The sequence below is a fragment of the Anabaena sp. PCC 7108 genome (assembly GCF_000332135.1).
Taxonomy (GTDB): Bacteria; Cyanobacteriota; Cyanobacteriia; order Cyanobacteriales; family Nostocaceae; genus Anabaena.
On record NZ_KB235896.1, the window covers coordinates 1 to 115,343 of the forward strand.

Below are 115,343 nucleotides of genomic sequence, written 5' to 3' on the forward strand. Positions count from 1 at the left end.
CTACGTGAGCTATTTCCATGATGATTGTGAATACTAATCATGGATTAGCTGCTTAAGAAGGAATGTGCAAGGCTGAAATTTTACAGTCAGGTTTTAAATGCGATTTAGGGATGGGCAGCGTCATATGGTTTGACAAACGCGACAGATGGATTGGCTAACTAAATCATGTGACTTTGAGTAACCAAACCATGCGCCGCGCTACATTCGGAGTTGCTTTATATAGCAATTACTATTGAAGTGAGGTACAAGCTGTAATAATTAAACGCAGATGGACGCAGATGGACGCAGATAAACGCAGATGATTTTGTACTTCACTAGACTAGGAAACGCTATATTTTAGAGCATCGTGAATTAGCGAGGATATAATATTATTTCAGAGGGAACAGGAAGCAACTCTTAACAGGAAAAACTCATGTTTAAAAACATGAGATTGAAATAATGACACTGTTTTTTTCGTGTCACTCTCCTTGTAAAAACATCCTTTTTTTGACTGAGCTTTAAACTCAGAACTAAAGTTTCTTATCTGTTCCCTGTTCCCTGTTCCCTTTTTTTGTAATTATGTATGGCTATTTTCACACAATTTATATTGTCTGGAATTAATCAGCATTTTTGGCAAATATTTTTACAAAGTATAAGTGAAGTTTTTTACCAACATCCCAGGAACTAATGTCCCTCCTAATTGCCGACTTTCATAGGTTCCGACTTCAGGAATAAATTCTTGAAAGTTGGTTAAATCTACTAAATTTTCTGCACCCCAAAAGCGATAGAGACTTTCATCAAAACGCAGGTTGGCAATGGGGGCGACAATTTCACCATTTTCTACCCAAAAACAGGCATAGCGAGTCATACCTGTAATTCTACCACTAGGGCGATCGCTCCAATTTAAATAATGTAAATTAGCAACATATAACCCTGTATCTAAACTTTGTAAAATCTGCTCAAATGCCAAATTACCTGGGGTTATTTCTGGAGAACGTAAGGTTTCTGAAGCATTAGCACCATTAGCAATTTTATTATATTCTTTGGCTGTACGAGAATTAACTAGAGTATTTCTCAAAACTCCTTTTTCTATTAGAGATAATTCCGGTGCGGCCATTTCTCCTAATTCATTAAATCTGGGAACTAAACCTAATTGAAAGTTTTCTTGCAAATTAAATTTTGGTGAAAGTTGTTTTTCTTGACGTGATAAAACAGCTAAAGCACTATTACCTTGTTGAATATCTGCTTCACTAATAGCACCCCAAGAAAGCATACCCAATAAATCAGCCACCGCAGCTGGAGCAAAATAGGTTTTATATTGTCCTTTTGGTAATTCTTTAACTGGACGAGACAGCATTGCTAATTGGTTTTTGCCATCATTTATTTTAGCTAGATAAGCAGATTCATCCCAATTGCTGCCGGCAAAAGTCCCTTTAACAGCTTGTCCTGATTCTATAAACAAAGAATAGTCTAAGGTGAAAGAATCAGTAGCAAACCAGTGTTTTTGTCCGCTAGAATCGCCATAAGCTCTGATGACAATTCCCCCAGCATACATTCCAGTAAAATCTAAATCAGCAACTGATTCTAAAATGTTATTAATAACATTTTCTGGTACTAATAATTTGCCTATATTTACTTCTCTACTTGCATTATTTCCGGTAGGTAAAACTAAATAAGGATCAATAGGTAATATAGTCAAATCTTCCCGTAATTCCTCTAAAGCCGTGTATGCTAATTGCCAATCTATGTCCCAATTCCCAGTCAAGGGAAACTGACGAAAACTACTGCGTTCATTTGCTATTAATGTCAGTTGAATCGAACCATCATTAACATAACCTGTTTGTCTAACTTTCGCACAATTAAAGCGGGTAAATTGACTACTTTCGCTGCTGAGTCTCACCGTAAAATGTTCATTTTCTGCTTTTTTAATTAGCAGAGTTTCCACAATTTGATTAAAAGTTTTTTCTAAGGTTGATAATTCTGTAATTTTCATTGTTTAAATTGTATCTGTGTCAATATTTAATTCTCGCAATTTTGCCGCTAAACGTTCTGCTTTTCTTGCTGCAAATTCTGCTCTTTCTGTTTCTTGTTCAGCTCTTCGTGTTTGTATTGCTGTTTTTCTAGTTTCCTCTGCTGCGCTTTCTTCTGGTGTGGGTACTAACTCTCCTCCTGGGGTAAAATACCTTAACAAACCCTCATAAACTCCTAAATATAAACCTAGCTGTTGACTCCATAAATGACCTTTTTCATTGGGTTCTAAAGGTTGATATTTTCCATTTGTTAAATAAAAACCTGCAAATTCTAAGGTATAAGGGTCAAACCAAAAATAATCCGGTGTGCGGAAAGTATTTTGATAAAGTTCTTTTTTATATTCTCTATCAGTATTAGCTGTACTCGGTGAAAGAATTTCTAAAATAAAATTAGGATATTTACCATCTTCTTCCCACACTACCCAACTTTTAGGGGTTTTGCGTTCTGTTCCCAAAACAACAAAAAAATCAGGACCGCGGAAAAATTCTGATTTCTTTTGGTGAGGACTATAATAAATAGTCAGATTTCCCGCAGCATAGAAATCAGTTCTATCTTTCCACAACCATTCTAGACATTTGAAAAGTAAAATTATTTGTCGTAGATGCAGTTCTGTTTCGACGGTCGGTTCATCACTATATAAATCACTAGGAGGAAATATTACATCTGGGGAGATGTCTGGTTGTGATTCTAATTCTTGAGCAATGATCATATTGATATGGCATCAAGTAGTTATTTGTTGATTGTAGCATTAATAGGAGAAGTCAGGAGTTAGGAAGAAGGCAGGAAAAATTTTATTAACCACCACCAAAGACTTCAATATTAGCAAATCCACAAACTGGTGAACCATGACCTACAAAAATAGCTTGATTTGGTTCTCCTTTACCGCAATATGGTGTACCATACATTTGCCAACTGGAATTATTACCAACTTGAATTAAACTGTGCCAAAATTCTGGTGTGGTAGCGCGATAGTTAGGGTTACGAAGGGTTTTGGTCAGTTTACCGTTTTCAATTAATTTGGCATATTCACAACCAAATTGAAATTTATAACGTTGATCATCTATTGACCAAGAACGGTTAGATTCCATGTAAATACCATGTTCTATTCCTGATATAATTTCCTCAAAAGTGGCATTTCCTGGTTCTAAATTTAAGTTAGCCATTCTGTCTATCGGGGGACGATTCCAGGAACAAGCCCGCGCACAAGCAACACCGGTTAAATCTGCTCTAGCTTGACTTTCTAAGCTACCTAAACCTCGTTGTAAAATGCCTTTTTTAATAATATATTCTTTGGTGGCTACTGCACCAGTGTCATCAAAACCATAACTAGAAAATTCACCTGCTACTGTAGGATCAAAGGTGATATTCATGAGGGGTGAACCATATTCTAGTTTACCAAAATCATTTTTGCTAACAAAGCTACCTCCAGCATAGTTGCGTTCATCTCCTAAAATGCGGTCAATTTCTAAAGGATGTCCGATACTTTCATGAATTTGTAGCATCATTTGGTCTGGTGCTAAAACTAAAGTAGTGCGGGTATTTGGACATTCTTCTGCTGTTAATAATTCTAATACCTGTTCACCAACCTTTTGAACTTGATGCCATAAATTATCTTCTTGGAAAAGTTCCCAACTACCTTGATAATAGTTCGCTTCTTCACCGTTATTAGTGCGTCTTTGAACGATTTCTCCATCTTTAGCTATTGCACTAAAATGATTACCAAGGGAAAGAATATTTTGATATACTTCAGAACCATTACTACTCACAAACCAGGTTTCTTTTTGCTGTGTGCGAACTCTAGCTGTGGTTTGAATGATTTTATCGTTGATTTTCAGCTTTTGACAAATCCGAATTAGTAAATTGTTTATTTCTCCTGGATTAGTAGCATCTAATGGTTCTAAAAATGGTGATTTATATTCTCCTACAACTTTGGGACGTGTACTTTCACTAACCGGATATATCCACCATTTACTGGCTGCAATTGCTTGTTTATAGGCAATTTTTGCAGCGTTTTCTAAGCTGGAAATATCTAATGAGTTGGTGGCTGCATATCCTAAACAACCATCAACTATAACTTCTATCATTGCTCCTATATCTAATGTTTTACCATTACTTTGGGGTAAACCATCACGCACGGAATGATGGGTTGAAGTGGTTTTTACGGCTCTAATTCCTACCCAGTCTGCTGGAATGTTTAAATCGGAAATGGCTGTTGTTAGTTGTTTCCACATAGCTTCAATTAAAAATTAAAACTTAAAAATTAAAAATCACTTTTGATGATTTTTTTGTGTTTTGACAATGATAGCACCAATTATCTTTATGACTTCATTAAGTTCACCATAAATCGGTAGTAATTTTGCTTCGGGTATTATATCAGTAGCCATGAGCAATTTTAACCAATATCTAGTTTCTCGTCCTTCTTTTAAAGCAATTTTTAATTTGTGAACAAAATCTGCTGTACTCTCTGCTGCTTGTGATTCATCAACGTTTGCACCAATGGATGTACCAGAACGAAGTAATTGTTTAGATATTGTTTTTGCAACTCCAGGGTGTTTATCTAATTCCTGACAAAGTTTGACTACACGAATAGCAAGCTCAAGTGTTCTATCAGTGATTGGTTGATAATTGCTCATGGTAAATTAATAATCACCTCCTGTTTTTTTTCTTTTTAATTTTTAATTTTTAATTTTTAATTTTTTCTTTGCCAGCGTGTTCCTTCTTTGCTGTCTATTAAGGTGATGCTTTTTATTAATAGTTCATCACGAATACGATCTGATTCGGCGAAGTTTTTGGCTTTTCTCGCTTCTTGTCTGCGTTGAATTAATTCTTCAATTTCTACATCGCTTATACTATCTGGTTTAGGAGTTTCTATTTCTGGTTTGGTTGTTAAACCTAAAACATCTGCTAATGTAGTTAGAGTTTGCCATTTTTGAAGTAATTCATTGGCTGGGGTTTCTGTTTTTCCTTGATGTACAATAATATTTCTTTCCCGATTTAGTTCTTTGGCTAATTCAAAAATTATTACTAACCCACCAGGAAAATTAAAGTCATCATTAACGGCTTCTTTAAATCTCTCAATCTGGGAATTTTGGATTTTAGATTTTGGATTTTGGATTAAATTAGATTCGTCCCAGCCTAATTTTTTACGATGTTGATAACCAAAAAGTAATCCTTCTTTAATTGTATGCCAGCCGTTTGTTGCTGCTAAAATTGCTTCATCGGTAAAGTCTATGGGTTTACGATATTGTGCCATCATCACAAATAACCTTACGGCCATTGGGTCTACACCTCGATCTAGCAATTCCCGAATAGTGATAAAATTACCCAAGGATTTGGACATTTTTTCACCATCTACTTTGACCATACCGTTGTGTAACCAATAATTAGCTAAAGGCTTACCAGTGACTGCTTCAGATTGGGCAATTTCATTTTCATGATGTGGGAAAATTAAGTCAGCACCACCAGCATGAATGTCAATGGTATCACCCAAGCGATCGCGCACCATTGCTGAACATTCTATATGCCATCCGGGACGACCTTTTCCCCAAGGTGAGTCCCACGCAGGTTCGGATGGTTTTGCAGCTTTCCACAAAGCAAAATCAAAGGGATCTTTCTTTTTTTGATATTCTGGATCTTCTACATTTACTCTTTCGCTTGCACCAGCTTGCATATCATCTAATTTTCGTCCTGAAAGTTTGCCATATCCATCAAACTTTCGCACCGCATAATAAACATCACCATCAGATGGATAAGCAAAACCTTTTTGTTCTAAATCATGAATTAATCTTTTAATACCGTTCATGGTATGGGTTGCACGGGGATATTCATCAGCTTCTTTAATTCCCAAACGTGCCATATCTTCAAAATATGCCTTAATAAAGCGTTCTGATACCGCTTCCATCGTCGAATTTTCTAACCGTGCGCGGTTAAGAATCTTATCATCAACATCCGTAAAATTTTGGATATAGCGCACATCATAACCGATAAACTCAAGATAGCGACGCACTACATCCCAAACAATACAAGCTCTAGCATGACCCAAATGGCAATAGTCGTAAACCGTCACACCGCAATAATACATCTTTACCTTCCCAGGATCGACGGTGGTAAATGGTTCTTGACGACGGGTGAGAGTATTGTAAATAGATAGGGTCATAATAGAGGAATAAGGCATCTAACGATCAGCAATGATAACGTAAGTTGCGAGTAATCGGATAGGTAAGTGAAACTGAATTAAGAGCGATCGCTCTCATCATCTATGATATCTGATGTAGTTCTCCCAATAATTCCCAGTAATATCATGTAATGCAATCAGCAGAGGTTGGTAAATTATGATTCAAGCTTTACCCAAAACTAAACCAGTAACTTTTACAGAGTTTGTGGAATGGAAACCAGAAAATAAAAGATATGAATTACATAATGGAGTAATTATTGAAATGAATCAACCTTTAGGTTTTCATGAATGGATTATCATTTTTCTGAATGACATCATCTTCTCAGAATATAAACGGTTAGGGTTGCCTTACGGTATATCTAAAACTGTTTTAGTTAAACCGACAAATAATGAATCTGCTTATTCACCAGATGTTTTAGTTTTAAATCGTGATAATTTAATCAATGAATTTTTATGGGAAAAACAAGCTACCGTTTCTCAAGCTGCATCAATACCTTTAATTATTGAAGTTGTGAGTACAAATTGGCGTGTTGATTATTTAACTAAAGTTAAAGATTATGAAGAAATTGGTATTGCTGAATATTGGATAGTTGATTATTTAGGTTTAGGTGGAACTCCCTATATAGGAAATCCCAAACAACCAACTATTTCTATCTATCATTTAATCAATGGAGAATATCGAGTTAGTCAATTTAGAGAAAATGAAACTGTAGCATCACCAACTTTTCCACAACTTACCCTTACTGCTAACCAGATTTTTCAAGCTGGTATGTAAATATGTTACTGTAATGCCGAGTAGCTAAAATCAAGATAAAATATAAAATACATCAATAGCCTACTTCATCACCATGCAAACAACAGTTAGTTCTGAATCTCAAACAATGGAAGCTCCCAAACAAGGATTGCCAGTAACAATTATTACAGGCTTCCTGGGAAGTGGTAAAACAACTTTACTCAATCATATTTTAACTAATCAGCAAGGAGTGAAAACCGCTGTTTTAGTCAACGAATTTGGCGAAATTGGTATTGATAACGAATTAGTTGTTGCTACCGATGAAAATATGGTGGAATTAAGTAATGGTTGTATTTGCTGCACCATTAATAATGACTTAGTAGATGCGGTTTACAAAGTTTTAGAAAGAGAAGAAAAGCTAGATTATCTAGTTGTAGAAACCACAGGTTTAGCAGATCCTTTACCTGTAGCCATGACATTTTTGGGTTCAGAATTACGAGATTTAACCCGGTTAGATTCCATTATCACCGTAGTTGATGCCGCAAATTATAGCTTGGATTTATTTAATTCCCAAGCAGCTTTAAGTCAAATTACTTATGGTGATGTAATTATTCTTAATAAGACAGATTTGGTTGATGAAACTACTTTAACAGAATTAGAAAGAAAGATTAATGATGTTAAGGAAGGATCAAGAATTATTAGAACTACAAAATCACAAGTTCCACTTCCTTTAATTCTCAGTGTTGGTTTGTTTGAATCTGATAAATATTTTGATTCAGAAGAAGACGAAGAAGAACACGAACATCATGATCATCATGATCATTCTACCTGTGGTCACGACCATCATGAAGATCACGATGATCACGATCATTCTAACTGTGAACATGACCATCATGATCATGATCATGAACATCATCACCATCATTCCGACCACTTAGAAAATGATGGTTTTGTATCCATATCTTTCCAAAGTGAAAAACCTTTTTCTATTAGAAAGTTTCAATATTTTCTAGATAACCAACTACCGACAAATGTCTTCCGCGCTAAGGGTATTATGTGGTTTGATGAAAGTCCCCAACGTCACATTTTCCACCTCTGCGGTAAACGCTTTACCATTGATGATGATGAGTGGAAAGGTGAAAAGAAAAATCAGTTAGTGCTAATTGGTCAAAATCTAGATAGTGAAACTTTACTCAAGCAGATAGAAAACTGTATTTGTCTTCCTTCTACTAGTAGAGGTAAAGGTTTTGGGAAATAGTAAATAGACAGTAGGTTGGGGAGCCATCGCCTTGGACGGGTTCCCCGGCTTGTGGCGAATGGCGTTTGACACAAGGAAACCCAACATCTAAAAATTTAAAATTTTATTTATGCGGTTGGTGTAACCTCATATAGAATTGGTATTACTCATTTAATTGCTGCACGTTGAGTTTGATAAATATGGATTTGGTCTACTAAACCCTGAATACCAGGAACATCAAAACCATAACTCTGAAAACCCTTCCCAATAGAATTAGTTAAAACGTCTGCACCTTTACCTTGATAGTAAACAGGAACTGGTCGGTTTGCATGATTTCCCCAACCATATTTAAATTGAGAATTAGAACCCCAAAAATGACCTGCTTTCTCAGGGTCAGATTCAGCCGTTAAAGCTTCTGCACCTTTTAATTTTAAAAGTTGCTCGAAATTGGGATTTAAAGTTAGGTAATGATCATGATCTGCGGTGACAATCAGCAGGTTATTTTCCCAACCACCGTTATTTTTAATCCAGTCAATTGTAGTTTGGACAGCTTTATCAAAATCTAAAACTGTTCCAATCAAATTATCTAGGTTATCATCATGAGCAGACCAATCAATATCACCACCTTCTACCATTAACCAAAATCCATCTTTGTCTTTAGATAAAACTTCTAAAGCGGCTTTTGTTAAATCCTGGAGAGTGGGATTTTCATTAATTTCTCTAGCAATAAATGATTTATCTGTTTCTCCAGGAAGCAGCGGACGAACTGTATCGGGTTTTTGTCCTTGAGAACTAAACAGAGAAAAGATACTCAATCCTGTATTGCTGTAGTCTCCATTAGCGGTACTCACAGGGAGATTTCCCTCTTGTCCCCTGGCTCCATATAATCCTAACAAGCGCTGTTTCTGATTTGGATCTAACTGACTCGCAGTCATGGCTAATTTAGCCGCAGCATCTTGACCCCTTTCTAAAAATGTATAATCGTAGCGGTTGCGATTGGGGTTTTTGCTCAATTCTGCGTAGGTTGATTTCGTAATATATTCAAACTTTGTCGGTGGTTCTACTCCCGTTGGTAAAGATTCACTACCAGCACCTGTAAGGGGATGACCACCACCTAAAATCACAGTAGGTTGATAAATGCGGAGTTCCTGCTGTAAGATATTGTCCAAACTGGGAAAATCAGCATCATATTTATTGCGACGATTAACGTTAGCTGCTGCTGCACCAGGAGTAGCATGATCAATCGGTACAGAAGTGACAATCCCTGTAGATTTACCAGCATCAGCCGCAGTTTTGAGAATTGTTTCTAGTGGTTTTTCAAATATATCTACGGAAATAGCGTTGTTATAGCTTTTAACTCCGGTATAAAGAGTAGTAGCTGTGTTGGCTGAATCAGGATAACTGTGCTTGATGTATTCAGGGTCATTTCCAGGTGTCCAAGGATTTATCCCCCCACGCACAGGATCATAACCGACTAAGTTACCAACAGCATCAGCACTGAGATTTTCTGTACCACCAGATGGTTTATTTCCTGGGTTAAATTTGGGTTGGAATTTGAAACCTGGTAAAATCGGACTACCACCTGTAATAGAGATAGAGTTAGTTAATGCAGAGTTGCTGGTACTGAAAACGCCATTACCAGGAGCAATAGTTGTACCATAGGTTGTAGCTAGGGCGTAATTCTCCAGGCTTTGGAAGCTGAGTCCTTCTCCTTTCCCAGATTTGTAATTATATCCTTTAGCAACAGCCGCAGCGCGAGCCATTTCCCAACCCATACCATCCCCAATCATGAGAATTACGTTCTTGGTATTGGTTAAATTTATCGCTGGGGCGGAATTAGAAGCAATAGCTCCGGCTACAATCATGATCAGGGTGAAGATTCCAGCCAATAAACTGACCGTTAATCGAAATTGTGGACTAGATTTAACTACCATAGGTAAAATGCCTCCTCTATGATGAGAGAATATTACATAATGATCACAAAACTTAAAATTCATTCATCATGGCAAAAATTCAGTTTTCTAAAGGCGTTGACGAAGAAGTAATTCCAGAGGTACGCTTGACGCGATCGCGCAGTGGTGATCAAGGTACAGCAACATTTATTTTTACCAATCCTCAGATTTTAGGTCAAGGTAATACTGAAGAAATCACGGGGATGTACATGATTGACGAAGAAGGTGAAATAATCACCCGCGAAGTTAAGGGTAAATTTGTCAACGGTAGACCAGAAGCGTTAGAAGCCGTTTACCTGATGAAAACCCCCGCAGAATGGGAGCGATTTATGCGCTTTATGGATCGTTATGCCCAAGAAAACGGTCTAGGATTGAGTAAATCCTAAGTAGTCATTAGCCATTAGTCATTGGTCATTGGTCATTAGTCCTTGGTCATTGGCTAAAATTCAATTTAATTTAAATTAATTTAATTTAAATATCTATGAATCTTCAACCACACCCCGATTCAGCGAAAATAACGGTAACTTGTGCTGTTATTACTGTCAGCGATACCCGTACCACGGAAACGGATCAGAGTGGTCAACTAATTAAACAATTACTTTTGACTGCTAATCATGCTGTCGGAGTCTACGCAATTATCAAAGATGAACCAGCACAGATTCAAGCACAGATAGAATTGCTGGGTAAAACTAGCAATGTAGATGCTTTGATTTTCAATGGTGGGACAGGAATTGCACCTAGAGATACCACCTACGACGCTATAGAAAAGCTGTTAGCAAAGACTTTACCGGGATTTGGTGAGTTATTCCGCTTTTTAAGTTATCAACAAATTGGTTCCCGTGCGATCGCATCTCGTGCTGTAGCTGGTATTTATCAAAATAAACTGATCTTCTCTCTTCCTGGTTCCAGTACTGCAGTACTACTCGGAATGGAAAAACTGATCTTACCTGAACTTGTTCATTTAGTCACTCAATTAGATGATACCAGGAGGCAGAGAGTTGTTTAAATATTTTGATACAGGACTTACGCAACTGGCACATTGGTAGGGTGCTTCAGATATCAACAATCTGTTTATTTGCAGGATTTATGCAGTAGTAAAGCACCCTACAACTGATTTTTAGTGTGACACTTGCGTAAGTCCTATAGAAGTCATATTTGATTTTTGAAAAAAATTAGGTATTGTAGGGTGCGTCAGATATTACAAATCTGTTTATTAATAGAATTTATGGAGTCTGACGCACCCTACGTATCTTTTCATAAATCAAATATTATTCCTATATGATATATAGCGTTTCCCAGTCTAATGAAGTACACACCAATTTATTCACTGTTCTCTGTTAAGAGTTCCCTAAAACGAAAAAACGAGGAAATCCGGGTTAACTATTTACCCTTAATTCTTGGGCGATTAAGTAAAGTTTCCTGATAGGATTCAGTATTATTTATGACTAAAAAAATGTATAATCAGCAATCATATTTACAGATGGAATTTTTTTCATGTTAACACTTTATTACTCACCAATTCATGTAAACCCACGGCGAGTTTGGATTACACTAATAGAAAAAGGATTAGAATTTGAACTCGTAGAAGTTAAACTGATTAATGAAGAACAGTTTAAACCAGAATTTTTAGCGATTAACCCTTTCCATCATATTCCAGTTTTAGTAGATGAGGGTTTTAAGATGGTGGAATCCTTGGCAATTTTGGATTATTTAGAAGCTAAATATCCAACCCCGCCAATGTTACCAAAAGATGCTAAAGATTTAGCGATTGTGCGAATGGTGCAAAATATTAGTGTCAATGAAATATTACCAGCCAGCCAGCCGATGTTGTCAGTAATGTTCGATTTACCAGGAGGAAAAAATGCAGAAGCAATTGAACAAGCGAAGATAAAAATTAGTACAGGATTGAAATTTTTTGAGAATCTGCTTGATGATCGTCCATACTTTGGCAGTGATAACTTAACTTTAGCCGATGTTGTAGCGGGAACTATCATACCTTGGCTGCTGAAAGCGGGTATATCCTTTGATGAATATCCCAAATTGAGTGCTTGGTGCGATCGCATAGTTGCACGTCCATCATGGCAAAGTACCCAAGCGACACCAGAGATGTTGCAAACTTATCACAACTTGTTAATCAAAAGAATGGGTTAACGATAGTAAGTTTAGTAAAGCGAATAGCAGGTTGGGATTCCCGAATTATCAAAAAATTCGGGTATCTTGTTGTTGGGAAATAGTTATAATTTAACTTGCGCCAAATGACTGCGGGGATTGTAGGTACGGATAGCGCGGATTTTTTCATAATACTCCCTCTCCTGTGGGCTAAGGTCTTTTGGAGGAGCGATCGCTACTTTGACAAACTGATCACCACGTCCACCTTTAGCTAGAGGCCAACCCTTACCACGTAAGCGCAGAGATTGACCAGAACGCACACCTGCCGGCAACTTAACATTAACATTACCATCGGGTGTAGGTACATCAATAGCCGCACCTAATGTAGCTTCATCTGGTGTAATTAGCACTTCACAAACTAGATTATCACCCTCAATTTGGAAAAAAGAATGAGGTTGTAATTCCACCTTTAAATATAAATCTCCCCGTTGTTGAGTCATAGGGTTTAATTGACCTTTCCCCCGCACTCGGAGACGAGTACCAGATTTAGCACCAGCGGGAATACGGACATCAATAGTTTCGTTACCCAAGTTAAAACGTTTTTGAACTCCAGCAAATGCTTCTGCAAAGGTTAACTTAATCACCGCTTCCGTATCTTGGGCAGCACCTACACCAGCATCGGGAAACCCAAAATCATTAAAACCGCCCACACCACCACTAGGTCTACCGGTGGAAGTGCGATAAGAATAACTTTGTCGTCCACTGCGAGGGCCAGCAGCACCAAATAATTCATTTAAAAAGTCATTAAAACTGCCATATTGACTGAAGTCAAAACCATTCATATCAACCCCAGCACCGCCACTGGGGAAACCTTCACCAGCCTGTTTCCAGTATTGCCCGAATTGGTCGTATTTTTTCCGCTTATCTGGGTCTGATAGAACTTCGTAAGCTTCGTTAACCTCTTTGAAGCTTGCCTCTGCTTGTTTATTTCCTGGGTTGACATCAGGGTGAAACTTGCGGGCAAGTTTACGGAAAGCTTGTTTAATTTCTTCTGGAGTGGCAGTCTTACTGATTCCTAAAATTGCGTAATAGTCCTTAAAGTCAGTTGCAGCCATCTACCAGCCTCCTATATAAATTTAGGTTATGTTTTTTTTCTAAGATAAGACATTTACTGTTGACCAGATAATCTCTGGGAACAGGATTATGATATTAAATTAGCAAAGAATATCAAAAATCAAGTGAGGTTGTCGCTCATACTGCCAGGGCAATTCCCGTACTCCTTAGCTTTAAGTCCAAAAAATTAACTTGTCTACTCCTTCTTCTATGCTGGGGGGAGAATCCCGGAGTTGGCGATGCATTCGCAAAATAATTTCGTCGGGAACCTGGCGAATCCGCCTTTGATTGCGTGCTAAACATAGCCAAACTGGGGTTTTCACCCAAATTCCAGTAATGTGAGTAAAACCCAAATTACGGGCTTGGATAATGAGTTTACGGCGATCGCATCGTTTGGCGTTGGTAGCATCAAAAATTACCCCTCTATCTGCCCCTATAGCTTGTTGAAATTGCCGCTGTATTTCTCTCCAAATCAACAGCCATGCCCCTTGAGTCGCTTCTGAACCAAAGAGTTGCCCCCTGATAGCATCTGTAGAAATTAGCTGCATCTGGGGGCTTTCTGTGAGTAATTGTTTTGCTAACGTTGACTTACCGCTACCAGGAAGACCAATCAGTAAGATGAGTTCTGAGTGCAAATTTGGGAGTGTTGAGTGAGTAGTTAGGAGTGAAGAATAATTAGAAGTTTGATCCATAACTCAATTACTCATAACTGATTACTCATAACTCATGACTCATAACTCAGCACTCAGTACTTTTAGATGATAGTTCCATCCTGAATTACGGCGTTTTTCAGTACAACGACAATCCCACTGCGAATGTAGAAGCCTTGACTTTCTCGTTCGGCTTCTTGCACATTGTCTTTATTGATAATTTTCACATCATGACCGATGCTGGCATTTTTATCAATAATGGCACGACGAATGATCGTGTCTGTACCAATGCCTACGGGGATATCACCTACTTCTAGGCTACATTGGCGTTCTACAGAGGGTTGGTAATAATCTGCACCCATGAGTAGGGATTCTTCAATCACACAGCCAGACTCAATGCGCGATCGCACTCCCAAAACTGAATGCTGAATCCGGCAATTTTTCAAAATGCAACCGTCACCAATCATTGATTCTGTGATTTGGCAATTTAGCAGTTTCGATGGAGGTAAATACCGAGCGCGAGTATAAATTGGCGCTTTTTCGTCGTAGAAACTAAAGGGCGGTAGTGGTTGTCGAGTCAGGGCTAAATTGGCTTCATAAAAAGCTTCGATAGTCCCAATGTCTTCCCAATAGTCATCAAATAAGTAGGCTTGAACGTTGTGATCTTTAGCTGCATCAGGAATAATTTCTTTACCAAAATCAGTCCGTTCTAAAGACTCTTTCAGCAACTTGATCAAAACATCTTTTTTAAAGACATAAATCCCCATCGAGGCGATGTAGGGTTGTAATTCAGCCTGTTCTTTAGTTAACCCTAGAACAGTAGTATCAACCCGCATATTAGCTAAAGCGTCACCTTTGGGTTTTTCGCTAAAGTCAATCACCCTACCAGAGTCATCGATTTTCATCAAGCCAAAATCCGACGCACGGCGATTGTCTATGGGAATGACAGAAAGGGTAATATCAGCATTTGTATCTCTGTGGCGCTGGATAAACAGACGGTAATCCATGCGGTACAGATGATCACCGGAAAGAATCAGAAATTCATCTACATCCCAATCTTGCAACATCCAGATATACTGACGTACAGCATCAGCCGTACCTTGGAACCAGTTGGGGTTTTCTGGGGTTTGTTGTGCGGCTAACACTTCCACAAAACCATCACTAAACCCACTAAAGTTGTAAGCACGGGCAATGTGACGATTCAGAGAAGCAGAGTTAAATTGAGTGAGAACGTAGATTTTAAAGATTTCTGAATTGATACAGTTGCTAACAGGGATATCTATTAAGCGGTACTTCCCAGCAACTGGTACTGCTGGTTTAGCACGGAGTTTGGTTAGCGGATAAAGTCGAGTACCCGCACCCCCACCAAGAATGATTGCTAAGACTTTTTTCACAAAATTTCTCCGAACTGCCTTTCAACTCTCACCTACAGTTTAGGACTGTATGTGGCAGCTGATAAGGGGGGATCAAAGAATCTTGGGGAGGAATTTTTGAGAAGGGGGTTAAGTACGCAAAATAGAACTGATGTATTAATGATGGGGGGAATGGAGAGAATTAAGTGCGATCGCACTTTAACCCAATCTTAAAGACTAGTTAACAGAAAAAAACCTCGAATCATAAAAACTCTGCGTACCTCCGCGCTAACCTCTGCGTTAAAAAACTCTACACTTACTAAAATGGCACTAATACATCATACTCAGAACGCAACTTATGCAAATTCACACCCCAGACTGGGTAAAACACGCAGTTTTCTACCAAATCTTCCCCGACAGATTCGCTAAAAGCCAACAACCACATAAACGATTATTAAATAATGCAAAATGGGAAAATTGGGATGCAAAACCCACACTCCAAGGTTATAAAGGTGGAGATTTATGGGGAATTTTAGAACAATTAGACTATATTCAAAGTTTAGGAATTAACGCCATTTACTTTACACCCATCTTTCAATCAGCTTGTAATCACCGCTATCACACCCATGATTACTATCAAGTTGATCCAATATTGGGAGGAAATGAAGCCTTTAAAGAATTGCTAGATGCAGCCCATCAACGCAATATTAAAATAGTTCTCGATGGCGTTTTTAATCATGCGAGTCGGGGTATATTCTTTTTTCACGACATCTTAGAAAATGGACCACATTCACCTTGGGTAGATTGGTTTAAAATCGAAGGTTGGCCGCTTGCACCATATACAGGTGATGCACCTGCTAACTACGAAAGTTGGGCAGGAATTCGCTCTTTACCAGTATTTAACCATGATAACCCAGATGTGCGCGAATACATTATGGAAATTGCCGAATATTGGCTTAAATTCGGTATTGATGGTTGGCGATTAGATGTACCTTTTGAAATCAAAACTCCTGGGTTTTGGCAAGAATTTAGAGAAAGAGTAAAAGCCATAAATCCCGATGCTTATATTGTCGGAGAAGTATGGACAGATTCCCGTCAATGGTTAGATGGAAACCAATTTGATGGGGTAATGAATTATTTATTTACTGGTCCGACTATTGCCTTTACCGCAGGTGATCGTGTAGACTTAGAACAAGTAAAAGGACGGGATTATAAAACCCATCCACCATTATTTGCTGCTGACTACGCCGAAAAAATAGAAGATTTATTAAAACTTTATCCTTGGGAAATTCAGCTAACACAACTTAATTTATTAGCAAGTCATGATACAGCCAGATTAATTACCATTGCAGGTGGTGATATTGCAAGTATGGAATTAGCAACTTTACTGTTATTGACTTTTCCTGGTGCGCCAAGTATATATTATGGTGATGAAGTTGGTTTACCTGGTGGATTAGATCCCGATTCTCGTCGTGGTTTTCCGTTAACAGAAAATTGGAATTTAGAAATTCTTGATCTTCACAAACAATTAATTTCTCTGCGTCATCAATATCCAGCTTTGCGAATTGGTAAATATCAAATTCTTTATGCACAAGGAGAATTATATATCTTTGCCAGAACTTTAGAAACTGAGGAATTAATTATTGCTGTGAATGCGGGTACAGAAACTGCAACAGCTAACGTAGATTGTAGCAGTTTACAAACTCAACCGCATCAAGTTTTATTTGGTAATGGAGAAATTGAGTGGAATAGTAAAAATCTTGGTTTAACTATTCCTGCGCGTACTGGTTGCATTTTGGGTTAAATGTCGAAATGTCGGTGGAAACGATTGTCTATTTTATCTGTTTTTTGCTGATTACAAGTTAAGCAGAGAGTTTGTAAATTACTAATATCGTTTTTACCACCACGAGATAAAGGGATAATATGATCAATGCTGAGATGAGTTTCTCCAGAGATTTTACCGCAGCTTTGACATTGATATTTATCCCTTTGGAAAACGTAGGTTCTGACTTCTGGGGGTATGGGGATTCGTGGAGTTTTATTCATGTTTTTGTTTCGCGCAAAGTCGCAAAGGGGCAAAGTCGCAAAGGTAAGAGTTATGATGTAGCATCATTTATCATACGTCGTAAATCATCAAGTGGTGATTCTGGTTCTTCAATTTCTGTTATTTGTTCAAGTTCTCGTTCGTCAGGACAAAATTCTAGAGATACCTCAAGATTAATTCTGACTTTTCCTTTTTGCCATCCTCCAGAACGCAATTTGAGTATTTCACATGGTATTCCTTCATCAAACCATTTTTCATAAAGGATTCTATCCAGACTGCCAGTTATCACTCCTTTCTTGCCTATATGTTGTCTATTTATTGCAGGGATATTTAAATTTAAATTTTCACTTTTGAACAAGTTTGTTAAGTCCTCTCCTAATTTTTTTTTATTGAATAAGTTCTTGATTTTTTCCTTTAATTTCTGGATCTTAAACATTGCAGCACCACAAGAGATTGCATCATCCTCACTACAACTAATAAACTTAAACTTATCTTCCATATCTTTCTTCCTTTGCGTCTTTGCTTCTTTGCGACTTTGCGCGAAACCATAAAATTAGGTGAACACTGAAAACCCTGAATTCACCTAAAATATTATACTTCTTCTTCACCAATTAATTTAGCTACATCACCCTCATAGAACCACGAGTTACACCCAATTGATTTTGCAATTTCAACTCTCTCCAAATTTGAGAACCTGTGATTTCTCCTTGCAAAAGTTGTTGATAATAATCTATTGTTTTGATCACTTGTTCTGGTGTTTCGTTGAGAAATTCAATTCTCAAATGTTGTAAACCCAAACTTATTAATCTTTGTACATATTCTGCACCAGTTTGTGCAGTGCCGTTATATACTGTATTTCGACATCCTGAATCTGCTTTAAGGATGTGTTCACTACCTACTCTATCTTTAATTTTGACTTCTTGTTTTTCACAAGGTCTACCACAATTGGTGTAATCTGTTCCTGTAGAGAGGAAAGCGCAAAACACGCAATGTTCCATATGAAACATTGGTATATGTTGATGTATTGTCACTTCAAAATTTTGTGCTGGGAAATTTGTAATTAAATCTTCAAGTTGGTTAATATTTAGGTCGTAAGATGCTGTTAATCGTTCTAAATTAAAGCGTTGTTCAAAGTAATCTGCTGTTAAAGGATTAGCAATATTTAAGGAAAAGTCAGCCACACATCTTTCATCAGCAAAATATTCTAATTGGTCATAATTTCTGATTAAATAACCATCAGCATTCGCAGCGCGAACTTGTTTTAAAATCCAGGTTTCTCCAGATTTAGTTATCCGAGGTGGTGCTACAAAGATGCTGACATCTTCTTTACATTCCCGCACTATTTTTACTGCTTCTTGATAATTGCGAGGATTTTCAAATTCACAATAAACTGTTTTGATATCTGCTGTTAATGCTGCTTTTAGTTGTTTGATATTTCTAACTAAAACAATCAGAGAAGGTAAAGCTGGAATAGGTGTAGATTTAGAAGTAATTAAATCTTGCCATTTTGCATGATGATTTAATTGCCAAAATTTGGGTTTCTTCCTTAATTCTTCTAATTGAGAGACTATTTCCCGACGCATTCGGTTTAATTCACTCACGGGTAACATGATATTACCGTTGAGATGATTAATGAAATTGTCTAAATAGAAAGGAGTATTTCCTAAACGTCCAAATTGTTCTTTTATCCTTTCTGTAGTCAGAGGTTTGGTGTGTGCTTCTACAACCAATATTTCTGATTCTACTTGAACTATATTACCAAATTCATCACGAGCGATAGCAATTAATTTATCGCCAATTTCCCCATATACCTCTATATTAATAGGTTTAGGAAAATGTGGATTTTCTCCAGCATAACTTTGACGGATTTGTTTATCTAGTTCTGGATCATTTGTCTTCCAAACTTTATCACCTATATTTATCCGTCGAAAGTTCAAATTATTTTTGCCAAAACTTAATATTGCGTCTTTACCTTTTTGGATAACTGCATATATTCTTCCCCCTTCTTCCTTGGTTTCTGGATGTCCACAATCAAAAACAATCCCGTCCCCTGGTTTAACTGGTGCTTCCAGTTTCACGGTAATTTGTTCATTGTAAATGCGGGTAACTTCTCCTAAATAAACACCGCGTTTTTTTCCAAATCTCGCGTGAACCAGTTCTTGATTATTAATTCCCTCAAACCAACCTGTGTAGAGTCCGCGAGAAAATGCCATTTCTAAATTATATTGGTCTTTTCTCCCATCAAATACCTTTTGTAGAGATTTTGAATGCAAAGTCTCGATATTAATTGTTGCTATTCTATCTAATGCTTTTCGATAAACTTGGGTAACGTTAGCAACATATTCTGGTGCTTTCAAACGTCCTTCTATTTTTAAACAAGTAACTCCAGATTTTACTAATTCAGGTAATACTTCCAACCCGGCTAAATCTTGAGGACTAAGTAAATATTTGCGATTATCTAAATTGACAATTTCTCCATCTGCAATTAAATCATAAGGCATTCGGCAAGCTTGAGCGCATTCTCCCCGATTTGCAGAACGTCCTCCTAATGCTTCACTCGTTAAACATTGTCCAGAATACGCGACGCACAAAGCACCGTGGACGAAAACTTCTAAAGGTAAAGAAGTATTCTTTTGGGTAATTTGTTGTTGAATTTTATTAATTTCTGTAATCGAACATTCCCGCGCTAAAACTACCAATTGACAACCGAGAGATTTTGCAAATTCTACCCCCGCAGCACTGGTAATAGTCATCTGTGTTGAAGCGTGAATAGGAAAGTCTGGGGAAAGATGACGAATCAGCCGACAAATTCCTACATCTTGAACGATGACAGCATCAACACCCGCAGAAATGATGGTTTTGAGGTATTGCTGTGCTTCCGTCAGTTCCTGGGGGAAAATCAGGGTATTCAGGGTGACGTAACCTTTGACTCCGCGTAGGTGCAGAAATTCCATTAATTCAGGTAAATCTGCTTCTGTGAAATTCTCAGCCCGCATTCTGGCGTTAAACTTATCTAAACCAAAGTAAATTGCATCTGCACCATTTTCTACTGCGGCTTTCGCGCATTCCCAATTACCCGCAGGTGCTAAGAGTTCGGGGAGTTTGAGGATAGGTGTGGAGATGCTTGTCATTTGCTTTAGTCTGAGTGATGTGAGTTTATAGATTGTATCTAAGTTTTTTTGAAGATGGGGGGGTTTGCTTATTGAAAATATTACAAAATTATAAGTCGTATAAATTCTTAAACCAATTTATAAATCCTTGCACTTTGGGAGTTTGTGGATTTAAAATATTGTACTTGATAGCTTGATGTATTTGTCTCCCTGGTTCATCTTGCCATGCTAACCAAGTGTAAATTTCCGCTTTATCAATATAAGATTCTTTAAATGTTGCTCCTTTATTTTTTGCCTCTTTTGCTACCTCCTGTGCATATACCCAAAGTTCTTCTCCTTGTTCTGGAATCATATAACCTAAAAAAGTTTCTAACATCCCTTCTATGATGTTATCTGGCATAAGCCAAACACCAAATTTCTTATCATCTGGTGTGTTAATAATTAATCCTGTTTCTGGTATTTCTTCAGGAAGATTAGGAATATTTGACACACAAGCATTTCTGATACTTTGCCAACGTAAAGACGCATCATCATCTGCATCTACCATTAAACCTAAATGTGTGCATCTTCCAGTTTGTAATTCTGTATATATAAGATCAGCAGTAATGTTTTCATAACCTCCACATTCTTGAATTGATATAATTGATTCTTCTTTCTTTTCACCCCAAGTAATTCCATTTTTTTCAATTAATTCTGGTATAACTCGTAAATCATCTTGACCTTCAACTAACAACTTCTTGGGGTTATAATGTTTTGCCATTGCTAACGTACCTCAAGTTCTCTTTCAGCAGCAATGGCAATTTGCTTTTCAGTAAAAACTATACTTTTTTCTTTACCTTTTTCAATTCTATGAATTCTAATACCATCATCAGTTGCATCTTCTTGTTCTGCGATATCAGCTAAACTTTTCCAACAATCACTATTATGTGTAGTTGCAAAAACTTGTACATTTAATTTTTTCGCTGTATCCCAAATCATTTTCCACATATCGGACATAGCAGTAAAATGAAGTCCTGTATCTATTTCATCTACAAATAAATAACCATCTTTAGCGCATACGGTAGACAATGTAAGTCCTAAAATCCTCCAAATTCCATCTCCCATACTACCAATTGGTACACGCTTACCATCAGAAAGAAGCACAAGAAAACCACCCCGCGAATCTAAGGAATATCTTAATTTTTGAGAACTAACTGGAGCAATACGTTGAATTTTAGAGTCTATTCTCTGAAGTGCCTCCTCTACAATTTTTTCTTTAGGGGTTAATACTAACTGATCAAATAGCTCAATCATTTCCTCAGTTTTTAAAGAAGATGATTTAATAAATTGCGTTTTTGGTGTTCTACTTGCACTTAAACTTTTCCTATGACGGAACATCATAATAGAGTCTATAGGAAGTCCACCGTCAGGTGATATATATAATGGTAATTTCTCTGATGGTTGCTCATCTCGTATCCATGTAACAATAAAGCCAAGTTTCTTTAAATCATCAAAAAATTCATCATTTGAACTAACTTGTTTTTCGGAAATATTAGTTTCATCATAACCATAGCTGGTATTATTTGCACGAAGCATGGCTATCAATATATCAAATTTTTCCTGAGTATTGTCGTTAATAACTGATATAGAAAGTTTGCTCCCAGGTTCTATCTCATGACCATAAAAAAGGTGACGAATATCAAGTTGACGCTCTCCTTTACCATCATCACTCCACAAATACTCACCTCGGTTAATCATTATCTCACCAAGTGGTTCAAGATTAGTACCTGAACATAAAAGTTGAATAGCTTCCAGTATTGATGTTTTTCCGCTATTATTGTCACCAACAAGCAGATTAATTCTACCAAGCTGCTGAAGTTCAAAAGATTTGAAACCTCGAAAATTCTCTATTTTTACGCTCTTCAACATAACTTTCCTAACTAGAGACAACAGAGCAAGAACTGTTATTCATATCAGCACTGCTGACACCTCCTACTCTAGCAAAAATAGAAAATTATCAATAGTTGTATAAAAAATTAGATAGTAAAATGTAAAAAAGTATAATAGATACCCTAAATAATCTACAATCAGGAACTAAACTGTTTTCTTGCCCTAACTCGGTAAAATAGTATATTTATGCAAATTAATGTCAAAATATTTACTGTTAACAAGCGGTTTCCCTTAACAATTAGTCGAGGAACAACGGCACAGACGACAAATGTATGGGTGCAAATTTCCGAAGATGGAATTGCAGGTTGGGGAGAAGCATCACCCTTTGGTGTTGGTAATCATCGGCAATCTACTGATACTATCCAAGAAAGTTTGCTGCAAATTACACCAATATTGCAAAAATTCCACCCTTGGCAAAGGCAGGAAATTGAAGAATTATTAACTCAAAAGCGAGTTCCATCGGCTGTGAGGGCGGCTTTAGATATGGCGCTGTATGATTGGATGGGTAAGAGTGTAAACTTACCTCTGTGGCAAATTTGGGGGTTAAATCGAGATGCTATAGTCCCCACTTCGGTGACAATTGGCATTAATTCCCCAGCAGGTGCAGCGGCTAGAGCGCGAGACTGGTTACAATTTATGGATGTTGGTTTGTTCAAAGTCAAGTTAGGATCGACCGAAGGAATAAATGCCGATAGACAAATGCTATTAGCTGTGCGTGAAGAAATTACCGGAAAAGAGTTATTTGTAGATGCTAACGGTGGTTGGAGTTTAGCAGATGCGATCGCCATGTCTCTTTGGTTAGCTGATTTGGGTATAAAATATATAGAACAGCCATTACCACGTGGACAGGAAACACACTTAGCCACGCTCAAGGAGCATTCACCTTTACCCATCTTTGTCGATGAAAGTTGCTTTACTAGCGCAGATATTCCCGAATTAGCCAATTATGTAGATGGAATTAATATCAAATTGATGAAATCTGGTGGATTAAGTGAAGCCATGGGAATGGTACATACAGCAAAGGCGCATGATTTAAAAGTGATGTTTGGCTGTTATTCTGATAGTACTTTGGCAAATACAGCAGCATCACAGCTTGCACCCCTAGCTGATTATTTAGATTTAGATAGTCACCTGAACTTAATTGATGACCCATTTACGGGTGCATTAGTCAAAGAAGGACGAATTTTGCCGAACGATTTACCTGGTTTGGGGGTACAATATAGTGCGTTTGCCGCTTAATCAAAGAACAGCAATTTTACTGCATGAAGGACTGAGTGGAACTAATGGTAAAACGGGGTTATCAATTTTACGCTACAGTGAAGCCCCAGTTGTGGCAGTCATAGATCGGGAATCTGTTGGTAAATCTTTACCAGAATTAACAGGTATCAAGCGTGATGTGCCGATTGTAGCATCTTTAACCGCAGCGTTGCAGTACAATCCAGAAGTGCTGGTAATTGGTATCGCTCCCAAAGGTGGTTTAGTCCCAGATAATTACTGGCCTGACATTAAAGATGCTCTAAAAGCAGGAATGTCTTTGGTGAATGGTTTACACACACCTCTAGCTAATATCCCGGATTTAAATGCTCTACTAAAACCAGGACAGATCATTTGGGATGTGCGAAAAGAACCAGCTAATTTAGATGTAGCTTCAGGGTTAGCACGGAGTCTTCCCTGTCGTCGGGTATTGACGGTGGGTACGGATATGGCTATTGGCAAAATGTCCACTAGCTTAGAATTACATTGGGCTGCAAAATTGCGAGGTTGGCGTTCTAAGTTTTTGGCAACTGGTCAAACTGGGTTAATGTTAGAAGGTGATGGTGTCGCTTTGGATGCTGTCCGCGTGGACTTTGCTGCGGGTGCTGTAGAACAACTAGTGATGCGGTTTGGTAAACACTACGATATTCTGCAAATTGAAGGACAAGGTTCTCTATTACACCCTGGTTCAACAGCCACTTTACCGTTAATTCGAGGTTCTCAACCAACCCATTTAATACTAGTTCATCAAGCCGGACAAACTCATAATCGCAATAATCCTCATGTGCCAATTCCACCTTTACCAGAAGTAATTCGGATGTATGAAATAGTGGCTAGTGCGGGGGGTGCTTTTGCTAAAGTTCCTGTGGTGGGAATAGCTTTGAATACTAGATATTTAGATGAATCTGGGTCTAAGGATGCGATCGCTCAAACTATAGCTGAAACTGGTCTACCTTGCACAGACCCTGTGCGTTTTAATGCTGGAGTTTTATTAGATGCAGTGATGCGGAATTAAACCCCTCATACAGACGTTGTAGACAACATCTCTAAAAAAAGAAAAAAAATTAACTTCTGATGCGAACCAAATATAAAATTCTCCGTCACTGGAGGTATGAAGAGATTTTAGAGGTTAAGTTATGTTATTTTCACCACGCCAAGTTTTATGTTTGAGTAGTCTGAGTTTATCCTTATTTCTTGGCAATTCTGTAGCCTTTGCCCAAACTGACAGTGTTGTTGTACCAACAGTACCTTCAGGCTCATCAACACCAGTAGATACATCTACAGATACGCCGATTAATACTACCTCTGATAATGGGGCAAGATTTAGCTGCCAATTTTATAATGGTAAATATACCGTTATGTATCAACCACAAAGTCAACCAGGGCAATTCTTTGCTTGGGCTGCACCAGCTTCTTTAGGTGGTGGTTGGACTCCCCAAAAGCGTTGTCAAGCGATCGCCTCTCGTTTAGAATTATATCGCCCCGATGGCTTACAAGAACTAGATATAGCCAGAGAAAATAACGAAAACATTATCTGTGTCACCACTGAAGCTAACTCCGCTTGTCGAATTCTCCTCACAGTCCCCCGTGATAAAGACCCCTACGCTATTCGCAGTAGTGTTTTTAACAACTTATCCAGTGCTGACAGCGGACAGCAAACCATAGCTGTGAATACTTATACCAATCGGAGTGGGGGAAGCACAAATGAATTATACAATTTAGGTCGCACACTCCTAGGTGGTAACAACCGGGTAAATTCATCCAGAGGTGGAATTAATTTGAAACCTTTCCTAGATCCCCAGGATGGTGGTACAGCCAAAAACCTCCGAAATGGTGTATCAATTGGTCGTCAGTCTCAACCACAGAACCGTACCATTCTCAATCCTCGTTTATTCCGCTAAGTTGTTTTCGGTTAACTCATCATTAATAAGTACAATTTTAGCTTCTTTGTTTGTATGTATAAAGAAGCTTTCGCATTTTGTTAGTCTTAAACCCTAAATATTATAAATTTTCAGTAAAAAAATTATCCTCTTTCTCGACGATTACAGGTTTTCATCTTACAGTAAGTGATGAGAAGTTAACAAACATCAGGATTTGTCTAGAGCTAAGGGTAAGACCATTAGTTTCTAAGTGACTGTCATCTAGACTAAATAGATCAACGTCAATAATTAAAAGTTTGTAGTCAGGGCTTCAGCCCTAAACCAACTTACTTAGCAGAATTTGACTGTTTCTTTGTGGCAATTTTGAGTTTAGATAAACACAGTGTAAACATTGTAACCAGGAACAAATTATGACAATATCATTTAGCGCACCCAACGACTTAACCACAGGAGATCGCCCCTATTCATTAGCTGTGGGAGATTTTGACAAAGACGGTAATCTCGATGTAGCAGTAGCAAATGCTGATGATAAAACTGTCTCAATCTTATTGGGTGATGGTGCAGGTAGTTTCAGCTTATTCGGTAGCTATGATGTAGGGTCTACATTGAATCCGATTTCCATAGCTGTATTAGACTTGAACGGTGATGGCAACCTAGACATAGCATCAGCAAACGTAGACTTATTAAATATTGCTGTTGCTAACAGTGATGTCTCCATCTTATTGGGTGATGGTACAGGGGCTTTCAGCACAGATCCCATCAACTACCCCAATTATGATGTTTCAGGACCAAGTGGACTGAATGCGATCGCATTAGGCGACTACAACAATGATGGTATTCTCGATTTAGCAGCGGGTACAATTTTCAGCCCTAACGTCTCAATTTTCTTGGGCGATGGTGTATCCAACTTTTCAACTTCTTTCACATACAATGTTGGACAGGATACTCGTGCGATCTCTCTCGCTGATTTCAACGATGATGGTATTTTAGACCTAGCACAGGTTAAGTCTAATCAAAGCAAAGTCTTTGTGGCATTAGGAAGTAACCCAGGTAGCTTTGGTGAACCAACTTCCTTTGGCACTGCTGAGGAATTCATGGTAGGCGCACAACCTCGGTCAGTAACCATAGCCGACATCAACGGTGACGGATTACTCGACTTATTAGTAGGAAATAGTGATGATGATAATGTTTCATTACTATTAGGCGACGGTACAGGGGATTTCGGCACTGCCACTAACTATACTGCGGGCGATGGTTCTCGCGCTGTAGCCGTAGCAGACTTTAACGATGATGGCAAACTTGATCTCGTAACAGCTAACGAACTCGCAGACAATATTTCGGTACTGTTGAATACAACTATCGGAGACACTTTTGTTGGGAATACTGGTGATAACTTCTATGTTGTTGATGATATAGGTGACATCATTGAGGAAAGTCCTAATGGTGGCACAGATACAGTCAGATCCTCGGTTACATACACTTTAGGTGACAACGTAGAACGTCTGACTTTAGCTGGAACCAACAATATTAACGGTACAGGTAACGACCTAAATAACAACATCACAGGTAATATTGGTAATAATATCCTTGATGGTCGTGGTGGTAACGATTCTCTTTATGGTGACGCAGGTGATGATACCTTAATTGGTGGTGATGGCAATGATAACCTCTTTGGTGGTGAAGGTGCTGATGCTCTAATTGGTGGTAACGGCAATGACACTTACTTTATCGATGATATGGGTGACACCATTACCGAAGATGTCAATGGTGGTATAGACACAGTTAACTCCTCAGTCACCTTCACTTTAAGCGACAACGTAGAACGTCTGACTTTAACTGGAACCGACAATATCAACGGTACGGGTAACGCCCTGAACAACAATCTCACAGGCAATTCTGGCAATAATATCCTGACGGGGAATGCTGGTAACGACTATCTTTACGGTAACGCAGGTGATGATATCCTCATTGGTGGTTTGGGTAATGACACACTCTTTAGTGGTGTCGGTAATGATATTTTCCGCTTCAATAGCGCAAATGAAGGACTTGATAGAATTCAAGACTTTGTAGTTGGTACTGACGTTATTCAGATATCTACTAGTGGTTTTGGTGTTGCTTTGACTGTAAATGCCTCTCTTGATGCTTCTGCTTTCCGTTCTGGTGCAGGAATAACCACAGCTAATAACAACGTACAAAGATTTATTTACAACACTAGCAATGGTGCTTTATTCTTTGATGCTGACGGTAATGGTGCTGGCAATAAGATTCAGATTGCTACACTTTCTGGACTACCTACTCTGAGTAACACTGACATTTTTGTGATTGCTTAATCTAACAAGTCTAATTTAATACCAGTTTAATACCAGCCCTGACTCTAAAAGATGGGGTTGCTTATAACCAAGTCTGCTCAGGCTGTGAGGCTTTGAGCAGTCAGAAGATCCCTCTACTCCACTCTAAAGCTTCACCTCGGTTTGTGTACCCACAGACGTTTCTGGGGTGAAGCTTTTCATAACTTAATGAAGGTATTGTCAGGAGATAATTGATTTCGTGAAGTTACTGGCTAGATTTGAAAGTTTTGTTGACTTACTGCCAGTTTAAGCTTGCAATTTTAGAAAATTATGATAGTTTGGTACGGTATATCCAAAGACGGATGCCTTTGTTACTAAGGTTGACAAGAGCATATTCGGTTTCTGCCGTGATATCCAAGAAATGTCTAAGCTCATAGTGACAAGTCTAGGGAAATAAGTTACAGATAAACATCTAACCTTAACCCATAGATAAACTGGCTGCAATCTGTTTCTATTATCTTTTTGACAACAATTAATAACGGTGGGAAATCTGCTTACAAGTGATATGAATTCAGTTCTGCAATTTGGCGATAGCATACTCACAGCCTCGGAAGTTCTGCAATCATTGGCGAAATACCAGTTGATGCCGCTATTGATCAGAGAGGTGGTCATTGATAGCGCGATCGCACAGATTGAGTGTACGCCACAAGAAGAGCAACTTGCTTGTGAACAATTAGCCCAACAATATCAAGGGCGACAAGAACAGGAAATAAGTTCCGAACAGTTAAATACTCTCGCTATTCGCCAATTAAAAGTAGAGAAGTTCAAAGAAGCGACTTGGGGACTAGATTTAGACTCTTATTTTTACCAACGCAAAGCTCAGTTGGATCGAGTTATCTATTCCTTAATTACCACTTCTGATATCGGTATTGCCCAAGAAATCTACTTCCGCATTCAAGAAGGAGAACAGTCCTTTGCTCAACTAGCGCGGGAATACGCAGAAGGACCAGAAGCCCAGACAGATGGTTTAGTTGGTCCTGTAGAATTACAGTCTCTTCATCAATCTTTGGTCAAAATTTTATCTGTAAGCCAACCGCAGCAAGTTTTTCCGCCCACTCAAATAGGAGATCGGATAGTGATTGTGCGATTAGAAAGATTACTACCCGCTCAACTGGATAGGCAGACGCGCCAAAGATTACTAAACGAACGTTTTCAAGGTTGGCTACAAACACAACTAGCGGCACAAAACTGGCAAATTCAACAATCAGAAGTGTAAATTAGCTGGAATATTAACCATAGTAAATTAATTCATTTTCATAAACATGACTTATATTAAGAACTCTTTTGAAGAATTTCTCACCACTGTTGAAGGCTTTGAGCAATTATCAGCAGCGGCAAAAAACAATCTACTATCACAACAACAAGCTTTACGCTACCGGATAGGTCAAAAAATAATTAGTAAAGAAAAGCTACCTGACCGCATAGCAATTTTGTATGAAGGACGAGTGCGGCTGTTGGCATATGACCCTCAGACCCAATTGCCAATTACCTTAAAAATACTAGAACCGGGAGCAATACTGGGCGAAATTAGTTTATTGCGGCAGATTGCTTGTGAAACAGCGATCGCATCCACCGAAGTCATCTGCTTAACTTTTAGTACAGCCGATTATTTACGTCTTTTTTCCCAGAATCCAGCATTTGCCCAAGCGCGTCAAAACTCTAGTCACATCCTAGAAATATTCGACATTCTCAGCCCGGAGTTAGCCCAACAAGCTAATGCTGGTTTAAATCTCAAAAAAATCACTCAACAATCTTTATTAAGGGCGAAAATACATCATTTACCCCCAGGAAAAACCCCTTTTAGCCAACTAGACACTGACAGTATCTGGTTTGTTAGCGGTGGTGGTACAGTAGCTAATTTTCCGCCCAGTTCTCGGTTAGAATCCAGTAGCGCCAAAGATGTTTTGGAAGTAACTGGGAATATTCCAGCCCGGTTAGTTGGTATAAATCCCATAGATTTATTATTTCAGGATGATCATCAAGCAGAGCAGGAAATTCCATTATATGAAAGAGCAATTACAGATGAGTTAGAAATTCCCTACGCCACAACAGAGGAAGTTTTACCATCACCCGCCGACACACCACAAGTTAAGCAAAAACATCAAAACTATCCATTTTTTCGCGGACAAGGCGAATTAAATTCTGCCTTGGCTTGCTTCCAAATGGTCGCCAAGCACTTAGAAATCCCCCTGCGGAAAGAGGTAGTGCGTCGCATCTTAAACGAACAAATTAAACGCCAAGCTGGTATATCCTTTCAACTTTGCGCTTATTTAGCCGAATTAATTGGACTTAAGTCCCAATTAGTAGATGTTCCCGCTGCTTCCATCACACGCATCCCTACACCAGCACTAATTCAATATAGTGATAGTTATGCTGTTATCTATGCAGTAGATGCCAACACAGTGGTTTTGGGTGTGCCATCTAAAGGTATTATCCGCTGCAAACCGGGCAAATTACTAGCAGAATTAGAAACTGATGAAAGTAATTTGCAGCCGCAACTCAGGGTATTATTACTCAGTGCTACCCAAGAAACACCCCAAGAACGCTTTGGGTTACGCTGGTTTCTACCCTACTTATCAAAATACCGACGAGTACTCATAGAAGTCTTTATCGCTTCATTTTTCGTACAACTGGCAGCTTTAGCAAATCCCCTAGTTATTCAGTTAATTATTGATAAAGTCATCGTCCAAAATAGTATTAGTACCCTGAATATTTTAGGGGTTTTACTACTGGCAGTCGGTGTATTTGAAGCCATACTTACTACACTGAGGACTTACCTATTTGTAGATACCACCAACCGGATTGATATGAGTTTGGGGTCACAAATTATTGACCACTTACTCCGGTTGCCACTACGCTATTTTGAACGCCGACCAGTTGGTGAACTATCTACTCGCATCAATGAATTAGAAAATATCCGCCAGTTTCTCACAGGTACGGCGCTAACAGTAGGGTTAGATGCATTGTTCTCGATAGTTTATATCGTCGTCATGCTGTTTTACAGTTGGAAACTGACAGTGGTTGGCTTAGGAACAATTCCCCTGTTTGTAGTAATTACATTAATTGCTGCCCCCACAGTGAGCCGACAGTTACGTGCCAAAGCGGAACGGAATGCGGAGACTCAATCTTATTTAGTTGAGGTGATGTCGGGTATTCAAACGGTGAAAGCCCAAAATATCGAATTGCGATCGCGCTTTTCCTGGCAAGAACGTTATGCTCGGTTTGTAGCCGCAGGCTTTAAAACTGTGATCACTTCCACACTGGCGAATTCCACTAGTCAATTTCTCAACAAACTCAGCGGACTACTAGTGTTGTGGGTGGGAGCTTATTTAGTATTGCAGGGAGAGCTAACTTTAGGGGAATTAATCGCCTTTAGAATTATCTCCAGTTACGTTACTAGTCCAATATTACGTTTGGCGCAAATCTGGCAAAACTTCCAAGAAACTGGTTTATCTTTAGAACGTCTCAGCGATATTGTTGATACACCACAAGAAGCAGAAATAGATCGGAACAATATTCCTTTACCTGCAATCTCTGGTGCAGTCAAATATGAAAATGTTTCCTTCCGATTTGCCCCTAGTGGACCACTCCAACTGAACAATGTTAGCCTCGATTTCTCGGCTGGTAAATTTGTCGGTATTGTCGGACAAAGTGGTTCAGGTAAAAGCACAATGATGAAATTACTGCTCAGACTTTACAACGTCGAGTCTGGCAGAATTTTAATCGATGGTTACGACATTGGCAAAGTAGAACTTTATTCCCTCCGCCGACAAATTGGTGTTGTTCCTCAAGATCCATTGTTATTTGATGGTACAGTTCAGGAAAACATTGCCCTCACAAATCCTGAAGCGACAACAGAAGACATTATCGAAGCAGCCAGGATTGCCGTTGCCCATGAATTTATCATGAACCTGCCCAACGGTTATAACACGCGAGTAGGTGAGAGAGGTTCAGCCCTTTCTGGTGGACAAAGACAGAGAATTGCCATCGCCCGTTCGATTTTACAAAAACCTAAATTATTAGTTTTGGATGAAGCCACTAGCGCTTTAGATTATCCTACCGAAAGACAAATAGGACTAAATTTAGCTAGAGCATTTCAAGGAACTACCGTCTTCTTTATCACTCACCGTCTGAATACTGTTAGTAATGCAGATACGATTATTGTCATGGATAGCGGTAGAGTGATAGAGCAAGGTAGCCATCAAGAATTAATGACTGCTAAAGGGCATTATTTCTACCTTTATCAACAGCAAGAAGTCAATTTGTAATTTTTAGGGGTGGGATTTCTCCACCCTTGAAGCCAGTTATTTAAACTATTGACTTAAATTTTCCTATTGCTGAATGAATGTATGAATTTTTTTTTTCTCGCAGAGGCTCGGAGAGTAAGAGTTTGAGAGATGGAATTTTTGACTTTCATACCTCGATATGGCTAACGCCAAGTTTTCAATCCCAAATCTAAAATCTAAAATCTAAAATTGTTATGACTCAACTTAATGGTAATCACATTAACGGCAACGGCAACGGCAACGGCAACGGCAACGGCAACGGCAACGGTAACGGTAAAAAGCAAGCTGTACAACTACTGAAACCTCCCAAAAAAACCACCAAAGATTCTTTAATTAATGCCTATCAGGATAACTTTGAGTCTTCTGTAGTTTTGCGTCAATCTCCCATGTGGTCACGTACCATCATGATCACCTTAATGGGGTTAGCTTGTTTTGGGATTGCCTGGGCTAATTTTGCCAAAATCGAGCAAACAGTTCCCGCAACAGGTCAATTAAAACCAGAAGGAACAGTCAAAGAAGTACAGGCTCCTATTAGCGGTGTTGTTAAAGCCGTTTATGTTAAAGATGGAGAACAAGTAAAGCAAGGAGATTTACTCTTAACTTTCGATTCTATTGCCACCTTAGCTGAATTAAGTTCGTTAAATAAGATTCGCAGCGCCTTAATTCAAGAAAATAATATTTATCGGCGCTTAATGGGAGCAAGTACAGGTATAGAATCAGAAATAGACTTTTTACGTAGTAAATTGCCAGCCGAATCTGCTTTTCTTCTGAAAAGTCGCGCTTCACTAGTAGCAGCGAATGAACTACTACGCGCTCAGTTAAAAAATTTAGCACCAGATGCCGGAAATGGAGTCGATGAAGAACAACTTCTAATCACCGCTAAAACAGAATTAGATTCTCGGTCTGCCGCAGCTGAGTTAGAAGTTGAAAAAACTAGAAAGCAACTATCTCAAACAATACTAAAAAGAAAAGACACTCAAGATAGTTTGACAATTCAACAAGGTATTTTAGAGAAACTCAAAATCTTAGCAATCGAAGGGGGAATTTCTCAGCTTCAATACCTGAATCAGCAACAACAAGTGCAAACTCTCAAGGCAGAAATTTCACAATTATTTGAAGAAGAAAAACGCCTCCAGTTTGATATTCAGAAAAGACAAGAGGAAGTAACGAATACCGTGGCATCTTCTGATAAAAACATTCTGGATAGGATAGGTGATAACAAAAAACGCATTGCGGAAATTGATAGCCAGTTTATGAAGGTTATTCTCGATAACGAACAGCGTTTGGCAGATATCACCAGCAAGATTTCTCAAACACAATTAAACGTCAAATATCAAGAAGTTCGCGCTCCTGTGGCAGGGACTGTATTCGATACACAGGCTAAAAATCCTGGCTTTGTAGCTAACGCCACACAAAAGCTACTACAAATCGTGCCAAATGATAAATATGTGGCTGAGGTATTTATCACCAATAAAGATATTGGGTTTGTCCGCAAAGGCATGAACGTAGATGTGAGAATTGACTCCTTTCCTTTCAGCCAGTTTGGAGATATTAAAGGTAAGGTAATTGATATTGGTTCCGATGCTTTACCCCCAGATCAAAATCATCAATTTTATAGATTCCCAGCTACAGTCAGTTTAGATAGACAATTCCTGGCAACGCAAGGTAAAAATATCTCTTTACAGTCTGGTATGTCGATTACTGCCAATATTAAAGTGCGTGAAGAACGAACAGTTATGAGCTTGTTCACTGAAATGTTTACTAAGCAAATAGAGAGTTTAAATGAGGTGCGTTAGTATTTTGATCAAGCACCCCACTGTAAATTCTAATTAATTGAACTGTTCTAACAATGTCTCCGCAGAAGCATTGTGATCTAAGAAGGAAAATAAATGTCTATAGATTAATTTTCCTTCTTGGTCTAATACAAACTGCGCTGGCAAAGGCGCTCCTAGGGCTTGTCCTACTTGATATGTACGAAATACATAACAACTGGGGTCGCTTAATAAGGGCATTTTTAAGTCTAAATCTTTGACAACTATTTGACTTTGCTTTTTGTCAGTACTAGTAACTAACAAAACTTCTATGCCACGTTTTTTAAATTGTTCATATTTTGCATTCAGATCCTTGATGTGTGGATAGCAAAATGGACAATATTGTTTTTCTGTGAAAATCCGTGTAAAGGCAATGACAACAGGTTGTTTACCTTTAAAATCTGATAACTTTAATGTGCGATTATTTGTAATATCTGTCAATTTAAAATCTGGCGTTCCTACTCCCAGTCTGATTTCATCTAATGCTGGTTTGGGTAAAAAATTACGAAAGAACCGCTCATTAAATAAACCGGTAAAATCTGTTGAGGTAAGCATAAAGAATAAAATACTAAAAATATCGGGTAATTAATCAAAAGAGGCAGGATAAAATTAAATCAAAATTTTCAACCTCCTGCCTCCAGGATAGCTGCTCGCTATTTATTAAACAGCAGAGAAGTAGATTTTGGACTTGACTGGATCAGGATTCATGGTTTTGTCACCTGGTTGCCAACCTGCGGGGCAAACTTCATCGGGGTGAGACTGAACATACTGAAGTGCTTGTAGTGTCCGCAGAGTTTCATCAACACTGCGACCAAAGGCTAGGTTGTTGATGGTAGCGTGTTGGAGGACACCGTCTTTATCAATGATAAACAGACCACGTAAAGCAATACCAGCTGCGGGGTCAAGAACGTTGTAATCGCTACTAATTTCTTTCTTGATGTCAGAAACTAGGGGATAATTTAAGTCACCGACACCACCGGATTTGCGATCTGTTTGAATCCAAGCTAGGTGAGAAAACTCGCTATCAACAGAAACACCGAGTACTTCCGTGTTAAGCTTTTTAAATTCTTCGTAGCGATCGCTAAATGCTGTGATCTCAGTGGGACAAACAAAGGTAAAGTCTAAGGGGTAAAAAAACAGGACGACATACTTACCGCGATAGTCGGAAAGTTTAATGTTCTTAAATTCTTGATCTACCACAGCTGTGGCTGTAAAGTCTGGAGCCTGTTGGCCAACCCGGAGGCATCCTTCTGTTCCGTAAGTAAGGGTCATTAATCTAGTTCTCCTTCAACTTATATCCATTTTTTAGCGTTGGCATTCGGGTTAGTAAAAACTCACCCAGCCACGCTGTCACAGTTTAATTACGATCTGTTACGACTATATCATAGTCATAACGATTTTGAGTAGCTAATGACTGACTTAGACACAAGAGAATGGTTACTTACTAATGGCTTGGGTGCTTTTGCCAGTGGTACAGTTTCTGATGTGCGGACACGTACTTATCATGGTTGGTTATTCGCGGCGACAAATCCCCCTGTCGGGCGAAAATTACTGCTTTCTCACTTAGAAGCAAGTCTGGAAATATCAGGAAAAGTCATAGCACTGGGGACGAATTTTTGGGGTGGTGGTCAAATTGAACCGACAGGCTATAAACTGCTGCACAATTTTGATATTAACCCAGTTCCTAAATGGATGTGGGGTAAGGAGAATTGGCAGTTAAGTAGACAGTTGGTGATGCCTCATGGGTGGGGAAATGAGGAGAATAAATTACCAATGCCCAATTCCCAAAGGACTTTAATCCAGTATCGGTATGAGGGTAAGGATGTAGGGATTTTAAGGTTAAGACTGCTGATAGGCGATCGCGATTTTCATCATCAGCAAACCGAGAGCGAGAAATTACAATTTTCCCAATTAGTCAGTCAACGCCTACTTTGTCTACAAGCGAATATTGATGGGGAATTTGGTACACCTTGGCATCTGCGCTGGACAAAAGGAGAATATCAAGCCAATGAAGTTTGGTACTGGAATTATAGTTTACCAGAAGAAACAAAACGCGGCTTACATGATCTAGAACACCTCTATAGTCCCGGTTATTTAACAGTTAATCTCCAACCAGGAGATACAGTCACCCTAGAAGCAAACGTAGGTTTACCCAGCCTCCAGCAACCTATTCTCTCACCAGATAGCTTTGTAGAAGCCGTAGAAGCCGAACAAGAGAGACTTTCGCAAATTTTCGGCTGGAGGCTAGAAGAAGCAGGGAGCAGGGGAAGCAGGGGAGCAGGGTGCAGGGTGCAGGGGGAAAAAAACCAATTACCAATTACCAATCACCAGTCCCGAATTTGGGAACAACTGCTTAAAGCTAGTGATCAATTTATTGTCTATCGCGCTTCTATTGCTGGACCGACAGTAATTGCTGGATATCACTGGTTTAATGATTGGGGAAGAGATACCTTGATTGCTTTACCGGGATTGACACTGGTGACACAGCGCTTTGATTTAGCCAAAGGGATATTAAAAACTTTTGGACGTTACTGTCGTCATGGACTGATTCCCAATGCTTTTCCTAATTTCGACAGCGAACCACTTTATAACAGTATTGATGCTGCATTGTGGTGGATTGAAACCTTAGGACTGTATTTAGAAGCTACTGAAGATTGGCAGTTTTTAGTAGAGGAGTTCCCAGTTGTGCAGCAAATTCACAAAGCCTTTGTTGGTGGTACTCACTACAATATCCAAGTAGATGCTACTGATGGGCTAATTTGTTGGGATGCTAATGGTGTGGCTCTTACCTGGATGGATGTGGTAATTGGGGGATTACCTATTACTCCCCGTCGTGGTAAGCCAGTAGAAATCAATGCTTTATGGTATTCTGCTTTATGTTGGTTGAGTCAATGGGCAGAACGCTTGAGCCAAATAGATTTAGGCAATTCTGTACGTTTAAATAATCAAGCCCAACGCTATAGACAGCAAGCAGAACAGGTAAAAGCTTCGTTACAAAAATTTTGGAATCCGCAGTTAGGCTATTTTTATGACTTCATTGATTTAGAAGATGGACGGAATTCGCAAATTCGCCCTAATGCAGTTTTGGCATTATCTTTGCACAATTGCTGTTTTTCTCAACAGCAAGGCCGTCAAGTATTGGATTTGGCTACTTCCTGTTTGCTAACTCCCTATGGTTTGCGTAGTCTTGATCCTGGTGATCCAGAATATATAGGTATATATAACGGAAATTCAGAACAGCGCGATCGCTCTTATCATCAAGGTACTGTTTGGACTTGGTTAATTGGTGCTTATATCCGGGCTTGGGAACGTTTTTATCCAGATGAAAAATTACCTTTTAACTGGGAACCGCTAATAAATCATTTTCTCTCTAGTGCTTGTATTAATTCGATTTCGGAAATTTTTGATGGTGATACACCGCATATATCTAAGGGTGCGATCGCTCAAGCTTGGTCTGTGGCTGAGGTGATTCGGCATTTTAGGTAATTGGATTTGATGAGATATCTGCTGGCAGAAGCGCCTTGCGATCGCACTTCTGCCTTCTTCTAGCTGGCTCTATCTAAACCTTGAACTTACCTTCAGCAAAATCAAGTTTATACTGCTCCAAACGGCTTTCTAATCGGGTCAACATTTCCTCAATCCGAGCATCGCTGCTCAGAATGGGCTTTGCTGTTTTTACCAACTTAGATAGTTCCTGTGCAGTGGTTTGTTGTCGTAACCACTGCCGTATTTGCCGCGCTGGAGTCAAGAGATTATCCCACTGATTAGAAGTATTGTCATTACTATTTGTTAAAGAACGAGGTTGATGCAAGCGTCTCAGTGAATGAGGCTGATACTCAAGCTGCATAGAAGCACACCAATCTTGCCATTTGACAGGTAGAATCGAAGAATTAGTCTTTACGGGAATCCACGGTGTTCTGAGGGCATCTGCAACGATTGCACCATGCATTGCTTCACAAATAAGTACTTCTGTTTGCCGAATTTTTGTCAAAATATCTTCTATTTCCCAGGACGGACTGATATAGCCAAACCCCAGTTGATCACAGACCCTTTGCCAGGCATCTCCGGCCAAATCATAGTGAGGCATATAGGAGAACTTATATTTTTTAGTAACTGAACTTTGATTAATTAACTTACGTATTAGAAGTGCGCCATCGGTAATTGCTAAATCGCTGCTGACACCAAGACTTTGTGCGGAGATTGGTCCTCGTAAGCAGTAGATGTGGTAGGAATCATCCAGAACTGGCATACCTTTTTCATAACCTGCACCAGTACTAAATATCACTCGATGTTTTGCATTAGGGGTACGTCTTGGGAGTGCATCGTTAATTAGAGTACCAATACCAACAAAAGCAGAACTTGGATCTTCATCCAAAATCCCTGGAAGCAGCTGCTCCCACAACCAAGGATTAAGCGCATCTCCAAAATTTTGCTTGCCCTTCGGATATTTCCAATAGTAAAGTTTCATCGTTAACAGGATAGAATATTTTTCCTGTCTTATAGTATCATAAAATACAGCACATATTTAGATATAGCATGGTGTGTTACATTTCATTAACGCATCCTACAAGCTGCTTGTTCAATAGTCATAGTTTTACTTCTAGGATTATGATGTAATTATGTTATGGATTATCACTTTTGATCTGAATCAGGATGTTCAGGATTTGAAGATTTACAGGATGTTTTTTTTATATTTATCTACATTTTCAGAAGTTGCATTTTGTCTGAATCAGGATGTTCAGGATTTGAGAATGTACAGGATGGTTTTTTAATATTTATCTATATTTTCAGAAGTTGCGCTAATTTCAATATCCCAGAATATCAAAATCAAATATAATCCTATTAATTTTTTAGTCTTGATTATCCTGATGATGATTAAAAAATATAAAATATAGATGAATTTATATCTAGTTTTCATCCTCCCAAATTGTGTAATTTTCTGCAAATACATCCTCCCATGTTAAAGCAGTAATTTCTGGTTTTTTACCCATTTCATCCCTAGCATCTTGTTTAGCAGATGTAAAACATTTATCCCAAATAAATTCTAAAAACTCTCGATTAAGACTAGGCATTTCTTCTTGACTATCACTAATTTCTCTCCTCGCTGAACGAATGGAAATTACCCAACTAGCACTACGTTTTTCCGGTTGACATTTCCATTTAATTATATGTAACATCAATCGAGTTAATTGACTAATAACTGCTCTTTTTTCTGATCTTCCCATTGACTCTGCTAAACTTTCTAAAATCTGATCAACTTCTGCCATTTTTCCCTCCTTTAGCAATTCTTTGGCTTTCTTTACTGCTAAGTATGGTGATTGAAATACCAGTTCATTCGCTGTTAATGTCATAATTTCTCTTGGATGGTATTATAATCAATAATAGCATAAAATTAAAAATGTCTGAATCTTGATGTACAGGATGGTTTTTTAATATTCATCTACATTTTCAGAAGTTGCATTTTGTCTGAATCAGGATGTCCAGGATTTGAGGATGTACAGGATGGTTTTTCCATATTCATCTACATTTTCAGAAATTGCGCTAATTCAAATATCCCAGAATATCAATATCAAATATAATCCTGTTAATCCTTTAATCCTGGTTATCCTGATTCAGACAGTTAAATTTTAATAAAAAACGGTGCATTACATTTCATTAACGCACCTTACGAGATGAGCTATCTATTTCATTTAATAAGTATTAAGTTTAGGATATTGAGAAAATAAACATCCCTTTTTGTCTGAATCAGGATGCACAGGATTTGAGGATTTACAGGATGACTTTTTCATATTCATCTACATTTTCAGAAGTTGCATTTTGTCTGAATCAGGATGTCCAGGATTTGAGGATGTACAGGATGGTTTTTCCATATTCATCTATATTTTCAGAAGTTGCGCTAATTCAAATATCCCAGAATATCAATATCAAATATAATCCTGTTAATCCTTTAATCCTGGTTATCCTGATTCAGACAGTTAAATTTTAATAAAAAATGGTGCGTTACATTTCATTAACGCACCCTACAGTCTGATTCAGACAATTAAATATTAATAGCAAACAGTGCATTAAATTTCATTATAGCAATTACCATTCAAATGAGGTACAAGCTGTAATAATTAAACGCAGATGGACACAGATAAACGCAAATGATTTTGTACTTCACCAGACTAGAAAATACTATAATGCACCCTACGAGATGAGCAATCGCACTGAAAAAATATTTTAAAAACTCTATCTACTCTAAAGTTTGAAAAGCTTTCAGCATAGCAGTCTGACCACCCCAAGCTCGTCTAATATTATTGGGATCAATAATCCGACAATTACCAAATACTTGGTTCTTTTGCAACCGCCATCCATTAACACTAGCTATGTCAATCCAAAAGACATGACCACCCATAGTTGGTGTTAAAATATTTGGCATTGATCCCACTTTCTCTAAGAGTCTACCAAGTAATTGGGGATCTTCTGCAATACGAGTAAGTACCCTAATTGCTAAAACTTATGGAATATTACTCATAGTCATTCTTCTTCTGAAATATAACTATTGATTGCATAGAAATTTTAGTTATGTTATAATAATTGACTCAAATATGCAAGCATTATACTGATCTCTTGCTATATCATTTATAAAAGTTCCTGTAGAGACGCACCCCAAAAACGCCTCTACAAAAAATCCCTAAATCACAAAACCTCCCTACCCAAATAAACCTGCAAAACCTCCGGTACTTTAATCGTCCCATCAGCTTGCTGATAATTCTCCAAAATAGCCGCCATTGTCCTTCCCACAGCTAAACCAGAACCATTTAAAGTATGTACAAATTGCGTCCCTTTCTTACCAGCTTCCTTAAACCGAATATCCGCCCTTCTCGCTTGAAAATCAACACAATTAGAACAACTAGAAATCTCTCGATATTTCCCAGAAGATGGCAACCAAACCTCTAAATCATAGGTCTTTGTTGCCCCAAAACCTAAATCAGCAGTACATAAATTAATCACCCGATAAGGCAACTTTAAACCCTGTAAAATTGACTCTGCACTAGCAACTAACTTCTCTAATTCCTCAAAAGAATTTTCCGGTTTTACTAACTTCACCAACTCCACTTTATTGAATTGATGCAACCGAATTAAACCCCGCATATCCCGTCCATAACTTCCTGCTTCTCGACGAAAACATGGCGTATATGCACAGTGATAAATTGGTAATTCTTCCGCGTTGATAATTTCTCCCCGATAAAAATTTGTTACCGGAACTTCTGCGGTAGGAATTAACCACAATTCATCATCTGCACATTTAAAACTTTCTTCTGCAAACTTCGGTAATTGTCCTGTTCCGGTTAAAGAATCAGTATTAACTAACAACGGTGGACTAACTTCAATATACCCATTTTCAATATGCTTTGAAAGCATAAATTGAATTAACGCCCTTTCTAAAGCAGCACCCGCACCTATCAAACTTACAAACCGACTTTGGGCAATTTTCACCGCTCTTTCAAAATTCAAAATACCCAACTTTTCCCCAATTTCCCAATGAGGTAAGATATTTGGGTTTTCGGGTTTATATTCATCTCCCCATCTTCTCACCTCTGGGTTATCATCTTCACTCTGACCAATGGGAGTAGAATCACTAGGAAGGTTAGGAAGTGCTAAAAGTAAATCTTGAATTTGTGCTTTGAACTCTTTTTCTTGGGGTTCTAAATCGCTTAATATGGTTTTAATGTTATTTCCTTCTTCCTTTAAAGCGAGAATTTCCTCACTTTGAGGATTAATACCAGATTTTACCTTTTGTCCAACCAATTTACCAATTTCATTACTCCGGGCTTGCAGTTCGTTACGTTTTACTTCTAGTTCCCGTTGTTTTTGACTCAAATCTAATATAGGCTGAATCTCGTATTTACCACTACGAGTATTCAACTTGTCTTGTACCAGTTGGGAATTTTCTCTAATTTGTTTAATATCTAGCATTTCTTGGTTGTTAGTGATCGGTGATCAGGTGGTTAGAAACCCTATTTACACAGACAAAACCCAGATCCGTGGGTTACAATTGAGTCCAGGCAGGTGGACTTTGTTTGTGTAGCCGCGACTTCTAGTCACCAGGGCTTTTATCCATCCTAATTATGCCTAATTTCGAGTTTTTATGGTTTTGTAATGCGATTCAGTAACCACAGAGATGATAATACTCCGGCAAAGTGGGCTGAGATAGTGTTGATGTTCGCCTGGACTACAAACATATCTAAACCGCTAATAAATGGTTGATTGCCTTGAGTACCGAATAAAAACTGGGTTTGGGTAATTGCTCTGGCTGCTAAACTACCAACTATGGCCTGCGCCCCCAATAGTGTGAGGAGAATTCCTCCTAAATTTACCCATATTCCTAAGCGTAAGACTTGCACAGTCTCGCTTTTGCGAGGGCGGTTATTGGGATTGCTAGATTGGAGGTCTTTGGCAATTCTGGTGTACCGGAAAGCTAAAAAAATGCCCACACCTAAGGTAATTAGTCCGCAAATTGCTAAGAAAAGGCCAAATCCCGTTCCCGGATTGTTCGCTGGGCTTCCTGGTCTTTGACTAGAAATAGCATATAGCAGTAAAATTACCCCAGAAACCACAGCTAATACTAACTGAATCCAGAAACTAATCCAACCTGCCAAGCGAAACGTTTGGGCAATGATCCTGAGATTAGAGGATGAAGCTTCAGGGTTTTGTGACATAAGGAACTGGGGATAAATTAAAAATTAAAAATTAAAACTTAAAAATTCCCGAAAATTTCTATTGGCGGGTTTTTTTCTGTTGTCCGTAAATTCCAGAATAATTGATAATAGATAAGTCTGAACAGTCAAAAATTAAGAATTGTTTATGGATACTGCTATTGTGCAATCTACGTTACTGCTAACTTTGTTATTATCGATTGGATTATTTTTCTTTATTCGTGCTGCCACCAAGGACAGGATCGAAAGAGCGCAATTACTATCTGAGCAAGATGAAACGACTCTGATGAACCAATTAAAGGAGTATTTTCTGTCCCGTTCTTACCAAGTCATCGCCGTAGATAGAGAGAAGAACCAAGTGACCTTTGAAGGTTTTGTGAGACCTAGCTGGTTTTTAGCTGTATTTTTGACGTTACTAGCAGCTGTGGGTCTTGTTTGTTTATCACTGGTTTTGTCGTTTCTTTTTTCTAGTCAAAGTAAATTTTTGTTGTTACTAGTCCTACTTTCACCTTTGAGCGGGTTATTTTACTGGCAAAAAGCTGGAAGACTTGAGAAGGTGTCACTCAAAATGGAAACAATCCAGGGCGAACAACACTCCTCAAGTAAAATAACTGTTGTTGCCCATCGAGATGAACTTGCTGAGTTACAAAGGGCTTTACAGTTAAAAACTGATGACTGAAGGTTGATTTTTCAGATCATCACTTCATGATCAGAGAGACTTCTGACTGACTTTTGAGGACATGAAATAGTAGGGAGGAGGCAAAACAAATCGAGGATTGCCAGTTTGCCTGACGAGTAGTTTCGCAAGGAAAATTGAGATTCGTTGACAGAGTATCTTGGCAATTTCAGCTATGAGACTGTAAATCTACACTTGGCTTTCTAATGCTTTTGCCTCTGTTGCTACTCCCCGCTGCATCATCATATTAGATATTTACTTCTCCGACTAAGCAAGCTTAAAAGGATTTGTTCATCTAATGTGGAGAAGCTTGACTGGTGGTTTTTCAGCTACAAACTTAGAGAGAAATGGAATTTTTGCATAAACTGAACTATTTGGCCAGTTAATTATTGTCAGAGTCAGAAGTTAGAAGTCAGAAGTCAATGCCGAAGATCAGCATTTACCAGTTATCGACTAGCTACAGCCAGCAATTCTTGTGCAGTTGGAGGTTCTAGAACTCGCAAACTGGGAAACAAGAAATGATTCTCTTCTACGTATTGAGCGCCAAACAGTCCTTTTTCCGCCCAGAAATAACGGTCTGTTGTGTGTTCATTCCGTTTTACAAGTAGCAAGGCAGGTGGCAAAATACCCTCAGCTTGAATGAACTTTCTTGCTGCTGTCACAGGTTTATCTTCGCCGCTTTCGATGCTATATTGAGGCACATGTTCCAGAATTCGCCGTCCTTCCTGGCGACGACGACTTTTCCTTTTACGTCTCCTTGCCAACCTATTGTCCTCCTCTTTCAAGCTATAAGATTGTAGTGATAGCTACAAAACCCGTCGTAATTATATAAGTTATAGTTTAAAAAATCAATGGGTTTTAATGTTTTGATACAAGGAATTTAATATGGTTGAATTTAAGGTCATTCGCAGTAGCTATTATAGCAACCTTCAAACTGCTGAGGACATTAATTGCTAGTGCAGCTTGGCATAAGCCAGGGATAAAAATTAGACCCAAATAGACTTTAAACCCTGTCATCTCCTATACAAATGTGCAAATATCAACTAGTACAGCCTAGGGAAAATAAATATCTAGTAAAGCTTCACAAAATTTGTAATTAATATTCTGTAAGTGTTTTAGACTTTGTCAATGGGTGGCTGATTTACGCCAACCTGTACTAGTTTAAATGGCTTATTTCTTTGAGAAAACGAGTTTTCTTGCCTGTTGCTGCCAGTATTGCTGATGAATTACATTGGCAATATCATTCTTGAGAATAAAGCATGAGGAAGAAGATTTAGTTAAGCTGTATTAAATGGGGTCAGAAAAAAGAGGCTATGTTTTTTAATTTTCCCTGCAAGTCTGTAATCCTGAGCAAGAGCTAAAAAATGTTAATGTCTGCCAGTTCGGATTTTATTGCTCTGTGTCGAGAGCAAATATCGTTGCTAACTCAAGGGCTGGGAGCTTCCTTGAGTGTTGTTTATTTAACACAAGAATTGGTAGAAACCTCCACAGGTGAGGCGCAATTGATTCCTGTGGTTGTTTATCCAGAAACGGGAGTATTAAGACATGGGGATGAATATGTGGAGGGAATGGCACACAGCCAAATAAAAACTGGCAATGTTTTAGCATTACCAAATCATCGCCAAAAGTTACTGACAGCAGGAGGATTATCTTCTAATTCATCACAGGAGTCTGGGAACAGGAATACAGATAAAAGTAATTTCCAAGAGGACTATCTACTCAATGGGAATCAAATTGTTTTACCTCTGATTTATGAGGGTGTGATGATGGGATTATTGGTAACGGGTAGGGAAGACAGAGCTTGGAATGAAAGGGAAGAAAGTGAAATCCAACGGATAGCTCAGACTATGGCGATCGCTTGTATTTTAGATCAACGTCGAGCTTGGTTACAGCACCAGCTACATCAACAGCAAATTCTGCAAGAACAGCAACGGGATTTATTAGATAACCTTTTGCACCAGTTTCGTAACCCTTTAACGGCTATCAGAACTTTTGGTAAACTACTATTTAAGCGACTGCGATCGGCAGATCCTAACCGAGATGTAGCGACTAGTATAGTCCGCGAGAGCGATCGCCTCCAAGAACTATTGCAACAGTTTGATCAAGTCATTGACTTAACAGAAGCAGATTTAACAGCAATTTCTTTGCCAGAATCTGATTTTGTTGTTGAGGCATCTGTGCAACAAGCTCCCCAGCCAGTATTATTATTGCCTGGTACGGGAGAAAAGATGACTGATTGCTCATTAGCCGATTTATTAGCACCATTAATAGTCTCGGCTCAAGCCATAGCCCAAGAGCGAAATCTGCAATTGCTCAAGAATATCCCTAGCAACTTACCATTGGTACAAGCTAATATTAAAGCATTAAGAGAAGTGTTAAGTAATATTATTGATAATGCTTTAAAATATACCCCATCTGGCGGAAAAATTTGGATTCAAGCCGGCAAAAAAAGAACTAATTTTCAAGGTATAGCTATTAGTGATAACGGGCCTGGTATTCCCCCTGAAGATTTACAGCATTTGGGGGAAAGGCATTATCGAGGTGTACAGGCACAAACAGAAATTCCTGGGACAGGTTTAGGGATAGCAATAGCTAAACAATTAATAGAGCAAATGCAGGGTGAAATTGAGGTTTTCAGCCCTGCACTAACATCAGATTTTACTTCTTCATCAACTCCAGGAACCACAGTTATGATTTGGTTACTTGAAGTTATTCATTAGACATCTACCAATAAGAATAGAAACCTAGAATAAGTAGATTTTATCTGGGGTTAATTATTCTTGTTTGGGGATTTCTTAGTTTTCTGTTGATTAGTTATTAGTCATGAATTATGGAACATCAGCTAATAACCAATCATATCGTGTTCGGTTAAAGACTTATAATTAGGACTGACGCGGAGGGTTTTTTGATAAGTAATTAAGCGAACATAATATCACTATGGAAGAGAAATTACTAAGCTTTGATCGACTCTCATATCTAGATCTGTATTAGGTTCAATGGCGATTAAATCGATACTACTCTTACCAAAGAACAGACCAATTAACGCCCCAATACCAGCACCACCTAAAACTTCTTCTGTGGCAATAGCGCGATCGCCTGTAACCGCAGATACCCCTGCTGCTGCTGCTGCTCCCAAAACGGTATTTTTGAGAATTGAACTAAGACTGCTGCCTTTTTTGACAGTTTCAGTTTTGGTAATCACATCAGAAGAAGCACTAATGTTATATTCTTTACCTGTGGTCAAAATTAATTTTTCAGCCACAAATTGAGAACCACCTGTAGCAGGTTTGAGTTTACCAATAACTTGACTACCAGCGGGTATCACCACTGTTCCATCTTGGGTAATTACATTTTGTGATGTTGTCAGAGTTAAAGGTGCGGTTTCGTCTTTAGTGACGAGAATCTTTTCTGCCTGTTCATACTTCACAGGGATAGTAGTTCCTTGAGGAATAGTGACAGATGTAACTGGGGTAGATATAGAAACTATATAAGGTGAGTTAATAGCTGTGGCTTGATTGGAACTAACCAAGGCTTGGTAAATAAACGCTGCTACCTGCGCTCTAGAAGCTGTAATAGTGGGATTGAGGAATTTAACATTAGGATAATTGACAACAATTCGTCTTTCAGTTGCTGCTGCTATGGGACTACGAGCGTAACCAGAGATACTGGAGGCATCGTTGAAGTATTGCAGAGTTGTCTCCACATTACCAGTAGTAGGATATTCCAAACCATTGGCCAGGGAAACTAAAACTTGTTCACGAGGAATAGCTTGGTTGGGTCTGAATTCATTGCCAGGATATCCAGATAAGAAACCGATGGTGTAAGCTTGCCGAATAGCATTGTATGCCCAGTAGTTGCTGGGTACGTCATTAAAATTAATTGCTGTCCGTTGTGCTGGCTTGCTGAACGCTTTGTTGATCATCGCGGCAAATTGGGCGCGTGTGACCGCTTCTTCTGGACGAAATGTGCCATCAGGAAAGCCGGCAATTACACCTCGCTGGGATAATTGCTGAATAAACTGTGATGCCCAGTAGTTAGACGAAACATCAGAAAAAGCAGTTTGAGCGTATGTGGGCGTAACTGTAAATAAGGGTGCTACAGTACCTGCTGTCACACTCAAAGCCATGATGAGGGCTGTTTTTGATTGCCATTGATTTAAAGTAAACATTGATATTACTCCTCTAAAATTATTTGTTCTTTCTGTTAACTACATCTGTTAACTACCTAGACCATTTTGACAATAAACGGTTCCCAGCAGCTTCTATATTTGGTAACTACTTTTACTAATATTTCGTGTACCATTGGTAATATTATCATGTCCTGTTGAATACTTATCATTAGAACTGACGCAGAAACTTGGCAGGAAAAACAGAAATTATGGCATGAGTTTTGGGCTATTGGTCTTTGGCAATCAGCCGATTAGATATAACTAAGGACATAAAATCAAGCGATCGCCTACAATCTTTACAGTGGCGATCGCTATTTAAGCGCTATTAAAGTCACGACTCAAGTTAAGTCTAGTTGCGAGGGATGACCAAATTTGACTGAAGTGTGATTGATAAATCATCTTCTGGGCGGAGAACGAAGACATCAACAGATTTTTTCCGCAACAGCACACTTGCTAAAGCACCAGCAGCACCACCAGCAATGGGTTCTAAAACTTCAATTTTTTTGTTCCCTGTCAGCAATGATATTACGGTAGCAGCACCTGCACCAATAGCTGCATCAGTTAATATTTGCCCAGTATCGCTGCCTTTGGAAATTTTTTCAGTTTGGGTGATTGTTTGAGAATTGGCATTAATCGCTAATCGCTGTCCTGATGAGAATACCAATTCTTTGGCTACAAAGCGTACACCTTTATTATTATTGCTGCTGCTCGGATAATTATTGTACAGGTTCACAGGTTCTAGCTGCCCAACAACTTCAGTATTAGCGGGAATTAAAATATTTCTATTACTGTCGATGATGTTGCTGCGTATCTTCAATGTTAGGGGTGAAGTTTCACCAGGAGTGACAATTACTTTCTCTTTTTCATAAGTAACAGGAAAGGTGACTCTTGCCGGAATATTAGTTATTCTGGATTGATTCAGATTGTATCCTTGTGCTTGAACAGGAGCAAAGGTAAATAAAGGCGTAGCAGCACCAGTAGTAATTGCTATTGCCATGAGTGCAGCGGTGCTAGATTTCCAAGGAAGAAGACGACTCATAGGATAGGTTCCAATAATATCTGTTATCTGTTGTGACGTGGATTTACTGGGATAGTTTCTGATATTTTTTCAACTTCAGATCCAACATTTTTCCCAAATCCAAAAGTCTAAATATAGCGGTTGATGTGCAATTGTTACAGCAGTTTTTGCACTTACTAATATGGCTGATTAGATTCTTGTGTGACGTGTGTTTGCAGAGATTGTTCCTGAAGTTTTTTGAGCGCCTATTTCTGCACATCCTACAGAAGTGAACAGGAAGCATCCCAATTTTGCAAAAATATACGCAACTAACCCAAAAAACCTGTTAAACCTCTTACCTATGCCTATGGCTCCTGCGTCGCCACGCAAGCTATCGGCACGCTACGCGAACGCGCTCTTCGCGTCTTTGCGGTTCGTTTATTTCATGCTTTGTATTCAGTTGGAAGCTCAGATAAAAAATAAACTTACACATTTGGGATGCTCCCAGTGAACAGGGAATAGGGTTGACACTCTCTGTTTATATGGTTTAGTTCGGAAATTTTGTACCTCATTTATCGGAAATCCTAAAAAATTAGTCTATGAATTGTAAATTTTTGTAAAATAGATGTCTTCAAGACTAGAAACCTGTTGTTTGAATCGCTAAACTAACAAAGAAGTGCATCTGTACTGTTAATTATTAAAATTGTAAATGTGGCGCTATAGCCTGAATGATCCCAGTACAACTTATTCTCAAAAACTTTCTTAGTTACCGTGATGCAACTTTAGATTTTGGCGGTTTGCACACGGCTTGTATTTGCGGTTCCAATGGTGCGGGTAAATCTTCTCTTCTTGAAGCTATTACTTGGGCAATTTGGGGTGAAAGCCGTGCCACAGTGGAAGATGATGTAATTTATTCTGGTGCAAAAGAAGTCAGAGTTGATTTTACTTTCCATAATAACCAACAACAATATCGGGTAATTCGTACCCGTCTGCGGGGTGGAACTAGCGTCCTGGAATTTCAAATTGAAACGCCTACAGGCTTTCGTCCTCTAACTGGGAAAGGAATCAGAGCAACTCAGGATGTAATCATACAACATATCAAACTTGATTATGATACTTTTATTAATTCTGCTTACTTACGTCAAGGACGAGCCGATGAATTTATGCTCAAACGTCCCAACGAGCGCAAGGAAATTTTAGCAGAGTTATTAAAACTCAATCAATATGATGAATTAGAAGAACGAGCAAAGGACAGTTTTAAAAAGTACAAATTCCGAATCGAGGATTTAGAGCGTTCTTTGGAGGGAATTAAAACGCAACTCCAACAACGGGAGATGACAAAGACGCAAACAGCAGAGTTAGAAGTTCAACTGAATAACCTGCAACAGATACAAGCTTTGGACAATATTCAATTACAAAGTTTGCAAGTTGTCCAACACCAACACCAAAACTGGGAACAACAACTGAGTTTTGTGCGACAACAATATCAGAATCTTAGCCAAGATTGCGATCGCTTGCATCAAGACCACTTAGCTGCAAAATCCCAAATTGCAGATTTACAAGCAATTCTCAATCAAACAGCCGAAATTCAAGCTGGATACAGCCAATATCAAAGTCTGCGCTCTCAAGAAGAAGCTTTTGCTGCCAAATTTGAACAACATACCCGCGCTACAGGTTTACAACAACAACAGCAAAAACAGCTGAATAAACAAATTCAAGAAATCGAACGTCAACTGCAACAAGCCGAAGCTCAATTAGAAGCTTTAGAACAACAAGAGCGAGAAATTCAGCAAACTCTCACTAAATCCACGGAAGTAGAAGCAGCTTTAGCGCAATTAGCTACCGCACGCAATCATTTGACTAATTTGGATCAATTGCAAATGCAAGTGAATCCTTTATTACAACAACGAGCCACTTTACAAAGTCAATTAGATCGCACTCATGCTGGATTATTAGCACGACTAGAACAACTGCAAAATACAGAAAACCAACTCCAAAACCAACATCGTCGTCAACCCCAGCTACAACAAGCTGTAATGGATGTGGGTGTCCAAATTGAAGCATTGGAGAAAAAACGGGTTTATTTACAGAGAGTGCAAGAAAAAGGACAGGAACGCAGACACTTTATCGAACGTTTGCAAGCTCACCAACGGGACTACGAAAAATTACTTTCAGAACTAGAGCAAAAATTACAAATGCTCCAAAATCCCAATGCACTGTGTCCATTGTGCGAACGTCCTTTAGATGAACATCACTGGAATCGAGTCATCGAAAAAACGCAACTTGAATACGACGATACCCAAGGACAATTTTGGGTAGTGCGAGAACAAATGGCGGTTTCCGATAAAGAAATTCAGGTGCTAAGACAAGAATATCGGGATATATCTCAGCAGTTATCAGCTTATGATGCTTTAAGAGAACAACGGGGACAGTTAGCTGCACAATTGGCTGCGACAACAGATATCCAAACACAGTTACAAAAAATTGCTTTGGAAAAAGCACATTTAGAGCTTTCTCTGCAAGGTAATTATGCGCCTGAAAAACAAGCTGAACTTCAACAGTTAGACCAATATCTACAACAACTTAATTATAGTGAACAAGATCATGCTTTAGCTCGGAGTGAAGTTGAGCGTTGGCGGTGGGCTGAAATTAAACAAGGACAAATTAAAGAAGCAATTAAACGTCAAACTAAATTAGCTGCTAGGAAACCCGAACTGCAAGCTAATATTGGCCAACTGAAAACTAGAATTCAAGAAGAACAAATAAATTCTGATATTGCTAAACAGATAGAAGCTTTAACTGAGAAAATTGCCGAACTTAACTATAGTTCCGAGGAACATAATCACCTGCGTCAATCTGTACGTGAGCTTCAATCTTGGCATTTGCGTTATCAACAATTATTATCTGCTCAGGAGCAGTATCCGCAATTGCAAACGAAATTGCAAGATTTAGCAACTTCTGAAAATAGCAGATTAGCAGAACGGCAAAATTTTGCCAGCCAAATTGACGCTATTGTTGAACAATTAAAAGCAACAGCTAATCCCGTTGCCCAAATTCAGGCTTTAGAACAGCAATTAGCAATTCGTAGGCGCGAACTTGATGAAAAAATCGCTAAGTTGGGGCGTTTAGAACAAATGGCACACCAATTGGATATGCTGCAAAGTCAGTATGAGCAAGAGCAGGAACAACTGCAAGCTTCTAAGCAGCAACAGCGTGTTTATCAGGAATTAGCGCAAGCTTTTGGTAAAAATGGTATCCAAGCTTTGATGATTGAAAATGTGTTACCGCAACTAGAAGCTGAGACAAATCAACTACTTTCACGATTGAGTGCAAATCAGTTACACGTCCAATTTGTCACCCAGAAGGCGGGAAGGAGTGGAAAGTCTAGTAAGAAAAATGCCAAGTTAATAGATACATTAGATATTTTAATTGCTGACGCTAGGGGGACGCGAGCTTATGAAACTTATTCTGGTGGGGAAGCGTTTAGAATTAACTTTGCGATTCGGTTAGCATTAGCAAAATTATTAGCGCAGCGTGCAGGTGCAGCGTTACAGTTGTTGATTATTGATGAAGGGTTTGGAACTCAGGATGGGGAAGGTTGCGATCGCTTGATTGCGGCGATTAATGCGATCGCTACTGATTTCGCCTGTATCCTCACTGTCACCCATATGCCCCACCTCAAAGAAGCTTTTCAAGCCCGGATTGAAGTTAATAAGACTCAGCAAGGTTCACAGCTATCTTTGTTAATTTAATCGCTGTTGTTGATGCAAATACTTGACATTATGTAAATTTATTCGTAATAATACGGGTGCTGGAGCTAAACTCCAAGAATAAGCATTCAATATTGCAGATTACGCTGCAATCACACCATACAGAGTGTATATTACTACTCATCTGTGACGTTTTCTCCTATTTATAATTGTGTTCCCTAAAAAACAATTGTTTGCAAAACTTATTGTATGTGCAATCTAGCTTATCAATAAACCACCTGAACTATCTAAACAGGATTGAGTAACTTAGGTGCGTATTATACAAAAAGTTTGAATTCCAAAGAACATATTAATTTAATTACAGAGTGAGTAATTGAAACCACATCTCTTAGTAGATAAAAGCTGGAATTAAAACACATACTACTAGGGGAAATTTCCCCACAACATAAACAGAAAGCTAATTTTTTCGGCTTTTTGCACATTGGATTGTGTAGTTATACAGCTAACTTTTGCTGCTTATTTGAACTTTTAGGATGCTTAATTATGTGACAGTATGAAAATTATTTTGGTGTCTAGGTTTTATCAATATCTACGGCTCCCGTAAGCGATAGAGTTAGTGTCCTAACAACCTTAGCGATTGTAATAAATCATAGTTATTCATGCACAATTAAACATAAATAATCAGAAAACATCAGCATTCTACTAGAGCAAAGACTAATATGATGATTGTAATATTCGGGGTGTTCATCTGCTTGGGAATTCAATTAATAGTTTTAGGTATATTAAATTTTGTATTGTCTAACTTCTATAATCAAATATTAGGAAACTACCATATCTCTGATAAACATGAAGATTTATACTTAGAAAAAATGCAATTAGAAATTGCTGAACGCCAGCGCATTCAAATAGAATTAGAAAAAATTTTGGCTTTACAACAAGTAACACTAGAATCAACTACAGACGGTATTTTAATAGTAGATAATTTAGGCAAAATTTTAGCGTACAATCAAAATTTTCTAGAAATGTGGCATTTTTCTAAATTCTTAATTGAGTCAGAAAATTACAGCCAAATACTCAGATTAGCCATCAAGCAACTAGAAAATCCCAAACATTATTTGCATATATTAAAAGAATTCAGTCAAAATCCAGATACAAAAATGACTGAGACAATTTTTTTTAAAGATGGCACAGTATTAGAAGCTTATTCACAATTGACTTATATTAGTGAGAAAAAAATTGGCAGAGTTTGGAGTTTTCGTAACATCACCGCTGAAAAATTAGCATCAGACATCGTTAATTATCAAAGGTTATATGATTCTTTGACTAATTTGCCAAACCGGAAATTATTCAAAAAGATTCTCATCGCAACTTTAGCAAAAGTCCATAAAAATAGTAAATTAGCTGTGTGCTTTTTGGACTTAGATCGCTTTAAAAAAATCAATGAAACTTTAGGTTATGCTCTTGGTGATAAGCTCTTACAAATGGTTGCCCAACGCTTAAACGAATGTTTACGTGAGGGTGATATTGTTGCCCGTTGGGGAGGTGATGAGTTTACTATTCTGTTACCAGAAATTAGTGATATTAAGGATGTAAATTTAATTCAAGAGCAGATATTTTCAGCTTTTAAACAAGGATTTAAGATAGAAAATCACCACTTCAATATTACCCCCAGTATTGGGATTGCTATTTATCCTTTGCATGGAGAAGATGCAGAAACATTGATAAAAAATGCTGATGCAGCCTTATATTGTGTACAATCACAGGGACGCAATAACTACGGACTATATCAAACAAGTATTAATTCACAAGCTTCGGAATTGTTCATGTTAGAAAATAGCTTATACAATGCCTTAGAGCGACAAGAACTTCAAGTTTATTACCAACCACAGATAAATAGTTCTACTGGTGAAATTACAAAAATGGAAGCTCTGCTGCGTTGGCAACATCCAGAAATAGGTTTAATTTCACCAGCAAATTTTATCCCTATTGCTGAAGAAACGGGATTGATTTTACCCATTTCTGAATGGGTTTTAAAAACAGCGTGCTTACAAACCAAAGTATGGCAAAGTGATTTGAATTTGCCATCTCTATCAATCGCTGTCAATTTATCAACCAGACAGTTCCAGCAGCCAAACTTAGTTGCCATGATTCAACAGATATTATCAGAAACCAAGTTAAAAACTAAATATTTGGAGCTAGAACTTACTGAAACTGCGGCTATGCAAGATGTAGAATTGACTAAACAGATTTTAAGTGAATTAGGTGATATAGGAATTACTATTTCGATAGATGACTTTGGCACAGGATATTCTTCATTAAGTTATTTGCAAGACTTTCCTATTCATTCATTAAAAATTGATCGATCCTTTGTCTGTAATCTAACAAATAGCAATAGCGATTCAGCAATTATAACAGCAATAATTGCATTAGCTAATGAACTAAATTTAGCAGTTGTTGCAGAAGGAGTAGAAACTGAAGAACAATTTGAGTTATTACGACTTCTAAACTGTGAAGTTATGCAAGGGTATCTTTTTAGTTATCCTTTATCAGCAGAGGATGCCACGAGTATGCTGAAAGAATATCAACCTAAAAAAGTTAGAAACTCCTTTTTAGTTGGATAAAATCAGATTCTGATTTATTGTTTTTCTTGAGGTTTCTCTGTTAGTTATTTTGTCTCTGGTTTTTATTCAGATCGTTTGGTGTTGGCTGCTTTTACCCAACCTTCTTGGCCACTACCTTCAACGCGAATTTTTTGCCAAACTTTATCCGAACTTTCTTCTAAAACGATGATTTTTTGATTAAACCCAGCACTACCATCACGTCCAGCATCTTGTTTTGGTTCAGTTCGCAAACGTAAACCTTGAGGCCAAGTGACAATCCCTCGGTAAGCCCCTGGTGGTAATGAATCAGGTGATTCTGAGGGAGTAGGAGAAGCTTCTGTCTTAGGTGTCGGTTTGGGAGTAGATGTGGTTTTTACCGGAGTTACTTTTGGTTTGTCCGGTTTGGGATTATCATTAGCAAATTTAGGTTTCTCTGGGTGTACAGAGGTGCGATTGACAAAATAGAGGGCTACTGTCATGCCGCTACCTAATAAGACTGCGATCGCTAATACAAAACCAAGTATAAGTTTAAGTAAGCCAGAAAGCATATTTATATCCTTTAGTTATTGGTAATTGGTAATTGATGATTGGTAAATTTTTAACTGTCACCTGTCACCTGTCAACTGTCACCTGTCCCCAGTTCCTGTTTTCATCAATAGTCCATAGTAATTGATCATGAAACTATGAACTATTGATTAAGTAATTTTGACTAAAATATTATTACATTTGGCGTTCAATGCGTTCACTTAAAGGATTATGCTTTGAAGCCAGACGCGCCCTTCCCGCAGCAGCCCATTCTTGTAGTTTTTGAATCTGTTCCACCGCAGTTCGTGCTAAAGGGATGATTTGACTAGCCGCTTCTAAAATATCATCAGTTGTAAAATCACGGTTTTGGCTAAAACCAATGTGCATGGCTTCAATTAACGTTTGTTCAATCTCTGCACCGGAAAAATCAGGGGTTTCATAGGCTAATCTCTCGATTTCATAGCTTTTCAAATTGTGGGGACGCAATCTGGATAAATGGACGTTAAAAATGGCTTTTCTCTCTTCTTGGCTAGGTAAACCGACAAAGAAAATTTCATCAAATCGCCCTTTCCTCAACATTTCTGGGGGTAAAGCTTGAATATCGTTAGCGGTAGAAACAACAAACACCGGAGAAGTTTTTTCGGCTAACCAAGTGATAAACGTCCCAAAGACTCGGCTAGTTGTTCCTGCGTCACCTTTACTACCCAACCCCGAAAAAGCTTTATCAATTTCATCAATCCACAATACACAGGGTGCGAGGGCTTCAGCGACTTGAATCATTTGGCGAGTGCGGGATTCTGATTCACCGACTAAACCGCCAAATAACCGCCCTACATCTAAGCGTAACAGGGGTAAATGCCAATTATGTGCGATCGCTTTTGCAGTTAAAGATTTACCAGTTCCTTGAATCCCCACCAACATTAAACCACGGGGGTGCGGTAATCCGTACTGTCGCGCTCGTTCTGTAAATGAACCACCCCGACGGATTAACCAATCTTTAAGGTTATCAAGTCCCCCTATATCAGAAATCTGCTCAGTAGCCGGGTAAAAGTCCAGGATTTGGGTTTGGCGGATAGTTTGGCGTTTTTCCTCCAAAACTAAATCAACGTCTTCTGGTTGTAATTGTCCGTGGGATGCTAAAGCCCTCGCTAAAACTCGGCGTATCCTTTCCATAGATAAACCTTGACAAGAACGCACCAAGTCATCAAGAAATTTACCAGAAGGTAAGTTACCCGTTGCTTGTAATAACCGTTCTACTTCGGTTTTAATTTCCGCTGCGGCTGGTAAAGGAAATTCAACCACCGTCAACACTTCCATTAAATCGTCAGGAATAGCGATACGTGGTGATAATAAAACAATATTTTTCGGTTGGGATTTGAGGAGTCGGGCTAAGTTACGGAGTTTGCGAGAAATGGCGACATCATCTAAAAAGCGGTGATAATCCCGAAGAATTAAGACTGCTGGGGCTGAAGCTGGTAATTTTTCGATAAATTCTAATGCTTGTAACGGGTTGCGCTTCCCAAACCCCACATCATTGGGGTTTCCTTGATAACCATCGACAAAATCCCAGGTATAAACGGGGCGATTTCCTTGGTTTGTGGCTTCTTCACGGATAGCGGCTTCTACCCGTTCTTCTTCGTAGGTGGGAATATAAATCAGCGGGTAGCGGGCGCGGAGGAGGAGTTTAAATTCGTCTCGGAAGTTCATAAGGTAGTTGTTGGTGGTGATTTGTTATTCTCCTATTGTTAAGGCTTGTATCGTGTCTAACAACTGGGAAATACTCTGAATATGGATTTAATGAACCGCGAAGGCGCGAAGAGCGCGAAGGAAGAAGGGAAGAAGAGAAGATCCGTTAAAACGGACTAAATAATTCAATATTTGCTTAGTCGTCTTGAGACGACTTTTACTATTAGCCTGAGATTGAAATCTCAGGCGGATGTTAGGAATAATGCAAGATATTCAGTTAATTAACTTTCTTCAAGCATTCTTTTAACTCTTCTACCAATTCAGATAAGAACTCTGGCTGATATTTAATTATCCATTCTGTGAGTTTTTTTGAGTGAGTGGTTTTCTTAAACTCTAATAGAGTTTCACAGAAGTTTTGGAACAAATTTTCAAGAATATTCGCCCCATGAACTTTAGACAACCAATTCTCATCTGCAACATCTTTTTCTTTGACACCTGGAAGCAAATAACTTTTTTCGGTTTTAATCTTCTCTAAATATTCCTGAACTTGATTTATAGTTATAGGTGTTTCTAGCCATACAGCTTCTTCATTAATTATTGCTGTTATTGCTTCTGGGTTAAGAAGGATATAATTTTCATACATAGGTAGTTTTAAAAACTTAAATCCTATCCTCTGTAAATCTTCAATCTGCTTGTCCGTTTTCTTTTCTCTATCAAATATAAATATAGATTTCTCTGGTATTAGGCTTATTCCTGATTTGAGTTTGTCATAAATATTAGCTACAAGAGAGGAGTGCTTACCATCAAGTAGCGCATCTGTACTTTTTACAGATAGAATTTTCATGCCTTTCAATGGCATTTCTACTAGAAATTTATCTATAATTAGAGGAAAACATTTTTCCTCAGTCGGACCTTCAACCCAAAGAACACTATCAGCACCAAAAACATCTGATAATCTAACTCCTAGTTCATCTAAAATTTCCTTTTGTAGATTTATATCTTTTGCATCTATGACTGATGTAGTTGTTTCACAATTTTCATATTTCAGCTTGATAATATTAGAAGGATCTGCTGTTGTGATAATATCTGGTGAATGAGTAGAAATAAAATATTGATGCTGGGGAAATTGTTTAATAGTCTTTATCAGCTTTTTCGCTGCACCTGGATGTAAAAATGATTGTGGTTCATCAATAATTAATGTTCTAGGTTCTTCAGAATAAACTAGGATATATACAATTGCTAATACTTGACCAACTCCACTTCCACATGATGATAGAGGAAGTGATAAATCATCTTTGTTAAGTTGAGGATCTATTATCCAAACCTTAATTTCAACCTCTGAATTATCTCTTGGTACTACAGAAATCCATTTTATTTCCTCCAGAATTTCTGAAACTAGTTTATTGAATTTGGCAAATGTCCCTGGATTTTTACCTTGCAATATACATATTGATTCAGCAAGATTAGAAGCATCTGATTTGAGTTGTTCATTATTTTCAAATTTGCAACTACCAATATTTTGACGTTCAGCTTTAAATCTGTAAATACGACTTACAAAAATGTCAAATAGTTTGTAACCTATTGTCTCTTCGTTTTTGGGCTGATACTTCATAAAAGTTTTTTCTTGTTCATATTTTTCTTCTATGTCGTTATAAATATCCACAACATGACATTCTTCAATATCCATGTTGTCATCTCCATATATAAATTTGTAAAAATGGTGGCTTATTTTATTAGAATATGCCCCCAAAATCATTAGTTCGTCTGTTAACTCATTATCAATTAGTCCATTGGGAAGTATAGTTACTGTTAGTTCTGTATCATCTGGATTGTCTATAAAATTCTTAAGTTTTTGAAATGCTTTTTTCACCAATTGATTAATTTTATTTTCACTATCATAATTGTAACCTTCTGCATCTCTTCCCATATCATATAGAGAAATTTCAACTATATCATCATCTACATCACCCTCTGGTAGAGGAAATAGAAAATTGGGAGAGTAATTTTTTATAAAATTTCGCAATTTATCTTTCTCAATTTGCAAAGTAATTTCTATTTTTGATTCTTCTTCTATCCTCGAACTCTTATTTGGTAATGTCTTTAAACTTTTATGTGTATGATCTTCTTTAAAATCCAGTGTCATTACCTCAAGTAAAGATGTTTTACCTGCATTATTTTTTCCAACAATAATATTGACACCTGGCGCAAATTCCATTACCCCAGAGTCGAAATAAGACTTATAATTATATACTCGCAGCTTCTTGATATACATCTTGTGTCATTTATATACTCAGCTAATTCTATTATTGGCGATTTCACTTAATTTGCCAAGTAAAATTAAATAAACTAAGTATAGCAGTGTGTTAGACACTTGACAGATATTAATGATGCTAAAATACAAAAAACAAGGAGATAACATAATGACATCAGGACATTTAGCAATTGTCAAAGACGGGAAGATAGAATTACTCGATCCCGTATTTATCCCCGAAGGAACAAAAGTATTTATTATTCCTATTGTTTTAGAACCTGATACAGAAGAAAGAGAAGATTGGGAAAATTTTTCTTTAAATAACTTAAATCAATGTTATGCAGAAAATGAACCGGAATATACTCTAGAATCAATACAAGAATATAATCCTAGTTATGAAAGAAGGTAATATTATATTAACTCCTATTCCGCAAGCAAATGGAGAAATAAAAAACCGTCCTGCGCTGATTTTGAGAGAAATGCCAAAATATCAAGACTTTTTGGTCTGTGGAATCAGTACCCAATTAAAACAATATATTTCTAATTTTGATGAAATAGTTTCACCTAATGATGATGATTTTCAATCCAGTGGGTTAGTTAGTCAATCTGTGATTAGATTAAGTTTTTTAACTGTCATAACTCGTAACAGTATAATTGGCTCAATTGGCGCAATTTCAACAGAAAGGCATCAAAGATTATTAAATAATCTAAGTCAATATTTAGTTCAATCAAAGGAATAACTAATAAAAAACGAATACATAGGGAAGAAATGAGGAATAATCCAGCATTTCAAACCCTTGCAAAATACTATTCAGGAAGTTGCTTTTTCAAGCTTTGTAAAGAAGCCCAACGACTATCAATAATCTCCTCAGAACTAGCTACAGTATCCAAAATACCTGGACATTTGCGATCGCACAACTGCCGCTGAGGAATAGCTAAACACATTTGCTCATACAGCCATTCTGTGGGATAAAAATGACCATCAGATGATAATGTTTCCACTAAATCTTCTACAGCCACTTCCATTTCTAAAGGCAAGTGTTCTGCTTGATTAGGATTTTCATCTAACCAAATTATTTCTTTAGTATTAACAGCCAAACGTTGATTATATTGCTGTAAGCAGCGATTACAGGTACAAGTAATAATTGCTTCTGCCTGACTGGAAACTTCTAAGTAAGTACCCTGATGTTGGACAAGGATAGTTCCACGCACCGGGGTTAAAGTTTCCAAACCAGGCAGAGACTCATTAACTTGAATTTCCTCTGTTCGCTCCGGGGCTTTGGTTAGCTGCGGAATAAAAATAGCGTCCATAGGACTTGTGAGACATCCTCACGAAAAAGTAGGGTTGATGATCAGCAATTGTGCTGATACTACATCTTTAATTTTAGCTCTAATAGCCCGGATCTGTCGGTGATTCCGTCGCCGGACGAACTACCAAAAACCGATGAGGTTCTTTACCCCGACTAAAGGTTTCTAAATCAGGAAAATCCTGGAAAAATGTGTGAATTTGTCGCCGTTCAGCCGAACTAAGCGATTTAATTTCCACCTCTTTACCAGTCAAGCGCACTTCTTGGGCTGCCGCTTCTGCTAAGGTGCGAATTTCCGCTTCTCGTCTGACACGATAGCCATTCAACTCAATGGTATAAGATGCCTGCTGCTCCTCTGGTTGGTTCAAGTTGAGAACCGAATTTGCTAAATACTGAATCGCATCTAGCACAGAACCATCAGCACCAATTAAAATTCTGATTTGTTCTGACATCAAACTGGTTTGATCAATTGTCAACCAATAGCTATCCGTTTGCGGAGACTCTGCGTCTAACAACGGAGCAGGTTCCAAATTACACTTGACTTCAGTAGATATATTAGTGAAATGCAGCAGTGTTTTTAACCACTGCTCACCCCGCTGCATGGGAATATTAGTCATGATCAGCCTGTAGCTTTTTTCTTAGAACTTTTTGGTTCAAACGGCAACTTCTTCGGTTCGGCGCTGGCTGCTTGTTTTTCTTTCTCTTGTGTTTCCAGCAGCTTTTGTAATTCTTCTGGTAGTGGTTCGCGGGAAAGAACGTAAGTTTGTAAGGTTTGGAAAACGTTCCCAATTACCATATACATCAGCACACCAGCAGGGAGGGGGAAGAATAAAAACATCCCAGAAAAAATAACTGGTGTGATTTTATTTACTGTATCCTGTTGTGGGTTGCCACCGCTGGAATTCTGCCCGGAAAGCAATTGGCTAACATAAAGACTGATCCCAAAAAAGACGATCATCGCCACAATATCCCAGTGGATTGTGCCATCTGGATCTTGTGCGCCAACTCTACCTAAAGCATCGATGAAGAGAAATCCTTTATCAGCTGCCAGTCCAGGGATAGAGCCTTGAATTGTCACATCTCCCGGCTGTAAGGCTTCTATATTACCTTCTGCATCAATTTTAACTCGATCTTCCCCTTTCATGATTTTCCATTCAGGGGTCAACTTAGTTTCTGGATGTTCTGCTAAGAGCAAATCAAATGGTTTGCCCTCCATTGTCTGATATTGGATTTTAGTCTTTTCTCCCACTGCCAACTTATTGCCACCAGGTAAAATCGCCGTGATTTTTGTGTGATCTCCATCCGCAATGTAGATGTTTTGTGGGGCAGTGGCAAAGGCTTGGGGTTGAATGCGTTCGATTTGTTCGGCAGGAAAGACTTCTAGGTTAACTGAGTAGTTAACACCAGCAAAAGGCGAACCCCGTAAAGTCGCAAATAGTGCTAGTAGTACTGGCATCTGTAGCAGCAGAGGCAAACATCCTGCTAATGGGTTGCCAAATTCTTTTTGGACATTAACCATTTCCTCTTGCTGCTTTTGCGGATCATCTTTATAGCGCTCTTTGACTTCTGCTATCCGCTTTTGCATCAATGGTTGCACAATCCGCATCCGCCGCATATTGCGAATGGAGCCAGCACTCAGGGGATAGAGCGCAAAGCGGATTATCAATGTTAAGGCAACGATCGCTAATCCATAGCTGGGAAAAAAACCATAGAAAAAGTCTATGATTGGTAGCATCACGTTGTTCGAGAGAAACCCGATACCAAAATCCATTATTCTGAATTCAACCTGAGGTACTGTAAACTGAACTAAATCTAACTTTATCTAAATCGTGATTTAGGCGCGACTATCACAAGCTACGGATAGCCGCACATGATTTGAAAAAAAAATGCTAAATGAATGCTGAGTAAGTAGTCAAAGAGTAAAAAAGCCGCAAATGAGAAAGCTTTTAAACCAGAACTCATCACTAGAAACTCAGGACTTTTAAGACTTGACACTGCTAGGTTCGGGGTTTTTAGCAGCGATTCTTTCGTTAATGTAGTCATAGACTTCCATAAACTTGGGAACAGCCCGCATTTCCAACCGAGTTCCATTTCTGAGGGTAAGTACCATATCTCCCCACAGACCAATGCCACGAGGGACTTTCACCACTTTGACAATTTCTGAATAAATTACATCAGTGCGATCGCCTCCCATCCAACCACCAATCACAGAAATTCGCCGATCAGTGATGCGGAACCGCAGCCACAATGCTCTCACTATAGACCCAATTGCCAATGGTATACCAATGATGGTTAGCCCTATGAGCAGGTTGAGAACCAAATCTCCTATATGGGGACCACCCTCATAATAAATTTCTTCACGAATGCCCATGAAAGACCTCAGCTTTTGCCAACAACTGCTCTAATTCTTGCAGAAATTGTTGGCTTACGCACTCCGATTCTGCTGTTGTTGGCTTAACAATTAACACTAACCGCCATCCTGGAGATAATTTAGGCAACAATTTATACAAATCTGCTGTAATTTGCCGTTTAATTCGGTTGCGAATTACGGCTCGTTTACTAACTTTGGTGCTAATGGAAATTCCAATTTGCGTGTTGGCTAAACTTTCATAATTAATTTCTGAGGAAGTATTGGGGGCAGTATTCAAAGAAGGTTCTTTTAAACGCGACGGACTTAAAGCTCTCAAAATAAAATGAGAACTATGTCGCCGAATTCCTTCTCGGAAAACTGCCTGAAAATCCTTGCGGGATTTTAATCTATGTGCTTTTGGTAAAGCCACAGCCGCACTATTTGCTAGATTTACCCTAAACGCTCAGACGATGACGACCCTTTCTTCTCCTGGCGCTGATCACGTTTCTGCCGTCTGGTGTCCGCATTCTGGCGCGAAATCCAGAGGTTCTCTTTCTCTTACGACAAGTGCCGCCCAGTGTTCTTTGCATACCGTTCTCCTCTTAGACGATTTTTATAAAAAGTCACAATCTCCTATCTTACCACTTTACAGGCGATAGAAACACATTTCTGGATAGAGTTTTGACATCCTTACCGACCTGAAGGTGCGGTGATTATTGTATTTCCCTGTTCCCTTGTTAAGATATACTGATAATCCATGAACCCAGATAACGCAGTAATGGCACATCACCTGGGGAAAGAATTTGACAGTTGAAATAGTAAACTCCTCCAAACGCTGGATTTTGAACATCAGATAAGACTAACTCAACAGCACTACCTGCGGGGACTGGTTCTTGGGGAAATATCTCCAGCACACGGCCTTCCTTATCCCATTTCACTTCAGACAAGGGAAGGCTTTTACCTCTGACTCTGACTTCAACCTTTTTAGGATCAAAAGTTCCTTTGTAATAATTAGGATAGGTAATTGCAAATTGAGCTACTGCCAACTTCATCTTTTTGGCAGGAAGTCTTAATATATATCTATCCCAGCTATTAGTTTGTCCGCCAAAGTCTAACCGAAACGGCAGCTGATTTTCGCTTTTCACACCGCTAAACAATGTCAAACCAGGTAGGCTTTGCGCCCAAGTCGTAGCCGAAAAACTAGTCAACAAACAGCTAGTCACAGCTAAGGCAGAAAATACACGTCTCATAGTTAGGCTTCCTCTCGTAAATAGTAGATTTATCAGCTTAGGTAACAAAGAGTTTAGTATTCGTAAATAAACTTTACTACTGTATGAGTGAAAATAGACGTTAAGTCGCAGCCAAAAGTGCCGAAATCACCGTCAGTAACTTTATTTTTTTGCTAGACATTGAACTACGGCTACGGCCAGACGCGTTATGATGAATTATTAAATTTAAATTTTCTAGGACTTACGCATTGACAAGATTCCTCAAATATGTAATATGAATTATATTTCTTGTAGGGTGCGTCAGACACGATATTTTCATAAAAAACAGATTCTCTCTATCTGACGCACCTTACTCAATAAGTTATTCCCAAAGGCGAAAACGACGCAATTTCGTTCATTCACATCATGGCAGATTCGTACAGTGCGTAAGTCCTATTTTCCATGAATCACTTCAAAATATCCCTTCTGAAAACAAACATTGCATAATTTTAAGTTGTGTTCAACAGTAAGCTCAGTCTCGTTTACCTTACTTACAAACATCCATATGCTTAAACGCGACTTAGTATAAATATTCTTGTGCATTATGAATAAACTACTTAAAAACTCCATCACGTCTTGAATCTAAATATAAATTGTCAGTGTTTGTAGACTTTGTAAAGTTTTCAACAACAGGAAAGCCAGTCTCAATCATTAAGAATTAATTGAAAAAATATCAATCTGGCAAAATTTGATGAATACTGCAAGATGCCAGAAACCAATACCAGAAATTATCAATCCCGAAAATAATCTGAAGACATAGATATAACATCAGGAAATCACCATAAGATGTGCAGTAAGTAAAATAGTTTGTGTGCAAATATCTGGAATTGTGACTTATGTAAGTGGCAGAGTAAAACTTTGCTTGGAAAAAATAAGAGTGAGAAAGACAAAGTTCAAGGTTAAATCTACCAGAAAAACTCAGGGCTGAGATTACTCACCTATGCTCTATAAATGCGGTGAATCCTTCATCAACAGAGAAATTCCATAGTTAGTAGATATTTAGGTATTTATCTTCAGGAGATTGCATGAAAATAGCAGTTGCTAAAGAAATTGAAGTTTGTGAACGTCGTGTGGCATTAATTCCCGACACTGTTTCCAGATTAGTCAAACAAGGCTTAGAGGTGTTTGTAGAAACAGGGGCGGGAGAAAAAGCATTTTTCAGTGATTCTGACTATGAAGCAGCAGGAGCCACAGTTATCAGCGATACTGCCAAATTATGGGGTGAAGCGGATATTTTGCTCAAAGTTAGCCCTCCCCAGGAAAGAGAAGATGGACGCTCAGAGATTGAATTACTCAAATCCGGTTCTGTATTAATTAGTTTTCTCAATCCTTTAGGAAATCCTGTCGTAGCCCAACAATTGGCAAATCGTCAAGTTACAGCTTTGAGTATGGAATTAATCCCCCGTACCACCAGGGCGCAAAGTATGGATGCTTTATCTTCCCAGGCTTCACTGGCAGGGTATAAATCTGTATTGATTGCGGCTGCGGCTTTACCGAAATATTTCCCGATGTTAACCACTGCGGCGGGAACGATCGCACCGGCTAAAGTATTTATTATGGGAGCAGGTGTAGCAGGATTGCAAGCGATCGCTACAGCCAGAAGATTAGGCGCAGTCGTAGAAGCCTTTGATATTCGTCCAGCCGTTAAAGAAGAAGTGCAAAGCTTAGGCGCGAAATTCGTCGAAGTAAAACTGGAAGAAGAAACCGTTGCAGCCGGTGGTTACGCCAAAGAAATCTCCGAAGACAGTAAAAAACGCACCCAAGAACTAGTCGCCGAACACGTCAAAAACTCTGATGTTGTGATTACTACCGCCCAAGTACCAGGTAGAAAAGCACCACAACTAGTTACTGAAGAAATGGTGAAACAAATGAAACCAGGTTCAGTAATAGTAGACTTAGCTGCGGAACAGGGTGGAAACTGCGCTTGTACAGAAGCAGGTAAAGACATTGTTTGGAACGGTGTGACAATTATCGGTCCAATTAATTTACCCTCATCAATGCCAGTACACGCCAGCCAACTGTATGCAAAGAACGTCACCTCATTAATGCAACTGTTGATTAAAGACAAAGCTTTGGAAATCAACTTTGGTGACGACATCGTTGATGCAGCTTGTGTTACTCATGGTGGAGAAATTAGAAACCAACGGGTAAAAGACGCTTTGCAAGCGGTAGCGGTTTAGACTTCAAAAACACAGCGATTGGAAATCACGTCTACATAGGCAAAGTCCGCCTACGCGGACTAATTACGGAATAACTAACCACAGAGGCACAGAGTTCACAGAGGAATGATAGTTTGAGAGATATTTGCCATAAGTGTTGTAAATCTTCTCTTTGCATCTTTGCGCCTTTGCGTGAGCCTTATTATTGCACCCAAAAATGACATGACAGAAACTTTACTAGCTGCTTTATTTGTACTCGTCTTAGCCTCCTTTATAGGCTTTGAAGTCATCAACAAAGTTCCCCCAACTCTCCACACCCCCTTAATGTCCGGTTCCAACGCCATTTCCGGTATTTCGGTAATTGGTGCAATCCTGGCTGCTGGGGAGAAAAACACCAATTTATCAGTAATTCTCGGTTTAATTGCCGTAATTTTGGCAATGGTTAACGTTGTCGGTGGTTTTTTGGTTACAGACAGAATGCTACAAATGTTCAAAAAAAAGGAAGTTAAAGCATGAGCGACTTTTTACCAACTGGGATTCAGCTGACGTATTTAGTCGCTGCATCATTATTTATCCTCGGTTTGAAAAAACTCGGTTCTCCCGCTACTGCTAGAAACGGTAATCTTGTGGCTGCGGTGGGGATGCTGTTAGCTGTTGTTGCTACTTTATTAGATCAGCACGTATTAAATTACGAGATGATCTTGATAGGCTTGGCGATTGGTTCTATTATTGGTGCGATCGCAGCTTACAAAGTACAAATGACTGATATGCCCCAAATGGTGGGCTTACTTAACGGTTTGGGTGGTGCATCTTCCGCACTTATAGCTGTTGCCGAATTTTGGCGGTTGTTAGATAGTTCTCAACCGATTCCCCTCGATGTCAACATTTCCATGCTATTGGATGTGTTAATCGGTGGTGTCACCTTAACAGGTAGTTTTCTGGCTTTTGCCAAATTGCAAGGTTTAGTTAGTGGTACACCCATTACCTTTCCTTTGCAGCAACCTTTTAACCTCTTGCTGTTGGGTTCTTATTTAGCTGGAAGTGCCTATTTAATCATTACACCAGATAGCCTCCCCGTATTTTTAGGAGTGGTGGCTGTTTCTTTGGTGTTGGGTGTAATGTTCGTCCTCCCCATTGGTGGCGGCGATATGCCCGTTGTCATCTCCCTGTTAAACTCCCTCTCCGGTGTGGCTGCGGCTGCGGCTGGGTTTGTGGTGATGAACAATATGTTAATCATCGCCGGTGCTTTGGTGGGGGCTTCAGGTTTAATCCTGACGGAAATTATGTGTAAGGCGATGAACCGTTCTTTGTTCAGTGTCTTATTTAGTGCTTTTGGTTCTGTCTCTACTGCTACTGGTGGTGCTACTGCTGGTGCAAGTAATCAAACAGTCCGCAGTATTGATCCCGAAGAAGGGGCAATGATGTTGGGTTATGCCCGTTCTGTGGTGATTGTCCCAGGATACGGTATGGCGGTTGCCCAAGCACAGCATAGCGTCCGGGAGTTGGCAGATCAACTAGAACGCATGGGTGTGGATGTGAAATATGCGATTCACCCTGTTGCGGGAAGAATGCCAGGACACATGAACGTATTATTGGCAGAAGCTAATGTAGCTTATACGCAGTTGTATGATATGGAGGATATTAATCCCCAGTTTGAACAGGCTGATGTGGCGTTGGTGATTGGTGCTAATGATGTGGTCAATCCGGCGGCGCGTAGTGATGTGAATAGTCCTATTTATGGGATGCCGATTTTAGAAGTTGATCGGGCAAAGCAGACTATTGTGATTAAGCGCGGTATGAGTGCTGGTTTTGCCGGTGTTGATAATGAGTTGTTTTATAAGGATAAGACAACAATGTTGTTTGGTAGTGCTAAGGATATGGTGGCTAAGTTGGTTTCGGAAGTGAAGCAGCTTTAGATATAGGCTAGGGGTGTAGTTTTTGACTATGCCCTTTTTTTTTCACCCAGAGACGCAGAGAGGTTTGTTTCGCGCAAAGGCGCTAAGGAGCAAAGGCGCAAAGGCGCAAAGAAAAATAAAGTTTATTTACTGTAATTTGGATAATTTAGGAAAATTCTCAGGTAGTTTAAATTCAAAATCCTCTCTATCAGCATCTGCTGGAAAAGAATTCCACTTATTTATATTGTCAAAACAATCTTCTAATACATTATCTCGATTATCACTATATAATGCTCCTATTTTTTCGGCAACTTCAAAAGTAATTACTTTATTACCATAATTATCAATCGCCCAATCATCAAATCCACCTGCTTTAGCTTTGCAAACAGCAGCATAAAGATTTGGCATATTCTCTTTATATCTTTCTAAATCAATTGGAATATGCCATATATCAGCTATATCAAATCTACCAACTAAATCATCTGGTATTAAATCATCTGCTGTTTTTGAAATATCTTCATTTTTCCACCATAACATACGGGCATATTTATAACAACCTTCATACCAATTTCCATCAATTTGAGCTATACCTTCAGGTTTAATCCAAGTTGATGAAAAATAATATTCTTGTCCCTGACATGGGCTAACAAATTCAAAACAAATTAAAGCTCCTGAATATGATTCCAATAGTTTTTGAAATAAAAGAGGAAGATAATTAAAAGGAGGATTAGGATTATAATTTTCACCTTTTACACCAAAACAACCATAGCCATCTGAATCGAAAAAAATTGAATAGCCTTTAATTTTTAAATTACAAACTGGTGGTATACCTTTTCTACGTGCAATTTTCTTAATTATTTTTTTGACTGTTTCTGGTTCAGTTGTTACCACTTCAGCTTTAGAATACCAAAATACACCCATAATAACTTCTGATGATTTTTCTTAAAATAGAAATATTTGGAACATTTATACTATAGTAGTTTTTACTTGTCAAGTCTCATGATCTAGGTAATATCTGATAGTTATAATAAGTTTTTCCTTGACAGTATAAAACGTTTGTACTAAAATTATTGTTGCTTGTCAAGTAGTATTTCTAAGCAGAAAAACATAATTATGAACAGTCAACAATTTTTAAATGATGAGATTTTAGAAGAAAGAATTGAGACATTTTATGGATATGGTAATTATGAAGGGAAATATTGGTTTATTGGTATGGAAGAAGCAGGAGGAGAAGATTTTGATAACATTAATTTTAGAATCAATACATGGGAAAAAAGAGGTAAAAATGAAATAGATGATGTTGCAGAATATCTTGAAGATATGGGATGGTGGGATGAGAAAATACAGAATACATGGAAGGGATTAATTAGGATTATATTAAGTGCTAAAGGAAAAGAAAATATTGATGTAGAAAATGTTCGTCAATATCAGTTTAAAGAATTAGGAAGGAAAGAAAAAGAAACTTGTTTATTAGAATTATTGCCTTTACCTTCTCCATCTATTGATGATTGGATATATGCTAAACATTCTCAACTCCTTTTTTTATCTGATAGAGAAACTTATAAAAATTATTGTGTTGAGAAACGAATTAATCATATTAGTCAAAGAATCAAAGAACATAAACCTAAAGCCGTTGTTTTTTACGGTATGAAATATGAATATTATTGGCGAAAAATAGCAGACATTGAGTTTACAAAAATTGAGGTTGCAAAAACAGAAGATTCAAAAAAACACTATTTCTTTATTGGTAAAAATAATCAAACTGTATTTGTGATGGTTAAACATTCTGTAGCTTTTGGTGTAACCAGTGACTACTTTCATTATATTGGTAAATCAATTACTGCTAAACTAGCGGAATAATACTTTTAGCTCTCCTCTTCTTTCTTACCTTCGCGCTCTTCGCGTCTTCGTGGTTCGTTAAAAGGGATGTTTGGGGAAAGTGTGCGATAGCGCAAGCGCTGACTTGTCAGTTCGCTATTTGGGGGGTTGAAGGGTGCAATCGCTCTCACCGTTTAAATTTCTTGCCAATTTCTAGCATCAATAAAAATAGAAAGATGCTTTTTATTACTCGTGGCAATAATTACCTCACGTCCATAATTAGCAACTAAAATAGATTGAGAAGCCAAAATAACATCACCATCCAAAGCCTTATTATCTGCTGTAGATTTACCTTTATTTCTCGCTTCAGCCCATAATTCTGATGCTTTTAACATTACTTCTGTGGTAATAGGAAGATAAATAATTTCTGATTTAAGTTGATTCAGTTTTCTAATCCCTGATAACTTATTTGCTCTTAATAATTCCCGTCTAATTTCATAATCTATAATTTCTGGTAAAATGACTTCATAACCTCTTTCAAAAAGACTATAAAACCATTCTTGACATTACACAGCTAGAGTATTCGCTTTAGGATTAGTAATTAATCCCACTGGTGCAGAATCTAAAATAATAACCTTACTCATTTTATTTTAAATTGAAATACCATTTATAGATTCAATAACTTCCAAAGTTTCTTGTTGTTCTTGTTGATCATCTGATTCATTCCATGACTCAAACAATCTTTTAATATTAGTTTTTCTATGTTCTTTTTTAATTGCATCACTTTCATTAATTTCATTAATAGCATTTTCCCAGTTTTTTAAAGATGTCTGTTTCATCGTCACACTTTGACGAAATAAACGGACAATTTGTAGTAATTCGGGTATGTATTCTTCTGGAGTATGTTCAATTTCTAGTAATAAATCATTGCGGGGTTGTGCTGATGATTTAGCTGTAATGGATTGGTGATTATTAATCATAAAATCCTAGATTTGATTATTTTTACATATTACCAGTATATCGGATCAGAATAAGCAATGTCTGAAATTTCTAAAATGTGATAACTACGATGATCTAAATGATTCCTGCGGAGTGGTTTGCGGTTCCTATGGAGTGCTTTGCTATCGCTATTTGGAGAGTTGAGGGGGTGCGTTAGCGGTAGCGTCTCGTAGAGATAGCTTACCGAAGGTATCGCTTTTGGGGAAGTTGAAGGGATGCGATAGCGCAAGCGCTGACTTGTCAGTTCGCTGTTTGAAGAGGTTGAAGGGATGCGATTCCTACGAAGTGCTTTGCGATCGCAAATTTAAACCCCAAATCCCAAAACCACATCCAAAGCAGTCCGAATTTCTTCCCAATATTCAGCTTCTAAAATCCCCACAAACCCCAAAACGCGACGATAATCTACAGCACGAATTTGAGCAACATCAATAAAACGATCCTTATCTAATCCATTAGTTGCTGTTGTTTTGATATTAACAATATAGGGAGCTTGCTTACTTCCTGGTCGAAATGGCATCACAATAGTTAATAATCCATATTGATTCATAATATCATTTTGAACTATCAAACAAGCACGGATTTTTTGTGCTTCTGCTCCCACAGTTGGATCAAGATTTACCCAGCGAATCTCACCCCGTTTATAAGTTAAATTACCCTCTGGCATTAATACCATCTCCAGATACATTATCCCAAGCAGAAATCTCATTTTGATATTCTAAATCTTTCGCATCTTTTTGGAGTGCTGCAATCATTTCTGTCTCTAAAATTTTGCGTCTTTGTTCTGCTAATATTGCGTTAATATAGGCACTACGATTACCTTTTGCTTGTTGATCAATAAATTGGAGAATGCTTTCTTCTAAAGTAATTGTGACTTTCATCATTATGTATGACTCATTCATCTTACCAATCAATCATACCATTTTTTTGACATTGTGTGAGGTAAAAAGAGATTTTGGGGGGTTGAGGGAGTCTGTTAGCGTAGCTTACTGTTCGCGTAGTGTTCCGCAAGAAAGGTATTGCTGTTTGAGAAGTTGAGGGGATGCGATAGCGCAAGCGCTGACTTGTCAGTTCGCTGTTTGGGGAGTTGAGGGAATGCGATCGCTCTTCTAATATGATTAAACAACACTACGTGGATCAACAACTACAATATCCGAAAACCGTTTAAAATCATCAACATTAAATGTCAATAAATGTGTAATATTATGAGCTACCATAGCCGCAGCTAAACGTGCATCATGCACCTGTTTTCCCATCACTTGATATTTAATAACCCACATTCCGCACTTCAATTTGTAGTACAAATACAAGTATCATAAGCAGCATAGAGGCTTAAATACAAATACGCAACTAAGAAAGTAAAAATATAGACTTTAATTGCCATTGGACTACTAAAGAGAAATTCATAGGGCATTGAGAATAAATTCAGGAAAAAATGAGAGAATGAAACTGAATTACCAAAAAATGCCTTCATAATATGAATTACCAAAAAGAAGAAATTGAGAGTAAAAACATAGATCACTTAGGAATAATCGCAGGAATAATAGATGAAATAGGAATAGTAGAAAAAATCAACGAGATATTTTCAATAGATATCAGAGAAAAAGTAAATACAGGAGAAGTAGTCAAAGCAATTATTCTCAACGGACTAGGCTTTGTATCAAGACCACTATATTTATTTCCAGATTTCTTTAAAGATAAAGCTGTAGAACATCTAATAGGAGATGGGATAAAAGCAGAAGATTTAAACGACGATAAAATAGGTAGAGTCATGGATAAACTCTATAAATATGGATTAACTAAACTATTCTTAATCATTGCCTTAGAAGTAGTAAAGAAATATGGAATAGACACAAAATATTCCCATTTAGACTCAAGCTCATTACATTTACACGGGGAATATAAGAATTGCCTAAATAATCTAGAGAAAGAACTAGGAATAAATAGAGAACATCCAATTATAATCACACAAGGATATTCGCGTGACCATCGTCCAGACTTAAAACAATGTATATTAGATTTAATAGTAAGTAGTGATGGGGATATACCATTATTTTTTAGAGGAGCATCAGGAAACGAATCAGATAAAGCAGTATTCGCTCACATCTTAGTAGAATATTCTAAACAAATAGATTTTGAAAGTATCATGGTGGCGGACAGTGCATTATATAGCGAAAGTAATTTAACATTAATGTCAAACATGAAATGGATAAGTCGAGTACCATTATCCATTAAAAAAGCAAGAAATTTAGTGAAAGCCTCCATCAATAATGACATGAAAGCCTGTAAAATACAGGGTTATAGTTATCTGGAAGAGAAAGTATCTTATGGAGGAATAGAGCAAAGATGGTTATTAGTAGAAAGTGTAGAGAGAAAAAAAGCAGACTTAAATAAACTAGACAAAAAAATCCAAGAAGAGTTATTAAAAGCTAACAAACTAGTAGATAAATTAGAACAGGAAGAATTTGCTGATAAATCTTTAGCCGAATTGAAAATCAAAGAAATAACAACCAAATTAAAATATCATCAAATATGCGAGCGGGAAATTACTGAAACCAATAAAGGGAAAACAACAGTTTATAGAGTGAAATGTAAATTAAGAGAAAATCAGGAGTTAATTACACAACAACAAAACTCGTGTGGCAGATTTATTTTAGCCACCAATATTCTGGATACTATTGAGTTAGAGTCAGAAGAAATCCTCAAAATATATAAAGAACAACAATCTACAGAAAGAGGATTTAGATTTATCAAAGACCCGTTATTTTTCGCGGATAGTCTGTTTGTCAAAAATCCTGAAAGAGTAGAGACAATGATGATGTTAATGGCATTATGTCTTTTGGTTTATAATTTAGGACAAAAACAATTAAGAATGTCATTGAAGGCACAAAAAGCCACAGTGAAAAATCAACTGAATAAACCCACAGAATCTCCCACATTAAGATGGATATTTCAATGTTTTCAAGGGATTCATCTTTTGATGATACAAGGATTTCAACGAATTCTTAACTTAACAGAGTCGCATCATCATATCTTGCAATTCCTACCTACTGCTTGTCAAAAATATTATTTATTATCTTAGTTTTTTCTCTGGTTTTACGATTTCATTGGTTATCTTTTTGATAACTGATTGCACACCTTAAATTAAATATTATTGTTGAAATAGCTTTTAAACACCTTCTAAAGCTCAACTTTGTGTGTTCATAATTTTATTTTACATTGATACGTAATTGTTCAAACCATAAGTTTTAATTGACCGTCAATGTAGTTAAATTATGCTACTTTTTGAAGTGCGGAATGTGGGATATAAAGAGCGATCGCACTCAATAAAAATTTGTGGTGTATCCAATTCCAATATAAATATCTTTTTAAGTTTTGCGCTTTCTTCTTCAGCTTGAGTGATAGATAAACCTAACCCATTTTTATCAAGAGGTCTTGTAGCAACAGCCCAAAATTCAATTATATTTTGGGGAATAATACATAAAAATTCACCTTGCTTTTTGAGCTTTAAAATTGCCCTTTGAGTATCAAGGTACATGGGACTATTTTTTTGTAATAAACGCAATAAAATATTAGTATCTACCAGATATTTCATAACATTTCGTCTTCTCTGGTATAAATACTATCTCTACTAATAGCTGCATCTGAAAGTGGTGGTGCTACAGCAAAAGCAGGACTATTGATTAAATTCATTAGTGCTGTTTCCCAATCTTCCTCTGTTGTTACTTGAGAAAAAGATTTTTCCTCTTGATTTTTTAAACTATCTTCAATCAAAGATTCAAGATAAGATTCAATTGATAAACCTTGTTTAGTAGCTTGGGTAATAAGACGAGCTTCTATTTCTGGTTTCAATTGTAGCTGTATAGTTTTATGTTGTTTCATCTTCTTCGATGCTAGTTAATTAATATCAAGTGAAACTTATGATTAACTTTATCTATTAAAAGTATATCAGATTTAAACACCGAAAGTATCGTTTTTGAGTAGGTTGAAGGGATGCGTTAGCGTTCGTGTAGCGTCTCGTAGAGATAGCTTACCGTATCCCTTACGGGAGTCGAAGACATAGGTATCGCTGTTTGGAAGTTGAGGAGGTGCGATTGTTATTTGGGAAGTTGGAGGTAATGCGATAGCGAAGCGCTCCGTAGGAATCGCTGTTCTTAACTCTTGGACTCTTGGGGTATCTTGCTCACTGGCATAAAGACTTTTTTTTTACACCGTAAGCCTAATTTTTCTACGGCACGATGCATTGTCGGAATACTCACCCTCATTCCTGTTCTTTCTTGATAGCGATTGAGCAAAGCTCACGCTACGCGAACGCATAATTCTCTCAGCAATAAATCATTTTTCTCCTCTACCAGAGATTGGATGATGTTCAGATCCTCATTTTGAATTGTTGGCTGTTGGTATCCTCCACGTCGTTTCGCCTCAATTTGTCCATTTTGACGATAACGACGCAACAGATTTCGTACAAATGACAAACTGACCTTAAATCTTTCAGCCAACTGACGTTGAGAGCCTTCTTTTGCTTCCCAAGCTATAATCACACGACGACGCAAATCACCCGAATACGATACTGGCATCAAATATAAAAATTACATCTTTCCCAGCTTACCGCACTTTGTGGTTCAATTACCTGAAAATTGCTGTAATGCCAGTTTATTAGAGCAAGATGAACTTGATGTTCCACCGCTTACATACCGAAGTGTGCCATTAACTGGAGGAACTCTCGATAAATTAATGGCGCAAGTTTATTCCCGTAAATGGGAGTCAAAAAGTAAGGGTAAACTTGACGATTGGATGACAAAACAAGTCAGTTTGAAGATTGTACATCCACAACCAGTTTAGGATATTAACTTCAATCAAAGAGCTTCTTTACTATACAGACACAACGTTAATAATGCAGATACGCCTGGAGCTTTGCCTCTACTTTCTTTTACTTTAAGTGAGATTTACCATAAATATTTAAAGAGTGCAAGAGAAGATAGAACTCTCACTAAAGATGATTATAGTAGCCTTGGCAGTGTTAGGAATTCAATAACCAAGAGGGCTACGGAAGTTTATAATAACTTACTTGGAAAAGAAATTAATGAAAACATCATTCGTTATGTAATGCTGCGAATGGTATCCGTAGAAGGAAACGAATTAGCTCGCAGACGGGTCAGACAAGAAGAATTAATCTATCCAAAATCACTTAATGAAGATATGGAAACGGCATCATTTGCTTGTGGAACTTAAAGAGCAAGCAGTTAATCAAATTTAGAGGAAATCAAGGTCAGATCAAAAGTGTCAGTTTTAGCCCTGATAGCAACTTGCTAGCTACTGTTGACTCTAATATTTCTAATAATGCTATTGTCTACCCGTGGAATGGGATAACTCCACAAAATCCGACCACTCTATCTCGAAATTTGCCAGAGTATGATTACAACAAGATTCGTAGCGTCAGTTTTAATCCTGACAGTAGCTTACTAGTCACTGGTGACTCATACGGCGAGATAAGTTTGTGGGACTGGAAAAATCAGCATAAATTATCAACTAAATTCAAAGAACATCGAGATGGGGTAAACAGCGTTGTTTTTAGTCATGATGGTAAGATGCTGGTTACTGCTGGAAACGATGGCATAGCTCGCTTATGGTCAGATTTAAATCGCGGTGTGTTTAGAGAATTAAAAGGACATATCTACGGGATTAATCAGGTTATTTTTAACCCCAAGGATAATTTAATAGCTACAGCTGGAAGAGATGGTACGATCCGCTTGTGGAACTTGAATGGTCAGCAGTTAGCAGAATACCAGATAGATCAAAGTAATGACTCATGGGTTACAAGCATTAGTTTTAGTCCTGATGGTAAACAACTAGCTGCTGTAGGACAAAATCAGACAACTGGCTTGTGGCAAGCTAAGAAATGGCAGGTTGAAGGATTAGATGGATTAATGGTAAGGGGTTGCAATTGGGCCCGTAACTATCTGGAGAATAATCCCAATGTTAAAGAGGGCGATCGCCATCTCTGTGACAATATACAACCAACTGCTGCAAATCCTGACCAGTAGCTTGAGTTAAGGCGATCGCCTTCCTGACTTTTCCGCAAAAATGAGTCAACATAACTCTCTATCTTGAGGGGCGATAGCGAATTATCCAATGTATTAAATTTTACTTGATAGCAATGCCCACCTACAGATTTGAGCAATAGTTTTTTACACTCGCCCATTCTCGCTGATATACATTTCAGACTCAATCGCCCCCAGAGTTTTCAGAGTCGTCAGCGTCGCCTCAGTTAACCCAGTAACACCAGCGATCTTCATCCCCTCATAAAGTCTTTTACTTCTCAAACTTCTTATACATTCACCTGTCAAGATATTCCAAATCTTCAGTGTCTCATCTTCACCGCTACTAATGAGAGTATGCCCCTCAGGACTAAAGGTAACTGATAAAACAGCTTGAGTTGGTTGCTGTAAAGTTTTGAGGCATTCACCAGTTTTTACATCCCATAACTTCACAGTTTTATCCATACTACCACTGCTGAGAATTTTACCATCTGGACTAAAGGCAAGCGATCGCACCCACCCTGTATGTCCTGATAATGTTTTCAAGCATTCACCAGTCTTGATTTCCCATATCTTAACTAAGTGATCTCCGCTACCGCTACTCAGGATTTGTCCGTCCGGGCTAAAGGCAATTGACCACACCCACCCTGTGTGTCCTGGCAATGTTTTCAAGCATTTACCAGTATTGATTTCCCATATCTTTACTGTATGGTCATGACCACCACTAGCTAAAGTTAGACCATCAGGGCTGAAGGTAACAGACAAAACTCCGTGGTTTTGTTCATGTAAAGTTTTCAGGCATTGACCAGTCTCGACATCCCATAATTTCACTGTGTGGTCATGACTACCACTAGCCAAAGTCCGACCATCGGGACTAAAAGCAATTGCCCAAATCCAATTCGAGTGTCCTGGCAAAGTTTGCTGATATTTACAAGTTTTAATATCCCATATCTTGATGGTTTTGTCTTCGCTGCCACTAGCGACAATACCACCATCAGGACTCCATGCCACTGACTTGACCTCATTACTATGTCCGATGAGTGTTGCGAAGCATTCGCCAGTATTGATGTCCCACAATTTCACCTTTTTATCACTACTACTAGCCAGCATTTTACCGTCAGGACTGAGGGCAATTGACCAGATGCCATTACCATATCCCTGCATAGTTTTTAAACACTGACCAGTAGCAACTTCCCACAGTTTCAAAGTTTGGTCATTACTGCCACTTGCCAAGATTTGACCATCAGGACTAAACATAACTGCTCGGATCATACTATTGTGTCCTAGCAAAGTTTTCCGACACTCACCACTACTAACATTCCACAGCTTCACTGTATGATCCCAACTTCCACTTGCCAAGATTTGCCCATCTCGACTGAATGCAAGTGACATCACCCAATCAGAGTGTCCCTGCAAGGTCATTAAACATTCACCAGTTTTAATATCCCATAACTTTACTGCTCCATCACCACTACCACTAGCAACGCACCTATCTGAACTGATGGCAACTGACCAAATCCCTTCATTATGTTCTGGCAAAGTTTTCAAACATTTACCAGTGCTGACATCCCACAGCTTGAGTGTTTTGTCCACGCTACCACTAACTAATACTTTGTTGTCAGGACTTAAAACAACTCCTCTCACCATATTCTGATGCCCTGGAAAAGTTTTTAGGCACTGCCCATTACTGACACTCCATATCTTTACAGTCTTGTCATCACTGCCACTGACCAATACTTTCCCATCTGAACTAAATACCAGTGACCAAATTCCTTGTTCATGTCCCTGCAAAGTATTGAGACATTGACCAGTTATGACATTCCAAAGCTTGATTGTTTGGTCTTCACTGCCACTAGCAAGCATAGTACTGTCATGATTAAAGGCAATTGCTGATACCCAATCAGTATGACCTCTAAAGATTTTTAGCTGTTTCCAATCACCAACTTGGTACAAGCGAATCTCACTATTCATATCCCCAATAGCTAAAAATTTTCCATTGGGACTAAATGCTAATGACAAAACACCACCGAAAGTTTCCGCAAATACAGATTGAGCTAGATTAGCGTGAGTAAAATTTACATTGTGCAAATTTACATTTCTTAGGTCTGCTTGCCGAACTGTGAGATGGGAAAAGTCATAGTTACTAAGATCGGTCTTTAGATAACAAAGCAGATTTAGGACATTTCCATCTGCATAACTTTGTTCTTGGCTGAATGTCTGACGCTGCGTTAATAAAATTTCATTTAGTTTGTTTTCTAGGTTTTTTTGACCTCTAAAAATAGAAAGCAACCCATCTATAATAGGTTTAATAATATTACGAATTTGAATTTCAATAATATAGTCTTTTGCTGTTGCTTTTATTAAAGCATGACTTAAGTTGGACAAACGCGAAAACTGTTGCTCTAATAATTCACGAATGTTACCGAAAATAGCCGTATCTTGTTTGATAAATTCAGAAATATTACCATTAAAAACATCTTGAATTGTTGTCGCCACTATTTTCAAAGCTAAGGCGTTACCTGCATAGCGATCAACTACTGCTGTCAATTCTGACTCAGAGCCAGACAACCCCTTGATTTCAAAAATTTTTTGTCCATCTACCGCTTCTAAACCACTCAATTGTAATGAGCGAACGGGTAGTGCTTGTCCTTCAAGTGAGGCTAAATCTTTCGGTTTCTCCCGTGAAGTCAGCAAAAGACAGCCAGTATGGGCAACTTCTCCTACTCGTCTGATCAGTTGAGCGTATTCCTCATAGCCTTCTCGATAGCTACCAGCAATACCCCCACTTTGAAGAATGGTATCAACATTATCGAGGATAATAAGACAGCGATGTTGGCGTAAATAATCAACCAGTCGGGAGATTCTGCCGTCTAAGCTGTTTGGTAAATCAGTTTCTAAAACTTGATCTTCAGAGAAAAATTGAATTAAGTTAGCCAAAAGCTCGAAAAGTGGTGGAGCATTGTAGAGCGATCGCCAAATAAAGTACTCAAACTGTCCCTGAACTTGTTGAGCTAGTTTAGCAGCTAGAGAAGTTTTCCCCATTCCCCCCATTCCCAACACTGCTACCAATCGGCAACGCTCTTTGATTATCAACTGTTCCAGCCTATCTTCCGCACCCTCAACTGTCACAATCGGTTTTTACTCTTTTTTGTGATGATATGAGGATGTATTGTATACCACATCTCAATGAATTAACGGATGCATGATGTCGATAAGGCATAATTTATATCCAAAAATCAAGAGAGAATTAAGTGATAATACTATGTGACACCCCAGGGTGCGGAATGTGGGTTCCAGTGTGTTGAGTTCTGCCGTACGTCCAAAAAAAAGAGAGACATCAATCGCTTCTCCCCAGTCTGCTCGATTTTGAATTTTGAATTTGGGATTTTGGATAGAATTATCCAAAGTTACCCCTACTTCACCTGACTTCAAATACCTGCGCCATCGGCGCTCTAGAGCAGAGTGAAAGTTTTTCTTACTAACCTTCTCACCCAATGCTTCAGTAAGCAGTTTCCAAAGTTCTGGACCGACATGTCGCTTGACATATGCTACGGAGTAACCAGCTGCCGCAGCTATTTGCTCGTAGGTCAGATCCTCCCAAGAGCCTTTGAGGATAGCAAGTTCTACGTTACTCAGCCGTCTTCCAACGTTCACGAACACTGCTTCATCAGCAATTTCCAACGCTTCCTCAAAGTTCATTGGCTACTATGTAAATTCTATGAAAACCATACCATAAAAGTAATTTTACCGGAACTTCACCGGAACTTTACTGTATCGATAATTAATGGCGATCGCTCCTCGCGTGATTGCTCCCGATTGCCGTTGTCTAGAGTCTAATGATAGTAAGCTTTTCGGGCTTAACGTACATAAATAATGAAATTTTTAACCTCAATTTACTTGATAAAAATATCTACAACTGCGGAAATTAATCTGTTGGCTTTAATATTCAGACACCAATTGCTAATTTATCGATCATAAATTTATTGCTTCAGCAGCAGTAGCGAATTCTAACACTCTGGTTAAACAAAGAGATTATCTTTTACGTGCCTATCGGGAAGGGCGTTTAAATTACCATAAAGTTTTAGCTCGTAAATTACCTATTGGTAGTGGTGCTATAGAGAGTTTAATCCGCCAAGTTGTCAATTTAAGAATGAAAGGAAACAGTAAATTTTGGTTAAAAGAAAATGCGGAAATTATGGGGTCTTGTCAGATTTTGGTGATCCGGGTTGGGGGAAGGCAGAAGGCAGAAGGCAGAAGGCAGAAGAAAGAAAGGAAGGAAGAAGCAGTAGTAAATTCAAGCTTTCAGTTTGTTTAAACTGGCAACTAATATACTTTGCATTTCCTCAACTTCATTTAATAGGGATGTAAAAAGATTTTTGTCGGCTAAATCTACTTCTTTAGCAATGATTAATTGCGTATCAAGTTCTCTTAAAGAACCTAATGCAATATGTAAAAACTGTATGTATTCTGGCTTTGAACGCCTACCATAACCTTCAGCTATGTTGGATGCTACAGATACAGAAGAACGTCGTATTTGGCTAGTTAAACCATACAATTCTGACTGAGGAAATAGGCGGGTAAATTTATAACAATTGATAGCAAGTTGAACCGCCCTTTGCCAGATAAACTGATTTCTATAACTCATAAGTTAAGTTTGAAGTTTGTGAAGTCAACAGAAAGTTTGAAGTACAAGAATTATACCGAAGAAAGGCAGAGGGTAGAGGGCAGAAGCCTGCCTTCTCAATCTTTAGCTTGCCAACAAAAATCGTCGTTCAAGTAAGTCTATCTTGGCTCGACCATACATCTGCCGCTTTAACATTTTCAGTCGATTAATATGTCCTTCAACCGGACCATTGCTGAGTGACATAGTTACACCTGCTTTCACCGCATCGTAGTCAGACTCTAAACTCATAGCAAAAGAGCGAAGCAAAGAAACTGAGATTAGCCTCAGCAATTAGGGAAAGGTTGTGTGCTGTTTCCACCTCTTTTGGCACTTTATTATCTGTAATAAAGACTTGTTTTTCCACTTCTTTAAGTGCTTCGGCGTGACTGCCAAAGACTTGCTTGAGGGTTTGAGACAAGTTCTGCAATAAGTGAAAACGGTCTGCAACTTGAATGGCTTCTGGCGCACCTTGACGAATACCACTTTCTTGAAGAAGGCAGAAGTACGAGGGCAGAGGGCAGAAGGTTTTATTTAAAAGGGGATTCAAACCCCTCCTAAATAAGAGCCACCAAATTAAAAATTTGGTGGGGGTCTTAAACCCTTACTCCTTCCAGTCGTAGGCAAAGAGCAGGAAGTAGAATTCCCTTCTGCCTTCTGCCTCCTGCCCTCTGCCTTTCTTGATAAGTTTTTGACCGGTCTCGTGAGACGACTTTGACACCAGGGTGAGCTTTTAACCATTCTGCCAAGGTTTCAGCTTTGGCATCTTTTAGTAGAGCAATTGGTCTGCTGCGTTCCAGGTCAATGAGTGCTGTGCCGTAAGTTTTACATTTACGAAAACAAAAGTCATCTACCCCAAGAATATGTGGCGTTAGGATTGGTGGTAGTGGGATTGAGCGAACTAAATTTAATAGTGTGTTGCGAGCAACTTTTATCCCCAATTGCTCCGAGAGTCTTACCCCTGCTGCACCACCATTACATTAGCTAAAGCAATCGCACTCAGTCGTTGAGCTAAACGCAGAGTTCTTCTCGCCCAAGGTGCGGTTACATTGGTTAGCCTTTCTGTAAAAATGCGTCGTTTACATTCTGTGTTGATGCAAAAAAACTTCCTTACCCGTAACTGTAAGGTAATGCTGTAATCAGCCCAAGGTAAGTCAGCTAAGAAGCGTTCATAGCGACTATGAATTTTATGCGTTGGTTGGTTACAAACTGGACAATTAACTACTCTACTGATGGCGGAAACAATCAACTTTATCTGAGTCTTGATCTCGTCAAGAAAGCAATTTTCAAGTTTCAGATTGGTTGAATCTGGTAATAGGTGAGTTAGCACCGACATAGAGCTTACTGAGGCTTATTCCTCAAATGTTTGATGGAGTGAAGTTTGAAGTACCTCAATTATATCTTTTTTCCTTCTGCCTTCTGCCCTCTGCCCTCTGCCTTCCCCCAACCTAGATCACCAAAAGTTGCCAAGACCCTGAGAATGTTACATCTGCGTTTGTCGGATGCGAGGAAACTGGAATAATTTCTGCAATTCCATTTTTACCTCTTTTATCCATCCTCAATCTGTCTAATATTTTATACCTACAACCGTTGTTTGACAGAAATTTTTGTATTAATTGTTACTTACTAATTAAAATACTGGCGTAAGCAGTTTATTTTAATCAGCCCCAAATCATTGAATGCAAGTCTTCTTGGGATATTTTGAGAAGATACTTTGTCGTGCAATTTTATTTATTAAGGTGATTGAATTTACTTGAACACTAAAAAATATTTTAGATATGCCTGTGGAGTGAGTAGCTAAAAGCACATTTTTTGCCTTTTCAAAATTTAAGTATTACTTGGTGTAGGGTGTGTTACATCAAAAGATGAGTAAAAATAGCGAAAATAGCCGTCTTGTAACTAGATGTTCTACTGTTGGGAGTTTCGACCATCCGTTAAGGTTAACCTACCTGGGTTAATTCTACTATGATAGAAGTTGGGAATCTTTAACCCACCAAAACTAACCATGACTCAACTAAAAACCAAACTCACTCTCGAAGAATTTCTTGCACTTCCCGAAAGTGAACTTGCTTATGAGTTTGTTAACGGTGAATCTGTACCTAAATATAAAAATGAGCAAATGTCTCCTAAATTTTTTCATGGCTCAACTACAGGAGCATTATTTATACTATTATCCACATGGGCGCAAGAAAAAGGTCGTGTTGTCGTGGAATGGGGGATAAAATTAACAAGAAATCAAGAAAATTGGCTACCCGTACCTGATTTGACATACATTTCCTATAACCGTCTTCCTGCTGACTGGCTTAAAGATGAAGCTTGTCCTGTGATACCAGAATTAGTTATCGAAATTATTTCTCCTGGTCAAACTTTTGGAGACATGATCGAAAAGGCTACTTATTATCTTCAAGCTGGCATTTCTCTGGTTTGGATAGTAGATACAATATCTCAAACTATTACTGTCTTTACAGCATCTTCTCTTCCTGTCACATTTCGAGAAAATCAAGTCATCAGTCATGAAACATTACCAGAATTAGAAATTACTCCCCATACTATTTTTCAACGTGCTGGTTTAATTCGTTAGGTCTTGTTTGGTATCAAAAAACGGTGTTGCACCATATCATATGCGATTCCTAGGTCGCACTGTACCCCAGGGGAAACGCATCTTATCAATAAGGTGATTTCTGAAAAAGAAATTACCAGCTAAAGAGGTTGAATCAAGATATCCCATTTGGGCAAAAGTGAATTTCGCTGCAATCTAGGCTCAAGTACCTTCATGGCTTTCTTCGTTAGAGAAATTCCTTTTTGGTAAACAGTCTTGCTTAAAGTTAAAATGGGATGTATACCTTTCCAAGTCATACTTTTAGCCCATGAAAGCATGGTGGTAACATCGACGAGCTTGCTTCCATTCCAATGCTGTTCAAGAATACCCCAACAACGCTCTATGGGATTGTATTTACTATGGTAAGGAGGATAGTAAAGCAACTGAATTGGTGTCTTGATCTCGTCAACAAACTCGACCATCCTGTTTAAGAATTGAGTTCGGATACCGCTACTTTCTGGACCATTATCAACTTTAATTTGGATAAGTTCGGTATGAATGCGTTGTTCTGGTGTAATTGTGTTCCACCACTCAATCAGGCTATCAACAATGAAATCGCTGGTTTTAAGTAGTAAGACAAAATTAATTACACAAAATTTAACCTACAACCTTTATTGAGCCTGAAATCTAATGTGTAAGTATTTTTGTCCGATTACTTATAGGAACTACCAAAGTTAATATGTAGTTGTCCACTATCTTCGTCTACAATCCCACAGGGAATATATTTTTCTGTGCATCCCATATCATGGTCGTTAGCTTGATTGTCCCCTCTGGTTTTTCCCCCACGAGAGTACTCTCCAATATTCACCGTGGCTTTGCAGTCCATGCTTATTCGTTTGATTTTGGTGCTTGTTACTTGCTTATTAAAGTTTTCAATGTTGTTAAAGATATCTTCTGTTTGTGCAATTTTTTTTGAGGTTTGGCTTTTACTACTTTACGAAGAAGATACCCCATTCTGTTCAAGACTTGTGCCATTGTACTTTGAGATGGTAATTGCTCAAAGCTAAATCCCTGTTCTTGGAGTTGTATCAATGCTGATGCTGATGTTAACCGCGTGTAGGTGAGCTACTCACCCACACTAGGACTCATGATATCAGACTTTTGACGCTGGCGCTAGTGTTGCAGTTAAAAAACTGGCTGAAGCGGGAATCTAATCGTGAAGGTGATTTGATTATCGGCACTTTCAACGTAAATTGAACCGCTTAAACGTTCAACCATTGCTTTCACCAAAGCCAGTTCTAGTCCAGAATCACTGGATTTCCAGGGGGCATTGTTGGTAAAACGATAAAATGGCTGGAAAACCTGTGCTAGTTCATGACTAGGAATCTCTGCACCAGCATGACTGACTTTTAACTCTACTGTGTCTGCACTCAATTCAGCAGCAACGGTGATTGATTCACCTGCGGGGGTGCATTTACAAGCCTGGTTAAGTAGTTGGGTGATAATTCGCTCAAAATCGGTAATATCGGTTTCTAAAGGCGGAAGTTTGCCGGCAATATTTAAGTTTAAGTTTTGTTTTTGACAATTGGCAACATCCCGAAAAGACTCGACAATGGGAGTTAGCCAGGTTTGTAAATCAATGGCGATTAATGTCGGCGGTTCGGGTTCGATTTTGAGATAGGTGAGGGTGAGCAAATCATTAATTAACTTACTTTCACGTCCACACTCATGATGTAAAATCTGTAAAAGTTGCGGTACTAATTCTAGATCGAGAATACCAGTTGGGGTCAGCAGACCTTCTAGAGTTTGAGCAGCAAGACTAATAGTAGTTACAGGTGTACGAAGTTCTTGAGAAAGAGTTTTTAAGAATTCATTTTTGTGACGTTCCCGTTTTTCTAGTTCTTTGACCTGTGCTTTGGTTTTTTCCTGTAGTTGAGATTGCCGAATTGCGATCGCACATTCATTAGCTACCTCCTGTACTAAGGATACCTCTAATTGATCAAATATATCTTCTGTTGGTTTAATTAACCAAATATTGCCCAAAATCCCCTGAGAATCGAAAATTGGACAAGCTAGTTGAGAGACAACCTGTACTTGTATATAGCTTCCGGGCAAAATTTCCACAGATTGCAAAGATTGTTTTTGCAAAAGTGGCTGATAAACTTCAGGAAAGTCGGCAATTTCTCTAATTAATCCCTGACAATAAGGTGAACTATGACTATACTCACAAGTCACAGTAGCTAAAGTTTGGGAAGAGTTATAAAGTTCAATTTGGCATCGTTCCAGTTGCAATAATTTCGCTAATTCTTGAACTACGGTTTTTAGAACTTCCTGAGCATCCACACTATCACGGATTTGTTCAGTAATTCTTCGCACTAATGCTTGAAAATTCTGCGCCTGATTTAACTGAAATGTATGCTGTTGTTTTTGGAATTCTAGTTGTTCTTGCAGGTATTTAACCTGTTTTTCTAATTCTGCTTGCTGGACAGCAATACCAAGTTGAATAGCTATTTGTTTGAATAAATCAATTTCTGCTTGTTGCCATTGTCGCTTTTCTCGGCAATGTTGAGCAATTAAAAGTCCCCATAAATTCTGTTGTAATAAGATGGGTACAACTAGATTAGCTTCCACTTGCATAGAGGCGAGAAAATCTCTTTGACAAGGATGCAAACCTGTGGCATAAATATCTTCAACCACATGAATACAGCCACGTCTGTAACGTTCTCGGTGTTTGGCATCAAAACAGGGATCTTTGATTTTTTTTCCTAGTAGGGACTCACCAGCAGTAATTGTGGATTCTGCTAATATTATCCCACCATTATCCGGCTCAAAGCGATAAATTAAAATGCGATCGCTCTCTAATAAATGCCGAATTTCTTTAACTGTCTGCTGGAGAATCGTTTCTAAGTCTTGACCTTGGCGAATTCTTAACGTTGTTGATGCTAATAAACGTTCCCTTTCTGCTTCTATTTTTCCAGCTTGTTCTGCCAGCTTTGAGGGAGTAATATTGCTACTAGTGCCAATCAGTCTATAAATTCTAGAGTCAGCATCTCGTAATGGCGTTAAAGTCGTACTCCACCAAGTGAATATTCCCTGAAATTGTAAACATTGTTCATAAGAAATCGTTTTCCCAAAACGCACACAATCAGCATAACGCTGACGTACACTAGCAGCATCAACGGGAGAGAGAATATCCTCTGGTTTTTTACCCCGGAGTTCTTCAGAGCGAATACCAAGCCACCGTTCATGGGTAGGATTAAGTGCTAGATAGCGAAAATCCCCGTCTTCCAGAACATCAACAATAAATATAGATGTCTGCACAGAATCGTACATACTGAGTAGAAATTGCTCACTACTACTTTTTTTATCTGCTTCTGTGCCGAAAAAAATCTGTGGTGGTGCTGAATTTGTCAAATTTGGGAGCGATTCAACTCGATTGATTTTCATGGGAGAGCCTCTATTTTTGACTGCTGACTCGATCTAGGCGCTCTCTCTTTCATATTAATGCTGATAACAAATTCCTCTTAGCGCCTAAAGCTAAGTATTGTTCAGATTTTATTCATGGATTTATATCTTGCTCTACTTTATAATCCAAAATTGCAATAATCTAAGTAAAATGGCGTAATTAAACATATATATTGACCTCGCTCCAACCCCTTCCTTCGTAGAGAAGGGGAGATTAAAATCCTCTCCCTTTGTTGGGGAGAGGTTGGCAGAGAAATATAATATTTTATTAATTCCACCCGCTGAATAGACGTAAACTCAAGCATTCCTGATGGTTGCAGGCAAAAATACATTTGTATCTTTAGGGAATGATACTGAAATTATTTTTAGTTATGCTTTATAATTATTGCATATACTGAGTTGCAAACTTAGATACAATTAATAATTGTTAGAATTCTTTACATTCAGCCAATCTTAAGCAATTTATAAGCGCTAATTCCTGTTAGTAGCCCTACAATTAACCAGGTAATAGCTAAACCGACAATTTTACCTAAAAACAACTTGATCAAACGGCGTAAAAATAGCCCTACAACAGAACCAGTCGTAACAGCCCAACTGAACTCACGGACTTGAGGGGGCGACAAAGAAATGAAAAAGGTTGCTATAAAAGCATCATAGCCGTCAAACCCCGTTGATAAAATGCCTGCTTATTCTCAACTTTAGCCATCATTTCATCATAATAAATATTTTTTATAAAATTAGCTAAATATCTTGTATTGATGTAACAATATTTATGCAAGCATTATGTTATGTGCTAAGTTGTATCCTAACTTGATATATTACGGTAATCATGGGCTTTTTACTGAGAATATTCGGCTTCGGTTTGCTCATATTGGGTATCTACATTGTTGGACAAAACATCATTTTCACAACCAACGTTTATCCTTACTGGTGGAGAGGAATAGCTGCGGACACATCCATACTTGCACTAACAATAGGAGTGATGATATTAATATTCTTCCCCAGCAGCATGAAAAATCTCGGCTGGATACCCATTATTACTGGGATTATTTTTGTTTTTATGAGTAGTCGAGCTATCCTTAATCCTATGAGCCTCTGGCAATTTTTTCTATCATTAATGTTAATGTCAGGAGGCTATAAAATGTTCATCACCGGACGCTTACCTATGTAAAAATATCCAAATTATGACAATTAAAATCCTGTTCATCCTCAAATCCTGGACATCCTGATTCAGACAATGATTTAAAAACAACAAAAAAACGCCCCCCGTGAGGAGAGCGTTTCTTATTTAACTAGGCTTTACTTATTAACCGTTGATTGCAGGTGCGGTTAGAGCAACAGGAGCAACATCACCAGCAGCCAAATCTAGAGGGAAGTTGTGAGCATTACGCTCGTGCATTACTTCCATACCCAAGTTAGCGCGGTTGATTACGTCAGCCCATGTACCAATCACACGACCTTGAGAATCAATGATTGATTGGTTGAAGTTGAATCCGTTCAAGTTGAAAGCCATTGTGCTGACACCTAAAGCGGTGAACCAGATTCCCACTACTGGCCATGCAGCCAAGAAGAAGTGAAGTGAACGGCTGTTGTTGAAGGAAGCGTATTGGAAAATCAAGCGACCGAAGTAACCGTGTGCTGCAACGATGTTGTAGGTTTCTTCTTCTTGACCGAACTTGTAACCGTAGTTTTGTGATTCGGTTTCGGTTGTTTCACGAACCAAGGAAGATGTAACCAAAGAACCGTGCATTGCAGAGAATAAGGAACCACCGAATACACCAGCTACTCCCAACATATGGAAGGGGTGCATTAAGATGTTGTGTTCAGCTTGGAACACGATCATGAAGTTGAAGGTTCCAGAGATACCCAAAGGCATACCATCGGAGAATGAACCTTGACCGATTGGGTAGATCAAGAATACTGCGGTTGCTGCTGCTACAGGAGCGGAGAATGCAACACAGATCCAAGGACGCATACCTAAGCGGTAAGAAAGTTCCCATTCACGACCGAGGTAGCAAGCTACGCCGATTAAGAAGTGGAATACTACCAATTGGTAAGGACCACCGTTATACAACCACTCATCTAAGGAAGCTGCTTCCCAGATTGGGTAGAAGTGTAAACCGATTGCGTTAGAGGAAGGAACAACTGCACCAGAGATGATGTTGTTTCCGTACATTAAGGAACCTGCAACTGGCTCACGGATACCGTCGATGTCAACGGGAGGCGCAGCGATGAAGGCGATGATGAAGCAGGTGGTAGCAGCTAACAGGGTGGGGATCATCAAGACTCCAAACCAACCGATGTAGATGCGGTTTTCGGTGCTGGTGATCCATTCGCAGAATCTATCCCAGACGTTAGCGGTTGAACGCTGTTGAATGGCTGTGGTCATGTGTTTATAATTGCGTTTGAGTTATGTATGTTTTGGTAGGTGTTTCTACCTCATGCATTTATATTAGGACGTTTATTGAGATTTGTAAAGGGGTTTTCGTATTATTTTTTAATAAACTAGAAAAATAGAATGATAACGTAAACACAGCAAGGGTTTTAGGCGTTGACTGTTTTGTAACAATTTCGCTAATAATTTTCTTGTAGGGTGGGTATAGCTACGCTAAAGCGCAAAAAGTACGCCATCAGCCACATCAAATACTGGCAATAGAAACCATTGGTGCGTTAGCTTTTGGCATAACACTCTCCACAAAAAATCCGTCACTTATATTACTTATATATATGTCCTCATTTAATCAAAATATTGTTACATATAGCCCTGCTTACACCATCGTCCCGACTTATGAATGCTTTAACCGCTGTTCCTACTGCAATTTCCGCACAGATCCGGGTCAAAGTCCTTGGCTGACTCTTACAGAAGCTAAAGGCATTTTACAACAACTGCAAAGTCAGGATGTCTGTGAAATCCTCATCCTCAGTGGGGAGGTACATCCCCATTCCTCAAAGCGTGAGGCGTGGTTACAGCGCATTTATGATTTGTGTGCATTAGCACTAGAAATGGAATTTTTACCACATACCAACGCCGGTCCCCTCAGCTTTGAGGAAATGCAGAAGCTGAAAAATGTCAATGTGTCGATGGGGTTAATGTTGGAACAGCTAACACCACAACTACTGAATACAGTGCATCGCCACGCACCGAGCAAAATACCAGAAGTGAGACTGCAACAGTTACAATGGGCAGGAGAGTTGCAAATTCCTTTCACTACCGGACTACTTTTGGGAATAGGAGAGACTGAAGATGATTGGTGGGCAACTTTAGCAGCTATCTCAGAGTTGCATCAACGCTACCAGCATATACAAGAAGTGATACTGCAACCCCACAGTCCGGGAAATCAGCAAACCTTTGATGCACCGCCTTTTAACCCCCATCAACTACCGGAAGTCATTGCCAAAGCTAGGCAGATTTTACCAATAGATATTACAATTCAAATCCCGCCCAATTTAATTCAAGATCAAGAATGGTTACTTGCTTGTATAGGTGCAGGTGCGAGAGATTTAGGGGGAATTAGCCCCAAAGATGAAGTTAATCCTGATTATCCGCATTTGCAAGAGCAGACATTGAGAAAAATTTTACAGCCTAGAGGATGGGAGTTAGTCCCCAGGTTGCCAGTTTATAACCAATTTACGAGTTGGTTGAGTGAAGAATTGGCTGAGAAGGTCAAAAAGAAAAGTTGGCGTTGCTGATTTGAGGTATGAAAATGATTTTCGATAATCTCCAAACCTTTGTAGAGAAAGGGTTTGAGTCTCTGGTAGGGTGTGGTTCGGCAAGCTCACCAACCACGTCAGACTCGATAAATTGGGACGATTAACAGATTTTCTACATCTGACGCACCTTAATAATATGTTGTCCTCACAGCTGGCAATAACCAATTATCGTTGAGCCATATAGCAGGTGACTCTTAACAGGTGACAGGTGACAGTGCTAAAACTCTTTTGGTGTCTAAGTTTTAGCATTGGTAGATGTCATAACCGCCTTGTCTGTTGCCATACTTGGCCTCAGCAACATCGAAAAGTTTTGGTTATCAAAAAAAATCCCCCCTTCCCAGTCTAGAAGGAGGGTAAAACAGTTAGATTTGAATTAATTCTCCAACTTCAAAGTATTCGCTATCACCCCAAGACTTTCTTCAAAAAGTGCCTCACGACCCCAGCGTTGCACTTGCTGACTCAACAACACTTCTGCTTTCTGTTCCGAAAGAGAACTTACCTGTTGAAACAAACCAGCAGACTGAGCGCCACCGTGAGTTTCCATTCGCATACAACCACCCGTTTCCGAGCAAATTAAAGTTCCACAATTAGCTTGAGGATTAGTAGAACTCAAGCGCAAAGCAATCAAATCACCGATAATTTCACCAATATCAGCAATAGGAACACCGGCTAATTCAGCTTCTATTTGTTTTTGATCTTGAGCCACAAATCTAACACGAGTGATATCATAATCACCGTTTTCCTTGGAATAAGAAACAGCCTGCCATTCCAACCGATTTGCCAACCAACCCAAAAATAGCAACGCTTGAGCCGGGTTGCCCTTTTCGTAATCAATAGTTACACGGTCAATTTCCCGTAAACCAGCACGACGTTGAGGTGCATCATATGCTTCAGCAGTTAACTCTTGCCATGCAGCCAAACGCCGCCAGTTTAAATCAGCCAGCGGTACACCCGTTTCTATCAATTCTTGCAAAGTCAATAAATCATCTTCTGGAGTATTAAAGTTGCAAGAATCAACAATCACATTATTACAAACTGCTGCTAACCTTTTGAATAAAGGATTATGAGCATCTGGTGTAGCCTTCCACCATAAAAACTTAGGCAAACCACCAATTAATAAAGCTGGAATCATTCCTCCAATTCGTTCCAAAGCTGCCACTGTCCCTGTGAGAGTAATGTATTCACAGCAAACTAGTGTACTGGAAGATTGCTTTTGAATTGGACAATAGGCAGAAACTTGCGCCTTTACCCCCTCATCTTCCCCAGCAATGGGACACAAAGCAATAATTCGGCAAGGGTTACGAACCGCGATTTCATCAGCAATAGTAGGACTAGTGGCGCTGAAAGTATAGCCCATAGCCGCGCCATGATTATCTCCCTGTGGTCCACTGTGCTGCTTTTTGAAATATTCTTCCCGTAATACCGTCAGAGTTTCCGGTGTAGCAGTACCAGTTTCTGCTAATTCATGCTTTTTTTGTACTTCCCGCAATGCTGCGTCTGTTTGTGGTCCTAAAATACCATCGATAGGACCATTATAAAAACCAGTTGCAGCTAACAAATACTGGGTTTCTTCCGGTTCATAAACCACCAAAGTAAATGTTGTAGCACGGGTAGCAGCAGGTAGTCCACCGTCCTCGCCGGTGATACCATAACTTTGCCAGATTTGAGTTAATTCCGCTTCTATTTCTGTGAGCGAAACATCCTTAGGTGCTTGTAGTGAAAAAATCGTCGGAGCTTGGGTAGCCATAGTCTATTTTGGATTGGTGATTGGTGATTGGTGATTGGTAATTGGTAATTGGATAAGAATTATTTAGCTATTACCCATTACCCATTACCTAAATACTTAGAGTCTGCGCCAACGGCGACCATCTTGGTTAATTAAAAATTCTGCTTCCGCTGGTTCCCAAGTACCTGCTTCATACTGAGGAACAGTTGTAGGATCTGCGGGTGCATCCCAAACAGAAAGGGCTGGTGTCACTACCTGCCAAGCTGCTTCCACTTCATCTGCCCGTGTGAAGAGTGTTTGGTCGCCCATCATACAATCAAGGAACAGGCGGTCATAGGCATCAGAAGTAGCTTGGATACCAAAGGAACCATAACTAAAATCCATGTCAACGGCGCGAGTACGGAATTCTGCCCCTGGCATTTTCACATCAAAGCGCAGGGAAATTCCTTCATTTGGCTGAATTCGCATCGTCAAAATGTTGGCGTTTGTCTGTTGAGCAGCGGAGGTAAACATTTTGGAAGGAACTTCACGAAAGTGAATAGCAATTTCACTGACTTTTTTCGGCATCCGCTTTCCAGTTCTGAGGTAAAAAGGAACACCTTTCCATCGCCAGTTATCCACCATGAACTTCATTGCTACATAGGTAGGTGTTGTTGAGTTGGGATTCACTCCTGGTTCTGTTCGATACCCAGCGACTGGTTGTCCTTTCATCCAGCCCTCGCTATACTGCCCACGAATTGCCGAACGTGAGAGATTATGAATATCAGCTAGATGAGTAGCTTGTAGTACTTTAACTTTTTCTGTGCGGATACTGTCAGCATCCATCGAATTGGGTGCTTCCATTGCCGTCAAGCAATATAGTTGCATTAAGTGGTTTTGCAACATATCCCGCAGTGCGCCGGCGCTTTCATAATAACCAGCCCGGTCTTCAACGCCTACGGTTTCCGCGACGGTAATTTGTACGTGATCAACAAATTGCCGATTCCACAAGGGTTCAAAAATGGCGTTAGCAAAACGGAACACCAGCAAGTTTTGAACTGTTTCTTTACCCAAGTAGTGGTCAATGCGATAGACTTGGTTTTCTTTACAATATTTCTGCACTATTTGGTTCAGACTTTGGGCAGAAGCCAAGTCTCGACCAAAGGGTTTTTCAATTACCAGTCGATGCTTGTAGGCATCATCTAGCATTCCCCCTGCCCCTAGCTGTTTAATAGCTTCAGGGAAGAAGTTGGGGGCAACGGAAAGGTAGAACATTCGGTTGCCCCTTGTTCCCCGTTTCTCGTCTAATTCGGTTAATAAGGTTTTCAGTTTTTGGTAACTTTCTGGGTCGTCTATATTCCCAGGACAGTAGAACAGACCTTGGGAGAAGTCTTGCCACAGTTCTCCTAGTTCGACATTACTGTGGGCTTCTTCCATGCCCTTCTGCATTTGCTCACGGAAGTACTCATGGCTCCATTCTCGACGTGCTACACCCACAATGGTGGTTTCTGGAGGAATCCGTCTTTCTCTCCGCAATTTGTACAGTGCTGGTACTAGTTTGCGCCAGGTAAGATCCCCGGAAGCGCCAAAGATAACTATAATCTGGGGTTCGGGCATCCCTTGCTGTTGTAGACCAACGCGTAGGGGATTTTCTAGCAGACTGACCATAGAATTTTAGATTTTGGATTTTGGATTTTAGATGGTGATTGGTAATTGGTAATTGGTAATTGGTAATTGGAAAAAAATATTACCTATTACCCATCACCTATTACCAAATCCCTATACTGGTGACAATAGCTTGATTTTGCCTTCTAAAGAGTTCATTAGTGACTGGAAGGGCTGGACAAATTTGTCAATACCTTCAAGGAGTAATTCGTCCATGACGGCATTGATGTCAATGTTGATGTCCGGTTCTTTCAAGCTTTCGAGGAGATTGTCAGCTTCTTCTACACGTGTTTCCAGGCGATTAGCAACATCACAGTGATCGGCACAAGCTTTAATTGTGGCTGGTGGTAAGGTGTTAACGGTGTCTTTGCCAATCAATTCATTGACATACATGACATCGCTGTAACTGGGGTCTTTGGTGCTGGTGCTGGCCCACAGCAACCGCTGTACTTTTGCGCCTTTTGCTGCTAAGACTTGCCAAGTATCAGTGCTGGTGATTTTCTTGTATTCTTGGTAAGCTATCTTGGCGTTAGCGATCGCAATTTTCCCTTTGATAGCTCGCAGTCTCGCTTCCTGGTTAATGTCATCAACACCCCGTCGCAATTTAGCATCTATTTTACCGTCGATGTTGCTATCAATCCGGCTCAGGAAAAAGCTGGCTACAGAAGCAATTTTGCTGATATCCCTACCTTCACTAACCCGTTTTTCTAAGCCCCGAATATACGCCCAAGCTGCATTAATGTAACTTTGGACTGCAAACAACAGCGTCACATTGATATTAATTCCTTCAGCTATTGCTTGTTCTACCGCAGGTAAACCAGCCTCAGTCCCAGGAATTTTAATCATCACATTTTCTCGCCCTATTTCTTGGAAATATCGACGAGCTTCAGCTATTGTCGCTTCGGTATCATCAGCAATGGTTGGTGGGACTTCTATACTCACATAACCATCTAGACCATTCGTGGCTTCATAAACAGGACGCAAAATATCACAAGCATTGCGGATATTTGCAAAAACTAGGGATTCATAAATTTTGTATGTCGCTAAACCCTCACGAATTCCAGCTTCAATATCGGTATCATAAATGGCATTACCAGTAATTGCTTTTTCAAAGATGGCTGGGTTAGAGGTAATACCAGAGATTCCTTGATTTTTTACCAAGTTTTCGAGTTCCCCTGATTGAATAATGTCACGACTCAAATTATCCATCCAGATACTTTGACCGTATTGTTTAATCTCTAATAAATGATTGGTTGCCATAGCTATTTTTTAACTCCAATTCACAGTGTTTTTTGGTGAAGTTGAGAAAATTATCAGGTGCGGTGAAGACAAGAAACAATGCTAAAATTTAGACCCCGAAAGGCTTTTACCACTGTCACCTGTCACCTGTTTCCTGTCACCTTCTATAACCTCACATACAAACATTGCTAATCCTGCATTACCCCAATTGCCAATCTTCAGCTTCATTACTGGCAACAGTTAGACGCTTTTTTTCAACTTCGTCTAATGACCGTTTTGAATAAAAGACTCTACCTTTGCCACATCTTGTTTACTACCAATAATTAGAGGTGTGCGTTGATGTAGTTTTTTGGGAACTACGTCTACAATATCTACTAATCCTGTAGTCGCACGACCACCAGCTTGTTCAATCACAAATGCTAAAGGTGCAGATTCATAAAGTAGGCGCAATTTACCTTCTGGTTTTTGCAGTGTGCCTGGATAGAGAAACACACCACCTTGAACTAAAATTCTATGTATATCACTCACCATTGCGCCACTATAACGAGCGGTATAACCTTCGGTGCGATGAACATAGCGAATGTATTCTCTAATGGATTCATCCCACTGCCAGAAGTTACCTTCATTAACGCTGTAAACGGAACCGTGGTCAGGAATCTTGATATTTTCTTGTGTGAGAATAAATTCCCCTAAGCTGGGATCAAGGGTAAAGGAATGAACGCCTTTACCTATAGTATAGACCAGCATCGTGCAGGGACCGTACAGTATGTATCCAGCGGCAATTTGCTTGTGTCCGTTGGTCAACAGGTCAGTAGCTTTACCATCGCTATCGTCTCCTTCCTGTTGACGGATGGAGAAAATCGAACCTAAGCTGAGATTAGTATCTGTGTTAGATGAACCATCTATTGGGTCATAAAGCAAGGTATAACGACCAATTGGGCAATTTTCCGGGATATAGTAGGGGTCTTCCATTTCCTCGGAAGCTAGGCGACAAACTAAGCCGCTTTGCTTAAATACTGAGATAAATACGTCGTTAGCGTAAACATCCAAATTTTTGACAGATTCTCCCTGGACGTTGACTTCTCCAGTAAATCCCAGAACGCCTTCCATTAAGCCGGCGTTGCTCATGCGACGCGCCACTAGTTTACCAGCCAAAGCGATGCGATTCATCAGCGCACTTAAATCCTGAGCGTCTGCGGAAAAACTTTGCAATTGCTGGAGTACATGACGCGATAAGGTTGTACAATCACGATCTAGGGCTTTATCTGTAGCGTAGTTGATCGACAAATTTAAAGATTCTGAGGCTTGAGCCATTTTTATTACTCCCTAGAGTTTTGCTTTTGGGTCAGTTTTACCAATGGCAACTTTTGGTTGCTGCCTCTATCTTAGAAAGGTATTTTGATAACTAAAGATTGATTTTAGATAAACTACAGAATTCAAATTTGAGCGTGTAAGGGGGACATCTTTTTTATCTCACGCAGAGGCGCAGAGTCGCCAAGAGAAATCAAGGATGTGATCTAAATGCATGGAAACTGCTGTATTTTAAGATGCTAAGATTTTACTGGGGATTGGTGATTTTAAGTATTTTTTCTGAGTTGTAAATTCATTTTTAGTAATTATTAACACTATATAAAAACTGTTTTATTATATGGGTAATGTATCTTTTAAGATTTTACACTCATGGCAAAAATGAAGCTTTCTACCCCCCCATAATCGCTAAAAGCCTTGCTGTAGCTGGATTTGGTGCTTCAGTATTACTAGGCGCTGCCCCTGCTAATGCCCTTGATTTCACCTTTTCTTTTCAGGATGTAGATGGCGGGACTAACGGATTTGTTACAGGCACATTAAGTGGTCTAGTAGAGGGTAATAACGCTGGACCAGGGATTACAGCAACAGTTACATCCAGTCCTGGAGGTGATGGAGTCGGTTTCGGTTATAATCTTGGGGGTGCTGGTTCTCCAGCTTTTACCGTTACTGGTGGTAATATCACTTATGCTGATATCTTATTCGGTGATGGAACTAATGAGTTATTATTAAGACCACCAGGTTCTAGTACTTTAACCTATCTGTTTACACCCACTAATACATATTTTGATTTTTCTAGCGCCACAACAACATTCACTCCTGTCTCTGCGGCTGTTCCCTTTGAGCTTAACTCTACTGTGGGACTAGCAACATTAGGTATTTGCTTTGGTGCTGCTAAATTACGGAGAAAGCATCTTGCTAAAAAACTTGTGGTGAGTTGAGATAATTTTGGATTCTGGGTTTAGCATTGCTAAACCCCTACGCATTGAATCAAATCAAAAAAAGCTGTTTTGAAAAATATATTACCCCTTTCTAATAATCTGTGATGGTTTCAAACCAGCTGAATTAAAAATCTTGTCTCGACTCCCAACTACCACGTCGATTATCATCCCTTCGATTATCTTCTCGTGGTTTTGCTTTATTAACTCTCAGTTGACGACCCATCCATTCTGCACCGTCTAATTCTGTAATAGCTGCATCTTCTTGTGCGTCTTCGATCATATCAACAAAAGCAAATCCACGTATTTTTCCAGTTTCGCGGTCAGTAGGTAAGACAACTCTTTTAACTTCGCCATAATCAGCAAACACGGCTTTTAAGTCTGCTTCGGTCGCACGGTAAGAGAGATTTCCAACGTAAATAGTCATGTGGGTCAGGTAATTTTCAACAAAAAGCGATTAGTTCAGCTAGAAAACAGAATTACGCAAATTGCAAGTATTGCATAGTCTTTTCTGATTCATAGACAGCAAAAGTTGTAGGACATTAACCATAACTTAATCTGCCATCAGACTGAATATACTTATACGTTTATTATCATAGCTGATAGTGACATTTTCCCAAGCATGACGTTTTATAAAAAAATGTAATATTAGTATGATTAAGATAATTAAAATAATCTACTTTTATGTTTTACATCTATTAACCGTTAACATTTCAATAGTTAACGGTTAAAGGTTAAGAAAAGATTATTCAATTGTAATTTGTTGCGGTGTATTGGCTTTGCCGTTTTGCGCCTCTGTGCCAGTCTTGCTACAACTATTTGCACAACCTTCTTGATTTAGCCAACTTTTCACAGGATCTTCGTTCAGGTTGAGTCGGAGGACACCAGAAACAAACCCACCCATAAATGAAACTGGATTCTGGGCAAGTTTTTGAAATAGGGGCGATAATTCACTAATAAACATTACACTCTCCCAGTATTGTAAAAAATTATTAATTCTTCATCAATCGTAACTTAGAAAGCTATTTTCGGTAATAGGTAATGGGTAAAAAATTCTTACCAATCACCAATCACCAATCACCAATCACCAATCACCTATGACGTTGGCGTTTGATCTGGAAACATACATTTATCAGAGTCACAACCACTGGGGCCTGCTTCTGATAATTCCCCTAAATCGTAACGACTTAACGCCCCACAGAAATCATCTGTTGTACGTCTTGCTTTTACTTCTGCTGACAAGCGTTCATAAGTGGCTTTGTCTATTGGTTCAAAGGGTAAGCGAGGGAAAGATTGTAAATCATCAAACCGGGCTAATAAAGCCGCAGAAATATATCCTTCATCATTTTGGATAGCTTCATAGATGCGTGTTCCCAAGGGTTCAACTTCCTCTGAACGGAGTTCTAAGGTAGCGGAGGTGTTATGGGTGACGTAATGACTCTGCACTTGCATGACAAAATCTAATTGAGCTAAAACAGAAAATTGAGCAACTTCTATTTCATCAGCACCGGGTAAATCAGCCCAAGATACAGCCACGGGGATTTCTACTAACCATTCTGTACAACGAGGATCAAAAGGATCGTTGAGTAGGTTGCCGTTTTCGTCTTTGTCAGATTGGGAGGGAATGACGTTATAACCATAGTCTATACAAGCTAGGGCTACAGGGTCATTTTTACCGAAGGTAATCCGACGGATGAATCTTTGGGCTTTGGGGGGATGCCAACCGGGAGAAGCACCTGTTAAGAGGGATTTTGTGCCAGCTGGTTGGACTGTTGTACAACGGTTGGGACGTTTGATGTTGTGGCGATCGCAATATTCCCACACAACTTTATGAACTACATCTTTCCAGAAGTTGAGATATTTTTGCTCACCACGTTTGAAAACCATTCCTTCGGTGGTTTCTGGTCTTCCTGCTTCCCACCAGCGTAACCAATTTGTGCCAAAAGCATGGACAAAGAAGTCAAATAAACCCGTGAAGGAAACACCGACAATGGGATCAAGTTCCCGACTGTATTGATAGCGGGGTTCTAGGAATTGGTGATTTAACAGCGCGACGACGGAAAGCGCCCCAGCGGTAAATGCCTCTTCTTGTTCTTTGTAGTTGTCGGGATCGAGTTGATTTAAGTGTACCTCAGACAAATTACAGTGGAAGTCAGCACCAATAATCTCCAGTTTTGTTATCCTAGAGGCTTTTTATCCTCTAGTTCTACAGGTTCTATATTCCCTGTAGCTCCGCGTACCTTTTGTACGTATGACTGTAAATGATAGAGAAATACGTACCCCCACACTCTTGGAGATTTATATTCTAGAAAACAATTTTCATTGCAATCTAGTTTCACTCTCTACGCTGTACGGTGTCAATAGCTTTTTATTTCCATTGATTACCACGGGATTAGCTTCTCAGCTTTCCCCGTATTTGCGGGGTTTTTTACGTGAGGCAAGTATTATAAAGTACCACACGGATTTAAGCCAAATCTACCTATTCTATGTTCTAGCTCATCAGCATCAATTTTAGGATGGTATTCTTTTATCCATTGCTCGACTTTTCCTTGCTCGTAAGCTTGCAAAAAGTCTTTTTTAAGTTCTGGTGTATTTAATAAATCAGCATTAGCTCTAGCGACTGCTTCACCAGCCCATTGAATTGCCCCTTCACCACTGTAATATTGTTTACGTACAGCAGCAATGGATTCTTCTAAAGTTGGTTTGCGGTGAAAGACTCGTGTATGGTTGGCCATCCTCAGAGAATCGCGTTCTGGATCTATACGCCAGTTACCTTCTGCGTCTTGTTGCCAGAGGTTATCTTTAGCAGTTGCGCCTTGTTCATCTTCAGAAACGAATTGTCTCATCCCTGCGGACCTTCTTATATTGCCGGCAACAATTGTGACAGCAGCTTCATCAATTAATAAACAGCATTCAACTGAGTTTAATTGTCTGCCTATTGCCTTATTGAGAATAGAGGCGCAACGCTGATATAATCCTGGCAACTTCACAGGGTTAGCCATACCACCAAAACCTTTAAGAGTTTCCCCAGATTGGCGGATATCGCTAATATCAACAATTACCTGAACGTCACCTGTGAAGCGTTCATCCGTAGAAAGTTCTAAAAGAGTTTGATAGGATTTTACCCAACCTTCCCGACTGTCTCCAACGTGGATAGTAGCGGTGTTAGCTTCTATATGGATTTGTGTAAATTCACGACGCTGTTCTTGGGGTGTGTTGCCAATTTCGCCGCGAATGGTGACATGGAGAAGATTACGGATAGGAGGAAGTTGATTAATATATTCTGGTTCGATGATCGCACCTGTACCACAGCCCATCATGGCTAGATCCATCATCAACCCGAAAGCACTCCAGTCTACAAGGTTGGTGGAAGTGCAATTATAAGCGCCGGAGAAGTTTTTGGGTTTGGTTAACCAATCTGTACCACCAACCCACATCCAGCGACCACTGGGGAGGGATTTCATGTTTCGCTGCATCTTGTCTAAAATGGCAGCTTCTTCACGGGTGAGTTTTCCCAGTTCTACTAAACCGCGTAAAGTGCGATCGCATACCTGCTCCCATGTTTCTCTCAATCCTGCCTGTGTACGACGGCTGTAGGTTCTAAAAAACACCGGATTGGCGGCTGGAGCAGATTCTGGAAAGGTTGCACCCTGACGTTGACGTTCAAGTTCTCGAACCATAATAAAGTATGATTGCTTGTAAATAAACTATGACTATACGCCAAGTAGATTTAAGATTAAAGATTGAAAAATTTACCACTTTGCGCTATGGCTTAGTCTGTGTCAATTATAACTATACTTTTGTTTTTTGTTTAAGTATAAAACCCTGAACGTGAATTATCAGGGTAGTAGAATCTCAAAGTTTTACCTGTCAGGTTTTCCAAAATAAGATATCTGTGTAATTCTGCTATTTGTTTAATTTTTCCGTTGACTATCCATCAAGCAGAGATAGCAAGTAAAGATGCCAGTTCACTTGTATTAGTTACGACTTGATTTAATTGCTCACTGAAATAGATAATTTCGTAATTAGGTGCAAGTTCTTTTTGCAGTTGTTTCCACAAACTAATTCCTTCTTGTTCAAAAGCTGCTGCTGCTTCTGGACTCAAATCTGGTGAATTACCAGGATCTTGCCAATCTAACGTGCCATTATAAGCAGTTGCCCATTTTCTCAAATGGTTAATGGTTTCTTGGCTGAGGGGCAGTTTTGCTGGGTCAATGTTACCAACTTTATCAGTATCTGCCCACCATAAAGGGTCGCACCCATAATCAGCCATTAGTTTAATTTTTATTGCCATAGCTACTACGGTGGAATTATGGTAATGAGGCTGGATTAGCTCCAACTATATAACCATTATCGCCTACTGTCACTGCTATATACTGCTTTTTTCCATTAAAATTTACTTCATAGATTTCTCTTCGGGGTTCTACTGTTCCTTGATAACCAAGAAACATTCCATTGATTACAGCAGCCATAACAACATCGGCGATTTCATCTTCAGAAATTCCAAGTTTGGCAAAGTCTTCTTGATGTTTCTCTAAAATGTGTAATAGTCCACTTCCTCTTTTACCAGATTTTCCTTGTTCTAAAAAGACGATTTTGCCATCAGCTTGTTTAACAATCTTGACTATTTTTTCAGGGGTATGTTTAATGCCAAGTTGGAGAAGTTCGGAAATCAAGGCCAATTTTTCATCACTATCCATTTTTTTCTCCTTAAATTGGGGGTAAGTTCTGTCTAACTAAATGGCGTAAAGTGCGATAGCAAAGCGCGACATAGGAATCGCTTTTTGTCCCATAACGGCAAGTTCAAAAACACCAGATTGGTTGCTGGAGCAGATTCTGGAAAGGTTGCACCCTGACGTTGACGTATAACTCCTACGTCGTCACGCAAGCTATCAAGTTCTCGAACCATGATAAAGTTGCTTACTTGTAAACAAACTATGACTATACGCCAAGTAGATTTAGGATGGAAGATTGAAAATTTTACCACTTTGCGCTGTGGCTTAATTCGTGTAAATTGTAACTATAAAATGGTGTAAGTATAAAACCCTGACTGTATGCCAGGGTAGTAGAATCTCAAAGTTTTACCTGTCAGGTTTTCTGAAATAGGCTATCTGTGTCATACTGTTCTTTTGTTTAATTCCTTCCCTAGCAAGAAGCTGAGTATTTTTTTAGGTTTGATTGCGCTGATGTAAATCTGATTATTTCAGTTTTGCGCTATATGTACACTAATATTGATTAATATATATTATTAAAATGTATAATTTCCCTTCATCATTACTGCTAAACAATTACTGATTAATAAAATAATGAGGGTATTGCTTCTAAAATCTATTTTATTGTTTTTCCTCTCCTTACTGTTGACAATTGGCTTTACTCCTGTGATAGCTCAAATGCAACAACCACAGACCATTATTCAACAAGCTCGGATACTTTATAATGGGGGCAAGTTTCTAGAAGTTTTACCTTTATTACAACAAGCTGCAACGGAATTTAAGATACAGAAAGACTTCTTAAATCAAAGCATTGTATTAAGTAATCTCGCTGCAACCTTCGGACAATTAGGACAATGGGAACAAGCAGAAAAAAATATCAATTTTAGTCTTTCCCTGCTTCAATACCAAACTCCAACTGCTGAACAACAGCATATACTTGCCCAAACTTTCGATATTCAAGGACAATTGCAACTAGAACGAGGTAAAATCCAAGATGCTTTAGATACTTGGATTCAGTCAGCTAAAATCTACAAACAACTAGGAGCAAAAGAGCGACTAATCCAAAGTCAAATTAACCAAAGTTTAGCTTTACAATCATTAGGATTGTATCCTAGAGCTTGCCAAACGCTATTATTATCTTTAAATTCAGAAACATCAAACTGTGAAGTTTCTGTTGCAAGATTAGCAAGTTGGAAAAGTCAAGTATTTTCTTTCCAGAATATTCAATCTATAAACGCTTTAGGTCATGTTCTCCGAGTTTTAGGACAGTTGCATGAATCCCAACAAGTTTTAAATTTGGGTTTACAGGCGGCAGCAAAATTAAATCTTCTTCAAATCCAAGCAGAAGTTTATTTAAATATCGGTAATACAACCCGTGCTTTTGCTAATCAACCTGGTTTAAATAAACAACAAAAAAGCCAATATCAAGAAACTGCACTTTCGGCTTATGTTAATTCTGCTCAATTAGCAACTCTTCAAAATACTCAAATTCAAGCTTTATTAAATCGTCTTAGTTTATTGGTAGATTTGCAAAAATGGCAAGAAGCAAAAGCTTTATGGTTAACATTAAAACCGCAAATTAGCCAAATCTCTAATAATCAAATGGGAATTTATGCTCAAATTAATTTAGTTGAAAGTTTAATTAAATTAGCAATACATTTTTCTGAATCATTTATAGAAATTGAGCAAATATTAAACAGTGCTTATGGAAAAGCCCAAAATTTAGGAACTCCCCGCACACAAGCTTATATATTACTCACACAAGGTAGATTATCGGAACTGCAAAAACAATGGACAAAAGCCGAAAATTATACAACACAAGCTTTGAAGTTAGCGCCATCTTTTGAGTATCCTGATATTGCTTATCAATTATTATGGCAATTAGGACGGATTCAACAATTACAAAAAAATACTGAAGGGGCAATTTCTCAATATACCCAATCTATTAAAATCCTGGGTTCTTTGCGCGGTGATTTGGTGACAGTTAACCCTGATGTCCAATTTTCTTTTCGGGAAAGTGTCGAACCAATTTATCGAGAGTTGGTGGGATTATTATTAAAAGAAGAATCTCCCAGTCAGGCTAAATTACAACAAGCCCGTCAAATAATTGAATCTTTGCAATTAGCAGAATTAGATAACTTTTTCCGTGATGCTTGTGCAGATGCTAAACCGAAACTAATTGATGAAATTGATCCCACTGCAGCTGTTATTTATCCAATCATTTTAAATGACAGACTAGAAGTTATTCTCTCTATTCCTAACAAACCCTTACGTAAATACACAACTAATCAACCCCAGGCGGAATTAAAAACTACGATTAAACAAGCCCGAATTTCCCTGAGACGGACGGCTTTTCCACAAGAGCGATTACCTGTACTTCAAAAACTTTACAATTGGTTAATTCGTCCTGCTGAGGCTGATTTAACCGCCAATGGTATCAAAACTTTGGTATTTGTCCTTGATGGTGCTTTACAGAGTTTACCAATGACCACGCTTCATGATGGTCAACAATATCTCTTGGAAAAATATAACATTGCCCTGACTTCTGGACTCCAACTTCTCGAACCTAAACCTCTAACCCAAGTTAAACTCAAAGCCTTAATTGCAGCACTGACAGAAGCACGTCAGGGTTTTCCCGCTTTACCAGAAGTGGCGACTGAAGTTCAGCAGATTTCATCGGAGATACCCACAAATACACTTTTAAATCAGCAGTTTATTGTTGAATCTCTACAAAAGCAAATCAAAGCAGCATCTTTTCCTATCGTTCATTTAGCTACTCATGGTCAATTTAGCTCCAAAGCCGCAGACACCTTTATTTTAACTTGGGATAAGCGGCTAAATGTCAAAGAATTAGACCAATTATTGCGAGAATCCCGCAATGATGCCAAAAAACCATCCATTGAATTGTTAGTTCTCAGTGCCTGTGAAACTGCTGCTGGTGATGAACGGGCAGCTTTAGGCTTGGCAGGTATAGCAATTCGTTCGGGTGCTGGTAGTACTGTCGGTACTCTCTGGCAAGTTAACGACGAATCTACATCTATTCTCATTAGCGAATTTTACAGGCAATTAGCTAAATCTAAAGTTAGTAAAGCTGAAGCCCTCCGCAATGCTCAACTATTGCTCTTAAAAAATCAAAAATTCCAGAATCCGTATTTTTGGTCTGCCTTTGTGTTGGTAGGAAATTGGCAATAAGTATTATTAAAGGTATTGTAAATTTTAGATATAGGGTATTTTATTTTCTACAGCTTTTCAGTATAATCACACTAGTACCACAAGACGGAATTAAAAGCTAAAAATAAAAAAAAAGCAGATTAGACAAGCTTTTCATGAATTTTTAATGGTTGGTTGACTTACACCGTAGTGTACTACTGATCTGGAAAACCAATATTAATCTCCGTAAACTCGAGCAAGATCATTCTGCGCTCATGCAAATCCTAGCGAATTGAGGCTTGATCAGTAAATACCGATAATATCCAGTTCTGGAGAAATACTTAGAAATTAGGAATCGCAACAGAAATACAGTCAATATTCGTTGTTTATATGATTAGTCAGTTTCACCCTTGAATTATGAATATGCAAAAATTATCTCGTTCCCTATTATCTCTGCTCTTTACTGGACTGGTATTACTGCCCTTAGCACCAGCCCAAGCTGTCACCTTTAAAGCTAAAGGTAGTCCCCAAAAAACTGGAGGGGGCGCAACCAGAGGAATTTGTCAGCAAGTTGAAAATTCATCTCCACAACCAATTTTGACGGCTTTAATTCCAGCCACCGAAAAAGAGTTAACAGTTGCGGCTTATCCCACTGTTTTGGTGAAAATATCTGAATCGGTGACTCGGAAGGCTGAATTGACTTTATGGGATGGTGAAGGCAACGGAATTTACCAAACTATCGTTGATTTGACAGCTACTCCGGGAATTACTAGCTTTAAAATTCCGAAAGCGGCTGGGGCTTTGGCTGTTGGTAAGCAGTATAAATGGAATCTGGCTTTGATTTGTGATCCAGAAGAACGACAACGGGATATTGTTTTGGAAGGAAGATTGGAACGTGTCGAACTCAGTTCTGCGCTCAATAGTAGTCTAGCAACTGCCAGCCCCTTGGAAAAAGCTCAACTCTATGCTCAAAATGGACTGTGGTATGACACTGTAGCCACATTAGCTGATTTAAAGCGATCGCTTCCGCAAAATACCCAAATTGGCGCTGAATGGCACGAACTTCTTCAGTCTGTTGGCTTAACTGAACTTAGCCAAGTCCCTGTAGTTGATTGTTGTCAGCAGCCCCAAAATTAAAACTCCGCTGATGTGATTAAACTCAAACCGTTCCTCAATAGCTGGCGAGCAGTATTGGTAGTAACTCCATCAGTAGCGGGTTGCATCATTATCATGCGTGTTCTGGGGTTGTTTCAGATGATAGATTGGACAGCACTTGACCAATTTTTTCAACTGCGTTCCCCAGAACCTCCAGACTCCCGGATTGTGGTAGTTACTATTGATGAAGCGACGATTAGAGAAGTTGGGCAATGGCCAATTCCTGATGCTGTACTGGCAAAAATGTTAGATAAAATCCGCCAACAAAAACCCCTAGCTATTGGTTTGGATTTATATCGAGATTTACCTGTACAACCTGGTCATGAACAACTAATTCAAATCCTCAAATCTACACCCAATCTAATTGGGGTAAAAAAAGTTGTGGGAGATGGATATGGACCGGAAGTAAATCCCCATCCAATCTTAAGTGAACGAGATCAAATAGCTGCTTCCGATTTGTTATTAGATGCTGATGGTAAAGTCCGTCGGGGTCTAATTTCTTTGGAAACTAAATCGGGTGAAGAAGTTTTAGGTTTGGCAGCAAAACTATCTTTAATGTATTTAAAAAATAAAGGAATTGATTTAAAAGAAATAGATGCAGAAAAACGTCATTATCAACTAGGAAAAGCTATTTTTATTCCTTTTGAAAAAAATGATGGTGGTTATATTCGCAGCGATGATCGAGGCTATCAGATTTTACTAAATTTTCGAGGCACACAAGACCACTTTCAAAAATATTCAATTATGCAGGTGGTGAATGATGATGTCCCTGCAAATTGGGGACGAGATCGGATTATTTTAATTGGTGCAACTGCGGAAAGTTTGCATGATGATTTTTTCACTCCTTACAGTACTTCTTTTAGTGCTTTTCCAGAAAGAATGCCTGGGGTGATTATTCATGCTAATTTAGCTAGTCAAATTTTGAGTGCTGCATTAGAAGGCAGACCAATGATGCGCGGTAGTCCTGAAGCAATACAATGGCTATGGATTATTTTATGGTCTTTTGTTGGTGCTATTCTCGGCTGGACATTGCGGTCTAAAAAATTTATTTATAAAAATATCTCTTACAGAGAAACGGTATTAAGTTTAATAATGGCTGCAAGTAGTTTGATTTTAGGTTCTTACCTGGTTTTTCTCCAAGGTTGGTGGATTCCTTTTGTCCCATCACTGCTTGGTTTAGGGGGATCTGCGATCGCAATTGCTATTTATACTACCCGTTTAGAACGTCAAGACCGATACACTCTTATGGCCTTGTTCAAACAGCAGGTAACATCTCAAGTTGCCGATCAAATCTGGACATCTCGCCACAATTTGCTGCAAAAAGGGTCAGTTATTGGGCGAGAAATGACAGCAAGCGTACTGTTTTCAGATTTAGAGGGTTTTACCTCTATTGCCACCACCATGACTCCTACGGCGCTTATGTCTTGGCTGAATGAATATATGCAAGCAATGGCTGATATTGTCCTGGAATATAACGGGATGGTGAATAAATTTATTGGTGATGCAGTAATGGCGCTGTTTGGTGTGCCAATTGAACGCACAAACTTGGTAGAAATCGCCATTGATGCTGAAAATGCAGTTGGTTGTGCTTTAGCAATGGCCGATAAATTGCGATCGCTAAATCAACAATGGCAGTTATCAGGTAATCCCACCGTTGCTATTCGCATTGGGATTGCCACAGGAACAGTAGTTACAGGTATGCTAGGTAACACCCACCGAGCCGAATATACAGCCCTAGGAGACACGGTAAATGTCGCATCTAGATTAGAAAGTTATGATAAATCTTTGAATTGTGGACTTTGCCGAATTTTGATTAATGAAGAAACTTATCAACATATTAAAGATAAGTTTCCTACCAAATTTATCGGCAGCATTCGGTTAAAAGGACGAGATGAATTAACTCAAATCTACCAAGTTTTAGTATCTTAAGCCGTCTTGACAAACACAGAACCAGCTTCAATCTTCGCTAGGTAAGTTTTCAGCGGTTTTTTAGCTGGCCTCTTTTGTGCTTTACCATCACGAGCAAATTCTGCACTATGACAGGGACAAACAAATGTATTTTGTTTTGCTTCCCATGCAACTGTACAACCTTCATGAGTACAGGTAGGATTAACTGCAATCAAGTCTTTGGACGCTTTCGATGTTCCCACTACTAACACTGCCCCAATGGGTGAATTTTCCGCCAATAATTGCCCATTTTTATCTAATTGTGCCACAGTACCCACTTTTTGCCAGCCCTTAGTAGCTTCATTAGATCCAGAAGTAGCAGATGTGCTGGTTTCGGGAGAACAAGCAGCAAGGGCGACAGGTAGAGAACTAGCTAAACAACCTAAACCCACCCAGTTTATAAACTCACGACGTTTCATTAGTTGCTTTTAGTTAATGTGTTATTTTTCACCAACCTATATATTATTACTTGTCCCGGTGTGAGAATTTCTCTTGTTTTTATTCCCACTATTTTATTCACTTCTTCTACCAATTCCATCTCGTCTATTATTCCCGCTACTATTCCTAAATGGTCTATATTTAGGATTGGCATGGCAACTTGAGACTCTTTCATGTTTTTTCTCTTTCTCTATTTCGCACTTATTATTTTACAATGAATAGCCTGAAATGATTACCAGCTAACCATTTCAGGCTTTATATTTTTACAATTCCTAATTATTTAATCTGCTTCAATATCTGCGGAATGTGGGTTATATAATGTCCGGCATATCCATAATAAAAAAATTTTCCGCATCCTGATATGAACGCTAATTATGGGTATTTCACCGGACATGATATGACTACAAATACTTCTCCAATAACAAACCTAACTTCTCCTTAGTCGCTGCTGGTGCTTTATCTAAATTCGTCAAAATCGCATACTTTAACGCCAAATGTGCATCACTAGCAGGTGGATTCTCAGTTAAACGCTTCACAGTCTCTTGAATTACCTTTTGAGCATTTACAGCATTTTTATGTAAATTAGCAATTACCATTTCCACCGTCACACTATCATGATCTGGATGCCAACAATCATAATCAGTCACCAGTGCTAAAGTTGCATAAGCGATTTCTGCTTCTCTGGCTAACTTGGCTTCTGGTAAATTTGTCATCCCAATTACCGTTGCTCCCCAACTACGATAAAGATTCGATTCCGCCTTGGTCGAAAATGCCGGTCCTTCCATGCACACGTAAGTACCACCACGGTGTAGACTCACATCTGGTAAATTTAAAGAAGCTATCGCATCAGCCACCACACTAGCCAAATTTTGGCAAATCGGCTCACCAAATGTGATATGTGCCACAATTCCTTCACCAAAAAACGTAGAAATTCGATTTTTTGTCCTGTCAATAAACTGATCTGGTACTACCATATCTAGTGGTTTAGCTTCTTCCTTCAAAGAACCAACTGCACTGGCTGAAATTAAGTACTTCACACCCAATTGCTTCATGGCATAAATATTGGCACGAAATGGTAACTCGGAAGGTGAAAGCGTATGATTACGACCATGACGAGCTAAAAAAGCAACTCTAGTTTTTCCTAACGTACCTAAAATAAAAGCGTCTGATGGTGAACCAAAGGGAGTCTGTATCTCTAATTCTTCCACATCTTCAAGTGACTCCATCTTGTATAAACCACTACCACCTATAATGCCTATTTGTGCTATTGTCATATTCTTAGGTTTATTATTTCTTAAAGTGCTAAGTTATTCTACCGAAAACTTGAATAGTACAAAGCTACGAATTAGTAATTAGCTAATTTTTTTTGTTTAAGTAAAGCTACCAATGGCAAGTTAGTCAAATTTTGTTATTGTGCAATTAATAAGTATGAAAATTATATAAAACAATGGTGAAAAATATGCAACTTACAGATAATTCACGCCAAACCAACTTAGAAGCAATTTTGGAACGCATATTTAGTAATCGCAGAATTACACGCCAAGACCAATATACAATGATGTCTAACCTTTTACATCAGGAAGGTTTAAGCGAACATAATTTAAACCAAATTAATAAGGTATTTGATGCCTTAAAAAGAGGACTGATTAAAGTAGTAGATTAAGAGAATGAATGCACAAGTCTCAATTCATACTACCTGAGGCGGAATTTAAGATTTAAAATTTAAAATTTAAAAAGCAGATTACACCAACTTTTCAGGAATTTTTCATGGTTGCTTGATTTACACTGTTGTGTATTAGAAGTCCTGCACCTCTCCTTGTTGTTGCGTCTGTCCATTTGTGTCAACTTTCCCCAATTCCCTGTACCCAAAATCTCTTAACTTTCGCTAAATTAGAAAAAGGTACACTTAAAGGAATTTTCAATGACAGCACAACTGTTACTGGTAGATGATGAACCAGGATTGCGGGAAGCCGTGAAAGAGTATTTACAAGAAAGCGGTTTCAGTGTTCAAACTGCCAGTAACGCCCGTGAAGGTTGGGACTTGATGCAGCAAAATACACCTGATTTAGTAATTTCTGATATCATGATGCCCCAAGTGGATGGTTATCAGTTTCTCAAACAACTGCGAGATGACCCCCGCTTTCAAGCAATGCCTGTAGTATTTTTAACTGCTAAAGGCATGACAGGCGATCGCATTCAAGGCTACCAAGCTGGTGTTGACGCTTATCTACCCAAACCCTTCGATCCTGATGAATTAGTGGCAATTATCGAAAACTTGCTGGCTCGTCGCTCTGCTCAAGCACCAGCTATAAGTGAAGATGGAGAAAACATGGATATTGCCAAATTAGCCCTGGAAATTTCCAAAATTAAAGATTTGTTAAGTCCCAGAACAGCAATTTCTTACTCCCCACCTCCTTTCAAAATTGATTTAACTCCCAGAGAGCAAAGCGTCTTAAACCTAGTTGCAGAAGGATTGATGAATAAAGAAATTGCTCGACGCTTAGAAACTAGCGTTCGTAATGTTGAAAAATATGTCAGCCGTTTGTTTAGTAAAACTGGCACTAATAGCCGTACAGAGTTAGTTCGTTTTGCTTTAGAACATGGATTGGCTAATTAAACTTTTTTGAAGACATAGCAGATGATAGAGGATAGTCTGAAAAGTCTTTTCGTATCTGGGTTTTATAACCCTCTTTCATCTCTATGGCATGAATCAACGAATTTTCAAGGTTACAGCCTGGGAAAAATTGAGGTTTAATTCCATTTTGACAAAAAAGGGTTGGTAGCTAGTTACTCTTTTCTTAACTAAGACTAACAAATACTTACATTATGGATATTTGCCATAACCCGAAAAATTTTGTGTTTGGCATTCAGCTTTGGTCAAAAAGTTTGTAGGATACACCCTGGTAAGTTTGCTAACAAAAAATAATATGTGGGTTCTTATCCTTGAAGCGGAACCCTGCTCATGTTGAAATTTATCTGAAAATAAATTTTCAACTACCCTAGTCTAAATTGGTAGTAAGGGATGACTGCTTTGATTAGACAGCCAAGTATGTTGGTAGTGCACAGGATCAAGGTTGATTCAGATACTTGCTTGAACTTCCCTTAGTTGATCTTCTCACTTGTATCTGTAGAGTCTGATTATACAAGCCGACAAATAATGATAGCAAATAAGTAAGGGAAAAAGTAAATAAATTTACTATTTGATACCCGAAGCCGAATTTGCTACTTCTTAAAAGTACACCTTTCGTTATTGGCTATTATCAGCAAAGTTCCGTAAGCGCATCAGTTGCCGTCTCATTTGCGGTGAGGCTTTGAACTCAGAAACCTCCTGAGCTTTTACAGACGCTTGTAGTGTCTCCAAAAAGTCATCAGATCCCTCAGTTAGTGCATCTAATAACACCTGCAAAAGTTGTTCACGATCTCCCAATAGACTCTTTTCTTCAATCAACCTGAATTTGAGATGAATTTCGCATTCATAAACACCTACTTCGAGATTATTTATTTGGCGTGGTAATGCTTTGGAGTTCATAGTCTGAGGATTCCTTTACTTGGTGTTCATGCGAGTGAGAAACTTGATATCCGGAGAAAAATTCTTTATATTTTTTTAAATACAAAGAAGCATTGGAATTAAGAACTTTTTCTTATACATCACTTTTTCATTCGATTTAACTCCCCCCGTTTTTGTTCCAGCTATATTTTCGTCTCTGTTTTGATGATCCTGTGCTAGTTATCGCATATGTTACTCATAAACTATTATTCAGTTTTTAAGATTCCATACAATAAAGTTTCTGTAAGAACTTGTCAGACCTTTTTAAAAGTTTTTACATCAACTTTATCTAAACGTCAATAACAGTTTTACTTATCGGACTTATCTCTGTATTTACACTTAGGTATAAACGCTGGGTGTTATCATTTGATTAGAGCTATAAATCGCTGTAGACTAAATAAGTAAAATTACTCAATGTATGGGATTTTCTCAGTAAATTTCAAGTGAGTTAATCAGTAAAGTTATGAGTTATAAAATTTTTTTCTGGAGAATCACATACATACTGAATTAAGTTATTTTATGCCACTATTTTACAAAATAGCATAGCAAGTTTTAAAGACTACTCGCTACACTGAGAAAGCACAGATAAAAGAGAAAAGTTCTGGTTTCTCCCCTGCTGCCAATACTGCCTACCTGTTGAGATTTCCTTGCTGTATACTAAAAGAGCAGAGTTTGAACCTTGTCAAGTTTTCCTTCTGGTAGTTGAACTGAAGCACTAGCCGCACAACCTGCTTCAATCGTTTGGTTTTCTGTCCTTAGCAGCAATCTCCCCAAACAGTATGCTGACAAACCCAAACTAAATATTTTCCAAATTTCGTCAAAACTGCAATCACAGCTTGTAACTTGGAGGAATTAAGCCCAAGCACAGCAGTTAAAATGATTGCAGTGTAATTAACCGAAATCTTACACCTTTTATGGATAACCCGATGCTGCTCAAGTCTACAACCCGCCACATTCGCATTTTTGCGGCGGAAATGGACAAAGATGAACTAGTTCCTAGTAATCAGGTGTTGACGCTAGATGTTGACCCAGACAACGAATTCAACTGGAATGAAGATGCTCTGCAAAAAGTTTATCGCAAGTTTGATGAACTAGTGGAAGCCTCTAGTGGCGCAGACCTAACAGATTATAACTTGCGTCGCATTGGGTCAGACTTAGAGCATTATCTGCGATCGCTGCTGCAAAAAGGCGAAATTAGCTACAATCTCTCTAGCCGCGTTACTAATTACAGCATGGGATTACCCCAAGTTGCAGCCAACTCAAATCAATAAGCTGAAAAGTCGTTGTTGGTGAGTTATAAATTTTGTAACTCACTAACAATTTAGGCACTGGTGGGGACTGGCAGAATTGAGCATCCCAGTCCCTACTAGACAGCAAATTGAAGGGCTAAGAAAAAAGTGCAGCAAGGAACATACAACTCCCCAGCTGCCATCTCCCCAAGTCAAGCTTTGCTGACAGCATTAAATTTAGTTACTTTGATGGTAGCGAGTCCCAGAGCAATAGAAGTTATGATGAGGCTGTAAGGTTGAGTTAGGAATATGCTCTTGGGATAATTAAGTAGTAACTGCTGCTAGTCACCAGCTAAAATCAATATCCAAAGCTGGATATGTTCAAGACGAAAACATAAGCGGTCTAAATTACCGTTGTAAATACCGTTAAAGAAATTGCCAATCGCTGCTCGGTGCGACAAATATGGAAAATGACGCGGCAACGCTGTACTGCCCAAATGAATATTGTCAAGCTGCTAACCCCCTAACACACAAGTTTTGCCAGCGATGTTCGACACCATTACCCAAGCGTTACCTTTGGGCTGTGGGAGATAGTTTAAGTCTGGGTAGTCTTGGAGAAATTTTAGCTGATCGCTATCTAGTCATTGGTCAATCAATTGTTTTTGATCTCAAGCCTGGATTACTACCCCAAACACCTGAATTAGATAATTTACAGAAATTTCAAGCCTATCTCAAACTCATTCCCTACCGCTTACACATACCGCAAATATATGGGGTGTTAACTGTAAACCCCGAACAAT

At 38.7% G+C, this 115,343-nt stretch carries 106 protein-coding genes and 3 pseudogenes (1 of these 109 running past the window's edge); 40 read left to right on the top strand and 69 right to left on the bottom strand.

Translation table 11 applies throughout. The features are described from left to right. Positions 1 to 622: 622 nt before the first annotated feature. The 5 genes from ANA7108_RS0100745 to cysS all read right to left on the bottom strand — a co-directional run bounded on the left by ANA7108_RS0100745 (position 623) and on the right by cysS (position 6,166). Positions 623 to 1,972 carry a TldD/PmbA family protein gene (locus tag ANA7108_RS0100745; protein ID WP_016948839.1) on the bottom strand — a complete coding sequence of 450 codons (1,350 nt, stop codon included), beginning with the start codon at positions 1,970 to 1,972 and terminating at the stop codon, positions 623 to 625. A 3-nt stretch (positions 1,973 to 1,975) separates the two neighbouring features. Next, on the bottom strand, positions 1,976 to 2,719 hold the full coding sequence (locus tag ANA7108_RS0100750; RefSeq protein WP_016948840.1) for a Uma2 family endonuclease: 744 nt from the start codon (positions 2,717 to 2,719) through the stop codon (positions 1,976 to 1,978). 85 nt (positions 2,720 to 2,804) lie between these two features. Further along, entirely contained in the window at positions 2,805 to 4,241 is a 1,437-nt protein-coding gene (locus tag ANA7108_RS0100755; protein ID WP_016948841.1) for a TldD/PmbA family protein, read from the bottom strand. Positions 4,242 to 4,277: 36 nt separating this feature from the next. Next, on the bottom strand, positions 4,278 to 4,643 hold the full coding sequence (locus ANA7108_RS0100760; protein ID WP_016948842.1) for a four helix bundle protein: 366 nt from the start codon (positions 4,641 to 4,643) through the stop codon (positions 4,278 to 4,280). A 56-nt stretch (positions 4,644 to 4,699) separates the two neighbouring features. Next, positions 4,700 to 6,166 carry a cysteine--tRNA ligase gene (cysS, locus tag ANA7108_RS0100765; RefSeq protein ID WP_026103910.1) on the bottom strand — a complete coding sequence of 489 codons (1,467 nt, stop codon included), beginning with the start codon at positions 6,164 to 6,166 and terminating at the stop codon, positions 4,700 to 4,702. Positions 6,167 to 6,341: 175 nt separating this feature from the next. Here cysS and ANA7108_RS0100770 point away from each other — a divergent pair, with 175 nt between their 5' ends. Together ANA7108_RS0100770 and ANA7108_RS0100775 are read left to right on the top strand one after the other, a co-directional pair. Then, positions 6,342 to 6,959 (top strand): Uma2 family endonuclease, encoded by a 618-nt coding sequence (locus tag ANA7108_RS0100770; RefSeq protein WP_016948844.1) that lies wholly within the window; start codon positions 6,342 to 6,344, stop codon positions 6,957 to 6,959. A gap of 73 nt (positions 6,960 to 7,032) precedes the next feature. Then, a complete protein-coding gene (locus tag ANA7108_RS0100775; RefSeq protein ID WP_016948845.1) occupies positions 7,033 to 8,175 on the top strand; it encodes a GTP-binding protein in 1,143 nt (380 codons plus the stop codon). Positions 8,176 to 8,321: 146 nt separating this feature from the next. On the opposite strand, the gene ANA7108_RS0100780 is transcribed toward ANA7108_RS0100775, so the two are convergent. Then, positions 8,322 to 10,088, bottom strand: a complete 1,767-nt coding sequence (locus tag ANA7108_RS0100780) for an alkaline phosphatase (RefSeq protein ID WP_016948846.1) — start codon at positions 10,086 to 10,088, stop codon at positions 8,322 to 8,324. A gap of 68 nt (positions 10,089 to 10,156) precedes the next feature. Here ANA7108_RS0100780 and psb28 point away from each other — a divergent pair, with 68 nt between their 5' ends. The 3 genes from psb28 to ANA7108_RS0100795 all read left to right on the top strand — a co-directional run bounded on the left by psb28 (position 10,157) and on the right by ANA7108_RS0100795 (position 12,257). Continuing rightward, complete coding sequence (gene psb28, locus ANA7108_RS0100785; protein ID WP_016948847.1) at positions 10,157 to 10,492, top strand: photosystem II reaction center protein Psb28; 336 nt, start codon at positions 10,157 to 10,159, stop codon at positions 10,490 to 10,492. A gap of 95 nt (positions 10,493 to 10,587) precedes the next feature. Further along, on the top strand, positions 10,588 to 11,112 hold the full coding sequence (locus tag ANA7108_RS0100790; RefSeq protein ID WP_016948848.1) for a molybdenum cofactor biosynthesis protein B: 525 nt from the start codon (positions 10,588 to 10,590) through the stop codon (positions 11,110 to 11,112). A gap of 488 nt (positions 11,113 to 11,600) precedes the next feature. Continuing rightward, on the top strand, positions 11,601 to 12,257 hold the full coding sequence (locus ANA7108_RS0100795; protein WP_016948849.1) for a glutathione S-transferase family protein: 657 nt from the start codon (positions 11,601 to 11,603) through the stop codon (positions 12,255 to 12,257). A gap of 83 nt (positions 12,258 to 12,340) precedes the next feature. Here ANA7108_RS0100795 and ANA7108_RS0100800 read toward each other — a convergent pair whose 3' ends face one another. The 3 genes from ANA7108_RS0100800 to ANA7108_RS0100810 all read right to left on the bottom strand — a co-directional run bounded on the left by ANA7108_RS0100800 (position 12,341) and on the right by ANA7108_RS0100810 (position 15,372). Next, positions 12,341 to 13,330 carry a DnaJ C-terminal domain-containing protein gene (locus ANA7108_RS0100800; protein ID WP_016948850.1) on the bottom strand — a complete coding sequence of 330 codons (990 nt, stop codon included), beginning with the start codon at positions 13,328 to 13,330 and terminating at the stop codon, positions 12,341 to 12,343. A 171-nt stretch (positions 13,331 to 13,501) separates the two neighbouring features. Next, positions 13,502 to 14,020: an AAA family ATPase gene (locus tag ANA7108_RS0100805; RefSeq protein ID WP_016948851.1), complete on the bottom strand. Its 519-nt coding sequence runs from the start codon at positions 14,018 to 14,020 to the stop codon at positions 13,502 to 13,504. Positions 14,021 to 14,082: 62 nt separating this feature from the next. Further along, entirely contained in the window at positions 14,083 to 15,372 is a 1,290-nt protein-coding gene (locus ANA7108_RS0100810) for a glucose-1-phosphate adenylyltransferase (protein ID WP_016948852.1), read from the bottom strand. Between the two features lie 316 nt (positions 15,373 to 15,688). Between ANA7108_RS0100810 and ANA7108_RS0100815 the strand changes: the two genes are divergently transcribed. Further along, positions 15,689 to 17,134 (top strand): glycoside hydrolase family 13 protein, encoded by a 1,446-nt coding sequence (locus ANA7108_RS0100815; protein ID WP_016948853.1) that lies wholly within the window; start codon positions 15,689 to 15,691, stop codon positions 17,132 to 17,134. Here ANA7108_RS0100815 and ANA7108_RS0100820 read toward each other — a convergent pair. From ANA7108_RS0100820 to ANA7108_RS0100840, 5 genes are all read right to left on the bottom strand, one after another. Continuing rightward, positions 17,131 to 17,376 (bottom strand): HNH endonuclease, encoded by a 246-nt coding sequence (locus tag ANA7108_RS0100820; protein ID WP_016948854.1) that lies wholly within the window; start codon positions 17,374 to 17,376, stop codon positions 17,131 to 17,133. The two genes, ANA7108_RS0100815 and ANA7108_RS0100820, sit on opposite strands and share 4 nt — an antisense overlap. Before the next feature lie 50 nt (positions 17,377 to 17,426). Continuing rightward, positions 17,427 to 17,873, bottom strand: a complete 447-nt coding sequence (locus tag ANA7108_RS0100825) for a KGK domain-containing protein (RefSeq protein ID WP_016948855.1) — start codon at positions 17,871 to 17,873, stop codon at positions 17,427 to 17,429. 121 nt (positions 17,874 to 17,994) lie between these two features. Beyond that, the gene (locus ANA7108_RS0100830) at positions 17,995 to 20,505 is read right to left on the bottom strand and encodes a U32 family peptidase (RefSeq protein ID WP_016948856.1); all 2,511 of its coding nucleotides are present in this window, start codon (positions 20,503 to 20,505) and stop codon (positions 17,995 to 17,997) included. Positions 20,506 to 20,593: 88 nt separating this feature from the next. Continuing rightward, positions 20,594 to 21,244 (bottom strand): DUF3226 domain-containing protein, encoded by a 651-nt coding sequence (locus ANA7108_RS0100835; protein ID WP_016948857.1) that lies wholly within the window; start codon positions 21,242 to 21,244, stop codon positions 20,594 to 20,596. A 2-nt stretch (positions 21,245 to 21,246) separates the two neighbouring features. Continuing rightward, on the bottom strand, positions 21,247 to 22,392 hold the full coding sequence (locus ANA7108_RS0100840; protein WP_016948858.1) for an ATP/GTP-binding protein: 1,146 nt from the start codon (positions 22,390 to 22,392) through the stop codon (positions 21,247 to 21,249). A gap of 207 nt (positions 22,393 to 22,599) precedes the next feature. On the opposite strand from ANA7108_RS0100840, the gene ANA7108_RS0100845 reads away from it, so the two are divergent. The 7 genes from ANA7108_RS0100845 to ANA7108_RS0100875 all read left to right on the top strand — a co-directional run bounded on the left by ANA7108_RS0100845 (position 22,600) and on the right by ANA7108_RS0100875 (position 33,977). Continuing rightward, positions 22,600 to 23,652, top strand: coding sequence for a dipeptide epimerase (locus tag ANA7108_RS0100845; RefSeq protein WP_016948859.1), 1,053 nt, complete (start codon positions 22,600 to 22,602; stop codon positions 23,650 to 23,652). Then, positions 23,636 to 24,682: a DUF1611 domain-containing protein gene (locus ANA7108_RS0100850; RefSeq protein WP_016948860.1), complete on the top strand. Its 1,047-nt coding sequence runs from the start codon at positions 23,636 to 23,638 to the stop codon at positions 24,680 to 24,682. Before ANA7108_RS0100845 ends, ANA7108_RS0100850 begins: the two co-directional genes overlap by 17 nt. Before the next feature lie 121 nt (positions 24,683 to 24,803). After that, positions 24,804 to 25,568, top strand: a complete 765-nt coding sequence (locus ANA7108_RS0100855) for a COP23 domain-containing protein (RefSeq protein WP_016948861.1) — start codon at positions 24,804 to 24,806, stop codon at positions 25,566 to 25,568. A gap of 389 nt (positions 25,569 to 25,957) precedes the next feature. Then, positions 25,958 to 27,877 carry an FG-GAP-like repeat-containing protein gene (locus ANA7108_RS28080; protein ID WP_016948862.1) on the top strand — a complete coding sequence of 640 codons (1,920 nt, stop codon included), beginning with the start codon at positions 25,958 to 25,960 and terminating at the stop codon, positions 27,875 to 27,877. A 523-nt stretch (positions 27,878 to 28,400) separates the two neighbouring features. Next, positions 28,401 to 29,111, top strand: a complete 711-nt coding sequence (locus ANA7108_RS0100865; protein ID WP_016948863.1) for a peptidylprolyl isomerase — start codon at positions 28,401 to 28,403, stop codon at positions 29,109 to 29,111. Between the two features lie 46 nt (positions 29,112 to 29,157). Then, a complete protein-coding gene (locus tag ANA7108_RS0100870) occupies positions 29,158 to 32,163 on the top strand; it encodes a peptidase domain-containing ABC transporter (protein ID WP_016948864.1) in 3,006 nt (1,001 codons plus the stop codon). A 212-nt stretch (positions 32,164 to 32,375) separates the two neighbouring features. After that, entirely contained in the window at positions 32,376 to 33,977 is a 1,602-nt protein-coding gene (locus ANA7108_RS0100875; RefSeq protein WP_016948865.1) for an HlyD family efflux transporter periplasmic adaptor subunit, read from the top strand. Positions 33,978 to 34,010: 33 nt separating this feature from the next. Here ANA7108_RS0100875 and ANA7108_RS0100880 read toward each other — a convergent pair whose 3' ends face one another. Together ANA7108_RS0100880 and ANA7108_RS0100885 are read right to left on the bottom strand one after the other, a co-directional pair. Further along, positions 34,011 to 34,547, bottom strand: coding sequence for a peroxiredoxin (locus tag ANA7108_RS0100880; protein ID WP_016948866.1), 537 nt, complete (start codon positions 34,545 to 34,547; stop codon positions 34,011 to 34,013). Positions 34,548 to 34,652: 105 nt separating this feature from the next. After that, on the bottom strand, positions 34,653 to 35,264 hold the full coding sequence (locus ANA7108_RS0100885; protein WP_016948867.1) for a peroxiredoxin: 612 nt from the start codon (positions 35,262 to 35,264) through the stop codon (positions 34,653 to 34,655). Between the two features lie 138 nt (positions 35,265 to 35,402). Between ANA7108_RS0100885 and ANA7108_RS0100890 the strand changes: the two genes are divergently transcribed. Continuing rightward, positions 35,403 to 37,478, top strand: a complete 2,076-nt coding sequence (locus ANA7108_RS0100890) for an amylo-alpha-1,6-glucosidase (RefSeq protein WP_016948868.1) — start codon at positions 35,403 to 35,405, stop codon at positions 37,476 to 37,478. 73 nt (positions 37,479 to 37,551) lie between these two features. On the opposite strand, the gene ANA7108_RS0100895 is transcribed toward ANA7108_RS0100890, so the two are convergent. From ANA7108_RS0100895 to ANA7108_RS0100920, 5 genes are all read right to left on the bottom strand, one after another. Beyond that, entirely contained in the window at positions 37,552 to 38,460 is a 909-nt protein-coding gene (locus tag ANA7108_RS0100895) for a polysaccharide pyruvyl transferase family protein (protein ID WP_016948869.1), read from the bottom strand. Positions 38,461 to 38,899: 439 nt separating this feature from the next. Next, positions 38,900 to 39,343 carry a DUF29 domain-containing protein gene (locus ANA7108_RS0100905; protein WP_016948870.1) on the bottom strand — a complete coding sequence of 148 codons (444 nt, stop codon included), beginning with the start codon at positions 39,341 to 39,343 and terminating at the stop codon, positions 38,900 to 38,902. Positions 39,344 to 40,227: 884 nt separating this feature from the next. After that, positions 40,228 to 40,413 carry a hypothetical protein gene (locus ANA7108_RS0100910; protein ID WP_016948871.1) on the bottom strand — a complete coding sequence of 62 codons (186 nt, stop codon included), beginning with the start codon at positions 40,411 to 40,413 and terminating at the stop codon, positions 40,228 to 40,230. Between the two features lie 260 nt (positions 40,414 to 40,673). Beyond that, positions 40,674 to 41,954, bottom strand: coding sequence for a serine--tRNA ligase (serS, locus tag ANA7108_RS0100915; protein WP_016948872.1), 1,281 nt, complete (start codon positions 41,952 to 41,954; stop codon positions 40,674 to 40,676). 170 nt (positions 41,955 to 42,124) lie between these two features. After that, on the bottom strand, positions 42,125 to 42,697 hold the full coding sequence (locus ANA7108_RS0100920) for a DUF3611 family protein (RefSeq protein ID WP_016948873.1): 573 nt from the start codon (positions 42,695 to 42,697) through the stop codon (positions 42,125 to 42,127). 145 nt (positions 42,698 to 42,842) lie between these two features. Here ANA7108_RS0100920 and ANA7108_RS0100925 point away from each other — a divergent pair, with 145 nt between their 5' ends. Next, positions 42,843 to 43,373 (top strand): cofactor assembly of complex C subunit B, encoded by a 531-nt coding sequence (locus ANA7108_RS0100925; protein ID WP_016948874.1) that lies wholly within the window; start codon positions 42,843 to 42,845, stop codon positions 43,371 to 43,373. Positions 43,374 to 43,816: 443 nt separating this feature from the next. Here ANA7108_RS0100925 and ANA7108_RS0100930 read toward each other — a convergent pair whose 3' ends face one another. Then, complete coding sequence (locus ANA7108_RS0100930; protein WP_026103913.1) at positions 43,817 to 44,134, bottom strand: DUF3155 domain-containing protein; 318 nt, start codon at positions 44,132 to 44,134, stop codon at positions 43,817 to 43,819. 600 nt (positions 44,135 to 44,734) lie between these two features. On the opposite strand from ANA7108_RS0100930, the gene ANA7108_RS0100940 reads away from it, so the two are divergent. Further along, positions 44,735 to 46,090 carry an ATP-binding protein gene (locus ANA7108_RS0100940; protein ID WP_016948877.1) on the top strand — a complete coding sequence of 452 codons (1,356 nt, stop codon included), beginning with the start codon at positions 44,735 to 44,737 and terminating at the stop codon, positions 46,088 to 46,090. A 215-nt stretch (positions 46,091 to 46,305) separates the two neighbouring features. Here the strand turns inward: ANA7108_RS0100940 and ANA7108_RS0100945 are convergent, their stop codons facing one another. Then, complete coding sequence (locus tag ANA7108_RS0100945) at positions 46,306 to 47,538, bottom strand: S-layer homology domain-containing protein (RefSeq protein ID WP_016948878.1); 1,233 nt, start codon at positions 47,536 to 47,538, stop codon at positions 46,306 to 46,308. A gap of 349 nt (positions 47,539 to 47,887) precedes the next feature. Further along, a complete protein-coding gene (locus tag ANA7108_RS0100950) occupies positions 47,888 to 48,577 on the bottom strand; it encodes a hypothetical protein (RefSeq protein WP_016948879.1) in 690 nt (229 codons plus the stop codon). Between the two features lie 686 nt (positions 48,578 to 49,263). Between ANA7108_RS0100950 and sbcC the strand changes: the two genes are divergently transcribed. After that, positions 49,264 to 52,287 (top strand): exonuclease subunit SbcC, encoded by a 3,024-nt coding sequence (gene sbcC, locus ANA7108_RS0100955; protein ID WP_016948880.1) that lies wholly within the window; start codon positions 49,264 to 49,266, stop codon positions 52,285 to 52,287. A gap of 677 nt (positions 52,288 to 52,964) precedes the next feature. Continuing rightward, on the top strand, positions 52,965 to 54,866 hold the full coding sequence (locus ANA7108_RS0100960; protein WP_016948881.1) for a bifunctional diguanylate cyclase/phosphodiesterase: 1,902 nt from the start codon (positions 52,965 to 52,967) through the stop codon (positions 54,864 to 54,866). Positions 54,867 to 54,928: 62 nt separating this feature from the next. On the opposite strand, the gene ANA7108_RS0100965 is transcribed toward ANA7108_RS0100960, so the two are convergent. The 3 genes from ANA7108_RS0100965 to ANA7108_RS0100975 all read right to left on the bottom strand — a co-directional run bounded on the left by ANA7108_RS0100965 (position 54,929) and on the right by ANA7108_RS0100975 (position 59,328). Next, a complete protein-coding gene (locus tag ANA7108_RS0100965; RefSeq protein WP_016948882.1) occupies positions 54,929 to 55,393 on the bottom strand; it encodes an SH3 domain-containing protein in 465 nt (154 codons plus the stop codon). A 172-nt stretch (positions 55,394 to 55,565) separates the two neighbouring features. Next, a complete protein-coding gene (locus ANA7108_RS0100970; protein WP_016948883.1) occupies positions 55,566 to 57,077 on the bottom strand; it encodes an AAA family ATPase in 1,512 nt (503 codons plus the stop codon). A gap of 256 nt (positions 57,078 to 57,333) precedes the next feature. After that, positions 57,334 to 59,328 (bottom strand): AAA family ATPase, encoded by a 1,995-nt coding sequence (locus ANA7108_RS0100975; RefSeq protein ID WP_026103914.1) that lies wholly within the window; start codon positions 59,326 to 59,328, stop codon positions 57,334 to 57,336. A 148-nt stretch (positions 59,329 to 59,476) separates the two neighbouring features. Here ANA7108_RS0100975 and ANA7108_RS0100980 point away from each other — a divergent pair, with 148 nt between their 5' ends. Both ANA7108_RS0100980 and ANA7108_RS0100985 read left to right on the top strand, forming a co-directional pair. Beyond that, positions 59,477 to 59,716 carry a hypothetical protein gene (locus ANA7108_RS0100980; protein WP_016948885.1) on the top strand — a complete coding sequence of 80 codons (240 nt, stop codon included), beginning with the start codon at positions 59,477 to 59,479 and terminating at the stop codon, positions 59,714 to 59,716. Then, entirely contained in the window at positions 59,703 to 60,047 is a 345-nt protein-coding gene (locus ANA7108_RS0100985) for a type II toxin-antitoxin system PemK/MazF family toxin (RefSeq protein WP_016948886.1), read from the top strand. Before ANA7108_RS0100980 ends, ANA7108_RS0100985 begins: the two co-directional genes overlap by 14 nt. Positions 60,048 to 60,114: 67 nt before the next feature. On the opposite strand, the gene ANA7108_RS0100990 is transcribed toward ANA7108_RS0100985, so the two are convergent. From ANA7108_RS0100990 to ANA7108_RS0101015, 7 genes are all read right to left on the bottom strand, one after another. Then, entirely contained in the window at positions 60,115 to 60,618 is a 504-nt protein-coding gene (locus ANA7108_RS0100990; protein ID WP_016948887.1) for a DUF177 domain-containing protein, read from the bottom strand. 79 nt (positions 60,619 to 60,697) lie between these two features. Next, complete coding sequence (locus tag ANA7108_RS0100995) at positions 60,698 to 61,231, bottom strand: R3H domain-containing nucleic acid-binding protein (protein ID WP_016948888.1); 534 nt, start codon at positions 61,229 to 61,231, stop codon at positions 60,698 to 60,700. A 2-nt stretch (positions 61,232 to 61,233) separates the two neighbouring features. Further along, complete coding sequence (gene yidC / locus ANA7108_RS0101000) at positions 61,234 to 62,385, bottom strand: membrane protein insertase YidC (protein ID WP_016948889.1); 1,152 nt, start codon at positions 62,383 to 62,385, stop codon at positions 61,234 to 61,236. Between the two features lie 210 nt (positions 62,386 to 62,595). Next, positions 62,596 to 62,985 (bottom strand): PH domain-containing protein, encoded by a 390-nt coding sequence (locus ANA7108_RS0101005; protein ID WP_016948890.1) that lies wholly within the window; start codon positions 62,983 to 62,985, stop codon positions 62,596 to 62,598. Then, positions 62,972 to 63,394, bottom strand: a complete 423-nt coding sequence (gene rnpA / locus ANA7108_RS0101010; protein WP_016948891.1) for a ribonuclease P protein component — start codon at positions 63,392 to 63,394, stop codon at positions 62,972 to 62,974. The genes ANA7108_RS0101005 and rnpA overlap by 14 nt, the downstream gene beginning before the upstream one ends. 25 nt (positions 63,395 to 63,419) lie before the next feature. Then, on the bottom strand, positions 63,420 to 63,554 hold the full coding sequence (gene rpmH / locus ANA7108_RS28400) for a 50S ribosomal protein L34 (RefSeq protein WP_015209090.1): 135 nt from the start codon (positions 63,552 to 63,554) through the stop codon (positions 63,420 to 63,422). Between the two features lie 147 nt (positions 63,555 to 63,701). Continuing rightward, complete coding sequence (locus tag ANA7108_RS0101015; protein ID WP_016948892.1) at positions 63,702 to 64,214, bottom strand: DUF2808 domain-containing protein; 513 nt, start codon at positions 64,212 to 64,214, stop codon at positions 63,702 to 63,704. Between the two features lie 1,043 nt (positions 64,215 to 65,257). On the opposite strand from ANA7108_RS0101015, the gene ANA7108_RS0101020 reads away from it, so the two are divergent. The 3 genes from ANA7108_RS0101020 to ANA7108_RS0101030 all read left to right on the top strand — a co-directional run bounded on the left by ANA7108_RS0101020 (position 65,258) and on the right by ANA7108_RS0101030 (position 68,307). After that, positions 65,258 to 66,412 carry a Re/Si-specific NAD(P)(+) transhydrogenase subunit alpha gene (locus ANA7108_RS0101020; protein WP_016948893.1) on the top strand — a complete coding sequence of 385 codons (1,155 nt, stop codon included), beginning with the start codon at positions 65,258 to 65,260 and terminating at the stop codon, positions 66,410 to 66,412. A gap of 201 nt (positions 66,413 to 66,613) precedes the next feature. After that, a complete protein-coding gene (locus ANA7108_RS0101025) occupies positions 66,614 to 66,907 on the top strand; it encodes an NAD(P) transhydrogenase subunit alpha (protein ID WP_016948894.1) in 294 nt (97 codons plus the stop codon). Then, complete coding sequence (locus tag ANA7108_RS0101030) at positions 66,904 to 68,307, top strand: NAD(P)(+) transhydrogenase (Re/Si-specific) subunit beta (RefSeq protein ID WP_016948895.1); 1,404 nt, start codon at positions 66,904 to 66,906, stop codon at positions 68,305 to 68,307. The genes ANA7108_RS0101025 and ANA7108_RS0101030 overlap by 4 nt, the downstream gene beginning before the upstream one ends. A gap of 126 nt (positions 68,308 to 68,433) precedes the next feature. On the opposite strand, the gene ANA7108_RS0101035 is transcribed toward ANA7108_RS0101030, so the two are convergent. Next, the gene (locus tag ANA7108_RS0101035; protein ID WP_016948896.1) at positions 68,434 to 69,207 is read right to left on the bottom strand and encodes a hypothetical protein; all 774 of its coding nucleotides are present in this window, start codon (positions 69,205 to 69,207) and stop codon (positions 68,434 to 68,436) included. Positions 69,208 to 69,399: 192 nt separating this feature from the next. On the opposite strand from ANA7108_RS0101035, the gene ANA7108_RS0101040 reads away from it, so the two are divergent. Continuing rightward, complete coding sequence (locus ANA7108_RS0101040) at positions 69,400 to 70,146, top strand: hypothetical protein (RefSeq protein ID WP_016948897.1); 747 nt, start codon at positions 69,400 to 69,402, stop codon at positions 70,144 to 70,146. 152 nt (positions 70,147 to 70,298) lie between these two features. Here the strand turns inward: ANA7108_RS0101040 and ANA7108_RS30765 are convergent, their stop codons facing one another. The 5 genes from ANA7108_RS30765 to ANA7108_RS26590 all read right to left on the bottom strand — a co-directional run bounded on the left by ANA7108_RS30765 (position 70,299) and on the right by ANA7108_RS26590 (position 72,380). Next, a complete protein-coding gene (locus ANA7108_RS30765) occupies positions 70,299 to 70,499 on the bottom strand; it encodes a hypothetical protein (RefSeq protein ID WP_016948898.1) in 201 nt (66 codons plus the stop codon). A 255-nt stretch (positions 70,500 to 70,754) separates the two neighbouring features. Then, positions 70,755 to 71,084 carry a hypothetical protein gene (locus tag ANA7108_RS0101050; RefSeq protein WP_016948899.1) on the bottom strand — a complete coding sequence of 110 codons (330 nt, stop codon included), beginning with the start codon at positions 71,082 to 71,084 and terminating at the stop codon, positions 70,755 to 70,757. A gap of 323 nt (positions 71,085 to 71,407) precedes the next feature. Further along, positions 71,408 to 71,767: a type II toxin-antitoxin system PemK/MazF family toxin gene (locus ANA7108_RS0101055; protein WP_016948900.1), complete on the bottom strand. Its 360-nt coding sequence runs from the start codon at positions 71,765 to 71,767 to the stop codon at positions 71,408 to 71,410. Further along, positions 71,754 to 71,984, bottom strand: coding sequence for a hypothetical protein (locus ANA7108_RS0101060; RefSeq protein ID WP_016948901.1), 231 nt, complete (start codon positions 71,982 to 71,984; stop codon positions 71,754 to 71,756). Before ANA7108_RS0101060 ends, ANA7108_RS0101055 begins: the two co-directional genes overlap by 14 nt. Before the next feature lie 234 nt (positions 71,985 to 72,218). Beyond that, positions 72,219 to 72,380 carry a hypothetical protein gene (locus ANA7108_RS26590; RefSeq protein ID WP_016948902.1) on the bottom strand — a complete coding sequence of 54 codons (162 nt, stop codon included), beginning with the start codon at positions 72,378 to 72,380 and terminating at the stop codon, positions 72,219 to 72,221. Positions 72,381 to 72,577: 197 nt separating this feature from the next. On the opposite strand from ANA7108_RS26590, the gene ANA7108_RS0101070 reads away from it, so the two are divergent. Further along, positions 72,578 to 74,182 (top strand): IS1634 family transposase, encoded by a 1,605-nt coding sequence (locus ANA7108_RS0101070; protein ID WP_016948903.1) that lies wholly within the window; start codon positions 72,578 to 72,580, stop codon positions 74,180 to 74,182. A gap of 186 nt (positions 74,183 to 74,368) precedes the next feature. Here ANA7108_RS0101070 and ANA7108_RS0101075 read toward each other — a convergent pair whose 3' ends face one another. From ANA7108_RS0101075 to ANA7108_RS0101085, 3 genes are all read right to left on the bottom strand, one after another. Continuing rightward, positions 74,369 to 74,695: a hypothetical protein gene (locus tag ANA7108_RS0101075; RefSeq protein WP_016948904.1), complete on the bottom strand. Its 327-nt coding sequence runs from the start codon at positions 74,693 to 74,695 to the stop codon at positions 74,369 to 74,371. Further along, positions 74,692 to 74,982, bottom strand: a complete 291-nt coding sequence (locus ANA7108_RS0101080; RefSeq protein WP_016948905.1) for a hypothetical protein — start codon at positions 74,980 to 74,982, stop codon at positions 74,692 to 74,694. The genes ANA7108_RS0101075 and ANA7108_RS0101080 overlap by 4 nt, the downstream gene beginning before the upstream one ends. 416 nt (positions 74,983 to 75,398) lie before the next feature. Further along, a complete protein-coding gene (locus ANA7108_RS0101085) occupies positions 75,399 to 75,677 on the bottom strand; it encodes a helix-turn-helix domain-containing protein (RefSeq protein ID WP_016948906.1) in 279 nt (92 codons plus the stop codon). A 40-nt stretch (positions 75,678 to 75,717) separates the two neighbouring features. On the opposite strand from ANA7108_RS0101085, the gene ANA7108_RS0101090 reads away from it, so the two are divergent. From ANA7108_RS0101090 to ANA7108_RS0101100, 3 genes are read left to right on the top strand one after another with little or no spacing between them, the layout of a single operon-like run. Beyond that, positions 75,718 to 75,942 carry a hypothetical protein gene (locus tag ANA7108_RS0101090; RefSeq protein WP_016948907.1) on the top strand — a complete coding sequence of 75 codons (225 nt, stop codon included), beginning with the start codon at positions 75,718 to 75,720 and terminating at the stop codon, positions 75,940 to 75,942. 3 nt (positions 75,943 to 75,945) lie between these two features. Continuing rightward, positions 75,946 to 76,332, top strand: coding sequence for a hypothetical protein (locus ANA7108_RS0101095; RefSeq protein WP_369750733.1), 387 nt, complete (start codon positions 75,946 to 75,948; stop codon positions 76,330 to 76,332). Further along, positions 76,320 to 77,144: a PD40 domain-containing protein gene (locus tag ANA7108_RS0101100; protein WP_016948909.1), complete on the top strand. Its 825-nt coding sequence runs from the start codon at positions 76,320 to 76,322 to the stop codon at positions 77,142 to 77,144. Before ANA7108_RS0101095 ends, ANA7108_RS0101100 begins: the two co-directional genes overlap by 13 nt. 144 nt (positions 77,145 to 77,288) lie before the next feature. Here ANA7108_RS0101100 and ANA7108_RS26595 read toward each other — a convergent pair whose 3' ends face one another. Beyond that, a complete protein-coding gene (locus ANA7108_RS26595; protein ID WP_016948910.1) occupies positions 77,289 to 80,267 on the bottom strand; it encodes an NB-ARC domain-containing protein in 2,979 nt (992 codons plus the stop codon). Between the two features lie 54 nt (positions 80,268 to 80,321). Then, positions 80,322 to 80,837, bottom strand: coding sequence for a hypothetical protein (locus tag ANA7108_RS26600; RefSeq protein ID WP_016948911.1), 516 nt, complete (start codon positions 80,835 to 80,837; stop codon positions 80,322 to 80,324). A 313-nt stretch (positions 80,838 to 81,150) separates the two neighbouring features. Between ANA7108_RS26600 and ANA7108_RS28410 the strand changes: the two are divergent. Next, positions 81,151 to 81,336, top strand: a pseudogene (locus tag ANA7108_RS28410) (ISLre2 family transposase); the annotation flags it as partial. Positions 81,337 to 81,432: 96 nt separating this feature from the next. On the opposite strand, the gene ANA7108_RS0101115 reads toward ANA7108_RS28410, so the two are convergent. From ANA7108_RS0101115 to ANA7108_RS30775, 5 genes are all read right to left on the bottom strand, one after another. Next, positions 81,433 to 81,783, bottom strand: coding sequence for a four helix bundle protein (locus ANA7108_RS0101115; RefSeq protein WP_016948913.1), 351 nt, complete (start codon positions 81,781 to 81,783; stop codon positions 81,433 to 81,435). A 102-nt stretch (positions 81,784 to 81,885) separates the two neighbouring features. Further along, on the bottom strand, positions 81,886 to 82,050 hold the full coding sequence (locus ANA7108_RS26605) for a hypothetical protein (RefSeq protein ID WP_237741572.1): 165 nt from the start codon (positions 82,048 to 82,050) through the stop codon (positions 81,886 to 81,888). After that, positions 82,034 to 82,348, bottom strand: a complete 315-nt coding sequence (locus ANA7108_RS30420) for a hypothetical protein (RefSeq protein WP_026103915.1) — start codon at positions 82,346 to 82,348, stop codon at positions 82,034 to 82,036. The genes ANA7108_RS26605 and ANA7108_RS30420 overlap by 17 nt, the downstream gene beginning before the upstream one ends. A gap of 46 nt (positions 82,349 to 82,394) precedes the next feature. Further along, positions 82,395 to 82,739 carry a transposase gene (locus tag ANA7108_RS30770; protein ID WP_026103916.1) on the bottom strand — a complete coding sequence of 115 codons (345 nt, stop codon included), beginning with the start codon at positions 82,737 to 82,739 and terminating at the stop codon, positions 82,395 to 82,397. A 14-nt stretch (positions 82,740 to 82,753) separates the two neighbouring features. Beyond that, positions 82,754 to 83,134: a transposase family protein gene (locus ANA7108_RS30775; protein WP_237741469.1), complete on the bottom strand. Its 381-nt coding sequence runs from the start codon at positions 83,132 to 83,134 to the stop codon at positions 82,754 to 82,756. A gap of 669 nt (positions 83,135 to 83,803) precedes the next feature. Between ANA7108_RS30775 and ANA7108_RS0101135 the strand changes: the two genes are divergently transcribed. Beyond that, positions 83,804 to 84,379: a Uma2 family endonuclease gene (locus tag ANA7108_RS0101135; protein WP_016948914.1), complete on the top strand. Its 576-nt coding sequence runs from the start codon at positions 83,804 to 83,806 to the stop codon at positions 84,377 to 84,379. Between the two features lie 119 nt (positions 84,380 to 84,498). Here the strand turns inward: ANA7108_RS0101135 and ANA7108_RS28415 are convergent, their stop codons facing one another. From ANA7108_RS28415 to ANA7108_RS26620, 4 genes and pseudogenes are all read right to left on the bottom strand, one after another. Further along, complete coding sequence (locus ANA7108_RS28415) at positions 84,499 to 84,984, bottom strand: transposase (protein ID WP_144052336.1); 486 nt, start codon at positions 84,982 to 84,984, stop codon at positions 84,499 to 84,501. A gap of 65 nt (positions 84,985 to 85,049) precedes the next feature. Continuing rightward, a pseudogene (locus ANA7108_RS31300) lies at positions 85,050 to 85,429 on the bottom strand (hypothetical protein). Positions 85,430 to 85,522: 93 nt separating this feature from the next. Further along, positions 85,523 to 87,784, bottom strand: coding sequence for a GAF domain-containing protein (locus ANA7108_RS0101150; protein WP_016948915.1), 2,262 nt, complete (start codon positions 87,782 to 87,784; stop codon positions 85,523 to 85,525). A 461-nt stretch (positions 87,785 to 88,245) separates the two neighbouring features. Then, entirely contained in the window at positions 88,246 to 88,425 is a 180-nt protein-coding gene (locus ANA7108_RS26620; protein ID WP_016948916.1) for a hypothetical protein, read from the bottom strand. A 206-nt stretch (positions 88,426 to 88,631) separates the two neighbouring features. On the opposite strand from ANA7108_RS26620, the gene ANA7108_RS0101160 reads away from it, so the two are divergent. Further along, on the top strand, positions 88,632 to 88,973 hold the full coding sequence (locus ANA7108_RS0101160) for a hypothetical protein (protein ID WP_016948917.1): 342 nt from the start codon (positions 88,632 to 88,634) through the stop codon (positions 88,971 to 88,973). Positions 88,974 to 89,108: 135 nt separating this feature from the next. Here ANA7108_RS0101160 and psbA read toward each other — a convergent pair whose 3' ends face one another. Further along, positions 89,109 to 90,191: a photosystem II q(b) protein gene (psbA, locus tag ANA7108_RS0101165; protein ID WP_016948918.1), complete on the bottom strand. Its 1,083-nt coding sequence runs from the start codon at positions 90,189 to 90,191 to the stop codon at positions 89,109 to 89,111. Positions 90,192 to 90,529: 338 nt separating this feature from the next. Between psbA and cofG the strand changes: the two genes are divergently transcribed. Beyond that, on the top strand, positions 90,530 to 91,492 hold the full coding sequence (gene cofG / locus ANA7108_RS0101170) for a 7,8-didemethyl-8-hydroxy-5-deazariboflavin synthase subunit CofG (protein ID WP_016948919.1): 963 nt from the start codon (positions 90,530 to 90,532) through the stop codon (positions 91,490 to 91,492). Positions 91,493 to 91,886: 394 nt separating this feature from the next. On the opposite strand, the gene opcA is transcribed toward cofG, so the two are convergent. From opcA to fbp, 4 genes are all read right to left on the bottom strand, one after another. Next, complete coding sequence (gene opcA / locus ANA7108_RS0101175; RefSeq protein ID WP_016948920.1) at positions 91,887 to 93,260, bottom strand: glucose-6-phosphate dehydrogenase assembly protein OpcA; 1,374 nt, start codon at positions 93,258 to 93,260, stop codon at positions 91,887 to 91,889. Positions 93,261 to 93,356: 96 nt separating this feature from the next. Continuing rightward, a complete protein-coding gene (gene zwf, locus ANA7108_RS0101180) occupies positions 93,357 to 94,886 on the bottom strand; it encodes a glucose-6-phosphate dehydrogenase (RefSeq protein ID WP_016948921.1) in 1,530 nt (509 codons plus the stop codon). Positions 94,887 to 94,997: 111 nt separating this feature from the next. Further along, positions 94,998 to 96,143 (bottom strand): transaldolase, encoded by a 1,146-nt coding sequence (gene tal, locus ANA7108_RS0101185; RefSeq protein WP_016948922.1) that lies wholly within the window; start codon positions 96,141 to 96,143, stop codon positions 94,998 to 95,000. Positions 96,144 to 96,386: 243 nt separating this feature from the next. Continuing rightward, positions 96,387 to 97,436 carry a class 1 fructose-bisphosphatase gene (gene fbp / locus ANA7108_RS0101195; protein ID WP_016948924.1) on the bottom strand — a complete coding sequence of 350 codons (1,050 nt, stop codon included), beginning with the start codon at positions 97,434 to 97,436 and terminating at the stop codon, positions 96,387 to 96,389. A 341-nt stretch (positions 97,437 to 97,777) separates the two neighbouring features. Between fbp and ANA7108_RS0101200 the strand changes: the two genes are divergently transcribed. Continuing rightward, a complete protein-coding gene (locus ANA7108_RS0101200; RefSeq protein WP_016948925.1) occupies positions 97,778 to 98,368 on the top strand; it encodes a hypothetical protein in 591 nt (196 codons plus the stop codon). 124 nt (positions 98,369 to 98,492) lie between these two features. Here the strand turns inward: ANA7108_RS0101200 and ANA7108_RS0101205 are convergent, their stop codons facing one another. The 6 genes and pseudogenes from ANA7108_RS0101205 to ANA7108_RS30005 all read right to left on the bottom strand — a co-directional run bounded on the left by ANA7108_RS0101205 (position 98,493) and on the right by ANA7108_RS30005 (position 103,274). Beyond that, positions 98,493 to 98,792 (bottom strand): RNA-binding protein, encoded by a 300-nt coding sequence (locus tag ANA7108_RS0101205; RefSeq protein WP_016948926.1) that lies wholly within the window; start codon positions 98,790 to 98,792, stop codon positions 98,493 to 98,495. 318 nt (positions 98,793 to 99,110) lie between these two features. Next, the gene (locus ANA7108_RS0101210) at positions 99,111 to 99,329 is read right to left on the bottom strand and encodes a hypothetical protein (protein ID WP_016948927.1); all 219 of its coding nucleotides are present in this window, start codon (positions 99,327 to 99,329) and stop codon (positions 99,111 to 99,113) included. A gap of 131 nt (positions 99,330 to 99,460) precedes the next feature. Next, positions 99,461 to 102,045 (bottom strand): annotated as a pseudogene (gene nrdJ, locus ANA7108_RS31305) (ribonucleoside-triphosphate reductase, adenosylcobalamin-dependent). Positions 102,046 to 102,302: 257 nt separating this feature from the next. Beyond that, a complete protein-coding gene (locus ANA7108_RS0101220; protein ID WP_016948928.1) occupies positions 102,303 to 102,659 on the bottom strand; it encodes a hypothetical protein in 357 nt (118 codons plus the stop codon). A 16-nt stretch (positions 102,660 to 102,675) separates the two neighbouring features. Next, positions 102,676 to 103,065 (bottom strand): hypothetical protein, encoded by a 390-nt coding sequence (locus ANA7108_RS0101225; RefSeq protein WP_016948929.1) that lies wholly within the window; start codon positions 103,063 to 103,065, stop codon positions 102,676 to 102,678. Positions 103,066 to 103,097: 32 nt separating this feature from the next. Beyond that, the gene (locus ANA7108_RS30005) at positions 103,098 to 103,274 is read right to left on the bottom strand and encodes a hypothetical protein (RefSeq protein WP_158318338.1); all 177 of its coding nucleotides are present in this window, start codon (positions 103,272 to 103,274) and stop codon (positions 103,098 to 103,100) included. Positions 103,275 to 103,755: 481 nt separating this feature from the next. Between ANA7108_RS30005 and ANA7108_RS0101230 the strand changes: the two genes are divergently transcribed. The 3 genes from ANA7108_RS0101230 to ANA7108_RS0101240 all read left to right on the top strand — a co-directional run bounded on the left by ANA7108_RS0101230 (position 103,756) and on the right by ANA7108_RS0101240 (position 109,311). Then, entirely contained in the window at positions 103,756 to 106,269 is a 2,514-nt protein-coding gene (locus tag ANA7108_RS0101230) for a CHAT domain-containing protein (RefSeq protein WP_237741471.1), read from the top strand. 375 nt (positions 106,270 to 106,644) lie between these two features. Beyond that, a complete protein-coding gene (locus ANA7108_RS0101235; RefSeq protein WP_016948931.1) occupies positions 106,645 to 107,364 on the top strand; it encodes a DUF928 domain-containing protein in 720 nt (239 codons plus the stop codon). A 12-nt stretch (positions 107,365 to 107,376) separates the two neighbouring features. After that, a complete protein-coding gene (locus ANA7108_RS0101240) occupies positions 107,377 to 109,311 on the top strand; it encodes a CHASE2 domain-containing protein (protein ID WP_026103918.1) in 1,935 nt (644 codons plus the stop codon). Here ANA7108_RS0101240 and ANA7108_RS0101245 read toward each other — a convergent pair. The 3 genes from ANA7108_RS0101245 to ANA7108_RS0101255 all read right to left on the bottom strand — a co-directional run bounded on the left by ANA7108_RS0101245 (position 109,308) and on the right by ANA7108_RS0101255 (position 111,041). Beyond that, entirely contained in the window at positions 109,308 to 109,748 is a 441-nt protein-coding gene (locus ANA7108_RS0101245) for a ubiquinol-cytochrome c reductase iron-sulfur subunit (protein ID WP_016948934.1), read from the bottom strand. The genes ANA7108_RS0101240 and ANA7108_RS0101245 overlap by 4 nt on opposite strands. After that, complete coding sequence (locus ANA7108_RS28425) at positions 109,748 to 109,942, bottom strand: DUF4277 domain-containing protein (protein WP_016948935.1); 195 nt, start codon at positions 109,940 to 109,942, stop codon at positions 109,748 to 109,750. Before ANA7108_RS28425 ends, ANA7108_RS0101245 begins: the two co-directional genes overlap by 1 nt. Before the next feature lie 226 nt (positions 109,943 to 110,168). Then, positions 110,169 to 111,041 (bottom strand): S-methyl-5'-thioadenosine phosphorylase, encoded by an 873-nt coding sequence (locus ANA7108_RS0101255; protein WP_016948936.1) that lies wholly within the window; start codon positions 111,039 to 111,041, stop codon positions 110,169 to 110,171. Positions 111,042 to 111,226: 185 nt separating this feature from the next. On the opposite strand from ANA7108_RS0101255, the gene ANA7108_RS0101260 reads away from it, so the two are divergent. Both ANA7108_RS0101260 and ANA7108_RS0101265 read left to right on the top strand, forming a co-directional pair. Beyond that, entirely contained in the window at positions 111,227 to 111,430 is a 204-nt protein-coding gene (locus ANA7108_RS0101260; RefSeq protein WP_016948937.1) for a hypothetical protein, read from the top strand. 258 nt (positions 111,431 to 111,688) lie between these two features. After that, complete coding sequence (locus ANA7108_RS0101265) at positions 111,689 to 112,384, top strand: response regulator transcription factor (protein ID WP_016948938.1); 696 nt, start codon at positions 111,689 to 111,691, stop codon at positions 112,382 to 112,384. Between the two features lie 630 nt (positions 112,385 to 113,014). Here ANA7108_RS0101265 and ANA7108_RS0101270 read toward each other — a convergent pair. Then, positions 113,015 to 113,296: an Npun_R1517 family heterocyst differentiation transcriptional regulator gene (locus ANA7108_RS0101270; protein ID WP_016948939.1), complete on the bottom strand. Its 282-nt coding sequence runs from the start codon at positions 113,294 to 113,296 to the stop codon at positions 113,015 to 113,017. Positions 113,297 to 114,228: 932 nt separating this feature from the next. Here ANA7108_RS0101270 and ANA7108_RS0101275 point away from each other — a divergent pair. Together ANA7108_RS0101275 and ANA7108_RS0101280 are read left to right on the top strand one after the other, a co-directional pair. Then, entirely contained in the window at positions 114,229 to 114,585 is a 357-nt protein-coding gene (locus ANA7108_RS0101275) for an NAD(P)H-quinone oxidoreductase subunit M (RefSeq protein WP_016948940.1), read from the top strand. Positions 114,586 to 115,006: 421 nt separating this feature from the next. After that, positions 115,007 to 115,343 carry the 5' portion of a protein phosphatase 2C domain-containing protein gene (locus ANA7108_RS0101280; protein ID WP_016948941.1) on the top strand. It continues 1,613 nt past the right edge of the window, so only the first 337 of its 1,950 coding nucleotides appear in the window; the start codon lies at positions 115,007 to 115,009; the stop codon falls past the right edge of the window.

What these genes read in the sequence shown, in the direction of transcription:
- ANA7108_RS0100745 (WP_016948839.1), bottom strand. Translation starts at nt 1,972, where the DNA reads ATGAAAATTACAGAATTATCAACCTTAGAAAAAACTTTTAATCAAATT.
- ANA7108_RS0100750 (WP_016948840.1), bottom strand. Translation starts at nt 2,719, where the DNA reads ATGATCATTGCTCAAGAATTAGAATCACAACCAGACATCTCCCCAGAT.
- ANA7108_RS0100755 (WP_016948841.1), bottom strand. Translation starts at nt 4,241, where the DNA reads ATGTGGAAACAACTAACAACAGCCATTTCCGATTTAAACATTCCAGCA.
- ANA7108_RS0100760 (WP_016948842.1), bottom strand. Translation starts at nt 4,643, where the DNA reads ATGAGCAATTATCAACCAATCACTGATAGAACACTTGAGCTTGCTATT.
- cysS (WP_026103910.1), bottom strand. Translation starts at nt 6,166, where the DNA reads ATGACCCTATCTATTTACAATACTCTCACCCGTCGTCAAGAACCATTT.
- ANA7108_RS0100770 (WP_016948844.1), top strand. Translation starts at nt 6,342, where the DNA reads ATGATTCAAGCTTTACCCAAAACTAAACCAGTAACTTTTACAGAGTTT.
- ANA7108_RS0100775 (WP_016948845.1), top strand. Translation starts at nt 7,033, where the DNA reads ATGCAAACAACAGTTAGTTCTGAATCTCAAACAATGGAAGCTCCCAAA.
- ANA7108_RS0100780 (WP_016948846.1), bottom strand. Translation starts at nt 10,088, where the DNA reads ATGGTAGTTAAATCTAGTCCACAATTTCGATTAACGGTCAGTTTATTG.
- psb28 (WP_016948847.1), top strand. Translation starts at nt 10,157, where the DNA reads ATGGCAAAAATTCAGTTTTCTAAAGGCGTTGACGAAGAAGTAATTCCA.
- ANA7108_RS0100790 (WP_016948848.1), top strand. Translation starts at nt 10,588, where the DNA reads ATGAATCTTCAACCACACCCCGATTCAGCGAAAATAACGGTAACTTGT.
- ANA7108_RS0100795 (WP_016948849.1), top strand. Translation starts at nt 11,601, where the DNA reads ATGTTAACACTTTATTACTCACCAATTCATGTAAACCCACGGCGAGTT.
- ANA7108_RS0100800 (WP_016948850.1), bottom strand. Translation starts at nt 13,330, where the DNA reads ATGGCTGCAACTGACTTTAAGGACTATTACGCAATTTTAGGAATCAGT.
- ANA7108_RS0100805 (WP_016948851.1), bottom strand. Translation starts at nt 14,020, where the DNA reads ATGGATCAAACTTCTAATTATTCTTCACTCCTAACTACTCACTCAACA.
- ANA7108_RS0100815 (WP_016948853.1), top strand. Translation starts at nt 15,689, where the DNA reads ATGCAAATTCACACCCCAGACTGGGTAAAACACGCAGTTTTCTACCAA.
- ANA7108_RS0100820 (WP_016948854.1), bottom strand. Translation starts at nt 17,376, where the DNA reads ATGAATAAAACTCCACGAATCCCCATACCCCCAGAAGTCAGAACCTAC.
- ANA7108_RS0100825 (WP_016948855.1), bottom strand. Translation starts at nt 17,873, where the DNA reads ATGGAAGATAAGTTTAAGTTTATTAGTTGTAGTGAGGATGATGCAATC.
- ANA7108_RS0100830 (WP_016948856.1), bottom strand. Translation starts at nt 20,505, where the DNA reads ATGACAAGCATCTCCACACCTATCCTCAAACTCCCCGAACTCTTAGCA.
- ANA7108_RS0100835 (WP_016948857.1), bottom strand. Translation starts at nt 21,244, where the DNA reads ATGGCAAAACATTATAACCCCAAGAAGTTGTTAGTTGAAGGTCAAGAT.
- ANA7108_RS0100840 (WP_016948858.1), bottom strand. Translation starts at nt 22,392, where the DNA reads ATGTTGAAGAGCGTAAAAATAGAGAATTTTCGAGGTTTCAAATCTTTT.
- ANA7108_RS0100845 (WP_016948859.1), top strand. Translation starts at nt 22,600, where the DNA reads ATGCAAATTAATGTCAAAATATTTACTGTTAACAAGCGGTTTCCCTTA.
- ANA7108_RS0100855 (WP_016948861.1), top strand. Translation starts at nt 24,804, where the DNA reads ATGTTATTTTCACCACGCCAAGTTTTATGTTTGAGTAGTCTGAGTTTA.
- ANA7108_RS28080 (WP_016948862.1), top strand. Translation starts at nt 25,958, where the DNA reads ATGACAATATCATTTAGCGCACCCAACGACTTAACCACAGGAGATCGC.
- ANA7108_RS0100865 (WP_016948863.1), top strand. Translation starts at nt 28,401, where the DNA reads ATGAATTCAGTTCTGCAATTTGGCGATAGCATACTCACAGCCTCGGAA.
- ANA7108_RS0100870 (WP_016948864.1), top strand. Translation starts at nt 29,158, where the DNA reads ATGACTTATATTAAGAACTCTTTTGAAGAATTTCTCACCACTGTTGAA.
- ANA7108_RS0100875 (WP_016948865.1), top strand. Translation starts at nt 32,376, where the DNA reads ATGACTCAACTTAATGGTAATCACATTAACGGCAACGGCAACGGCAAC.
- ANA7108_RS0100880 (WP_016948866.1), bottom strand. Translation starts at nt 34,547, where the DNA reads ATGCTTACCTCAACAGATTTTACCGGTTTATTTAATGAGCGGTTCTTT.
- ANA7108_RS0100885 (WP_016948867.1), bottom strand. Translation starts at nt 35,264, where the DNA reads ATGACCCTTACTTACGGAACAGAAGGATGCCTCCGGGTTGGCCAACAG.
- ANA7108_RS0100890 (WP_016948868.1), top strand. Translation starts at nt 35,403, where the DNA reads ATGACTGACTTAGACACAAGAGAATGGTTACTTACTAATGGCTTGGGT.
- ANA7108_RS0100895 (WP_016948869.1), bottom strand. Translation starts at nt 38,460, where the DNA reads ATGAAACTTTACTATTGGAAATATCCGAAGGGCAAGCAAAATTTTGGA.
- ANA7108_RS0100905 (WP_016948870.1), bottom strand. Translation starts at nt 39,343, where the DNA reads ATGACATTAACAGCGAATGAACTGGTATTTCAATCACCATACTTAGCA.
- ANA7108_RS0100910 (WP_016948871.1), bottom strand. Translation starts at nt 40,413, where the DNA reads ATGCCAAATATTTTAACACCAACTATGGGTGGTCATGTCTTTTGGATT.
- serS (WP_016948872.1), bottom strand. Translation starts at nt 41,954, where the DNA reads ATGCTAGATATTAAACAAATTAGAGAAAATTCCCAACTGGTACAAGAC.
- ANA7108_RS0100920 (WP_016948873.1), bottom strand. Translation starts at nt 42,697, where the DNA reads ATGTCACAAAACCCTGAAGCTTCATCCTCTAATCTCAGGATCATTGCC.
- ANA7108_RS0100925 (WP_016948874.1), top strand. Translation starts at nt 42,843, where the DNA reads ATGGATACTGCTATTGTGCAATCTACGTTACTGCTAACTTTGTTATTA.
- ANA7108_RS0100940 (WP_016948877.1), top strand. Translation starts at nt 44,735, where the DNA reads ATGTTAATGTCTGCCAGTTCGGATTTTATTGCTCTGTGTCGAGAGCAA.
- ANA7108_RS0100945 (WP_016948878.1), bottom strand. Translation starts at nt 47,538, where the DNA reads ATGTTTACTTTAAATCAATGGCAATCAAAAACAGCCCTCATCATGGCT.
- ANA7108_RS0100950 (WP_016948879.1), bottom strand. Translation starts at nt 48,577, where the DNA reads ATGAGTCGTCTTCTTCCTTGGAAATCTAGCACCGCTGCACTCATGGCA.
- sbcC (WP_016948880.1), top strand. Translation starts at nt 49,264, where the DNA reads ATGATCCCAGTACAACTTATTCTCAAAAACTTTCTTAGTTACCGTGAT.
- ANA7108_RS0100960 (WP_016948881.1), top strand. Translation starts at nt 52,965, where the DNA reads ATGATGATTGTAATATTCGGGGTGTTCATCTGCTTGGGAATTCAATTA.
- ANA7108_RS0100965 (WP_016948882.1), bottom strand. Translation starts at nt 55,393, where the DNA reads ATGCTTTCTGGCTTACTTAAACTTATACTTGGTTTTGTATTAGCGATC.
- ANA7108_RS0100970 (WP_016948883.1), bottom strand. Translation starts at nt 57,077, where the DNA reads ATGAACTTCCGAGACGAATTTAAACTCCTCCTCCGCGCCCGCTACCCG.
- ANA7108_RS0100975 (WP_026103914.1), bottom strand. Translation starts at nt 59,328, where the DNA reads ATGTATATCAAGAAGCTGCGAGTATATAATTATAAGTCTTATTTCGAC.
- ANA7108_RS0100980 (WP_016948885.1), top strand. Translation starts at nt 59,477, where the DNA reads ATGACATCAGGACATTTAGCAATTGTCAAAGACGGGAAGATAGAATTA.
- ANA7108_RS0100985 (WP_016948886.1), top strand. Translation starts at nt 59,703, where the DNA reads ATGAAAGAAGGTAATATTATATTAACTCCTATTCCGCAAGCAAATGGA.
- ANA7108_RS0100990 (WP_016948887.1), bottom strand. Translation starts at nt 60,618, where the DNA reads ATGGACGCTATTTTTATTCCGCAGCTAACCAAAGCCCCGGAGCGAACA.
- ANA7108_RS0100995 (WP_016948888.1), bottom strand. Translation starts at nt 61,231, where the DNA reads ATGACTAATATTCCCATGCAGCGGGGTGAGCAGTGGTTAAAAACACTG.
- yidC (WP_016948889.1), bottom strand. Translation starts at nt 62,385, where the DNA reads ATGGATTTTGGTATCGGGTTTCTCTCGAACAACGTGATGCTACCAATC.
- ANA7108_RS0101005 (WP_016948890.1), bottom strand. Translation starts at nt 62,985, where the DNA reads ATGGGCATTCGTGAAGAAATTTATTATGAGGGTGGTCCCCATATAGGA.
- rpmH (WP_015209090.1), bottom strand. Translation starts at nt 63,554, where the DNA reads ATGCAAAGAACACTGGGCGGCACTTGTCGTAAGAGAAAGAGAACCTCT.
- ANA7108_RS0101015 (WP_016948892.1), bottom strand. Translation starts at nt 64,214, where the DNA reads ATGAGACGTGTATTTTCTGCCTTAGCTGTGACTAGCTGTTTGTTGACT.
- ANA7108_RS0101020 (WP_016948893.1), top strand. Translation starts at nt 65,258, where the DNA reads ATGAAAATAGCAGTTGCTAAAGAAATTGAAGTTTGTGAACGTCGTGTG.
- ANA7108_RS0101025 (WP_016948894.1), top strand. Translation starts at nt 66,614, where the DNA reads ATGACAGAAACTTTACTAGCTGCTTTATTTGTACTCGTCTTAGCCTCC.
- ANA7108_RS0101030 (WP_016948895.1), top strand. Translation starts at nt 66,904, where the DNA reads ATGAGCGACTTTTTACCAACTGGGATTCAGCTGACGTATTTAGTCGCT.
- ANA7108_RS0101035 (WP_016948896.1), bottom strand. Translation starts at nt 69,207, where the DNA reads ATGGGTGTATTTTGGTATTCTAAAGCTGAAGTGGTAACAACTGAACCA.
- ANA7108_RS0101040 (WP_016948897.1), top strand. Translation starts at nt 69,400, where the DNA reads ATGAACAGTCAACAATTTTTAAATGATGAGATTTTAGAAGAAAGAATT.
- ANA7108_RS30765 (WP_016948898.1), bottom strand. Translation starts at nt 70,499, where the DNA reads ATGTTAAAAGCATCAGAATTATGGGCTGAAGCGAGAAATAAAGGTAAA.
- ANA7108_RS0101050 (WP_016948899.1), bottom strand. Translation starts at nt 71,084, where the DNA reads ATGATTAATAATCACCAATCCATTACAGCTAAATCATCAGCACAACCC.
- ANA7108_RS0101055 (WP_016948900.1), bottom strand. Translation starts at nt 71,767, where the DNA reads ATGCCAGAGGGTAATTTAACTTATAAACGGGGTGAGATTCGCTGGGTA.
- ANA7108_RS0101060 (WP_016948901.1), bottom strand. Translation starts at nt 71,984, where the DNA reads ATGATGAAAGTCACAATTACTTTAGAAGAAAGCATTCTCCAATTTATT.
- ANA7108_RS26590 (WP_016948902.1), bottom strand. Translation starts at nt 72,380, where the DNA reads ATGTGGGTTATTAAATATCAAGTGATGGGAAAACAGGTGCATGATGCA.
- ANA7108_RS0101070 (WP_016948903.1), top strand. Translation starts at nt 72,578, where the DNA reads ATGAATTACCAAAAAGAAGAAATTGAGAGTAAAAACATAGATCACTTA.
- ANA7108_RS0101075 (WP_016948904.1), bottom strand. Translation starts at nt 74,695, where the DNA reads ATGAAATATCTGGTAGATACTAATATTTTATTGCGTTTATTACAAAAA.
- ANA7108_RS0101080 (WP_016948905.1), bottom strand. Translation starts at nt 74,982, where the DNA reads ATGAAACAACATAAAACTATACAGCTACAATTGAAACCAGAAATAGAA.
- ANA7108_RS0101085 (WP_016948906.1), bottom strand. Translation starts at nt 75,677, where the DNA reads ATGCCAGTATCGTATTCGGGTGATTTGCGTCGTCGTGTGATTATAGCT.
- ANA7108_RS26600 (WP_016948911.1), bottom strand. Translation starts at nt 80,837, where the DNA reads ATGAACTTTGAGGAAGCGTTGGAAATTGCTGATGAAGCAGTGTTCGTG.
- ANA7108_RS0101115 (WP_016948913.1), bottom strand. Translation starts at nt 81,783, where the DNA reads ATGAGTTATAGAAATCAGTTTATCTGGCAAAGGGCGGTTCAACTTGCT.
- ANA7108_RS26605 (WP_237741572.1), bottom strand. Translation starts at nt 82,050, where the DNA reads ATGAGTTTAGAGTCTGACTACGATGCGGTGAAAGCAGGTGTAACTATG.
- ANA7108_RS30775 (WP_237741469.1), bottom strand. Translation starts at nt 83,134, where the DNA reads ATGTCGGTGCTAACTCACCTATTACCAGATTCAACCAATCTGAAACTT.
- ANA7108_RS0101135 (WP_016948914.1), top strand. Translation starts at nt 83,804, where the DNA reads ATGACTCAACTAAAAACCAAACTCACTCTCGAAGAATTTCTTGCACTT.
- ANA7108_RS0101150 (WP_016948915.1), bottom strand. Translation starts at nt 87,784, where the DNA reads ATGAAAATCAATCGAGTTGAATCGCTCCCAAATTTGACAAATTCAGCA.
- ANA7108_RS0101160 (WP_016948917.1), top strand. Translation starts at nt 88,632, where the DNA reads ATGGGCTTTTTACTGAGAATATTCGGCTTCGGTTTGCTCATATTGGGT.
- psbA (WP_016948918.1), bottom strand. Translation starts at nt 90,191, where the DNA reads ATGACCACAGCCATTCAACAGCGTTCAACCGCTAACGTCTGGGATAGA.
- cofG (WP_016948919.1), top strand. Translation starts at nt 90,530, where the DNA reads ATGTCCTCATTTAATCAAAATATTGTTACATATAGCCCTGCTTACACC.
- opcA (WP_016948920.1), bottom strand. Translation starts at nt 93,260, where the DNA reads ATGGCTACCCAAGCTCCGACGATTTTTTCACTACAAGCACCTAAGGAT.
- zwf (WP_016948921.1), bottom strand. Translation starts at nt 94,886, where the DNA reads ATGGTCAGTCTGCTAGAAAATCCCCTACGCGTTGGTCTACAACAGCAA.
- tal (WP_016948922.1), bottom strand. Translation starts at nt 96,143, where the DNA reads ATGGCAACCAATCATTTATTAGAGATTAAACAATACGGTCAAAGTATC.
- fbp (WP_016948924.1), bottom strand. Translation starts at nt 97,436, where the DNA reads ATGGCTCAAGCCTCAGAATCTTTAAATTTGTCGATCAACTACGCTACA.
- ANA7108_RS0101200 (WP_016948925.1), top strand. Translation starts at nt 97,778, where the DNA reads ATGTATCTTTTAAGATTTTACACTCATGGCAAAAATGAAGCTTTCTAC.
- ANA7108_RS0101205 (WP_016948926.1), bottom strand. Translation starts at nt 98,792, where the DNA reads ATGACTATTTACGTTGGAAATCTCTCTTACCGTGCGACCGAAGCAGAC.
- ANA7108_RS0101210 (WP_016948927.1), bottom strand. Translation starts at nt 99,329, where the DNA reads ATGTTTATTAGTGAATTATCGCCCCTATTTCAAAAACTTGCCCAGAAT.
- ANA7108_RS0101220 (WP_016948928.1), bottom strand. Translation starts at nt 102,659, where the DNA reads ATGGCAATAAAAATTAAACTAATGGCTGATTATGGGTGCGACCCTTTA.
- ANA7108_RS0101225 (WP_016948929.1), bottom strand. Translation starts at nt 103,065, where the DNA reads ATGGATAGTGATGAAAAATTGGCCTTGATTTCCGAACTTCTCCAACTT.
- ANA7108_RS30005 (WP_158318338.1), bottom strand. Translation starts at nt 103,274, where the DNA reads ATGGTTCGAGAACTTGATAGCTTGCGTGACGACGTAGGAGTTATACGT.
- ANA7108_RS0101230 (WP_237741471.1), top strand. Translation starts at nt 103,756, where the DNA reads ATGCAACAACCACAGACCATTATTCAACAAGCTCGGATACTTTATAAT.
- ANA7108_RS0101235 (WP_016948931.1), top strand. Translation starts at nt 106,645, where the DNA reads ATGAATATGCAAAAATTATCTCGTTCCCTATTATCTCTGCTCTTTACT.
- ANA7108_RS0101245 (WP_016948934.1), bottom strand. Translation starts at nt 109,748, where the DNA reads ATGAAACGTCGTGAGTTTATAAACTGGGTGGGTTTAGGTTGTTTAGCT.
- ANA7108_RS28425 (WP_016948935.1), bottom strand. Translation starts at nt 109,942, where the DNA reads ATGAAAGAGTCTCAAGTTGCCATGCCAATCCTAAATATAGACCATTTA.
- ANA7108_RS0101255 (WP_016948936.1), bottom strand. Translation starts at nt 111,041, where the DNA reads ATGACAATAGCACAAATAGGCATTATAGGTGGTAGTGGTTTATACAAG.
- ANA7108_RS0101260 (WP_016948937.1), top strand. Translation starts at nt 111,227, where the DNA reads ATGCAACTTACAGATAATTCACGCCAAACCAACTTAGAAGCAATTTTG.
- ANA7108_RS0101265 (WP_016948938.1), top strand. Translation starts at nt 111,689, where the DNA reads ATGACAGCACAACTGTTACTGGTAGATGATGAACCAGGATTGCGGGAA.
- ANA7108_RS0101270 (WP_016948939.1), bottom strand. Translation starts at nt 113,296, where the DNA reads ATGAACTCCAAAGCATTACCACGCCAAATAAATAATCTCGAAGTAGGT.
- ANA7108_RS0101275 (WP_016948940.1), top strand. Translation starts at nt 114,229, where the DNA reads ATGGATAACCCGATGCTGCTCAAGTCTACAACCCGCCACATTCGCATT.